Source organism: Priestia megaterium, assembly GCF_023824195.1.
GTDB classification, from domain to species: Bacteria; Bacillota; Bacilli; order Bacillales; family Bacillaceae_H; genus Priestia; species Priestia megaterium_D.
The window spans coordinates 2,254,930-2,370,272 of record NZ_CP085442.1; the positions used below are offsets into that span (position 1 = coordinate 2,254,930).

The 115,343-nt window shown below is 38.2% G+C and carries 109 protein-coding genes, 3 tRNA genes, 1 other RNA gene, 3 pseudogenes and 2 riboswitches (2 of these 118 only partly in view); of the genes and pseudogenes, 79 read left to right on the top strand and 37 right to left on the bottom strand.

Annotation, left to right across the window (positions count from 1 at the left end; translation table 11 throughout):
• Nucleotides 1-132, bottom strand: partial view of a hypothetical protein gene (locus LIS78_RS11375; RefSeq protein WP_195780192.1) — the 5' portion only. Its footprint begins 375 nt before the window's first position; the window shows 132 of its 507 coding nt (coding positions 1-132); its start codon is at nt 130-132; its stop codon lies off the left edge, out of view.
• Nucleotides 133-302: 170 nt separating this feature from the next.
• On the opposite strand from LIS78_RS11375, the gene LIS78_RS11380 reads away from it, so the two are divergent.
• From LIS78_RS11380 to thiE, 5 genes are all read left to right on the top strand, one after another.
• Nucleotides 303-767, top strand: a complete 465-nt coding sequence (locus LIS78_RS11380; protein WP_195780191.1) for a GNAT family N-acetyltransferase — start codon at nt 303-305, stop codon at nt 765-767.
• A gap of 475 nt (nt 768-1,242) precedes the next feature.
• A complete protein-coding gene (locus tag LIS78_RS11385; RefSeq protein WP_195780190.1) occupies nt 1,243-1,842 on the top strand; it encodes a TetR/AcrR family transcriptional regulator in 600 nt (199 codons plus the stop codon).
• A 96-nt stretch (nt 1,843-1,938) separates the two neighbouring features.
• A complete protein-coding gene (locus tag LIS78_RS11390) occupies nt 1,939-3,156 on the top strand; it encodes an MFS transporter (protein WP_209151595.1) in 1,218 nt (405 codons plus the stop codon).
• Nucleotides 3,157-3,348: 192 nt separating this feature from the next.
• Nucleotides 3,349-3,457: riboswitch (TPP riboswitch) on the top strand.
• 75 nt (nt 3,458-3,532) lie between these two features.
• Nucleotides 3,533-4,339 carry a hydroxyethylthiazole kinase gene (gene thiM / locus LIS78_RS11395; protein WP_013056862.1) on the top strand — a complete coding sequence of 269 codons (807 nt, stop codon included), beginning with the start codon at nt 3,533-3,535 and terminating at the stop codon, nt 4,337-4,339.
• Nucleotides 4,340-4,352: 13 nt separating this feature from the next.
• Nucleotides 4,353-4,997: a thiamine phosphate synthase gene (gene thiE / locus LIS78_RS11400; RefSeq protein ID WP_252285176.1), complete on the top strand. Its 645-nt coding sequence runs from the start codon at nt 4,353-4,355 to the stop codon at nt 4,995-4,997.
• A 27-nt stretch (nt 4,998-5,024) separates the two neighbouring features.
• Here thiE and LIS78_RS11405 read toward each other — a convergent pair whose 3' ends face one another.
• The 3 genes from LIS78_RS11405 to LIS78_RS11415 all read right to left on the bottom strand — a co-directional run bounded on the left by LIS78_RS11405 (nt 5,025) and on the right by LIS78_RS11415 (nt 6,507).
• Nucleotides 5,025-5,453 (bottom strand): pyridoxamine 5'-phosphate oxidase family protein, encoded by a 429-nt coding sequence (locus LIS78_RS11405; RefSeq protein ID WP_013082985.1) that lies wholly within the window; start codon nt 5,451-5,453, stop codon nt 5,025-5,027.
• Nucleotides 5,454-5,599: 146 nt separating this feature from the next.
• Nucleotides 5,600-5,777: non-coding RNA, 6S RNA (ssrS, locus tag LIS78_RS11410), on the bottom strand.
• A 109-nt stretch (nt 5,778-5,886) separates the two neighbouring features.
• The gene (locus LIS78_RS11415; protein WP_252285177.1) at nt 5,887-6,507 is read right to left on the bottom strand and encodes a hypothetical protein; all 621 of its coding nucleotides are present in this window, start codon (nt 6,505-6,507) and stop codon (nt 5,887-5,889) included.
• 153 nt (nt 6,508-6,660) lie between these two features.
• Between LIS78_RS11415 and LIS78_RS11420 the strand changes: the two genes are divergently transcribed.
• Nucleotides 6,661-7,113, top strand: coding sequence for a helix-turn-helix transcriptional regulator (locus LIS78_RS11420; protein WP_041816549.1), 453 nt, complete (start codon nt 6,661-6,663; stop codon nt 7,111-7,113).
• Nucleotides 7,114-7,187: 74 nt separating this feature from the next.
• Here the strand turns inward: LIS78_RS11420 and LIS78_RS31355 are convergent, their stop codons facing one another.
• The 3 genes from LIS78_RS31355 to LIS78_RS11430 form a co-directional block, all read right to left on the bottom strand.
• The gene (locus LIS78_RS31355; RefSeq protein WP_268241066.1) at nt 7,188-7,313 is read right to left on the bottom strand and encodes a hypothetical protein; all 126 of its coding nucleotides are present in this window, start codon (nt 7,311-7,313) and stop codon (nt 7,188-7,190) included.
• A gap of 136 nt (nt 7,314-7,449) precedes the next feature.
• Complete coding sequence (locus tag LIS78_RS11425) at nt 7,450-8,640, bottom strand: anti-sigma factor (protein WP_252285178.1); 1,191 nt, start codon at nt 8,638-8,640, stop codon at nt 7,450-7,452.
• Nucleotides 8,637-9,131 (bottom strand): RNA polymerase sigma factor, encoded by a 495-nt coding sequence (locus tag LIS78_RS11430; RefSeq protein ID WP_195780186.1) that lies wholly within the window; start codon nt 9,129-9,131, stop codon nt 8,637-8,639. Before LIS78_RS11430 ends, LIS78_RS11425 begins: the two co-directional genes overlap by 4 nt.
• Nucleotides 9,132-9,552: 421 nt before the next feature.
• Between LIS78_RS11430 and LIS78_RS11435 the strand changes: the two genes are divergently transcribed.
• From LIS78_RS11435 to LIS78_RS11450, 4 genes are all read left to right on the top strand, one after another.
• Complete coding sequence (locus LIS78_RS11435; RefSeq protein WP_013056869.1) at nt 9,553-9,783, top strand: YkvS family protein; 231 nt, start codon at nt 9,553-9,555, stop codon at nt 9,781-9,783.
• A gap of 131 nt (nt 9,784-9,914) precedes the next feature.
• A complete protein-coding gene (locus LIS78_RS11440; RefSeq protein WP_013056870.1) occupies nt 9,915-10,829 on the top strand; it encodes an ATP-binding protein in 915 nt (304 codons plus the stop codon).
• Between the two features lie 11 nt (nt 10,830-10,840).
• Nucleotides 10,841-12,757, top strand: a complete 1,917-nt coding sequence (locus tag LIS78_RS11445) for a vWA domain-containing protein (RefSeq protein ID WP_195780184.1) — start codon at nt 10,841-10,843, stop codon at nt 12,755-12,757.
• A 98-nt stretch (nt 12,758-12,855) separates the two neighbouring features.
• A complete protein-coding gene (locus LIS78_RS11450) occupies nt 12,856-13,767 on the top strand; it encodes an EamA family transporter (protein ID WP_195780183.1) in 912 nt (303 codons plus the stop codon).
• 36 nt (nt 13,768-13,803) lie between these two features.
• Here the strand turns inward: LIS78_RS11450 and lacZ are convergent, their stop codons facing one another.
• Entirely contained in the window at nt 13,804-16,908 is a 3,105-nt protein-coding gene (gene lacZ, locus LIS78_RS11455; RefSeq protein ID WP_252285180.1) for a beta-galactosidase, LacZ type, read from the bottom strand.
• A gap of 138 nt (nt 16,909-17,046) precedes the next feature.
• Between lacZ and LIS78_RS11460 the strand changes: the two genes are divergently transcribed.
• The 4 genes from LIS78_RS11460 to LIS78_RS11475 all read left to right on the top strand — a co-directional run bounded on the left by LIS78_RS11460 (nt 17,047) and on the right by LIS78_RS11475 (nt 19,933).
• Complete coding sequence (locus LIS78_RS11460) at nt 17,047-17,865, top strand: AraC family transcriptional regulator (RefSeq protein WP_229754639.1); 819 nt, start codon at nt 17,047-17,049, stop codon at nt 17,863-17,865.
• 146 nt (nt 17,866-18,011) lie between these two features.
• On the top strand, nt 18,012-18,488 hold the full coding sequence (locus LIS78_RS11465; RefSeq protein WP_116072514.1) for a site-2 protease family protein: 477 nt from the start codon (nt 18,012-18,014) through the stop codon (nt 18,486-18,488).
• A 158-nt stretch (nt 18,489-18,646) separates the two neighbouring features.
• On the top strand, nt 18,647-19,129 hold the full coding sequence (locus LIS78_RS11470; RefSeq protein ID WP_252285181.1) for a GNAT family N-acetyltransferase: 483 nt from the start codon (nt 18,647-18,649) through the stop codon (nt 19,127-19,129).
• Nucleotides 19,130-19,147: 18 nt separating this feature from the next.
• Nucleotides 19,148-19,933 (top strand): ABC transporter ATP-binding protein, encoded by a 786-nt coding sequence (locus tag LIS78_RS11475; protein WP_252285182.1) that lies wholly within the window; start codon nt 19,148-19,150, stop codon nt 19,931-19,933.
• Between the two features lies 1 nt (nt 19,934).
• On the opposite strand, the gene LIS78_RS11480 is transcribed toward LIS78_RS11475, so the two are convergent.
• From LIS78_RS11480 to LIS78_RS11490, 4 genes are all read right to left on the bottom strand, one after another.
• Nucleotides 19,935-20,129: a hypothetical protein gene (locus LIS78_RS11480; RefSeq protein ID WP_209151604.1), complete on the bottom strand. Its 195-nt coding sequence runs from the start codon at nt 20,127-20,129 to the stop codon at nt 19,935-19,937.
• Between the two features lie 101 nt (nt 20,130-20,230).
• The gene (locus LIS78_RS11485) at nt 20,231-20,773 is read right to left on the bottom strand and encodes a GNAT family N-acetyltransferase (protein ID WP_209151605.1); all 543 of its coding nucleotides are present in this window, start codon (nt 20,771-20,773) and stop codon (nt 20,231-20,233) included.
• Nucleotides 20,774-20,926: 153 nt separating this feature from the next.
• Nucleotides 20,927-21,061, bottom strand: coding sequence for a hypothetical protein (locus LIS78_RS31360; protein WP_280640327.1), 135 nt, complete (start codon nt 21,059-21,061; stop codon nt 20,927-20,929).
• Nucleotides 21,062-21,199: 138 nt separating this feature from the next.
• Nucleotides 21,200-23,077, bottom strand: coding sequence for a terpene cyclase/mutase family protein (locus LIS78_RS11490; protein WP_209151606.1), 1,878 nt, complete (start codon nt 23,075-23,077; stop codon nt 21,200-21,202).
• A gap of 142 nt (nt 23,078-23,219) precedes the next feature.
• Here LIS78_RS11490 and LIS78_RS11495 point away from each other — a divergent pair, with 142 nt between their 5' ends.
• The 3 genes from LIS78_RS11495 to LIS78_RS11505 all read left to right on the top strand — a co-directional run bounded on the left by LIS78_RS11495 (nt 23,220) and on the right by LIS78_RS11505 (nt 26,166).
• Entirely contained in the window at nt 23,220-24,260 is a 1,041-nt protein-coding gene (locus tag LIS78_RS11495) for a C45 family autoproteolytic acyltransferase/hydrolase (RefSeq protein ID WP_252285183.1), read from the top strand.
• 11 nt (nt 24,261-24,271) lie between these two features.
• A complete protein-coding gene (locus tag LIS78_RS11500) occupies nt 24,272-25,774 on the top strand; it encodes an NAD(P)H-hydrate dehydratase (protein ID WP_209151608.1) in 1,503 nt (500 codons plus the stop codon).
• Nucleotides 25,775-25,887: 113 nt separating this feature from the next.
• On the top strand, nt 25,888-26,166 hold the full coding sequence (locus tag LIS78_RS11505) for a hypothetical protein (protein ID WP_223260155.1): 279 nt from the start codon (nt 25,888-25,890) through the stop codon (nt 26,164-26,166).
• Nucleotides 26,167-26,206: 40 nt separating this feature from the next.
• On the opposite strand, the gene LIS78_RS11510 is transcribed toward LIS78_RS11505, so the two are convergent.
• The 3 genes from LIS78_RS11510 to LIS78_RS11520 form a co-directional block, all read right to left on the bottom strand.
• Complete coding sequence (locus LIS78_RS11510) at nt 26,207-27,097, bottom strand: PhzF family phenazine biosynthesis isomerase (RefSeq protein ID WP_195780173.1); 891 nt, start codon at nt 27,095-27,097, stop codon at nt 26,207-26,209.
• 144 nt (nt 27,098-27,241) lie between these two features.
• Nucleotides 27,242-27,907 (bottom strand): hypothetical protein, encoded by a 666-nt coding sequence (locus LIS78_RS11515; RefSeq protein WP_252285184.1) that lies wholly within the window; start codon nt 27,905-27,907, stop codon nt 27,242-27,244.
• 164 nt (nt 27,908-28,071) lie between these two features.
• Nucleotides 28,072-28,845, bottom strand: coding sequence for a sulfite exporter TauE/SafE family protein (locus LIS78_RS11520; protein WP_013056888.1), 774 nt, complete (start codon nt 28,843-28,845; stop codon nt 28,072-28,074).
• A gap of 122 nt (nt 28,846-28,967) precedes the next feature.
• Here LIS78_RS11520 and LIS78_RS11525 point away from each other — a divergent pair, with 122 nt between their 5' ends.
• Nucleotides 28,968-29,735, top strand: a complete 768-nt coding sequence (locus tag LIS78_RS11525; protein ID WP_195780171.1) for a TrmB family transcriptional regulator — start codon at nt 28,968-28,970, stop codon at nt 29,733-29,735.
• Between the two features lie 27 nt (nt 29,736-29,762).
• Here the strand turns inward: LIS78_RS11525 and LIS78_RS11530 are convergent, their stop codons facing one another.
• Nucleotides 29,763-30,389, bottom strand: coding sequence for an FMN-dependent NADH-azoreductase (locus LIS78_RS11530; protein WP_195780170.1), 627 nt, complete (start codon nt 30,387-30,389; stop codon nt 29,763-29,765).
• Nucleotides 30,390-30,591: 202 nt separating this feature from the next.
• Between LIS78_RS11530 and LIS78_RS11535 the strand changes: the two genes are divergently transcribed.
• The 4 genes from LIS78_RS11535 to LIS78_RS11550 all read left to right on the top strand — a co-directional run bounded on the left by LIS78_RS11535 (nt 30,592) and on the right by LIS78_RS11550 (nt 34,076).
• Nucleotides 30,592-31,311 carry an SDR family NAD(P)-dependent oxidoreductase gene (locus tag LIS78_RS11535; RefSeq protein WP_252285185.1) on the top strand — a complete coding sequence of 240 codons (720 nt, stop codon included), beginning with the start codon at nt 30,592-30,594 and terminating at the stop codon, nt 31,309-31,311.
• Between the two features lie 436 nt (nt 31,312-31,747).
• On the top strand, nt 31,748-32,311 hold the full coding sequence (locus tag LIS78_RS11540; protein ID WP_252285186.1) for a class I SAM-dependent methyltransferase: 564 nt from the start codon (nt 31,748-31,750) through the stop codon (nt 32,309-32,311).
• Nucleotides 32,312-32,322: 11 nt separating this feature from the next.
• On the top strand, nt 32,323-33,003 hold the full coding sequence (locus LIS78_RS11545; RefSeq protein ID WP_209151613.1) for a response regulator transcription factor: 681 nt from the start codon (nt 32,323-32,325) through the stop codon (nt 33,001-33,003).
• Nucleotides 33,000-34,076, top strand: coding sequence for a HAMP domain-containing sensor histidine kinase (locus LIS78_RS11550; RefSeq protein ID WP_252285187.1), 1,077 nt, complete (start codon nt 33,000-33,002; stop codon nt 34,074-34,076). The genes LIS78_RS11545 and LIS78_RS11550 overlap by 4 nt, the downstream gene beginning before the upstream one ends.
• On the opposite strand, the gene LIS78_RS11555 is transcribed toward LIS78_RS11550, so the two are convergent.
• A complete protein-coding gene (locus LIS78_RS11555; RefSeq protein WP_252285188.1) occupies nt 34,067-35,509 on the bottom strand; it encodes an aminotransferase-like domain-containing protein in 1,443 nt (480 codons plus the stop codon). The genes LIS78_RS11550 and LIS78_RS11555 overlap by 10 nt on opposite strands.
• Before the next feature lie 103 nt (nt 35,510-35,612).
• On the opposite strand from LIS78_RS11555, the gene LIS78_RS11560 reads away from it, so the two are divergent.
• The 3 genes from LIS78_RS11560 to LIS78_RS11570 all read left to right on the top strand — a co-directional run bounded on the left by LIS78_RS11560 (nt 35,613) and on the right by LIS78_RS11570 (nt 37,034).
• Nucleotides 35,613-36,224, top strand: coding sequence for a LysE/ArgO family amino acid transporter (locus tag LIS78_RS11560; protein ID WP_252285190.1), 612 nt, complete (start codon nt 35,613-35,615; stop codon nt 36,222-36,224).
• Nucleotides 36,225-36,292: 68 nt separating this feature from the next.
• Nucleotides 36,293-36,721 (top strand): metallothiol transferase FosB, encoded by a 429-nt coding sequence (fosB, locus tag LIS78_RS11565; RefSeq protein ID WP_252285192.1) that lies wholly within the window; start codon nt 36,293-36,295, stop codon nt 36,719-36,721.
• A gap of 115 nt (nt 36,722-36,836) precedes the next feature.
• Nucleotides 36,837-37,034, top strand: a complete 198-nt coding sequence (locus LIS78_RS11570; protein WP_098979922.1) for a hypothetical protein — start codon at nt 36,837-36,839, stop codon at nt 37,032-37,034.
• Nucleotides 37,035-37,096: 62 nt separating this feature from the next.
• Here the strand turns inward: LIS78_RS11570 and LIS78_RS11575 are convergent, their stop codons facing one another.
• Both LIS78_RS11575 and LIS78_RS11580 read right to left on the bottom strand, forming a co-directional pair.
• Nucleotides 37,097-37,567, bottom strand: a complete 471-nt coding sequence (locus tag LIS78_RS11575) for a DinB family protein (protein WP_209151615.1) — start codon at nt 37,565-37,567, stop codon at nt 37,097-37,099.
• Between the two features lie 15 nt (nt 37,568-37,582).
• On the bottom strand, nt 37,583-39,136 hold the full coding sequence (locus LIS78_RS11580; RefSeq protein ID WP_252285194.1) for an alpha/beta hydrolase: 1,554 nt from the start codon (nt 39,134-39,136) through the stop codon (nt 37,583-37,585).
• A 232-nt stretch (nt 39,137-39,368) separates the two neighbouring features.
• On the opposite strand from LIS78_RS11580, the gene LIS78_RS11585 reads away from it, so the two are divergent.
• On the top strand, nt 39,369-39,494 hold the full coding sequence (locus tag LIS78_RS11585) for an anti-repressor SinI family protein (RefSeq protein ID WP_075420012.1): 126 nt from the start codon (nt 39,369-39,371) through the stop codon (nt 39,492-39,494).
• Nucleotides 39,495-39,676: 182 nt separating this feature from the next.
• The gene (locus LIS78_RS11590) at nt 39,677-40,012 is read left to right on the top strand and encodes a helix-turn-helix domain-containing protein (RefSeq protein WP_013056901.1); all 336 of its coding nucleotides are present in this window, start codon (nt 39,677-39,679) and stop codon (nt 40,010-40,012) included.
• A 105-nt stretch (nt 40,013-40,117) separates the two neighbouring features.
• Here LIS78_RS11590 and LIS78_RS11595 read toward each other — a convergent pair whose 3' ends face one another.
• The gene (locus LIS78_RS11595) at nt 40,118-41,206 is read right to left on the bottom strand and encodes an FAD-dependent monooxygenase (RefSeq protein ID WP_252285195.1); all 1,089 of its coding nucleotides are present in this window, start codon (nt 41,204-41,206) and stop codon (nt 40,118-40,120) included.
• Between the two features lie 331 nt (nt 41,207-41,537).
• On the opposite strand from LIS78_RS11595, the gene LIS78_RS11600 reads away from it, so the two are divergent.
• The 8 genes from LIS78_RS11600 to LIS78_RS11640 all read left to right on the top strand — a co-directional run bounded on the left by LIS78_RS11600 (nt 41,538) and on the right by LIS78_RS11640 (nt 50,369).
• A complete protein-coding gene (locus LIS78_RS11600) occupies nt 41,538-41,933 on the top strand; it encodes a CDI toxin immunity protein (RefSeq protein WP_252285197.1) in 396 nt (131 codons plus the stop codon).
• A gap of 223 nt (nt 41,934-42,156) precedes the next feature.
• On the top strand, nt 42,157-42,933 hold the full coding sequence (locus LIS78_RS11605) for an NUDIX domain-containing protein (RefSeq protein WP_195780159.1): 777 nt from the start codon (nt 42,157-42,159) through the stop codon (nt 42,931-42,933).
• A gap of 71 nt (nt 42,934-43,004) precedes the next feature.
• Nucleotides 43,005-43,553: a cysteine hydrolase family protein gene (locus LIS78_RS11610; protein ID WP_252285199.1), complete on the top strand. Its 549-nt coding sequence runs from the start codon at nt 43,005-43,007 to the stop codon at nt 43,551-43,553.
• Nucleotides 43,554-43,576: 23 nt separating this feature from the next.
• The gene (locus LIS78_RS11615; RefSeq protein ID WP_252285201.1) at nt 43,577-45,046 is read left to right on the top strand and encodes a nicotinate phosphoribosyltransferase; all 1,470 of its coding nucleotides are present in this window, start codon (nt 43,577-43,579) and stop codon (nt 45,044-45,046) included.
• Nucleotides 45,047-45,061: 15 nt separating this feature from the next.
• The gene (gene nadD, locus LIS78_RS11620) at nt 45,062-45,742 is read left to right on the top strand and encodes a nicotinate (nicotinamide) nucleotide adenylyltransferase (protein WP_252285202.1); all 681 of its coding nucleotides are present in this window, start codon (nt 45,062-45,064) and stop codon (nt 45,740-45,742) included.
• 34 nt (nt 45,743-45,776) lie between these two features.
• A complete protein-coding gene (gene nadE, locus LIS78_RS11625) occupies nt 45,777-46,598 on the top strand; it encodes an NAD(+) synthase (RefSeq protein ID WP_252285204.1) in 822 nt (273 codons plus the stop codon).
• A gap of 181 nt (nt 46,599-46,779) precedes the next feature.
• Nucleotides 46,780-47,217: a S1 domain-containing RNA-binding protein gene (locus LIS78_RS11630; RefSeq protein ID WP_013056909.1), complete on the top strand. Its 438-nt coding sequence runs from the start codon at nt 46,780-46,782 to the stop codon at nt 47,215-47,217.
• 740 nt (nt 47,218-47,957) lie between these two features.
• Nucleotides 47,958-50,369: a S8 family serine peptidase gene (locus tag LIS78_RS11640; RefSeq protein WP_286676957.1), complete on the top strand. Its 2,412-nt coding sequence runs from the start codon at nt 47,958-47,960 to the stop codon at nt 50,367-50,369.
• A gap of 39 nt (nt 50,370-50,408) precedes the next feature.
• Here the strand turns inward: LIS78_RS11640 and LIS78_RS11645 are convergent, their stop codons facing one another.
• Together LIS78_RS11645 and LIS78_RS11650 are read right to left on the bottom strand one after the other, a co-directional pair.
• Nucleotides 50,409-51,185 carry a 3-hydroxybutyrate dehydrogenase gene (locus tag LIS78_RS11645; protein ID WP_195780154.1) on the bottom strand — a complete coding sequence of 259 codons (777 nt, stop codon included), beginning with the start codon at nt 51,183-51,185 and terminating at the stop codon, nt 50,409-50,411.
• Between the two features lie 83 nt (nt 51,186-51,268).
• On the bottom strand, nt 51,269-51,550 hold the full coding sequence (locus tag LIS78_RS11650) for an acylphosphatase (RefSeq protein ID WP_195780153.1): 282 nt from the start codon (nt 51,548-51,550) through the stop codon (nt 51,269-51,271).
• 140 nt (nt 51,551-51,690) lie between these two features.
• Between LIS78_RS11650 and LIS78_RS11655 the strand changes: the two genes are divergently transcribed.
• The 5 genes from LIS78_RS11655 (at nt 51,691) to LIS78_RS11675 (ending at nt 56,440) form a co-directional block, all read left to right on the top strand.
• The gene (locus LIS78_RS11655; RefSeq protein ID WP_209151624.1) at nt 51,691-52,908 is read left to right on the top strand and encodes an MFS transporter; all 1,218 of its coding nucleotides are present in this window, start codon (nt 51,691-51,693) and stop codon (nt 52,906-52,908) included.
• Nucleotides 52,909-53,044: 136 nt separating this feature from the next.
• Nucleotides 53,045-54,055 (top strand): LLM class flavin-dependent oxidoreductase, encoded by a 1,011-nt coding sequence (locus tag LIS78_RS11660; protein WP_195780151.1) that lies wholly within the window; start codon nt 53,045-53,047, stop codon nt 54,053-54,055.
• Between the two features lie 59 nt (nt 54,056-54,114).
• Nucleotides 54,115-54,747, top strand: a complete 633-nt coding sequence (locus LIS78_RS11665) for an alpha/beta family hydrolase (RefSeq protein ID WP_209151628.1) — start codon at nt 54,115-54,117, stop codon at nt 54,745-54,747.
• A gap of 27 nt (nt 54,748-54,774) precedes the next feature.
• On the top strand, nt 54,775-55,491 hold the full coding sequence (locus LIS78_RS11670; RefSeq protein WP_252285206.1) for a helix-turn-helix transcriptional regulator: 717 nt from the start codon (nt 54,775-54,777) through the stop codon (nt 55,489-55,491).
• A 64-nt stretch (nt 55,492-55,555) separates the two neighbouring features.
• Nucleotides 55,556-56,440, top strand: a complete 885-nt coding sequence (locus tag LIS78_RS11675; protein WP_209151630.1) for a DMT family transporter — start codon at nt 55,556-55,558, stop codon at nt 56,438-56,440.
• A gap of 36 nt (nt 56,441-56,476) precedes the next feature.
• Here LIS78_RS11675 and LIS78_RS11680 read toward each other — a convergent pair whose 3' ends face one another.
• Entirely contained in the window at nt 56,477-58,096 is a 1,620-nt protein-coding gene (locus LIS78_RS11680) for an ABC-F family ATP-binding cassette domain-containing protein (RefSeq protein WP_013083037.1), read from the bottom strand.
• Nucleotides 58,097-58,601: 505 nt separating this feature from the next.
• Here LIS78_RS11680 and LIS78_RS11685 point away from each other — a divergent pair.
• From LIS78_RS11685 to LIS78_RS11695, 3 genes are read left to right on the top strand one after another with little or no spacing between them, the layout of a single operon-like run.
• A complete protein-coding gene (locus LIS78_RS11685; protein ID WP_252285207.1) occupies nt 58,602-60,179 on the top strand; it encodes a spore germination protein in 1,578 nt (525 codons plus the stop codon).
• A 3-nt stretch (nt 60,180-60,182) separates the two neighbouring features.
• Nucleotides 60,183-61,310, top strand: a complete 1,128-nt coding sequence (locus tag LIS78_RS11690) for a spore germination protein (protein ID WP_209151632.1) — start codon at nt 60,183-60,185, stop codon at nt 61,308-61,310.
• Nucleotides 61,294-62,505 (top strand): Ger(x)C family spore germination protein, encoded by a 1,212-nt coding sequence (locus LIS78_RS11695; RefSeq protein WP_252285209.1) that lies wholly within the window; start codon nt 61,294-61,296, stop codon nt 62,503-62,505. The genes LIS78_RS11690 and LIS78_RS11695 overlap by 17 nt, the downstream gene beginning before the upstream one ends.
• A 152-nt stretch (nt 62,506-62,657) precedes the next feature.
• On the opposite strand, the gene LIS78_RS11700 is transcribed toward LIS78_RS11695, so the two are convergent.
• Nucleotides 62,658-63,098: a YtoQ family protein gene (locus tag LIS78_RS11700; RefSeq protein ID WP_195780138.1), complete on the bottom strand. Its 441-nt coding sequence runs from the start codon at nt 63,096-63,098 to the stop codon at nt 62,658-62,660.
• 171 nt (nt 63,099-63,269) lie between these two features.
• On the opposite strand from LIS78_RS11700, the gene LIS78_RS11705 reads away from it, so the two are divergent.
• The 3 genes from LIS78_RS11705 to LIS78_RS11715 all read left to right on the top strand — a co-directional run bounded on the left by LIS78_RS11705 (nt 63,270) and on the right by LIS78_RS11715 (nt 66,545).
• Nucleotides 63,270-64,181, top strand: a complete 912-nt coding sequence (locus LIS78_RS11705) for an ABC transporter ATP-binding protein (protein WP_209151634.1) — start codon at nt 63,270-63,272, stop codon at nt 64,179-64,181.
• Entirely contained in the window at nt 64,174-64,941 is a 768-nt protein-coding gene (locus LIS78_RS11710) for an ABC transporter permease (RefSeq protein ID WP_209151635.1), read from the top strand. The genes LIS78_RS11705 and LIS78_RS11710 overlap by 8 nt, the downstream gene beginning before the upstream one ends.
• A gap of 101 nt (nt 64,942-65,042) precedes the next feature.
• Nucleotides 65,043-65,149, top strand: a riboswitch (SAM riboswitch).
• Nucleotides 65,150-65,234: 85 nt separating this feature from the next.
• Complete coding sequence (locus LIS78_RS11715; RefSeq protein WP_195780135.1) at nt 65,235-66,545, top strand: Na+/H+ antiporter NhaC family protein; 1,311 nt, start codon at nt 65,235-65,237, stop codon at nt 66,543-66,545.
• 39 nt (nt 66,546-66,584) lie between these two features.
• Here LIS78_RS11715 and LIS78_RS31365 read toward each other — a convergent pair whose 3' ends face one another.
• A complete protein-coding gene (locus LIS78_RS31365; protein WP_255256027.1) occupies nt 66,585-66,713 on the bottom strand; it encodes a hypothetical protein in 129 nt (42 codons plus the stop codon).
• A gap of 124 nt (nt 66,714-66,837) precedes the next feature.
• On the opposite strand from LIS78_RS31365, the gene LIS78_RS11720 reads away from it, so the two are divergent.
• From LIS78_RS11720 to LIS78_RS11755, 8 genes are all read left to right on the top strand, one after another.
• Nucleotides 66,838-67,797 carry a LacI family DNA-binding transcriptional regulator gene (locus LIS78_RS11720; RefSeq protein WP_252285210.1) on the top strand — a complete coding sequence of 320 codons (960 nt, stop codon included), beginning with the start codon at nt 66,838-66,840 and terminating at the stop codon, nt 67,795-67,797.
• 85 nt (nt 67,798-67,882) lie between these two features.
• Nucleotides 67,883-68,131, top strand: coding sequence for a transcriptional regulator SplA domain-containing protein (locus LIS78_RS11725; RefSeq protein WP_016764006.1), 249 nt, complete (start codon nt 67,883-67,885; stop codon nt 68,129-68,131).
• Nucleotides 68,132-68,242: 111 nt separating this feature from the next.
• Nucleotides 68,243-69,271: a spore photoproduct lyase gene (gene splB / locus LIS78_RS11730; RefSeq protein WP_025752275.1), complete on the top strand. Its 1,029-nt coding sequence runs from the start codon at nt 68,243-68,245 to the stop codon at nt 69,269-69,271.
• Between the two features lie 153 nt (nt 69,272-69,424).
• Entirely contained in the window at nt 69,425-69,868 is a 444-nt protein-coding gene (locus LIS78_RS11735; RefSeq protein WP_034652294.1) for a hypothetical protein, read from the top strand.
• A 99-nt stretch (nt 69,869-69,967) separates the two neighbouring features.
• The gene (locus tag LIS78_RS11740) at nt 69,968-70,204 is read left to right on the top strand and encodes a hypothetical protein (protein ID WP_013056931.1); all 237 of its coding nucleotides are present in this window, start codon (nt 69,968-69,970) and stop codon (nt 70,202-70,204) included.
• A gap of 173 nt (nt 70,205-70,377) precedes the next feature.
• A complete protein-coding gene (locus LIS78_RS11745; RefSeq protein WP_252285211.1) occupies nt 70,378-72,033 on the top strand; it encodes a DUF2339 domain-containing protein in 1,656 nt (551 codons plus the stop codon).
• A 127-nt stretch (nt 72,034-72,160) separates the two neighbouring features.
• A complete protein-coding gene (locus LIS78_RS11750; protein WP_195780132.1) occupies nt 72,161-74,242 on the top strand; it encodes a DNA topoisomerase III in 2,082 nt (693 codons plus the stop codon).
• 438 nt (nt 74,243-74,680) lie between these two features.
• Complete coding sequence (locus LIS78_RS11755) at nt 74,681-76,015, top strand: FAD-dependent oxidoreductase (RefSeq protein ID WP_252285212.1); 1,335 nt, start codon at nt 74,681-74,683, stop codon at nt 76,013-76,015.
• Between the two features lie 25 nt (nt 76,016-76,040).
• Here the strand turns inward: LIS78_RS11755 and LIS78_RS11760 are convergent.
• The 3 genes and pseudogenes from LIS78_RS11760 to LIS78_RS11770 form a co-directional block, all read right to left on the bottom strand.
• Nucleotides 76,041-77,171 (bottom strand): annotated as a pseudogene (locus LIS78_RS11760) (GerAB/ArcD/ProY family transporter).
• 17 nt (nt 77,172-77,188) lie between these two features.
• Complete coding sequence (locus LIS78_RS11765; protein ID WP_028408627.1) at nt 77,189-77,422, bottom strand: hypothetical protein; 234 nt, start codon at nt 77,420-77,422, stop codon at nt 77,189-77,191.
• 96 nt (nt 77,423-77,518) lie between these two features.
• Nucleotides 77,519-78,637 (bottom strand): GerAB/ArcD/ProY family transporter, encoded by a 1,119-nt coding sequence (locus tag LIS78_RS11770; RefSeq protein WP_252285214.1) that lies wholly within the window; start codon nt 78,635-78,637, stop codon nt 77,519-77,521.
• A gap of 504 nt (nt 78,638-79,141) precedes the next feature.
• Here LIS78_RS11770 and LIS78_RS11775 point away from each other — a divergent pair.
• From LIS78_RS11775 to LIS78_RS11805, 7 genes and pseudogenes are all read left to right on the top strand, one after another.
• Complete coding sequence (locus tag LIS78_RS11775; RefSeq protein ID WP_014460213.1) at nt 79,142-79,411, top strand: hypothetical protein; 270 nt, start codon at nt 79,142-79,144, stop codon at nt 79,409-79,411.
• Between the two features lie 208 nt (nt 79,412-79,619).
• Nucleotides 79,620-80,760, top strand: a pseudogene (locus LIS78_RS11780) (zinc-dependent alcohol dehydrogenase).
• Nucleotides 80,761-81,233: 473 nt separating this feature from the next.
• Complete coding sequence (locus LIS78_RS11785; protein ID WP_209151735.1) at nt 81,234-82,628, top strand: phospholipase D-like domain-containing protein; 1,395 nt, start codon at nt 81,234-81,236, stop codon at nt 82,626-82,628.
• A gap of 221 nt (nt 82,629-82,849) precedes the next feature.
• A tRNA-Trp gene (locus tag LIS78_RS11790) sits at nt 82,850-82,923 on the top strand.
• A 26-nt stretch (nt 82,924-82,949) separates the two neighbouring features.
• Nucleotides 82,950-83,031 (top strand) — tRNA-Leu (locus LIS78_RS11795).
• Between the two features lie 20 nt (nt 83,032-83,051).
• Nucleotides 83,052-83,123, top strand: a tRNA-Gly gene (locus tag LIS78_RS11800).
• 215 nt (nt 83,124-83,338) lie between these two features.
• Nucleotides 83,339-84,739, top strand: coding sequence for a Na+/H+ antiporter NhaC family protein (locus tag LIS78_RS11805; RefSeq protein ID WP_043982340.1), 1,401 nt, complete (start codon nt 83,339-83,341; stop codon nt 84,737-84,739).
• A gap of 198 nt (nt 84,740-84,937) precedes the next feature.
• Here LIS78_RS11805 and LIS78_RS11810 read toward each other — a convergent pair.
• Nucleotides 84,938-85,168: pseudogene (locus LIS78_RS11810) on the bottom strand (spore gernimation protein KB); the annotation flags it as partial.
• Between the two features lie 266 nt (nt 85,169-85,434).
• Between LIS78_RS11810 and LIS78_RS11815 the strand changes: the two are divergent.
• The 3 genes from LIS78_RS11815 (at nt 85,435) to LIS78_RS11825 (ending at nt 86,566) form a co-directional block, all read left to right on the top strand.
• Complete coding sequence (locus LIS78_RS11815) at nt 85,435-85,635, top strand: YczF family membrane protein (RefSeq protein WP_195780128.1); 201 nt, start codon at nt 85,435-85,437, stop codon at nt 85,633-85,635.
• A gap of 106 nt (nt 85,636-85,741) precedes the next feature.
• Nucleotides 85,742-86,254: a GNAT family N-acetyltransferase gene (locus LIS78_RS11820; RefSeq protein WP_195780127.1), complete on the top strand. Its 513-nt coding sequence runs from the start codon at nt 85,742-85,744 to the stop codon at nt 86,252-86,254.
• Between the two features lie 192 nt (nt 86,255-86,446).
• Complete coding sequence (locus tag LIS78_RS11825; RefSeq protein WP_098627187.1) at nt 86,447-86,566, top strand: YjcZ family sporulation protein; 120 nt, start codon at nt 86,447-86,449, stop codon at nt 86,564-86,566.
• Between the two features lie 81 nt (nt 86,567-86,647).
• On the opposite strand, the gene LIS78_RS11830 is transcribed toward LIS78_RS11825, so the two are convergent.
• Nucleotides 86,648-87,586, bottom strand: a complete 939-nt coding sequence (locus tag LIS78_RS11830; RefSeq protein ID WP_195780126.1) for a VanW family protein — start codon at nt 87,584-87,586, stop codon at nt 86,648-86,650.
• Nucleotides 87,587-87,764: 178 nt separating this feature from the next.
• Here LIS78_RS11830 and LIS78_RS11835 point away from each other — a divergent pair, with 178 nt between their 5' ends.
• Both LIS78_RS11835 and LIS78_RS11840 read left to right on the top strand, forming a co-directional pair.
• On the top strand, nt 87,765-88,580 hold the full coding sequence (locus tag LIS78_RS11835) for a hypothetical protein (RefSeq protein ID WP_116072403.1): 816 nt from the start codon (nt 87,765-87,767) through the stop codon (nt 88,578-88,580).
• 188 nt (nt 88,581-88,768) lie between these two features.
• Complete coding sequence (locus tag LIS78_RS11840; protein ID WP_252285215.1) at nt 88,769-90,946, top strand: FUSC family protein; 2,178 nt, start codon at nt 88,769-88,771, stop codon at nt 90,944-90,946.
• A gap of 25 nt (nt 90,947-90,971) precedes the next feature.
• On the opposite strand, the gene LIS78_RS11845 is transcribed toward LIS78_RS11840, so the two are convergent.
• From LIS78_RS11845 to LIS78_RS11865, 5 genes are all read right to left on the bottom strand, one after another.
• Nucleotides 90,972-91,265 (bottom strand): hypothetical protein, encoded by a 294-nt coding sequence (locus LIS78_RS11845; protein ID WP_209151643.1) that lies wholly within the window; start codon nt 91,263-91,265, stop codon nt 90,972-90,974.
• A gap of 67 nt (nt 91,266-91,332) precedes the next feature.
• Nucleotides 91,333-91,881: a DUF3231 family protein gene (locus LIS78_RS11850; protein WP_195694053.1), complete on the bottom strand. Its 549-nt coding sequence runs from the start codon at nt 91,879-91,881 to the stop codon at nt 91,333-91,335.
• Between the two features lie 273 nt (nt 91,882-92,154).
• A complete protein-coding gene (locus LIS78_RS11855; protein WP_057243686.1) occupies nt 92,155-92,412 on the bottom strand; it encodes a hypothetical protein in 258 nt (85 codons plus the stop codon).
• A 120-nt stretch (nt 92,413-92,532) separates the two neighbouring features.
• Nucleotides 92,533-92,859, bottom strand: a complete 327-nt coding sequence (locus LIS78_RS11860; protein ID WP_013056955.1) for a YflT domain-containing protein — start codon at nt 92,857-92,859, stop codon at nt 92,533-92,535.
• A gap of 339 nt (nt 92,860-93,198) precedes the next feature.
• Nucleotides 93,199-93,618, bottom strand: a complete 420-nt coding sequence (locus LIS78_RS11865; RefSeq protein ID WP_195780122.1) for a hypothetical protein — start codon at nt 93,616-93,618, stop codon at nt 93,199-93,201.
• Nucleotides 93,619-93,888: 270 nt separating this feature from the next.
• Here LIS78_RS11865 and recQ point away from each other — a divergent pair, with 270 nt between their 5' ends.
• From recQ to LIS78_RS11900, 7 genes are all read left to right on the top strand, one after another.
• Nucleotides 93,889-96,024: a DNA helicase RecQ gene (recQ, locus tag LIS78_RS11870; RefSeq protein ID WP_252285217.1), complete on the top strand. Its 2,136-nt coding sequence runs from the start codon at nt 93,889-93,891 to the stop codon at nt 96,022-96,024.
• Nucleotides 96,025-96,137: 113 nt separating this feature from the next.
• Entirely contained in the window at nt 96,138-97,514 is a 1,377-nt protein-coding gene (locus LIS78_RS11875) for a sigma-54 interaction domain-containing protein (protein ID WP_252285218.1), read from the top strand.
• Nucleotides 97,515-97,731: 217 nt separating this feature from the next.
• Complete coding sequence (gene speB, locus LIS78_RS11880) at nt 97,732-98,715, top strand: agmatinase (protein WP_252285219.1); 984 nt, start codon at nt 97,732-97,734, stop codon at nt 98,713-98,715.
• Between the two features lie 82 nt (nt 98,716-98,797).
• Nucleotides 98,798-100,246 (top strand): aldehyde dehydrogenase family protein, encoded by a 1,449-nt coding sequence (locus LIS78_RS11885; RefSeq protein ID WP_252285220.1) that lies wholly within the window; start codon nt 98,798-98,800, stop codon nt 100,244-100,246.
• 20 nt (nt 100,247-100,266) lie between these two features.
• A complete protein-coding gene (locus LIS78_RS11890; protein WP_252285222.1) occupies nt 100,267-101,628 on the top strand; it encodes a purine-cytosine permease family protein in 1,362 nt (453 codons plus the stop codon).
• A 204-nt stretch (nt 101,629-101,832) separates the two neighbouring features.
• On the top strand, nt 101,833-104,445 hold the full coding sequence (locus LIS78_RS11895) for a helicase-related protein (RefSeq protein ID WP_252285223.1): 2,613 nt from the start codon (nt 101,833-101,835) through the stop codon (nt 104,443-104,445).
• Between the two features lie 598 nt (nt 104,446-105,043).
• Complete coding sequence (locus LIS78_RS11900) at nt 105,044-105,964, top strand: 1,4-dihydroxy-2-naphthoate polyprenyltransferase (RefSeq protein ID WP_025752322.1); 921 nt, start codon at nt 105,044-105,046, stop codon at nt 105,962-105,964.
• Nucleotides 105,965-106,005: 41 nt separating this feature from the next.
• On the opposite strand, the gene LIS78_RS11905 is transcribed toward LIS78_RS11900, so the two are convergent.
• The gene (locus LIS78_RS11905) at nt 106,006-107,181 is read right to left on the bottom strand and encodes an alanyl-tRNA editing protein (RefSeq protein ID WP_252285224.1); all 1,176 of its coding nucleotides are present in this window, start codon (nt 107,179-107,181) and stop codon (nt 106,006-106,008) included.
• Nucleotides 107,182-107,291: 110 nt separating this feature from the next.
• Here LIS78_RS11905 and LIS78_RS11910 point away from each other — a divergent pair, with 110 nt between their 5' ends.
• From LIS78_RS11910 to LIS78_RS11920, 3 genes are all read left to right on the top strand, one after another.
• Nucleotides 107,292-109,439: a YhgE/Pip domain-containing protein gene (locus LIS78_RS11910; RefSeq protein WP_252285226.1), complete on the top strand. Its 2,148-nt coding sequence runs from the start codon at nt 107,292-107,294 to the stop codon at nt 109,437-109,439.
• Between the two features lie 64 nt (nt 109,440-109,503).
• Complete coding sequence (locus tag LIS78_RS11915; protein WP_014460184.1) at nt 109,504-109,881, top strand: PH domain-containing protein; 378 nt, start codon at nt 109,504-109,506, stop codon at nt 109,879-109,881.
• A gap of 224 nt (nt 109,882-110,105) precedes the next feature.
• Nucleotides 110,106-111,305, top strand: coding sequence for an MFS transporter (locus LIS78_RS11920; RefSeq protein WP_252285227.1), 1,200 nt, complete (start codon nt 110,106-110,108; stop codon nt 111,303-111,305).
• A 69-nt stretch (nt 111,306-111,374) separates the two neighbouring features.
• On the opposite strand, the gene LIS78_RS11925 is transcribed toward LIS78_RS11920, so the two are convergent.
• Nucleotides 111,375-112,247 (bottom strand): selenium metabolism-associated LysR family transcriptional regulator, encoded by an 873-nt coding sequence (locus tag LIS78_RS11925; protein ID WP_013083080.1) that lies wholly within the window; start codon nt 112,245-112,247, stop codon nt 111,375-111,377.
• A 344-nt stretch (nt 112,248-112,591) separates the two neighbouring features.
• Here LIS78_RS11925 and LIS78_RS11930 point away from each other — a divergent pair, with 344 nt between their 5' ends.
• The 3 genes in view from LIS78_RS11930 to LIS78_RS11940 are tightly spaced (each overlapping or abutting the next) and all read left to right on the top strand, a layout consistent with a single transcriptional unit that may run on beyond the window.
• On the top strand, nt 112,592-112,981 hold the full coding sequence (locus tag LIS78_RS11930; RefSeq protein ID WP_013083081.1) for a GntR family transcriptional regulator: 390 nt from the start codon (nt 112,592-112,594) through the stop codon (nt 112,979-112,981).
• Nucleotides 112,974-113,873 (top strand): ABC transporter ATP-binding protein, encoded by a 900-nt coding sequence (locus tag LIS78_RS11935; RefSeq protein ID WP_048020984.1) that lies wholly within the window; start codon nt 112,974-112,976, stop codon nt 113,871-113,873. Before LIS78_RS11930 ends, LIS78_RS11935 begins: the two co-directional genes overlap by 8 nt.
• On the top strand, nt 113,848-115,343 hold the 5' portion of the coding sequence (locus LIS78_RS11940; RefSeq protein WP_195780111.1) for a DUF6449 domain-containing protein. It continues 517 nt past the right edge of the window; 1,496 of the gene's 2,013 nt are visible here — the first part of the coding sequence; the start codon lies at nt 113,848-113,850; its stop codon lies off the right edge, out of view. The genes LIS78_RS11935 and LIS78_RS11940 overlap by 26 nt, the downstream gene beginning before the upstream one ends.

The following is a 115,343-nucleotide window of genomic DNA, read 5'->3' on the forward strand; positions in this document are numbered from 1 at the left end:
TTCTTTTTCAAGCTGAGCGGCTTTTTTTAAATCTTGATTGTTATAGTCGATTAAATCATCTTGAACAGGATCACTAAAGCAGGCGGATAATAAAAACAAAAGAGGGACAAGACAAAATAAAACCTTCTTCAACGAATTTCACCTCCGTTTAACAATGTATGAAACATCTGCTTGGCAAAGTCTGTTTTAATAACTAGAGAAAAAGAAGGGAGTGTATAAAAGGGTTTTTAAAGGTCGACAGTGAATTTATTCATAAGTCGGTTTGTAGTTGACCACGCCTTAGTAGCAGGAAGGAAGAGAAGATGATTAAAATAAAAAGAGACCGCTTAACTAACAATGAAGTTATTGAACTAGTAAGTTCTCACCTTCAAGGAATGAACTTACATTCACCCCCTGAAAGTATTCATGCTCTAAATATTGAAAGCTTAAAACAACGTGATATTACGTTTTGGAGCGTGTGGGAAGACAGTCAGCTAGCAGGGTGCGGGGCTGTAAAAGAGTTAGATGAGCACCACGGAGAAATTAAATCGATGCGAACAGCTACCGCCCATTTGCGGAAAGGAATTGCTAGAGAGCTGCTGCAGTACATAATAAATGAAGCGAAAAAACGAGGGTACCGGCGCTTAAGCTTAGAAACAGGATCCGCACCCGCTTTTGAACCGGCTAGAAAGCTATACGCCAGTTTTGGATTTTACGAGTGCGAACCGTTTTCTACCTACAAAGAAGATCCATACAGTGTATTTATGACAAAGAAATTGAATGATTGATTAAAAGAGGCTGGAACAAAAGTATTTTAGTTAAAGAAGATCCGAACGATGAATCAAGATTCTTGATTAAGAATCCAACTCGTTCGGATTTTTTCATGGTTATGGTGAACGTAGGTTTCATATATGTAGTGGTTTCTAGCTGTTGATTGGAGGGCAAGGCGAAGACTCCGGCAGGAGCAGAAGCGACGAGGAGGCTCAGCGGCCGCCCGCGGAAAGGGAAGTCTTGCACGGAAATCGACAGCGGTGTAACAAGTGATTCATACCCGATCATTTATCCCGTTTGTGTGTCTTTAGATTGGATTGATTTAGTTATGTCTCAACCTCTTTGTTTTTTGTTTTGTCATAATTCATATAAAAAGGTATAAACTAGGTTTTCTCACTAGACAAAAAGGTTTTTCCTATGTAGTATAGGTGTCAGATAATACAAAACGAATGTTCAGTATAAATAATAAATGTGCGGGGCGGTGGAAATAGCTTGAATAAAAAAAAGCTTCAAAGTGAACAAACCAAAAGAAAAGTGGCAGATGCCGCTAAAGCATTGTTTTCACAAAAAGGCTATAAAGCTACATCTATTGAGGAAATTGTAGAAGCTACGGGAAGCAGTAAAGGGAATATTTATTATCACTTTAAAAGTAAAGAAGGGCTTTTTCTTTATTTAATAGACGAATGGGACCTCGAGTGGGAACGAAACTGGAAAGAAAGAGAGTCTCTTTACAAAACAACAAGAGATAAGCTTTTTGGAATTGCGGAGCAAATTATTTTAGATGATTTGAATCACCCTCTTACGAAAGCCGCCGATGAGTTTTTTAACAACGAGGAAAAGGGCAGCGATATCGAAGAGCGAATTGATGAGATGGTGAAACGACACGTGGAGTTTAACCGCGAGCTTTTGCAAAAAGGCATTGATGAAGGAGAGTTTTCTCATAAAAATGCAGAACAGCTTGCAGTAGTTTTAGAAGGACTGTTTGTTGGAATGAGCCGCATGTCTCGAAAAACGAACACGGAAAATGCCCTGCAGCTTTACCATTCAGCAATTGATGTATTTTTAAACGGAATTATAGCAAGGTCTTCTTAAATAATCGGGGATGCTTATTGCGGTAATGAGTAATCCCTCATTATTTTGGATTTTTATAGACCGAACGTTCAGTATTTTTGTAATCAGGAGGTTTATATGTCATTATTGTTAAGAAATCGAGCGGCGATTTTGCTGCTCATGCTAAATATTTTTATTATCTTTACGGGAATCGGTCTCGTTATTCCAATTATGCCAACATATATGACGGAGCTTCATATCAACGGCAGCGTGATGGGACTTTTAGTAGCGGTGTTTTCACTAACTCAATTTCTGTTTTCACCTTTAGCGGGGCGGTTATCAGATTCGTTAGGGAGAAAGAAAATTATTGTAGCGGGAATGATTGTTTTTGCCCTGTCTGAATGGTTTTTTGGTTCAGTGAGTACACCTCTTTTATTATTTGTATCGAGAATGCTAGGCGGGGTCGGAGCCGCGCTTATTATGCCTGCTGTTATGGCCTATACAGCGGACGTGACGTCTGCTAAAGAACGCGCTAAAGGAATGGGCTACGTGACGGCGGCGATTACAACAGGATTTATTATTGGGCCCGGCATCGGAGGCTTTTTAGCTGAATACGGCATGCGCGTACCGTTTTATATGGCCGCAGTAGCAGGGGGCTTGGCAGCAGTGATTACGTTAATTGTTTTGCCAGAGTCTCGTCCTGTACAAAATCATGCTGTTTCAAACAATGAGAATCCAAAAGAAGATCGGCTGCTACTGCAGCTTATGAATTCCTATAAAGAACCTTATTTTTTAAGTTTAATTATTGTTTTTGTGACATCGTTTGGATTATCCAATTATGAAACGATTTTTTCACTATTTGTTGATCATAAATTTAGCTTTACGCCAAAAGATATTGCGTTTGTTATTACGTTTGGCTCTATTGCGGGGGCTGTAGTGCAGGTTACGATTTTTGGCTGGATTTTAAATAAGTTTGGTGAAAAAAGAGTGATTTCGTTTTGCTTGATGATGACGGGACTTTTTATTTTACTTACGCTATTTGTGCACACGTACTGGCTTATTATTGTTGTGACATTCATCGTCTTTTTAGCAACAGATATTTTACGTCCGGCAATCAGCACGCAAATGTCGATGATGGCACAAGACGACCAAGGGTATGTAGCCGGACTAAATTCTGCTTATACAAGTCTTGGGAATATTATTGGACCCGTTGTAGCAGGCTTTCTCTTTGATATAAACATTAATTATCCGTACGTATCAGCTGCACTTGTACTGCTGCTTTGTTTTCTTTTATCTTTAAGAGCAGGGAAGGACAGAAAAACAGCTGTGAGAAATCAAGCGGTTCAAGAGAAATAACCATAAGGAAAAAATGATAGAATTATTAGGGAATAGAAGACCTCTAGTAGCTTACTGGAGGTCTTTTGATTATTCTTTTAGTAAAGGTGTAAGGTTTACAACGCCACTCAGCCTATAGAGAAGCTTTATTTTATCGGCAAAACCGTGAAATGGTTGCAAATAAAAAAGGTTAATAGTAAACTTTAAACGTAACAAGAATAGTATGGGAGCTTGCGCGGGGCAGGCTGAGAGTACAGGGACGCCTGTTGACCATTTGAACCTGTTGGATAATGCCAGCGCAGGGAATGTGAGTACATACCAAAGCACTTTGCGCATGCAAGGTGCTTTTTTGTCTTTTTTTTGCAGTGTTAAAACTAAATGAAAAGAGTGAGAGAATATGGATATTAGTAAAATTTCAGCTCAATTAGAAAAAGTAAGAGATACAAGTCCGCTTGTTCATAATATTACGAATGTTGTGGTAACCAATTTTACAGCAAATGGACTGCTTGCACTAGGAGCTTCACCTGTTATGGCTTATGCGAAGGAAGAAGTGGCTGACATGGCACGAATCGCCGGAGCGCTTGTCTTAAATATGGGTACACTGACGGCTCAAGAAGTAGAAGCGATGAGAATAGCAGGAAAATCAGCAAATGAAAATGGCGTGCCGGTTATTTTTGACCCTGTAGGAGCCGGAGCGACACCGTTTCGTACAGAAGTGGCACGTCAGCTTGTAGAAGAATTAAATATTGCAGTTATTCGTGGTAACGCTGCTGAAGTTGCGAATGTAGTAGGCGAGTCATGGCTCATTAAAGGCGTTGATTCATTAGAAGGGCAAGGAGACGTCATTGAACTTGCTGAGAAAGCAGCGAACAAATTAGATACAGTGATTGTTATCACGGGTAAACAAGATGTAATCACAGATGGAAACACAACGTATACAGTAGACAACGGTCACCCGTTATTTACGAAAGTGACGGGTACAGGATGTCTGCTGACATCAATTATAGGAGCTTTCGCCGCTGTAGAAAAAGAATATGTCGAGGCAAGCGTTGCTGCTTTAAGTTTTTACGGAGTGGCAGGTGAAATCGCCGCAGCGAAAAAAGGTGAAGAAGGGCCGGGAAGCTTTCAAATTGAGCTGTTAAATCAGCTTCATCTTTTATCTGGGCAGGATATTGAATCATATGCAAGAGTACATCAACGTTAAAAGGAGCCGGAAAATGACAAACGAAGAAATCAAAAAGCTGCTGCAAGTTTATTTTATAATGGGCAGCAATAACTGTACAAAAGATCCGAAAGAAGTGTTGAAAGAAGCAATTGAAGGCGGCGTTACCGTGTTTCAATTTCGCGAAAAAGGCGAAGGTGCCCTAACAGGAGAAGTGAAATATCAGCTGGCGAAGGAACTTCAGCAAATTTGTCAGCAGCACAACGTTCCTTTTGTGGTGAATGATGATCTGGACTTAGCGATCCGCTTACAAGCAGATGGCGTTCATATTGGACAAGAAGATGAAAAAGCTCATATTGTTCGAGAGAAAATAGGAAAAGGAATTGTGGGCGTCTCTGTTCATAATATACAAGAGCTGCAGCAAGCGATAAAAGACGGGGCGGATTATGTAGGAATGGGACCTGTTTTTCCTACTTCTACAAAAAAAGACGCAAAGGCAGTGCAAGGTACAAAATTAATTGAAGAAGTGCGAAACCAGAATATTGACTTTCCAATTGTAGGAATCGGTGGCATCACGCCTGAAAATGCCAAACAAGTAGTAGAAGCAGGTGCAGATGGCGTTTCTATTATTACCGCTATTAGCTTAGCAGCGTCTCCAAAAGAAAAAGCAGCTCAATTGAGAGAAGCGGTAGGAAAATAAAAAAAGCGCACAGTGTGCGCTTTTTTATTATAGCTGAACAGTTTGAGGAGTTTCTTCGCCTTCATTCATAAAGCGAATTTCGTTCGGCGTAATTTCAAGAACAACATACTCAGGGTCATTTGGACCGTCAAACCATTCTTTCATGTGATCGTTCCATATACGCCCTTTTAATTGATCACCAGTACGAAGAACAGCTGTACCAGATAATTCTAAGTATTGATCGCCATATCCTTCGCCGCTGTAGCCCAATAGTACGTGCACGTTCGGATTGGCTTCGATTTCTTCTGCCTTATGTGTATTGATATTTGTTGGTGTGTAAAGAGCGATACCATCTTCATCGCTAAAGAATGTCATATAGCGAGAGTGGGGTTTGTTGTTTACAACTGTGGCTAATGTTCCTACACGATTTCCTTCTAATACTTCATTTACTTTTTTAGCAATTTTTTGTTCATTCATTTTATCCATCTCCTTTGTTACTTTTTATGTTCCTCAATCGAAGATAAATAAAACATACATGTCTAAAAAAATATAAGTTAACAATAAAATAATTATGTAAACTAATAAATTAAAAAATAAAAAAAGCTAGCTACAGCTAACTAAAAAATAAGCCCGCACTGCCGTAACCCTAAGTGTCTTAAATACCCAGATCTACTAGGTGGGTGCCCTCATAGCCGGGTTTAGCGTCCCAAGAAAGGCGTGCTATCTGCAGCTAAATTTTGAGCTCCCTTTTAACACTCAAAGGTTTAAGACAACATGAGTATACGCACAGCGCAGGTATGTATAACAAATGTAAATAAAATGCCGATATATAAATGTTTTCTAATTAATCAACTTTCATCGTACAAGAAATGATTATAACGGAATAATGAATGGAACGCAAGACTTTTATTTAAAGTTTTTCTTCTCTAACATCTTGGCGGGGAAGCAGTAACAAAATAAGAAAAGGGCCCGCAACTGGAATGAAACATAAAAGAAGGTAAGGCCGGGACGCTATCCTTTCTTTTGTCATAACGCAGTAAGAAAGCCACGTTAAAACAAAAAAATCAGCGGTCATCACGCTAACAAGCTGTGACTGCATAAAAGCATCTCCATAAGCTTTTATTGAACCTACGGATAATCCGTATACGTAACCTGCAATCGTGAGCGCTAAGCATAGTCCAATCCATAGACGAGAAGAAATGATGGCAATGAAGCGTGAAGGAATACGCGAACGTGTTCGAACTTTTTGTCCTTTCCACTGATAATAGAACAAAAGAGAAAAAGCTCCAAGTGCAAATGATAGAAGAGAAAATGGCCATCCAGGCAGTTTGTATGTATCTTTTTTACAGATCATTACCATAAACAATAATGGGAAAAGTCCTAAAAAAGAGAATACCATAACCACGAGCGGATCTACCTGTTGAAAATTTCCTGTGATAAGGTTTTTAAACAGCAAATCATTAGCGACGCTTGCTCCCGGAGCTAGCAGCAAGGCGTATAGTACAAGCATAGCCCATACAATGATATACATATTCTCAACTCCTTTTAATTGTTTTAGTGTACAAAAACCATTTCAGTATATTTCCCCGTCTTGTGACGAAGGGAAACGCTTGAAACTCTTCTTTAATTAGGTGTAATATTACACTAAAGAAATGTGCGTGTATAGAAAGAAAGGGCTGTGAAAATGAATAAACAAGAAGTGATTAAATCAGTATCGGATAAAATAAGATTAATTCGTTTAGAAAGAAACTATTCACAAGACAGAATGGCTGAAGTCATTGGCATTTCCAAAAAAACATTGGTTCAAATTGAAAAAGGGCGCACGGAAGCAGGGTGGACGACCACTGTTGCAGTATGCGGTTTGTTTGGTGACAGTGAAATCCTTCAATCGGTTTTAGGAGACGTTCCTTTAGAAGTAGTAGAAATCATTGCTCATAACGGCGTATCTTCTCCAAAAGATAAAACGCTCGGAGGAAGAGTATGGTGGAAAGAAATTCAAAAAGAAGGCTCTTTTCGTCTGCAGCAAAATATGATTAGTCAGCACTATCGCATTTTAGATGACCAAGACTATCGATGGTTTAGTTCATTTGATAAAAGCGAAGCGGTAAAAAGGTTTGAAGAATTAACGAATGAATAAAAAAGAGGCCGGGACATAACGAAATCACTTCAATCTAAAGACGAACAAATGGGATAAAGGAGCTGAATCGCTTGTCACACAGCTGTTGATTTCCGTTCAAGACTTCGCTTTCCGCATGCGGCTGATGAGCCTCCTCGTCGCTTCCGCTCCTGCGGGGTCTTGCTTTTCCCGCAGGAGTCTTTGCCTTGCCCTCCAATCAACCGCTAGAAGCACCCACATATACGAAACCTACGTTCACCCTATCCATAAAAAAATCCGAACGAATTTGATTCTCCATCAAGAGTCTTGATTCATCGTTCGGATTTTTCTTCCACTACTATACTTTTGTCTCAGCCTCTACTGATTCATTAACGTACCGGATGAAGGACGGCTGAACCAATTCCATAGCTCTACATCTCCAAGTGACGCATATGTGATCGACGGATCATTTTTTAATTTCAGAAGCTTTTTTGTAGGCCCTGTAATCACAACGCCGTACACACCGACTCCATGTTTTTTTACATAAGAATATCGCTGCTTTAGCAACAGATCGGAATGGTCTAGCTCACGAACTTTTTGGACCGTTTCTTCATTATCGGCTAATAGTTTCATCATATTTAAAACGTTCGACTTGCTAGTAGAGTGGGTTTGATTTCCTTTGTGATCGTAAGGTAAGTCTAAAAACTCTGGAAAGCCAAATGTTGATGTTAAGTCAATTAATGGCTCATCTTTTGTGCTTGTTTTTTGTTCGTGCCCTGTATTAAGCGCGTACCAAGAGGTAGAAAAATCACGGCTGTCGATGGCGTTCATCTTTTGCTGAACTTCTTTTAGCGAATACGTACCATCAAAAGAAATAGCCACTTCGCTTACCGTGCCTTTTGGTAGATTTTCTAATGCTTTCCATGTTTCATTCGTCCATTCCTTATACTCTTGTGCATGCTGCTTTAGTTTTTTTTGATCAGGATAGACAAAGGAAAGGTTAAGATCGTATTTACCGCCGGAAAATTCTTTTTCTACACCGCTCGTTTTATCAAACAGCTGATGAAATGTAAACGTCCCAATGGCCTGCTCTTCACGTCCAATTTGCTTATAAGCTTCCATTTGCGACTGCATTCGGAAAAAGGACTGTGTATCAGAAGTGGTTTCACGTATATGAACGTTCGGAAAAGCAGATTCGATAGCCGCTTGATTCACGCTGTTTATGTATTCGGTTTTTGATTGATGATAATATACAATAGATAAAAAGCTGCCGATTATCCATAGCAGAACGACAGAGCTAATGACAGTTGTCACATTTGAAAGGCGCTGCTTCCATTTGGCGATATAAATAGACTTTTTAACTTTTTTATTATCCAACATCGTATCGTCACTTAGTGAAGTAGTTGATGGAGTTGGCGATAACGGTTCATCTTCGGTTAGCAAGTGCTCCAAATGAGCTGAGCATGCTTCACAATTTTCCGTATGTTCTTCAAGTGTTTCTGCTTCTTTGTCTGTCAAAGTGCCGTTTTTATATTTTTCCCATTGATGCTTCATATCTTGACAGCTCATCCGTCCTCTTCCTTTCTTTTTTTCAATTGTTGACGACCACGATACAAGTCCATTTTCACTTTTGACAGAGTAAAGCCAGTCATTTCTGCAATCTCTTCATATGTGAAGCCATGATAATCTCGTAACAGTACAATATTCTGCTTAGCCGGAGGCAAGGCAGATACATCAGAAAGCCAGCCGTCGATTTCACTTTGAATCATCACTTGTTCTTCAGCACTTGGCTGAGGAGTAAAGTGCCATTCTTCTATTTCGACAGTAGGGCGTTTTTTTTCTTTTCGATACCAGTCAATAAAGGCGTGATAAGCAATTTTGAACAGCCAAGGCTTCACTTCCTCGCCTTTATATGTTTCTAAGTGTAAAAGTGCCCGGTAAAAGGTCTCCTGCATTAAATCTTCCGCTGATTCTTTTCTGCGAGTAAGAGAGAGAAGATAGCGCAGCAAATCATGCATGTGCTGTTTATAAATGTATTCAAAGTTATGCTGTTGTGCCATTTTCTCCCCCTTTCATTTAATCAACGCAATTTGTGGATAAAAGTTTCGGTTTTTTTATCAAAAATCGTATGTAATAGATAAAAGATGCTTAAAATACGATATATAGCTTATCATACTAAAAAGAAAATCATATGAAATTCGACATAATTCCGTGTAATTTGTCATTTTTTTAAAAAACTAAAGGGTAATTGGTGTTCGAAGGAAACAGAAAATGTTATGATAGAACAAGGATGTGCTCTTACAAAAAACAGCTACATACATAATAAAAAATACAGCGTTTGTTTGCAAAATAAAAATGGGCAAACACATGGTGTTTAACCATGGATGTTTGTGGGAAAATAAACTAAGTATTTTCAACAAAAAGTAAATTAAATTGTGTTTTCACTTATAAAAAACACGGTAAATTGGAAAAGGTGGGGTCATGATGGACGTAGAAAATACACAAGGTACAGAAGAACAAGCACCTAAAGTCAAAGCAGCTAAAGTTGGCGATACGATTCAGCCTAAAAAAGGCGACTATAAAGGATTTAAAGGAATTGTTATGGTAGTGCGAGACAATTCGGTTATCGTAGATTTTGGGAAAGATGCTGAAACGGGCGAATCCATGAAAACAGTCGTTAATCATAAAAACTATAAAATCGTAAAAAAGTAGGTGAATAACCTACTTTTTTTTACTGAATATATGTTTAAAGACTGCGATTTTTCTATCGGAAACCTTAGAGAAAAGCGTAGGTAAAGCAATTCTTTGAGAAGAAGAATGTTTTTTAGTAAACTATAGAAAGTATGCAGAAAGAAAGGATTTTTGTTATGTCAATTCAACTATCACAATTATCATTACCACAAGAGGTTCTTTCGCTTTTAGCGAATCGTAAATATGAAAATTTGTCCGATGCTGATCAGCTATTAATTGGAAAAGGCGGCTATACAGCAGAAGAAGCAGATATTTTAGAAGATGCCATTATTGCCTTGTCACTAGGGAAAAACGTACTTTTAAAAGGGCCAACAGGTTCAGGTAAAACAAAGCTTGCTGAAACGCTGTCGCATTTATTTTCTCAGCCGATGCATAGCGTTAACTGCTCGGTTGACTTAGATGCAGAAGCGCTGCTTGGCTTTAAAACAATTGCTGAACAAGAAGGGAAAACAGGTATTGAGTTTGTGGAAGGACCTGTTATTCAAGCAATGAAAAAAGGCCATTTATTATATATTGATGAAATTAACATGGCTAAACCTGAAACGCTTCCTATTTTAAACGGGGTCCTTGACTATCGGAAAATGATTACGAACCCATTCACTGGAGATGTAGTACGCGGTCAGCAAACGTTCGGCGTAGTAGCGGCTATTAATGAGGGGTATGTTGGTACTGTTCCATTAAACGAAGCGTTAAAAAATCGTTTTGTTGTTATTGAAGTGCCGTATATTCAAGGAGGCAGCTTAAAGCAAGTTCTGATGTCTCAGTCTCAGTTAAAAGACGAAAAATTAATTGATAAATTTGTCACGCTCTCTGCAGATTTAATTACTCAAGTTCAAAGCGGCCATGTATCAGAAGAAGCTGCGTCTATTCGTGCGCTTATCGATACGTGTGATTTAGCTCTTTATATGCCGCCTCTTCGCGCGATTAAACGCGGTATTATTGAAAAGCTAGAAGATGAAAGGGAAAAAGCCGCCATTCAAAATATTGCTGAAACATTATTTGAGTAGGGAGTGGCGCTATGCGATTTATTAAATTTAACGACAAAAATGTAGATTCCTTTCTCTATATGGAGCTGGCAGATTTAACGAAAACATTAACAAAAAATGATGAAATTGAAGTAGAGTATCGCGTTTCTTCTTATTATGATCCTGTACACGGCATTATTTATCTCAGTCACTTTTGGGATAACCGTCCAGAAGAAGACAAAGTATACGGCTTAAAAAGTGATGTATTTTTAAGAAGTATTGGAAGCTATAAGCATTCAAACTTCAAAGAAATTAATGCATATTTAAAGAAAATAAATAAAACGTCGGTACCTAGCTTAGCTAAGCAGCTGTTTATGCTGTTTGAAGATATTCGCTTAGAAGAAGTATGCAAACGCGAACGTCCTGGAACGAAAAAAGCCTTCGCAGTCAGAAGACAGCTCTACAGAAAATATTTCGCTACACAAATGAGCGCAAATTTAACAAAAAGCGTGTATACGGATGCACTTTTTAACGGCATCTACTTGCTATTGACGGCTGAAAATCCATTTGAAGAAATTCCTTCAATGAGTGAATCGATTAACTTAGCGATGCCTTTTATTCGCAGACAGCTAACAAATGCATATGAAGCTAAAACAACAAAAGATGTGTCTCGCATCTGCCTTGAACTTGTAGATGTTTTTGATGATATTATCGAAAAAGATATGCTTAATACTTATTTCTTCTTGGCTGAACTCCAGTATGATCAGTTAGAAGAAGGGTTAACATTTGAAGATTTAAAACGCAAAGATTCATTAGTGAACGATGATATTTTAGAGCATGAAAAAGACGGAGATGAAGACATTCACGAAGAGAAAATGGAAATGTGGCATCGAGAGACAAGCGAGGCGACGCAAAGTTTTCTACAGTTTGATATGGATCAAGGCTCAAAAACAGACATGCTAGGCGATGGTGTTCGTGAAGGCGATGATGGAGATCAAGCCATGGGCATGGTACAAGGGTCTTCTCAAAAAACATCGCGGAACGATTATTCTCAAATCGAAGCCATGGAGCAAACGCATCCGGAAAAAGACGGGGAAGCGGATTATGAGTATGGGAAAGAAAATAAGCATGCCTATGCTGTTTTTATAGATTCTAAACTTCCGAACGACGATCACGTTGTTCAGTATGATGAGAATAAAAAAATCATTGCATCGTATCAAAAGAAATTAAAGCAAATGATTGAAAAAACGCTTGAACATAAAAAAACGCTTCCTAGAAGCGAGCTGCACTTTGGCCGATTAAATAAAAAACTTCTAAAACTATGGACAGATGATAATCCTCGTCTGTTTTATAAAAAAGATGAAGATTCTGCGCAAATTGATGCTGTCTTTTCTCTTTTAGTTGACTGTTCCGCATCGATGTACGACAAAATGGATGAAACGAAGCTTGGGATTACGCTATTTCATGAAGCGTTAAAGTCTGTTATGGTGCCTCATCAAATTGTAGGGTTTTGGGAAGATACAAATGATGCCACCGAAACGAGCCAGCCTAACTACCTGCAGACGGTTATGGACTTTCAAGCATCGTTAAAGCGTAAAAGCGGGCCTGAAATTATGCAGCTTGAGCCTGAAGAAGACAACCGTGATGGATTTGCCATTCGCCATATGACACGCCGCTTGCTTCAGCGTTCTGAACAGCAGAAGTTTTTACTTGTGTTTTCAGACGGGGAACCAGCCGCTATGGGATATGAACAAAATGGTATTGTAGATACGCACGAAGCGGTATTAGAAGCACGCAAGCACGGAATTGAAGTCATCAATGTCTTTTTATCCAACGGGGAAATTGATGAAGGACAAAAGAAAACCATTCAAAATATGTACGGGAAATATAGTATTCTAGTACCAAACATCGAAGAACTTCCCGATGTGCTATTTCCTTTACTCAAGAAATTACTTCATAAAAGCATTTAAAAAAGTCGAAGCATATTGCTTCGACTTTTTTTGCTATTGACCGTTAAAGAGGAGCGAGGTAAGTTAAATATATATATATAAGAGAGAAGGAATGGCAAGTGGAAGGAGTTCAAACGTCATCTAAAAGAGCATGGGGGCTGCTGCTTGTAATTATTGGTGCCACAATGTGGGGAGTATCTGGCACGGTGGCTCAATATTTATTTCAGCATAAGAGTTTTAACGCAGAATGGCTGGTCGTCGTTCGTATGTTAGTATCTGGATTATTGCTTTTGGCAATAGCCTCTAAGCAGCGCAATATTTTTGCGATTTGGAAAACAAAAGAAGAGAGGACTTCGCTACTTTTGTTTGGTGTAATCGGTATGCTCGGCGTGCAGTATACATATTTTGCAGCTATTGAAGCAGGAAACGCTGCTACAGCTACAGTGCTTCAATATACGTCACCAATATTTATTATTGGCTATTTAGCTGTGCAAGCAAGAAAGTGGCCGGTGAAAGTAGAAATGATTTCTGTTGCGCTCGTCATAACGGGGACATTTTTTCTTGCAACAAGCGGAAATTTTAACGAGCTGTCTATTACAGGATGGGCGTTGTTTTGGGGGATTGGGGCAGCCGTGACGTCTGCTTTTTATACGCTTCAGCCTAAACGCCTTCTTGCGAAATGGAGCTCAATTGAAGTAGTAGGCTGGGGAATGGTGATAGGCGGCGTAAGTTTTTCATTTATTCACCCGCCGTGGCATATAGCCGGTGAGTGGTCGCTATTGTCGATGTGTGCGGTGTTATTTGTAATCATCTTCGGAACGCTCATTGCATTTTATTGCTATTTGGAAAGTTTGAAGCATATTAGCGCTTCTGAAGCCATTGTTCTTGCGTCAGCAGAGCCTTTATCAGCAGCTGCGCTCTCTGTTCTGTGGCTTCATGTGACCTTTGGATGGACGGAGTGGTTAGGTACGATTCTTATTATCGCTACGGTATTTTTGCTTTCTCAGCGAAAGCCAGAGGTGACATCATAAGTAAAAAGGACTTTCAAATGAAAGTCCTTTTTACTTTTATAGAGGTTTTAGCGTAAACGTGTTTGTATACGAGCGGTTAGCATATAGTGTGTAATCAGGATGTGTTTTAGCTCCCCAGCTGTCGTCTCCGCCAACGCCCATTTGCTTGTAGTTAACCCGCACGGTTACTGAATCGCTTGACGGCAATTTGTAAAAATGATCGTAAGCCTCCAGTTCAAAAGGTGAGTAAGGTAAAGCATTCAGCTCGACTGTTGGCAAACCTTTTAGCAAAAAGCCGCGTCCTTGATCATTTGTAATAGTGGCCCATCTAACGTCCGTTTTGTTTCCGCATTCTTGAGGGCGTAGATACGGTGTGACTTGCTCTTTTACACTGCCTTTATGAAGGCCAATCTTAGCGCCAGTTTTACGGTCCCAATAATTTTCATGAGGGCCTCTTCCGTACCATGTTAAAGAATCAAAAGTCTCATCCATCGTAAACAGCATGCCGATTTCAGGAATTTCAGGCATTGTCTCAGAAGGTGCTAAAGATTGTTCAATCTTCATTTCACCATCGTTATATAGCGTATACGTTACATAGCAAGAAGCAAGAGAGTTGTCTAAAGCTAGTTCAACCGAAATGATAACAAAGTCAATTTGCGGCTGAACACTTATTTTTTGCACATGCTGCTCTAAGCTTGCTTGACGCCACGTTTGACATCTTTCATGCAATTTATTTCCGAGGTCATTATCGGTTACTGCACGCCAAAAATTCGGACGGAAACCCGACGCAAGCAGCTCGGTGTGCTCATAGTTGTAAGAGATAAACTGTCCTTTTCGCTTATCAAAAATAGCCGTGAAGTTAGTTCCTGTAACCGTAAGCGTTTGTTCGTTTTGGTCAACGGTTAAAGCAGGATGAGCAGCTTTTACTGAAGGTACAGCGGTTTTCGCAGGCAGTACAAACTGTTCGTACGCCACTTCATATCCTGCTGAAGCCCAAGCTGTATCTTTGGACAATCTGAGAGAAAGAGTTAAAACAAATTCATCAGTTTCATTTTCTTGCTCATAAAGAGGATAAGAAAGCGTCAGTTCGTCTGTACCATCAGGAGCTACATTTAAAAGAGACGCATGTTTTTCAACGAGTTCACCGTTTTTTTCAACAGTCCAAACAAAATCATAGGCGTTCAAGTTTGTAAACAAGTGTTTGTTTTGAACGACAAATTTTCCTTTAGCAGCGTCGATTGCTGTCCACTTTACGGGCTGATAGCATTTTTTTACTTCTGCAATTTTTGGGCTAGCTGTCCCATCAGCAAAAATTAAGCCGTTTCCGCAGAAGTTGCCATCGTTTGGCGTATCACCAAAATCTCCCCCGTAAGCTAAGTAAGAAGTACCGTCTTCTGCTGTTGTTTGAAGAGCTTGATCTTTCCAGTCCCATATAAAACCGCCTTGCAAGATTGGATATTGTTCGAACAGCTCCCAGTATTTGTACAGATTTCCGCATGAATTGCCCATTGCATGACTGTATTCACATAAGATGTAAGGTTTTTTCGGATTCATTAATGCATAGCGCTCTACATCTGCTGGCTTAACGTACATCGTGCTTTCTATATCTGAAGCATCATAGTCGCGATGATGGAAAATTCCTTCGTAATGAACAAGTCTCGTGGAATCTTTTTCTTTAAAAAAGGTATACATATGCTGAAAGTTTTCTCCGCCAAATGATTCGTTTCCAAGCGACCAAATAATGATAGAAGGGTGGTTTTTGTCACGTTCGTACATCGAACGACAGCGATCCAATACGTTTTCTTTCCATTCTGGCTTGCTTCCTGGAACGGCTTTTTGCTCACCTTCTTGTAAATAAGTCCACGTTCCGTGCGTTTCTAAATTGGTTTCATCAATAACGTACAGTCCGTATTCATCACATAGTTCATACCATACTGAATCGTTAGGATAATGGGACGTACGCACCGCGTTAATATTATGCTGTTTCATCAGCAAAATGTCGTGAAGCATGTCTTCGCGCGTGATGCCTGCCCGGCCTTTTACTGAATCGAATTCGTGGCGATTCACTCCTCGAAGTACAATACGCTTGCCGTTGATTGTCATAAGACCGTTCTTTAGTTCAAACGTACGGAAGCCGACTTTACAGCTTTCTGTTTCAATAATAAAACCAGCAGAATTCTTTAAGCTGAGTACAAGCGTATACAAATTAGGACTTTCTGCGCTCCATTTTGCAGGGCTTTTAATGTGTGTACGCAAGGAGACTGTACATTGATCGCTCACACTTAAATTTGTTTGCAGCGGAGCTTGTAGTACTTCTTGGCCATCCGCGTCATACAGTATGGCTTCAAATGTTAGATCTTGAGTATCGTGCTCAAAGTAATTTAAAATATCAGCTGAAATGATAAGTTCACCATCTTGGTAGTTGTTATCAAGCGACGAACGAACGCTAAAGTCATAGATGTGAACCGGTGGAGTAGAATAGAGATACACATCTCGGAAGATGCCGCTCATTCGCCAAAAATCTTGGTCTTCAAGCCAGCTTGCATCACTCCAGCGATATACTTCTACTGCTATCGTATTTTCACCTTCTTGAAGGTAAGAAGTTATATCAAATTCAGCTGGAGTAAAGCTGTCTTCGCTGTATCCAACAAACTCACCGTTAATCCATACGTAAAAAGCAGATTCGACGCCTTGGAAGCTGACGTACACCGGCTGATCTTTCCATTCTGATTTAGGTGTAAAAGTACGGACGTACTGACCTACAGGGTTATATTTAGTCGGTGCAAAAGGAGGTTCGAGCTCTTCGTTTTCAACCCAAGGGTATGTCACGTTTGTATATTGAGGATAGTCATATCCTTGCAGCTGCCAGTGTGAAGGAACTGAAATAGAGTCCCATTTCTTATATGAAAACTCAGGAGCGAAAAAGTTTTTGACGCAGCCATCTGCATTTTCAGCAAAATGGAAGTACCAGCTGCCATTTAAGCTTTGATAGTAAACAGAAGATTTTCTATCATTTTTTAAGGCCTCTTCGACCGTTTGATAAGGCATAAGTAAAGCGTGTGCTTTCGAACGGTTCAATTGAAAAATTTCAGGGTTGTTATTCCATTCAGGGTATCCGTTTGCAGGTGCTGTATAATTAAATTTCTTGCCGGTTTTTAACATGTCGATCCCTCATTTCTAGATTACTAGGTTATTAGTTTATATGAAAATGATAACGTTTTCTGAAAACCTTATCAATCTAATTATTTTCATGATAATATAACTATATTCACATAAAAAGGGGGAAGTAATGTGGACCGTATGTACTTTCCGGCTCTTTCAGATGAAGATATGAAACTGCCATTTTATGTTACAAGCGCTGGAAGCTGGAGACATCAAACGCATATTAACCGTCAGGGAGAGTTTCCTGATTATCAATGGATTCAATGTATAAAAGGAAGAGGCGAGCTTCGTGTAAATGACGAGGTTTATATTATAAAAGAAAATGAAGGGATGTTTCTGACGCCGCACGTTCCGCATGAATACTATCCCGTTACGAGCGAATGGCAAGTATGCTGGGTTTCGTTTAACGGAAGTGTGATTGATGATATCATGCTTTCTCTTCAATTTATTAATTCGGGAAAAATCGTCCTTACAAATGCTGAAAGTCTTTACAGGATGCTTCAAGAACTAATGAATCGATTAGAAGAAAATCATACCTCTAGCACCATGCAGTGCTCTGAACTACTATATAGCGTCATTTTAAAACTTCGGCAGGACAGCGTATATATAGAAAGCAAAAGTCGCCTGCAGCAAATTACTCAGCTCAACCCAGTCCTTCGTTATATCGAGGAATATTATCATCAGCCGTTAACGCTAGAAGTACTGGCGCAGCAGCTCAACGTAACGGAGCAGTATACGTGTTTGCTTTTTCAACAATCTCTTGGCATCCGGCCATTTGAATACGTAACGCGCGTGCGGATTCAAAAAGCAAAGAAACTGCTGCTTAAAAACAACCAAATCTCTGTACAAGATATAGCAAGACAAGTAGGGTATGAACATCCAAGCTATTTTATCAAGCGCTTCAAAGAACAGGAAAACGTTACGCCAACTATTTTTCGGAAAATGTATTTTTCATAAGCTACATACATCGAGTTTTATCTAGGTCATAAGACATGATGTGGATGGTGGTTATTTCGTATGAGTTTAAAAAAAGAAATTAAATGTAGTTTTAAGTGAAAACGGGGAGGAAAAGTAGAGAGAAGAAACAAAAAGGAGGGATAAACGTGTTTGGGTTAAATGATCTTCCAAAGTTTGTGTGGTCATTCTGTCTTGTATTGCCACTTGTATCATTTATTCATCAGCTGGGGCATTCCGTCATGGCAATTATTTTCGGAGGGAAGGTCGATTTTACTATTGGGCGAGGGAAAACGATTCTTAAAATGGGGAAGTTTAAAATTAAGTCAGTCTATTTTTTAGACTCGTTTTGTAAATATGAAAATCTTAAGAATGACAGCCGCATTTCTCATGCAGTGGTGTATGCGGGTGGTGTACTGTTTAATTTGCTTACTATTTTTATAATAAATGGATTAATTATGGCTAATATTCTGCCTGAAGATATATTTTGCTATCAATTTGTTTATTTTTCAGTCTATTATGTTATTTTCTCACTGCTGCCAATTCAATATACAGAGACATCTGCAAGTGATGGACGTGCTATATATAACGTATTACGGTACGGGAAAACGTGTGATCCAGATTAAAGGGCTGTGTGTAGCAGCCTTTTTTGGTACGCTTTTTCTCGTTCATTTAAATAAAAAAAGGAAAACTTTACGAAAAGAAAATAGTAGCGGATAATAAAGATAGTAGATGATGGAATGTAAGAAAGGAGAGGATTCATACGATTATTGAGACCGAACGAATGACGCTGCGAGCCATGGCTGAAAGCGATGCAGGAAATTTACTAAAAATTTTTGAGGATGCTGAAGCAATGAAGTATTATTCTTCTACTAAAAGCGAACAAGACACACGCCGCTGGATTCAATGGATGAAGCAGCATTATCAAACATACGGCATTAGCATGTGGGTCGCTGAGGATAAACAGAAAGGAGAGTTTCTAGGGCAGTGCGGCATGGTTCTTCAAAAAGTAGACGGAAAGGTAGATCCAGAACTTGGTTATTTATTTTTACGCAGCCGCTGGGGGAAAGGCTATGCGAGTGAAGCAGCAAAAGCTTGCTTAGATTATGGACTTCATACGCTGAAATTTCAGAAGATTATATCATTAATAGATCCTGACAATTACCCATCGATTAAAGTGGCTGAAAGAATTGGCATGAAAAAAGAAAAGCAAGTTAACAAATGGGATAAATCATTATTCTTTTATAGTATATATAATGAAAAATGAGAGTATAGGAGTGTTAGCATGATCAACATTAAGAACGTTTCGGTAAAACGAGCAGAAAAAGAAATTTTAAAAAAGGTGTCGTGGCTAGTGGAAAAAGGGGAACATTGGTGTTTACTTGGGTTAAATGGTTCCGGAAAAACGACGCTTTTAAATATAATCAACGGATATATCTGGCCTACAAAAGGTCAAGTAGAAGTTCTTTCAAGGAGATTTGGAGAAACAAATCTGTCTGAGCTCAGAAAAGAAATCGGATGGGTAAGTTCTTCGCTTCAACAGCGGTTTCGAGATGACGATACGGTTTTAGAAATGATTTTAAGCGGAAAATTTGCATCTATTGGTTTATATGAACAAGTGGAGCAAAAAGATATGAACCAAGCCATAGAATTAATGCAGCTGCTAAATTGCGAAGATTTACAAAATCAGGCGTACGGAACACTTTCTCAAGGAGAGCGCCAGCGAGTGCTAATTGCCCGAGCTCTTATGGCTTCACCAAAGCTTTTAATACTTGATGAGCCATGTACAGGTCTAGACATAATAGCCCGAGAACAGCTTCTTCAGCTGATTGCAAAAATGGCAGAGCAGCCAAAAGCGCCTACGCTTATTTATGTTACTCACCATGTAGAAGAAATTTTGCCGTGCTTTACCCATACGCTTTGTATGCGCCAAGGAGAAGTGTTTTCTTCTGGAAAAACGAAAGACCAGCTCACTGAGCCGCATCTTTCTAAATTTTTTAATCACTCCGTAGAGATTCAGCAGCAGAAGGAACGCACTTGGCTGTCATTAAAAGAACCGGTAAAAAGCTGAGCTAGCGTCGAGAAACCTTCTTACATACCACGGGAAAAAGAGCGCTGCTTGCGATGGAAACAAGCTCATTGTGGAGATAATGTTTACATGCTACATAAATAGTGGTGCTGCAAATAATATCAATTAGTAAAAAAGCAGCAATGTCATGTTTATCAATGGTTACAAATACAAAAGAAGAGGAATCATAAGCTGTCATCGTTGGCTCCTTTGGTTATATCGTTATGTTACTTTATTCACAAAAGGCTTGGGCTATACGAACTTTTAAAGAAGTAAGATGAGGACAGCTGATTCTCTCCTCTACAGCTGATAATATTCTTGTTCGAGTATACTCATGATAATATCTGTCTGAAATGCTTCTTCAATAAAAGCACCTTCACGCTCTATTCCTTCTTTTACAAAACCGCATTTTTCATAACAAGCAATGGCTCTATGGTTGTATTCGAGCACTCGTAAATCGACTCTGTGCAAGTGAAGGTGTTCAAATGCGTACGCAAGTACCGATTTTGTAACTTCAGTGCCGAGCCCTTGATTCCAAACGGAAGAATCAAATAAACCAATTGCATACCGTGCGCGCCGGTCGTACTCGTTAACGGTCAGCCGGGCTTCTCCAACAAAACGCTGCTGATATTCAATACACCAATTCAGCTTTTGAGACTTTATGTACTCGACGTGCCGCTTGGCATCTTGTAATGTAAGAGGTTTTAAGTTTCGGGTATCGCCTCCGTACATGCGGATAAGTTCTTTTGTTTGTTTGCATGCTAGATAGTCATTTACATCGCTGTCTTTTGGTTTTCTTAGTATCACGTTTTTTCCTTTTAAAAGTGGTGAAACATTATTCATTTGATGCATCCTTTCTTTCCTAACATTTAAAAAGGTATTCCACTTGTTTCCTAAAAAACCTGCTTTTATGTATAAAAAGAAATTGAGACATAACTACGTCCATCGAATCTCAAGACAAACAAATGGGATCAATGCGCTAGTATGGAGTGCTTGTTACACCGCGGTTGATTCCTGTGCAAGACTTGGCTTTCCGCAGGCGGCCGATGAGCCTCCTCGTCGCAAACGCTTCTGCGGGGTCTCATCTATTCCGCTTTTCCCGCAGGAGTCTTCGCCTTGGCTTCCCATCAAACGCTGAAAGCAGCTACATACATGAAGCCTACGTTCACCCTACAAATGAAAAAATCCGAACGAGTTGGATTCTCAAGCAAGAATCTCGATTCATCGTTCGGATTTTCCTTCAGCTAAACTACTTTTGTCCCAGCCTCTTTACGAAGAATGTTTTTTTGCGTAGTGGGCAAGTGCAAGAAGAGGAAAAATATCATTGTAGCTGTGGTACTGAATATAAAATTGTCCAGGAAGACCAATTCCCGTGGGATAATGAGTTTGCTGCTCTGTAAGATTTGGATTCAGTAAAAATTTAATTCCTTTTTCAACGGCTCGATCTTTTAATGGACAGATTGTCATTAAAGCATCGAGAGCCCAAGCCGTTTGAGAAGGAGTGCTAAACGATAGTGGCACATATTTTTTTAAAGAAGCGCTATAGCATGATTCTCCGAATCCACCGTCTTCTTGTTGAATGCTTTTGAGCCAGTTGATAGCTTTGATGATACGCGGATCAGAAGCAGAAACCCCTACAGCACGGAGTCCTGTAATAGCGGCCCACGTTCCGTAAATGTAGCAAACTCCCCACCGGCCGTACCAGCTCCCGTTATCCAATTGATGATCAAACAGCCATTTTACTGCAGCTTTAATCGAAGGATGGGATTTATTCATGCCAGCAAAGTTTCCGAGGCACTCAAGCACTCGACCGGTTAAATCGGCAGTAGCCGGATCCGTCGCTGCATCTTTTGCATTTTCAAGCGGCAGATAAGTAAATAAAATAGAGTCGGTATTTTTTTCAAATGCAGCAAAACCCCCGTCTTTGTTTTGCATGGACAGCAGCCAGTTAATGCCTCTTTGCCAAGACTCCAAATAATCTGTATCGGTTTGTGCTCTTCTAGAAAGAGCTCTGATAGCAGCAGACGTATCGTCTAAGTCAGGGTTATTCGTATTGATATCGGAAAACCCCCAGCCTCCAGGTGCTGTATTTGGGTTATGAAACTGCCAATCTCCAAGCTTTGTATGCTGTCTTTTCTTTAAGTAGCGAGTCGTGCCTTTAATCATGGGATCTTGTTGCGGTACACCTGCTTCTTGTAGAGCGTAAGATAGCAGCGCGGTGTCCCAAACCGTTGACGTGGAGTTTTCTACGTGCACGTGGCCGCTGCATGTACTAAGTAGTGAACAAATACCGTCGATTGCTTTTTGGATCACAAATGAATCTTTTTTATAGCCAAGAGCCAAAAGCCCGTAAATCATAAAAAAAGTAGAGGTGGCGTAGCTGTAGAGTGTTCCATCTTTTTCAATTCTTTCCAGCATGTAACGCTCGGCTGCTTGATAACCAAGCTTGTGGATGTAAGAAGGTAAAGAAGCCAGCTGTTTTAAATGGTCGACTAAAAAAATAGAAGCGCGTGATTCTTGAGTAGTTTCATCCGATTCCTGTTTCTGTTCTCTTACATCTAAATGAGAAAGAGAAGGTGTATGCCTAGAAGTAAGTGAAAATTTTTTGTTTCCCGCTATCATCATCGGAACGAAGTGAATTCTGGCATAGGTGCTTAATTCATAAAAGTTGAGCGGTACATAGGTAGGCACGAGCAAAAGAGAAAGCGGGAGGTAAAATAGCTTTGGCCACTCGTATAAGCCGTTAACAGAAAGCATCCATCTTGTGAGAAAATGAGCGCGAGAAATGCCTCCTGAATCTATAATATATCTTTCTGCTTTTCGCAAAACCCGGTCGTTTTTTTGGTAATAGCCTGAATATAAAAGAGCTGTATAAGCTTGAATAGTGGCGGATAAGTTATGTTCTTCATCATCAAACAACGTCCAAAGACCATCTTCATTTTGAAGGGAAACGATCCGTTCGGTTAATTGTTTAATCAACACTTCTTTATCTAAATCAAAGGTGCGAAGAAGCATAATTAAAAACGCATCAGGCATAACGCCTGTTTCAAAACAGTAGCGAAATGACCCGTCATTTTTTTGTGTTGGGCGCAGATAGGCGATTCTTCGCTGAATCTCTAGCTGAACTTCCTTTAGCAATATGATCACCTCTTATGATAATGCTTTTCAATCTTTCGACCTGTTTCTTTATAACTGTATTCAAAGGAAGAGAGTTCTATGAGAGGAGAAAGTTGCAAAGAATAGAGCGCTTGCTGCACAATAAAGGTACTGGAAAATTGGAGTGATAGAAGTGAAAGAAATACAGGTAGAAGTCATTCAAGGGCGGGGCTCTTACCGAGAGCTTGGTAAAATGCAAGGGCAATTACATAAAGGAACAAAGCTGTTTGAAAATCATCAAAAAAGAAGAAAACGTTCATTACGAAGCTATCAAACGATAGCAAAAGAAGCTCGTCATTATTACGACTTATTTGCTCCCGGACTGTGGGATGAGCTAGTGGGCTTAGCAGAAGGCTTAGATTGGCCTCTTGAAGACGTTATTCATGAGTACAGCGGGTATCAGCAAGAGTGGAAGAAAACGGGATGTTCGGCTCTTATGCAGCACGGCGTGTATGTGCGAAACTACGATTATCATCCTAAAACGTACGAAGGTCGATTTTTGCTTTTTCAGCCAAATGAAGGATATGCAAGCGTCGGATTTGGAACGAGAATGATTGGGCGAATGGATGGAATGAATGAAAAAGGACTGGCAATTGGTTATCATTTTGTTAATCGCCGCCGTCAAACAAACGGATTTATTTGCTGTACGCTCGCTCGGTTTATTTTAGAAACATGTGAAACGACAGAAGAGGCTGTTGCTATTTTAGAAAGAGCACCTCATCGTCATGCGTTTAATTATTCCATTTATGACCGCAGCGGACAGGGAGCAGTAGTCGAAGCATCTGGACGAGGCGTTCATGTACAAAGAGGGACGATGATGGGGTGTACGAACCATTTTAATCAGCTAGTCGAAGAAAATCGTCATCATTTGGTAGAGTCAAAGGAAAGGCTCGATCATATTCGAGATCATATTGAAAAAAAGCTATCGCCTCTTGAAGCTTTCTCTTTATTTAATGAAGATGAATACGGTATTTTTAAAGAAGATTACCGGAATTCTGCTGGAACGCTTCATACAGTAGCATATGTACCGGAGACGCTGCAAGTCATTGTGGGGATTGGACGAAAAGCAAAACCTCTCATTTTCTCGTTTGAAGATTGGGTGAAAGGAGAACAATTAACTATAACGAAAATAAAAGGAACGGTAAATACAGATGAACCATTTCCGTTTCAGTAAGGAGCAGCACAGTGAGAATTGTAACGAATCAAGAGATGTATCAAGTAGATGATTATATGATGAATACAATTGGGATGAGTGAAGAGTCCCTTATGGAAAATGCCGGGCAGGCTGCTGCAAACGCGCTGAGTGAGCGAATCGAAAAACATGAAAACATAGGGCTGCTTATAGGAACGGGAAACAATGGAGGAGACGGCTTTGTTATTGCCCGTGCGTTGAAGTCAAAAGGCTATGAAGTTGACGTCTGGGTAGTTCCTGCACGGGAAAAAATAAAAGGCGCAGCTAAAAAAGCAATGATCATCTATGAAAATGCTGGGTTCACGTGGCAATCGGCGGGAGACAACTTCTCTGTAAAAAAGTATACGGTGATTATTGACTGTCTACTAGGGATAGGAGTAAAAGGCAGCATCAAATCTCCTTACGATGACATTATAAAAAAAATAAACGACTCTAAGGCTTACATATACAGCATCGATGTCCCAAGTGGAGTAATGGAACAGAAGCAAGAGCTTACGGTACGTGCAGATGCTACGATTACGCTTCAGCAGCCGAAAATCACGGCATTTACATACCCGAGCAAAGAAAGCTATGGTGAATTGATTGTAGTAGATATCGGTATTCCGCCGCTAGCAATTAAAAAAAGCTCATCTCCTAAAGAGGTATGGTCAACTCAGCATATTAAACAATCTTTTCCTATTCGGAATGCTTCGTCAAATAAAGGTACACACGGAAAAGGAATCGTAATAGGAGGTTCGCTTCAAACACCTGGAGCGCCGATGCTAACGTCAAAAGCAGCACTCACAAGCGGAGCAGGGCTTTTAACTCTTGCGCTTCCGAGCGATATTCATGCGATTGCAGCTGCTCACATGTTGGAAGTGATGTATAAACCATGTCCAAGCAAAGATGGCTTTTTTGCAGGCGAGATTCCTTTAGAAGAAGCGGAGTATGATGCAATTGCAGTCGGACCAGGGCTTGGGAGAACGAAAGAAACGAAGAAAGTCGTCGAACAAGTGCTTCACCAGCCGGTTTCTGTTGTGGTGGACGCCGATGGTCTTTTTCATCTTCCCCATTTAGAAAAAGAAGTAAAAGAAAGAGAACACGCAACGATTTTAACACCTCATCCGGGAGAAATGGCTAGACTCGTGGATACAACAATCTCAGAAGTAGAAGAAAATCGATTTTTAATATCTAGACAATACGCAGTGGAAAATGGTGTGTACCTTGTATTAAAAGGTCCAAACACGATTGTTACAACACCTGACGGAAAACAATACGTAAATACCACTGGAAACGCAGGGCTTGCGAAAGGCGGAACGGGTGACACGTTAACAGGGATCATCCTCGCTTTTATCATGCAGCATGATTCTCTTCAAGAAGCAATCAGTAATGCGGTATATGTTCACGGAAAAGCAGCGGATGTGCTGCTTGATCAGGGACATACAATGATGGATATGTTAGCAAGCGACGTTATTTCTGCACTTCCGGCAGTCTTAGGGCAGCTGAGTGAGAAGTAATTTCTTCTAGATTATTAAAATTTGTTGACAAAACCCTTCAAAAAGTTGTCAAAACTCTTTGTAAATGATAACGTTATTTTACGTAAGATTTTACATAGAAAGAAAGTGATTTTGTGTACTACTCAATGAGACCAAGAGGCATTCATTTAGCTGTGCCTACACTTTTCTTCCTTATTACAGTCGTGTTATTTGCGATGATGCAGTTTGGTTTTTATTTGGATTCCAGCATTCTTCGTAAAATTTGGGTCATCATTATGGCTTTATTGCCCATTGCTGGACTAATCACGGCTATTAAAGGTAGAAGAGGAAGCGCAAAGCCGTGGTTAATTATAGGGAACGTGATTCTTATTTTAACCGTTACAATAATGAGCGTACAGGCTATTATCTATTAAACAAAAAAACGTGTTCGCCAAACAGGCGGACACGTTTTTATTAGGAAAGAGAAACGATTTGCTTTGTTACATAGGCAGCTTCTCCTGCGATTACCACACCATACGTATTCTCTTTTTTTGTAATTTCTACATGAACTAAGCCATCTCTATCTATTTCCTGTCCTTGCTCAATCACAAATTGCCAGCGGTCGTTTTCTTGCTGGTCCACATATCTCGCGTAATAGGCGCCCATTACGCCAGAAGCTGTTCCAGTTACAGCGTCTTCTACCGTACCTGAAAATGGTGAAGAGAAATGTCTTCCGTGCATATGGGCTTCTGAGTGAATCGTTTCAAAACAAAAGGGATGAATAGATGCTTTTGGCATATCTGTTAAAATATGCGGGAAATCTTCTTGATTAGGCTTCATCTTTTTACAGGAATCTAAACTTTTTAAAGGTACAATAAGCGTCCAGTTCCCTGTACTTCCATATACAATAGGAAGTCTTTGATCAAGGTCATCAATATGAAGATTAAGAGCTTTTGCCAGTTTTTCTTTTGAACCTGAAAACGGATGAAACTGTGGAGAAGCTTGACTCATGGTGATAACAGGTTGTCCGTTTATGCTCTGTACAGTCATAGGCAAAATTCCAGCATTTGTTTCAACCGTAAATGTAGTTTTTGGAAGTTTGTTTTTACTATGTAAAGCATAAAGAGAAGCGATGGTAGCATGGCCACACAAATCTGCTTCTTGTCCGGGCGTAAAGTATCGAATTCGTAAATCAGCGCGGGAAGAGTCCATGATAAAAGCAGTTTCGTTAAACTGTGCTTGATAAGCAATCTTCTGCATTTCTTCAGCTGAAAAATCATCTCCGTTAAACACAATTCCTGCAGGGTTTCCTTTATTAGGGCGCGTGCTGAACGCATCGTATTGGTAAACAATCGCTTCTTTCATAGAAATTACCTCCATTTTTATATCATTGTATGAAAGCTTTAACCAGTGTTATTAAATGATCGGCTATTAAAATAGTGAAGTACCTGAACGTTATTTAGAATAAAAAAACAGCAGTTTTTACCTGCTGCTTTTCACTTCGCAAAACTATTTTTGCATCGCGGCATTTATTCCTTCTTTTCTAACTTCTAGCATATGAGTAGCTTTTTTATCAATATCTTTAGCTGTATCGGAAGAAATAACGCCTACGCTGCTTAAGTCATAGGCAAGACTTGTAACAAGCAGTTGCTCTCTTTGTGCTAGTGTGCCGTATGTAAGTGCAGCGGTTTTAGCTTGAATGCCACTCATATTTAATTCATCAGTAGAAGAAGCTGCTTCTTTTTTTGCGGCTATTACTTCTTGATAAAGAGAATCATATCCTCCAAACCCCACTTGCGCAATTAGAAAGTCATAAATGTCATCGGCTGATTTTTTAGAGGGCTGAGAAAAAGCTCTTTGAAATTTATTGCGCGGTAAAAATTTTAATGCTGCTTGCCTGCCATCTTCATAAATTTTTTCTTGTATTTCTTTAGTAGCTTTTTCTTCGCTTTTTTTCTGTGCTGCATCTAGCTGTTTGCGATATTTTTGAATAATGACTCCGTCCTGCTGATTGTTTCCCTCTTTGAAAGTAGCCGCTGCTTGTGGAACATCTGACGTTGCTAGAGTCTCAGCAGCGTTCTCTGAAGAAGAAAAGAACGTATTTTTGACAAAAATAAGTGCAAAGATCAGCAAAATAAACCATAAAAACCTGAATTTCTTAAACAAAATGTTCACCTCTGTATAATGTTTCTAAATTATGTAAAACAACATGGACCAGTATACAATAATTTTAGTGTTTTTTTACACATTTACCCAAAAATAAGAAAATAGTAAGAGGTGGTTTTATTAATCTAATAGATATATAGGTTCATTGTTAGGGTTCTAAAGAAACCATTGATCTATTTGTACTGATTCACATAATCGAATATGTTTTTGCTAATAAGGCTTAAAGTGACAAGGATAAAAAGCGTTCGGACGTACGTCACGCCTTTTGATAGAGCGACATTTGATCCGACAAAAGAACCCACGATCATCGCAAACCCCATAATTAATCCGTAAGAAAATACAACAGAATCAAAATATAAAAATACAAGCAAAGCACCTAAATTACTGCCGAAATTTAAAAATTTTGCGCTGCCTGCTGACTGCAGGAAATCAAATCCCATAAATAAAAAAGCAAATAAAATAAATGAGCCTGTGCCTGCTCCTAAAAATCCATCGTAAAAGCCAATAATAAAAATAAGTGCGGTAAAGAAAATAAGTTTCTTAATAGACAGCGGCTTATATGTGGACGTGGTGCCCCAGTTTTTTTTGAAGATTGTATAAATAGCAACTAAAACAAGGAGAATCAAAATAACCGGTTTCAAAAAAGCAGAGGATAGAAAATGAACGGTGATTGAACCTCCTAAAGAACCGATAAATACAAAAGGAAACCATTTACCTACGACGCGAAAATCGACTTTTCCGGATTTGACAAATCGAATGGTACTCGTTAATACGCCCATCGTTCCAGCTAATTTATTTGTAGCTAAGGCAGCAGCGGGAGGCAGGCCTAAAAATAAAAGGGCAGGCGTTGAAATTAAACCGCCTCCGCCAACTACAGAGTCAATGAATGCGGCTAAAAACCCAAATAGTAAAAGCAAAAGAACAATCTGTAAACTTAATTCTTCCATAAAGCACCTTCCTCATGTCATAATATATAGTGACTACTTAAATAGTAACTATATAAAAAGCGGTTGTAAATATGTAAATGATGAAAATTTCAAATAACTTAAAAAACAGGGAGGTTTCCTTTATGGAAAATATTATTCAGCAGCTGCAGTCGCTTGGATTTAATCAGTATGAATCAAAAGTATACGTGACGCTTGTCAAAAAAGGATCTTCCACTGCTTATAGCATTAGTAAACATTCAGGTGTGCCAAGAGCGCGTGTATACGATATTTTACAAACACTAGAGGAAAAAGGCATGGTGTTAAAAGAAGAGAGTAATGATGGCACCCAGTACACGTCACTGCCCGTCGATGCGTTTTTGCATTCGCTGCAAAAAAAATGGAACGAAACGTATGAAGACGTTAGCGAAACGCTTAAACGTCTTGAGGCTGCAGAGTCTATAGAAGAAAGCCGGGTTATGACGATGAAAGGAGAAAGAGCCATTCTTGCTTTTTGTGAGTCGCTATTGTTAAAAGCAAAAAATAAAATTGTCATCTCGCTTTGGCCCGATATTTATAATGAGTTGAAGCCTCTTTTATTACAGCTAAGGGAGAGTGTAACACTAAAAGGAATTGTGTTTGAACAAGATGAAGTGATGGAGGAATTTGACCGGCACCGTCATACAAGTTATACCGAAAACATTGGCAATCAAAACTGGTTTATTGTATCTGTTGACAGCAGTGAAATGATTTATGGTCATAAAGAAATGGCTTACTATACAAATAACGCAGTCAACATTAATTTACTTGAAAACTATATTTGGCATGATATCCTCGTTAACAGACTTGTAGAAAAAAGTGATCAGGAAATGGACAGGTGGATTGAAAGGGAAAGAGAAAGCTTTTTTGCGTAGAAAAACCCGCTTTATGCGGGTTTTATATTAAAAAGTTTGGGCAAGTTTTTTTGCTTCTGCTATTCCTTTTTCTTTAATTTCTTGGGCTTTATCTGGCATTGCGTTATGCCCCTCCACAAAAATGCCGTCTAACGAAGGTACTCCAAAGAAATTCATCATAATCCCAATATAACGATGCCCCATTTCCATATCAGCTGCAGGACCTTCAGAATAAATGCCTCCGCGTGCTTGAATATGAAGCGCTTTTTTATCCGTTAATAGCCCAACCGGACCCTCTGCCGTGTATTTAAATGACTTACCCGCTACGGCTACAGAGTCTAAATAGGCTTTCATAACTGGTGGAAATGAAAAGTTCCACATAGGCGTTACAAAAACATATTTGTCCGCTGCTACAAACTGTTCGCTCAATTCTGCAAGACGATTGACCTTTTCTTGTTCATGAGAAGAAAGTTCAGACCCAGCCTGAAGTTTGCCCCAGCCGCTAAATACATCCGCATCAATATGAGGAATATTCTCTTTGTAAAGGTCAATATGTACAACTTCGTCACTTGCATTATGCTCCTTGTAAGCATCAATAAACGCTTTTCCTGTTGCCATACTGAATGATTGAGACTCATCGTGAGGATGAGCTGTAATATAAAGTACTTTTGCCACGTGTTATCATCTCTTTCTTGTTTGAAATAATGTACTGTCTTATCGTTATCACTCGTATAAAAAACTATACGCACTTTGTTCAGTAAGCTGAAAAAGAGCATAGGAAAAGAATTTTTATATAGAAAATAATGGTATAATTAATATTTGAATATTTACATAACAAATGTGTATACAAAACAGAGAGTCGGTAAGAGGTGTAAACATGAAAGAAAAATGGATAATCGTCACGGGTGCAGGCTCCGGAATTGGCAAAAAAATTGTAAAAGAATTCGTGTTAAAGCGCTATTCAGTCATTGCTTGTGATATTAATGCTGAAGCTTTGAGACAACTAGCTCAAGATACAAAGGGCCATATTGAAACGTATGTAGTGGATGTTAAAAAAGGAAAGGATGTAAAAGATCTTTTTTATCAAATAAAAGATAAAAATTTGTATGGGTTAGTTAATAATGCAGGCGTGTATTTAGGGAAAAATTTATTGGATTATGAAGAAAACGAAATAGATTTTGTGATGGATATTAATATTAAAGGATATGTTTATTTCTCCAAGTACTTTGGCGAATTATTAATGAAAAAGGAAACAGAAGGAGCGATTATTAATATATCGTCCGTGTCAGGAATGGAAGGAAGCTCCGATGCTATATATGGAATGTCTAAAGCAGCAATACTAGGATTAACCAAGAGCTGTGCGATGAATTTTTCTCCTTATATCCGGGTGAATGCCGTAGCACCTACAATGGTAAATACCGATATGATGAAAAATATTCCAGAGTGGCGCAAAAATGAATACATCGCTCATCAGCTGATTCCAAGCTTTGTTACGCCTCAAGACGTGGCAGATACGGTTCTTTTTTTACTGAGCCCTCAAGCAAAACATTATACAGGAGCCACATTGGATTTGAATAGCGGATGTTATTTACGATAAATTATCTTTTGAAAGAGGCTGGGACAAAAATATTTTAGTTAAAGGTAAATTCGAATGATCAATCGATATTATTGACTGACCATTCGAATTTTTACTGTTATTATGAACGTTGGTTTCACCGCTTCTAGCTGTTAATTGAAAGGCAAGGCGAAGACTCCTGCGGGAAAAGCGGAATAGGTGAGACCCCGCAGAAGCGGAAGCGACGAGGAGGCTCACCGGCCGCCCGCGGAAAGCGAAGTCTTGCACGGAAATCAACAGCGGTGTCACGAGCAATCCATATGAGTTTATTAATCCAATTTGCTCGTCTTTAGATTGGGTTAATTCCGTTATGTCTCAACCTTTTTTGTTTTCTTAAGAATTCTTAAGAAAATTAATTAATGTTTCTTTAGTTTTTTTTTCTATTCTAGAAAGAAAGAGTAGAAAGAAGGAATAGAAAATGAATTTAGCTTTTATGTATCAATATTTTCATCAGCCGAGAACGGTAGGAGCACTTTTGCCAAGCTCTACGCACTTAGCGGAAAAAATGGTAAAAGCGATTGATTTTGAACATGCAGCCTGTATAGTAGAGTACGGGCCAGGAACCGGAGTTTTTACCCGTGAATTAATAAGAAGACGAAGCGCTTGTACAACTTTGCTTCTTATCGAATACAACCGGCAATTTTACGAAAAAGTAAAGGAACAAGTAAAGGATGAAAAAAATGTGTATGTGATACACGGCTCAGCTGAAAATGTTCAAAAGTACTTGATACAGTACGATATTCCAAAAGTAGATTACGTATTATCAGGTCTTCCTTTTGCCTCGCTGCCCTCTGAAGTGTCCGACTGTATTCTGCAAAACACGCGTAGCATATTAGCTGATGAAGGGAAATTTATTACGTTTCAGTATACGAATTTAAAAAAAGAGTTGATCCGCACGTTTTTCCCGCAGATTGAAGCGGAAAAAGAGTGGAGAAATGTTCCTCCCGCATATATTTTTACATGCGAAAAGAATGAGATATAAGGAGTTTGTAAATGAAAGACAGAATTTTAATTATAGATGACGATGAGCAAATTCGTAATTTAATTGCTATTTACTTAGAAAATGAAGGATTTGAAGCGCTGAAAGTTTCTAATGCTGTATCTGGATTAGCGCTTTTAGAGGAACAAGAAGTAGATTTAATTATATTAGATATTATGATGCCGCAGATGAATGGAATTGACGCTGCTTTTAAAATACGTGAAGAAAAAAACATGCCCATTATTATGCTGTCGGCTAAGTCAGAAGATATGGATAAGATTTCTGGCTTAACAGCAGGAGCAGATGATTACTTAACAAAACCATTTAATCCTCTCGAGCTCATCGCGCGGGTTAAATCACAAATTAGACGCTATAAAAAATACAATGAACGTGCTGAACGCGATATTATTCAAATTGGCGATTTGGAAATTAACCGCAGCACCCGCCTTGTCTTTGTGCGCGGCCAAGAGATTCGTTTAACACCAAAAGAGTTTGATATTTTAGAGCTGCTGGCACGCAACAAAGGAACGGTGATGAGTATGGGGAAAATATATGAAGCCGTGTGGCAAGAAGATGCGTTTAAATCGGATAATACCGTAATGGTTCATATTACAAAGATTCGCGAAAAAATTGAGGATAATCCGAAAAAGCCAATTTATATTAAAACCATATGGGGCGTAGGATACAGGATATGAAAAGAATAAGTGTAAAGCTTCTTTTTGCTATGATTATAAGTTTTTTGGTCGCCAATTTAACGTTTGTTTTAATTGCCAGGTTTGTTTTGAACAGCTATATACAAGAAGAGAAAATGAATGTTTCTGCATATAATCTATTGGCATTTGGGCTTATTTTTATTGCTGTAGTGATTTTTGTTTTGGTTTTTCTAGTACTTATTCGTTCCCATATCCGTTATCTTAAAGAAATCTCTAAACAAGTTCAAAAAATCTCAAATGGAGATTTAGGCGCAACCATCCATGTACGAGGAAAAGATGAACTGGCTGAGCTAAGTCAAAATATTAACAAAATGTCTGCGCAGCTTCGTACAAAATTTAATCGCGAACGAGAAATCGAACAAGCAAAAAATGAGCTAATATCCAGTGTGTCTCACGATCTGCGCACGCCGTTAACCTCCATTGTGGGGTACCTCGATTTAATTAAAAAAAGAGAAAATTTAGATGATGAAACATTAGATAGCTATTTATATATTGTCGATTCAAAAGCAAATTATTTAACGGATTTAATTGAAGAGTTGTTTGACTATACAAAATTAACGAGTCCCGATCTTCAGCTTCAACGAAATGAAGTGGATATGAAACGTTTGCTTCAGCAGGTGATAGGAGAGTACGAGCCGATTTTAAAAAGAGAAGGCATTGACGTTCAGACTAGCTTTGCTTGTGAATGGAATGCATTTATTGATGTGGAAAAAATGGTAAGAGTATTTCAAAACTTGCTCGAAAATGTCAAGAAATACAGCAAAAAGCCTTCCGTATTAGAGGTGAATCAGGAAATTTACGAGGGTTCCTTAATTATTTCCTTTAGGAACAGCATTAACATCAGTGAAAAAATGGAGGTAGAAAAGTTGTTTGATCGATTTTATCGAGGTGATGAATCAAGAACGGATGCGAATGGTTCAGGCTTAGGACTGGCTATTGCTAAACAAATCATCCTGCTTCATCAAGGAGATATACGAGCAGAGCTTCAGCGTAATAAGCTCACTTTTTTTATAAAGCTGCCGCTAACACAAGAAAGCCTTGAGAATCATAAGTAAAGATTCTTAAGGCTTTTTGCTACTATTTTAATACCGTATTCAAATTCTGGAAGCGTCGCATAAGCAAAGGATATTCTGATATGCTGCGATGTTTCATGATCATACAATGCGCCTGGATTTAAAAGGACGCCTTGATCTAGACAGTGCTTAAATAATTTCCGCATCGAAACAGGCTTATGCAGCGTAAGCCAAAAATAAAAACCTCCGCTCGGAACATTCCATGTAGCCAGACTCTCCAAATGCTTCTCTAAAATAGCCTGTGCTTTCTGAGATTTTTCTTTTAATTTGTACCGTACGCTGGCAACGTGATTGTCATAAATTCCTGTCTTAAGAGCTTCAGCAGCAGCCCATTGAGATAAGGAACTAGCTCCGTAGTCAACTTGCATTTTAAGATCGGCCAATCGCTCAATGACATGTTCTGGCCCGATAACCCATCCAATTCGAAATCCTGGACTGAAGGCTTTAGAGAACGTTCCTAAATAAAGAACCATTCCGTTTTTATCCTGAGCTTTTAATGAAAGCGGAGGGGGTGAATGAAACCAAAGCTCTCCGTAAGCATCATCTTCAATAATAGGCAAATGCATCATTTCACACTGATGAAGCAGCTCTTGACGCCTTTGTTCGCTCATCGTCACATTGGTGGGGTTATGAAAGTTCGGTATCGTATATAAGACTGTGCCTTTTTCTTTTTCATGCTGGTCTTTTAATGAAGCTAAATGAATTCCTTCTTCGTCTAACGAAACGCCCGTTATTTTCATTTGTGCGGACTGAAATAACGGCAGAGAATAAAGATAAGAAGGTTTTTCAGCTAATATATTGGCACCTGGAGGCAGCAGGCCGATTGAAATTAATTGAAGGGCTTGAAGTGAACCGGATACAATTAAAATAGATGAAGGAGAAGTTTCAATGCCTCGTTTTTTAACATGCTTCACTAACTCTTGTCGCAGTTCATCATTTCCTCTTGGGTGCTCGTAGCCTAAGTGTACGCTTCTATGATTAATTCCGCTAAACAGTTCGAAAAGCTGATGGGAAGGGAGCAGGTCAGGTGCTAACTCTCCAGTTCCCAAACGAATAATGCCCCGTTGAAATTCAGCTTCGTTAATATGGCGGATAGTCGAAGAATTTGGTTGGTATATTCCTGCCTCTACATAAGAATTCCAGTTCATGTGAGAACCTGATGCTAGTAAGCTCCACGTATTGTTAATGACTTTGGTTCCACCACCTTTGTTTCCACTAAGCAGTCCTTCAGCAATTAAGTTGTCGGTTGCTGTTACCACCGTGCTTCTATTTATAGAAAAGGCAGCAGCTAAATGGCGCTGCGAAGGAATTTTAGTTCCAATAGGCCATTCTCCATTTGTAATTTTCTCTTTCATATACTCTTGAATTTGTTTGTGCAATGGCTTTTTATCAGCCGGGTTTGGAGTCCAATTCATGTGAGACCACCTTTTTGTAATTTGGTTGGTATTATAAATCAAAACTTGGATGGAGACAACAGGGGATGTCAATTGTAAGATGAAAGAGAAAGGAGAGAGTAACATGTTTACAGTGGTTATACACGCTTTGTTGTTAGCATTCGGTTTGATTTTACCTTTAGGAGTACAAAATGTGTTTGTTTTTAATCAAGGAGTAAATCAACGGAGGTTCAAACAGGCGCTTCCCGTAGTGGTGACGGCTTCTGTTTGTGATACGATTTTAATTATAGTCGCAGTGCTGGGAGTTTCAGCAGTAGTTGCTGCTTTTTCGTTTTTTCAAACGCTTATTTTTGGAATAGGTTTTCTTTTTTTAGCGTATATAGGCTTTGTAACATGGAAGAGCGAACCTTCGAAAACGTCATTAAAGGAAGGAATGACGGTAAAAGCGCAGATTCTATTTGCTGCTTCTGTATCTCTGCTAAATCCTCATGCGCTGATGGATATTATGGGCGTAATCGGAACAAATTCTCTACTGTACAGCGGAAAGGAAAAATGGGTTTTTACGCTGGTGACGATATCCGTTTCATGGATATGGTTTTTGTCCTTAGCTTTTGTAGGAAAAGCAGTAGGAAAAATGGATTCAAATGGGAAAATAATGATTTGGGTGAATAAGGTTTCTGCATGTATGATTTGGGGAGTGGCTCTTTACATGGCAAAAAGCATCTTTTTTCAGTAAAATAGATGCTAAAAGGAAACTTGTGTAATAGAAAGAAGTGCTTTTTTTCTAGAAAGCGAGGGTAAAAGATGATTCAAGGAATTAATCATATATGCTTTTCTGTGTCAAATTTAGAACGGTCCATCACATTTTATCAGAAAGTGTTAGGAGGGGAACTTTTAGTGAAAGGAAAGTCCACTGCTTATTTTAGTTTAAATGGATTGTGGCTGGCGTTAAACGAAGAAAAAGATATTCTTAGATCAGACATTCAGTATTCGTATACTCATTTAGCGTTTTCTATTTCCATTGAAAGCTTTGACGAGGCAAAAGAACTGTTAAAACAGTATAATATAACCATCTTACCGGGAAGAAACCGCGACGATAGAGACAAAAAATCCATTTATTTTACGGATCCGGACGGCCATAAATTTGAATTTCATACCGGTACGCTCCAAGACCGCTTAACATATTACCAAGAAGCCAAACCTCATATGAAATTTTATTCGCTAGAAGAGTAATACCATATTAGTTTTATAAGGTTACAATTCTATTACAGTCCCATTCTTCTCTCAGTTATCATTAAACAAACGATAGGGTTGTGATATAATGGAAAAAAAGTGAGGAGGAGGAAGAATGTATACCGCAAAACAGGTGAAGTTTGGTTCGCATATTGTGATAGGCGTACTTTTCGGCATACTAGCTGCGATGTTAATCGGCACTTTTTATCAAAATGTACCGGGTGTATTACCATACGGAATGATTAGCGGACTTGCAGTAGGACTAGTAGCAGATACATATTATACAATTAAAACAAAAATAAAGGTTATCTAATATAGAGAGTAAGAAAAAGCAGTGAGGCTATAGCTTCACTGCTTTTTCTGTTTCAGATTATATCACTCAAAAAGCACTACATTCAATCCGCTTCTGCGGTAACAGGTTAGAAGCGTGTACAGTTCTGCACGGTGATGGTATAAATGAGACTGAATTTCAAGGAGCCACTCAAAACGTGTATACGTGCATCCCCAATAGGATGTCTGCAGTGAAAAAAGCTTTCGTTCGTCAAAAGAAGAGTAAACTGCTTTTAGCTGATTGAAGCCCTCTACTAAAGCTGCTTTGAGTTCTAGCTTTGTATAAGCTGGATGCTGCAGATAAAAGTCATTCATTTTATCTGCAGAGTAGCCTAAGGAAATATAATAGTCTGCAGTACAAATGAGACATAAATGCTGCAGCAGCTCTTGAATAGACCGCTTGTGAGGGAGGGGACGATAAGCAAGCTCTTCTTCTGTAACGTCATTAATGATTGCGGTTAGGGAATGGATGTTAACGTTTATTTGATTAAACACCATCTCACAGTACGAATTCATGTATTCACATCCTTTTTATTCAAATAAATACCGCATTTTTTGATCGAGCCAGTACTCTGATTTTCCATTGTTATCGAGCTTGATATAGCAATCGACAATTTCATCATAAATGAATTCCTTTTCTTCTACTAAATCAATAAATTTAATGAGTAAAAATACGGCTTTTGAAACTTTTCCATTCTCACAAAGCCATTCTTTCATCCAGATTAATAAGTCAAGAAGAATAATCTCTATTTTTACTCGGATATCAAGGAACCAATCGTCATAAATTGTTGTTAAATAATGAGGAACTAATTGGTGCAGTCGCTGTTCAGCTTCCTTGAATTTCAACGCCGGATCAGACTGTTCGGTGATCCACTGAAGGTCAGTTAATAAATCTAATCCATCGCTTGACACATCTGCGTTTAAAGAAATGAGCTGCCTGTTAACAAGTAAAACCGGCTCTGCGTTTTCTGCGTTCAATAACTTTTTTAAATGAGACAAATAGACGCGTAAATTCTTTTTGGCGTTGCTTAAAGGAATTTCGGGCCACAGCGCTTCGCATAGCTGTTCCCTGCTGATAGAATGGTGAAAAATAAGATATAGTAAAATTTCTTGAGCAAAGCGCTTATTCCAGCCCTCTGTAATAAGCTGGCCGTTTACATAGACGGAAAAAGAGTATAAGAAATCTACTTTAAGAGAGGGTGTGTGGGCATGAAAGTCTTTTTGAATGTCTATAGCCGTATCACTTTCCCAGTTTTTAAGCATTTTCATAGAGTCATTCCTTAAAGAAGACAGTTGAGTTTTATTACTTTTAATAAAATCTACGGCAATTTCTTTGAGTAAAGTTGTTTTTTCTTTTACTAAAAATAAAGAATGTGCGTTAGGTATGGTCATATGACTGTAGTTTTTTAAAAACATCGTTTTTGAAATCAGATACTGAGATGAAACCAGCAAATCATTTTGGCCAGATAAAGTGAGTACAGGAAGTGAAATACTAGTCAACTCTTGAAATAGATTGTCTGTAATAGATAGTTTAAGAAAGCGGAAATATACACCGGGATCCATTTTTTTAAGTCTTTCAATTACCTGTTGTATGTTTGTAGGTTCCAGACTCTCTAGTTTGCCTAATTCGAAAATTTTATCTACCGGTATTTGTTTTTTACTTTCTTCGTTGTAACATCTCTTAATCTTTTGAAGGGTGCTATCTGAATAAAAAGGAAGAGACAATAGTATCAGTCCCGCAATAAGAAACTCATAGCGGGCAGCAAATTTAACAGCGATTTGTCCTCCAAATCCCACGCCAACTAAGTAACATTTCTTTATATGTAACGTATGTAATAAGTGGAAAAGATCTTCAATGTGAGCCTCAAACGATATCTCCCCTGTAGCGGAGGCGCTATTTCCTGTCTCTCTCAAATCGTATTGAATAACACAATAATGTTGGGTTAATTCTGCAGTAATAGAATCAAAAAGCGTATGATCAGTGATAACAGAATGAACCATCACAATGGTTTCTGTCTTGTCAGTGAATACGGGCGAATGAACTTCATAGTGAATTTTTTCTGTCGCCGTATGCAGAAAAGGCATAAAAACAATCCTCCTAGTGTCTAACTGTAGCGTTTGTGTAACGGTAAAATTATTATGATAAGAATAGACAAAAAATTCAAAAAAATGGGTGCTTTTTAGTAATTAAAAAATGTCTAATGTTCTAGTAATATCCATTATACTGTAAAACCATAGTGAGAAATAAGGGAGAATGCCCAAAAACAGCAAAAAGAAAACGTTATCAATTTCGAAAAAAGAAGAAAGGAGGAGAATTATGAATTTTAAAGACGAAAATACGTTAGACTTAGAATGGGTTATGCTCATAATGGAAGCAAAACAAACAGGTATAAGCATCGAGGAAGTTAGACAATTTTTACAAAGTATTAGCTCAAATTCTTAGCCAATACACTAGTAAGGAAATAAAGAATTCTCTAGGCATAGATAACCTTTATAGCGAGTCTCAAGCTATGTCCACTAGATGTATAATCATCCCTTTACAGTAAGAACGTTTATTTATAATACACGGTAAAGTGAAATTATGGTATTATTATCGATAAGTAAGAATTAGTAAGGGTGATTAAAATGACAATTGGCCAACGTATTCGAGATCTCAGAACGAAACAGGGAATATCGCTAACAGAACTTGCAAACCGAGCGGGTGTTGCTAAATCGTACATATCTTCAGTAGAAAGAGGAATTCAGCTCAACCCATCTATTCAATTTCTAAACAAAATTTCTACCTCATTGAACGTGAGTATTGATAGATTGATTCATGAGCCTATGGATAAATCTGAATCGTTGGATATTGATGATGAGTGGCTTGAGTTAGCAAAAGAAGCAGCGGAGTCAGGAATAAGCAAAGAGCAGTTTAAACAATTTCTTGAATTTCAAAAATGGCAGCGGGCAAAGCAAGATTAACTTCGCGGAATATACATAAAAGAGAACTTACATAGAACAACTGCTAAAAAATCATGATTGCAAAAAAGAGATTCCATTTATCTATGGAATCTCTTTTTTTTAGGCTTAAGAAGAAATAAAATGGGACGAGAATTCTTTTTCTCGCTGAAACTGAATACGTTCAAGAGTTATTAATTTAGGCTTTCTTTTCTGTTCAAACTGTCTCAATGTTTCTGAAATCTCTTTGTTTTGATAAAAAACTTGATGCAGTAAGTCAGACAGTAAGTCAGCATCTTTTAATGACTCGTTTAATCCAAAAGCGCCAGTGGGAGTCATCGTATGAGCAGCATCCCCTAATAATAACAGGTGATGCTTTGACCATACTTCGCTTATGCTGCTTTGCACAGAAAGAAGCGTAAAGTCTGACCACGACTTAATAAACCTTTCTATTGAAAGGTTTAAGCTAGGGAAAGCGTCTATTAAACGCTGAATAAACGGTCTAAACGATTGTTTTCGAAGAGCAGGATAGCTGCCTTTTTCAATATTCCATCCGATTTGAACAAAGCCTTTTGCTTGAGAAAAAAGCGCCACCTGCTGCTGCTTCACAAGTGCAAATTTAATAGAAGGCTCCCAATTGGCAGGTGCAGGAATTTTCGCCCAAAGCAAATCGTATCCATGATTGTGGATATTGTTTTTTATGTGCGCAAGTTTGCGAACAGTTGAATATCGACCATCTGCTCCAATAATGATTTTACTTTCAACTATTATTTCACCCCGGCCTTTTTGCTGAGCTTTTATTCCAGTATATTGGCCTTTTTCATTCTGCATTAGTTCCGTTATTTTTGTGCCCAGCATAAGCTTGTAGGAGGGATGGATGCTTGCCTGGGTATTTATAGACTGAAGGAGATGCTGCTGTGGAACATGAATTCCTGCATGTCCAAGTTCAGATTCTATCGTTTTGAATATATGTCCATCCTTCCAGTATTCGACCCTAGACATTCGAAGGAGGCCTAAGCTTTCAATTTCTTCAAATATATGATGTTTCTTAAGAATCATTTCTCCATCTTCATTTAAATGTTCGCCTCGAAATTCTTTTCCAAGCTTATCAGATCTCTCTATCAGTATAGTTGATATATTTTGTTTAGCCAGTAGATAGGCTAGTAGAGCACCGCCTGGTCCGGCTCCTATTATACACACATCTGTTTGATAGTTCATTTTCTTCACCTTGTTTGTTATATGCAATTAAGTTACTTTTAGTAAGTATATTAACTTTTATAAATGCTAATGTCAACTTTTTTATAACTTTTCTTCTATGGAATTCGCTCTTTGGACAAAACATAAATAAGGTTCTACATAATCAAAGTCAAAGATTAAGTTTTATGGTAAACTAAAATACACAAATTATTTTGAATAATTTGTATAAAAAGGTGACACTTCAAAATTGTTGAGAAAAAGCACGGTTGGAAAGCTGCAGGATTTTTAGCAAGAAGAGTAGAGATCGTCTCTGAAAATTCTAGCAAACTCCAATTTCGACTGGAGGATGATTATGACAAAAGTAGAACATTATATTCAAGCATTGGGTAACAGTGCAGATTTGCTAACAAAAAGGCAGACAAGCATTTACTTCGAAAAACTTTTAAACACCTTTCCTTTTTTAACAATCATGCAAATTAATTGGAGAAAAGTATTAATTAAAAAGTCCACCCGGCATATTGAAGAAATCAAAAAATGGCTTCAAGAGATGAATATAAAAGAACATCAGGTTGTTTTATTTTGGAAACGAGCAACTAAAGCTGTAAGCGTCGATTTAGATCAGGCTTTACTGTTTTTTCAACAAACAGCTGATCTTACAGAAGAAGCATTTATTTACTGTCCGTCTGTTGACTATGTAATTGAGTATTTTAAAGACGGTAAAATGATGATTGGTTTAGCAGCACGCTAATTAAAAGGAAAAAGAAAGCTGAGAGAAGAGGGGAATGAGAACTTCTTCACTCAGCTTTTTATGCATATAAAATCTGAAAAATACGAAACATAACGTTATTTACAACATAAATTACCTTCTCTTTATAATTAGTGGGAAAAGTATTGACATTTTCCATAAAACAAATATAATTAACATTAATCATATTGTTAATTGTAAAAAGAGCGATCAGGAGAAATGATGAATGTCGAACAAAAAAGCAATGACGAATCAAAAGAAAAAAGAATACCCTAAACCATATGGCTATACGTCAGATATTGCTGTATTTACGATTGTGACGGAAGAAAAAGAACCATACAAACCACCTAAAATGAATTTGAAATTAATGCTTATCCAACGAGCAATGGTGAATGCAGAGGGAGAAAAGAACAGCGAAGCAGGAAAATGGGCGCTTCCCGGCGGATTTGTCCAGCCTGATGAATCAGCTTTTGAAGCGGCCAAAAGAGAGCTCGAAGAAGAAACGGGCGTAAAAGATATTCATTTAAAACACTATGGTGTCTATGATGAGCCTGGCAGGGACGATAGAGGATGGGTCATTACAAACGCACATTATGCAATCGTCCCAGAAGATAGTCTAATAAAGCGAAAAGCGAATGATGATGCTGCTCGAGTTGAATTATTTAAAATAGATGAAATCTTTTCATTGCCTTTAGCTTTTGATCATGAAATCATCATTCGAGATGCAATCAAGGAAATTAAGAAAGATTTATTGCAAACGACCATTGCCCAGAAGTTTCTGCCTTCTCAGTTTACATACTCTGAGCTGCAGGCTGTGCTGCTTACCGTAACGGATGATGCAGCGATTAAAAGTGATCAGGCCTTTGCACGAAAAATAAGAATGCTGCCATTTATTGAAGAAGTAGACGGAAAAACAACGACGAGAACGTCTAAAAAACCAACAAAGCTCTACCGGTTTGTTGAAATGAATGTGATGAAGCCAATCTATACAGCACGCTATTAAAAGAAAAACTTCCAATTCAAATAATTAACAATATGTTAACTGTTAATTTTTACTTATGAGGGGGAAACATAATGAAAAAAGCACTGATTAACATCGATTATACAAATGATTTTGTAGCTGAAAACGGAGCTTTGACATGCGGAGAACCAGGGCGACACATTGAAACATCCATAAGCGATATTACGCGTCAATTTATTGAGCAAAACGAGTATGTCGTGTTCGCCATTGATTTTCATAAAGAAAATGATTCCTTGCATCCAGAATCAGCGCTGTTTCCGCCTCATAATGTTGAAGGTTCTGCAGGAAGAGAGCTATACGGAAAGTTAAATGATTTATATAACGTGTATCAATCAAAGGCAAATATAGAATGGATGAATAAAACGAGATACAGCGCATTTGCTGGAACGAATCTGGAGATTAAACTGCGAGAAAGACAAATTACCGATGTCTACTTAGCAGGTGTATGTACGGATATCTGTGTACTTCATACAGCAGTAGATGCCTATAATAAAGGGTTTGCTATTTATATTTATGAAAAAGCCGTAGCAAGCTTTAATCAAAAAGGTCATGAGTGGGCGCTTGAACATTTTAAATCTTGCCTCGGAGCAGAAATTATTTAAGGACATAAAAGTGGAGGAAATCAATGAATATGTTTACGGATGACAGCGTAATGCTACACACCGATTTATATCAAATTAATATGGGAGAAACGTACTGGGAAGATAATATTCATCAAAAGAAGGCTGTTTTTGAAGTTTTCTTCCGCAAACTTCCTTTTGGGAATGGCTATGCTGTTTTTGCTGGGTTAGAAAGAATTATTGAATATATTAAAGCATTTAAATTTAGCGAATCAGATTTAACCTACTTGCACGAAGAATTAGGTTTTAAAGAAGATTATTTAGCTTACTTAAAAGACCTTACGTTTACTGGAACGATTCGATGTATGCGTGAAGGTGAGCTTGTGTTTCATAATGAACCAATTTTACGTGTAGAAGCACCATTAATTGAAGCTCAGCTCGTAGAAACAGCTATTTTGAATATTGTGAATTATCAAACGCTGATTGCGACGAAAGCAGCTCGAATCAAACATGTAGTAGGAGATCAAGTGGCAATGGAATTTGGAACACGCCGCGCTCAAGAAATGGACGCTGCTATTTGGGGAACAAGAGCAGCCTATATTGGCGGATTTGGTGCTACTTCTAACGTGCGAGCAGGAAAGAAATTTGGAATTCCAGTTGCAGGAACGCATGCTCATGCAATGGTGCAAGCTTATAAAGACGAATATATTGCATTTCATAAATATGCTCGTCGCCATAAAAACTGCGTGTTTCTAGTTGATACGTACGATACGTTAAAATCAGGAGTTCCCAATGCCATTAAAGTAGCAAAAGAATTAGGCGATAAAATTAATTTTACAGCGATTCGCTTAGACAGCGGCGATTTAACATATTTATCTAAAAAAGCTCGTCAAATGTTAGATGAAGCAGGGTTTACAGAGACAAAAATTGTTGCTTCCAACGATTTAGATGAAGATACGATTATGCATTTAAAGTCGCAAGGGGCACAAATAGACACGTGGGGAATTGGTACTAAGCTCATTACTGCATATGATCAGCCGGCGCTTGGAGCAGTGTATAAACTCGTCTCTATTGAAGGAGAAAATGGCGAGATGATGGATACGATTAAAATTAGCGCGAATCCTGAAAAAGTGAGTACACCAGGGTTGAAGCGCGTATATCGTATTATTAATAATTTGAATGGGAAATCTGAAGGGGATTATATCACGATGGAAGACGAAGATCCTCAAAGCGAAGAACGTTTAAAAATGTTCCATCCTGTTCATACGTTTATCAGTAAATTCGTCACAAATTTTGAGGCAAAAGAACTCCATCATGATATCTTTGTAAACGGAGAGCTTGTGTATGAAACAGAAGAACTTCAGGAAATTCAGCAGTACGTAAAAGATAATTTAGAGCTGCTTTGGGATGAATATAAGCGCACGCGCAATCCTGAAGAATATCCAGTAGATTTAAGCGAAAAGTGTTGGGAAAATAAAACGCGTCAAATTGCGTACGTAAAACAAAAAGTAGCGGAAGCCCTAAATAAAAAATAGTAGGGAGCTGGAGACATGTCAGATACGCTTGCTTATTTTCAACAGCTAAACCCTGATAAGAAAATAGATAAGCTTTTAGAAAAAGGAGCGAAAATTGGGATTTATGGTTCTTCTTTTGATCCGGTTACCAATGTTCATCTTTGGACGGCCTCAACGGTTGCGCACCGAAAGAAGTTAGATGCTATTATCTTTTTGCCTTCGTCGCACAAACGAACAGATAAAAAGCTCCAGACGTCGGATGAGCACCGTGTAAATATGGTTAGCTTAGCGATTAAAGACAACCCGAAATTTTTGCTCGATACGTATGAGCTAGACGTATTGCCCGGCTATCATTACACATACTACACTATGGAGCACTTTAAAAAATTGCTTCCACACGCTGACTTATTTTTTATTATGGGAGCCGACTTACTTCAAGATATTGGTGAAGGCAAGTGGAAGAAAGCAGATGAACTTATTAGTAAAAACCAGTTTATCATCATGGCAAGAGAGGGAATAGACATGTTGAAAGCTATTAGTCATTCTCCTTTGCTTCGAAATTATGACGACGGCCGGTTTCACCTTCTTGATAAAGGGCTGGCGATGGAAATCAGCTCTACTTATATTCGTCAAGAATTTGCCCGGGGCGGAGAACCAAGATATTTAATGCCTGATCTCTGTTATTTTTATAGTAAAAAACATGGACTGTATCAGTAAGAAATCTACATATAATGGAAGGAGAGCATGTATCATGTCAGACATGCAAGAAAAAATAAGAAAAGAGCTACATGTGAAATCTGAAATTGATCCAGCACAAGAAATTCATGCCCGCGTTGATTTTCTCAAAAACTACCTAAAGTCAGCAAATGCAAAAGGCTTTGTATTAGGTATAAGCGGAGGGCAGGACTCTAGCTTAGCTGGACGATTAGCGCAGATTGCTGTAGACGAATTGCGAAAAGAAGAATATGAAGCAAAATTTGTAGCCGTTCGCTTGCCTCATGGCACGCAGCATGATGAAGCGGATGCGAAGGCGTCACTAGAATTTATTAAACCTAATGAAACATATACGTTTAATATTAAAAACACGGTGGAAGCATTTGAAAGTTCGTTTACAGGTGCTACAGATATAGCGCTGTCTGATTTTCATAAAGGAAATGTCAAAGCACGTACGCGTATGATTGTACAGTATGCAATCGGAGGAGAAAATGGCCTTTTAGTTATCGGAACCGATCATGCAGCAGAAGCAGTAACAGGCTTTTTTACGAAATACGGGGATGGCGGAGCAGACGTGCTGCCTCTAACGGGATTAACAAAACGTCAAGGAAAAGCATTGCTAAAAGAATTAGGTGCAGATAAACGATTGTACGAAAAAGTACCAACAGCTGACTTATTAGATAATAGTCCTGGTCAATCTGATGAAACGGAACTAGGAATTTCTTATGATGAACTAGACGATTATTTGGAAGGAAAAGAAGTATCACAACAAGCCGCTGAAAAAATTGAACAGCGCTATCGTATTACTGAACATAAGCGTCAGTTACCGGCTAGCATGTTTGATGAATGGTGGAAATGAGAGAAATGCCCATATTAGGTATATCTAATATGGGCATTATTTTGACTGATTTCTTTCATAAAACAAAAAAGAGGCGGAAAAAGTGTAATTTAACGAATTGTTTTCTCATACACACTTTGTTATTCTTACGCACTTTGGTATAATGAAGTGCTTTTAATATTATTGAGGAGGAACATTTTTTATGGCAGTTGAAGTAGGTAGCAAGGTACAAGGTAAAGTAACAGGTATTACTAATTTTGGAGCATTTGTAGAATTACCTGGAGGTCAAACTGGGCTTGTACATATTAGTGAGGTAGCTGACAGCTATGTAAAAGACATTAATGACCATCTTAAAGTTGGTCAAGAAATTGAAGTGAAAGTCGTTAATGAGAAAGACGGAAAAATTGGATTATCGATTAAAAAAGCGATAGATAAACCTGAAAGACCCTCATCTTCTTATTCACAACGCCCGCCACGTCAGGCAAGAAATAATGATAATCGTTCTAAAAGCAACTTCCAACCAAAGGAAAACTTCGAACAAAAAATGGCGCGTTTCTTAAAAGATAGTGAAGATAATTTATCTACACTAAAACGCAGCACTGAATCAAAGCGAGGTGGCAGAGGCGGAAGACGCGGATAAATCCCTTCCACTTTAACTACTTTATTATATAGTTGAAGCAAGCCAGTAAAAATTGGCTTGCTTCTTTTTTGTAATAGCTTAGTATATGCGGTAGAAGAGTAAAGAGAAGGTTAAGTACTTACTTAGTTGTAAAGTAGATGCCAATAGTGACAAGCGATGAGAGAAGATCAAGGATGAGTAGGATGAAATTTAAATCTATCATAATCATGCCTCCCTTTTTGCGAGCGTTGACGTTAGTATCTGCACGAACTACTTTTATTATTCGTAATTTTTAAAAATTTCATTTAATTAAGTGTGATATTTTATATTAAATTAAACTATGTTCTAAATAATAAGTTATAAAATAAAAAACGCTTATAAGAACAATTTTCTTAAAATAATAAAAAAATCTTATAAGTAAACGAAAGGAAAGTAGGAATGAGTCCCTGATAGAAATAGCTAAATTAACAGAAATTCGTCAGTATTCTTGTATATTCATCTAATCTCTTCATAATTTTAGGAATGAAAAAGTGTTGAAAAAGCGAGAAGTAGACAAAATCCTTCATTTTTTGAGCATTAGTGCATAATTTGCATGAATATATAAAATGATTCCATAGACTCAAGGATTTTATAGTAATATATAGAACTTCCATACTATTCTAATTTTTAACTCGCTAGCTAAGCAAAAGATGCGTATGTTCTGGGGATGAAGGCATACATAGTAGCACGAAGTATAGAGAGAAATGGAGAGGGAAAAAACAATGAAAAAAGTATCAATTCGGTCTGTATTAAGTACAGTAGCATTTTCGGTTGCTTTATCTTCTTTTGCAATGGGAGCATCCGCTAACGGAAATTCAAAGCCGGCGCTTGAACCGTCTTTAGTTAAAATTCAAGGAGACTATAACTTAAAATCAGCAAAAAAAGTAAAAGTTATTGTGGAGTTAAATGAAGAGTCTGTAGCGGAAGCAAAGAAAAAGGGAGTAGCGCAAAGTAAAGGAAAGATTAAAAAAGCGCGTGACGAAGTGAAAAAAGAGCTTTCAAAAGCTTCTAAAACTTCAAAAGTAAAGCGTGAATATGACCAAGTATTTTCCGGATTTTCAGCGGAACTTCCGGCTAATGACCTTGAAAAAGTAGCCAGTTTACCCGGAGTAAAAGCTATTTATCCGAGCGTTGAATATCATACAACAGAAGTGAAATCGAAAGAAGTGAGCGCCGAAGAATACGGTTCTGAAATGGATAAAAGTATTTACTATGTAGGAGCAGATCAAGCGTGGAAATCAGGATATACAGGTAAAAATATGACCGTAGCCGTTATCGATACAGGCGTCGATTACGACCACCCGGATTTAAAGTCAGCGTTTGAGAAATATAAAGGATGGGATTTTGTTGACGATGACAAAGACCCTCAAGAAACGCCGGCTGGAGATCCAAAAGGCGAAGCGACAACGCACGGTACGCACGTAGCGGGAACAATTGCAGCGGATGGGAAAATTAAAGGGGTAGCTCCTGATGCCCATTTACTTGCTTATCGTGTACTAGGTCCAGGAGGAACAGGTACAACGGAAGACGTGATCGCCGGTATTGAACGTGCCGTAGAAGACGGAGCGGATGTAATGAACCTGTCGCTTGGAGATACAATTAATAATCCAGACTTGGCAACGAGTATTGCATTAGATTGGGCAATGGAAGAAGGAGTAGTAGCTGTTACATCAAATGGAAACAGTGGACCAGCTAACTGGACAGTAGGCTCTCCGGGGACGTCTCGTGAAGCTATCTCAGTTGGTGCGACTCAGCTTCCCTACAATTTGTATAAAACGACATTAACTGTAGATAACGCAAGCTATGCTTCAGCTGAAGTAATGGGCTTTCCAAATGACAAGGCATTACTGGATGCAAGTGGTAAAAATTATGAATTTGTACCTGTCGGACTCGGAAAACCAGAAGACTTTGAAGGAAAGGACGTAAAAGGAAAAGTAGCGGTTATTTCTCGCGGTGACATTGCGTTTGTAGATAAAGTTGACAATGCGAAAAAAGCCGGTGCTGTGGCAACGGTGATTTACAATAACGTAGAAGGAACGATCCCTGATATTCCAGGTACATCTCTGCCAAGTATTCGCCTATCAAAAGCCGATGGACAAGCTTTGGTAGCTTCTTTAGCAAAAGGATCCGTCACGGGCTCTTTTAATGCAACATTTGATCAGACGGTTGATGAAACAATGGCTGATTTTTCATCTCGCGGACCCGTTGTGGATACGTGGATGATTAAGCCAGACATTTCAGCACCTGGAGTAGACATTATCAGCACAGTGCCAACAAATGATCCAAGCAACCCTCATGGATATGGATCAAAACAAGGAACAAGTATGGCCGCGCCGCACGTAGCGGGAGCAGCAGCGTTAATTTTACAGGCGCATCCAAATTATAAAGTAGAAGATGTAAAAGCATCTTTAATGAACACAACGGAACTGCTTCGTGACCGCAACGGGCTGATTTATCCTCATAATACGCAAGGTGCAGGAAGCATGCGCGTAGTAGATGCAATTAAAGCAAAAACGCTTATTACACCAGGAAGTCATTCGTACGGTGTTTTTTATAAAGATAAAGGGAAACAAGTAGAAAAACAAAGCTTCAACATTAAAAATCTATCAAATCACAGTCAAAAATACTCGATCAAAGTAAAATTTAAGAAAAGCCATCAGGCAATTGACGTTAAATCAACAAACGATTTAGTTGTTAATGCAGGAAAAACACAAAAAGTAAATCTAAATGTAAAAGTAGATGCAGGGAAATTATCTCCTGGCTATTACGAAGGCACAATTACCGTAAGTAACAATAAAGAAACGTACGATGTTCCAACAATCTTATTTGTAAAAGAGCCGGACTATCCTCGCGTCACTTCTGCCTATGTAGATGTACTTGGAAATGGATCATTTGAATACGGCAGTTATTTACCAGGAGGAGCAGAGAAGCTTAGCTATTACATTTACGATGCAACGTTAGAAACAGGGGAATTGTTAAGTTCGTATACGAATGTAGCAAAAGGATTCTCTAGCGCAACGTGGGACGGAAAAATTAATGGTGAAGCTCTTCCAGCGGGAACGTATTATTTATACGCAGAAGCAGTGAAAGCAGGTCAGACGACCGGTTCTTTAGGAGAATTTGAAATTAAATAAATAAAAAAGAGAGTGTCAGTCTAACTGACACTCTCTTTTTTATTGAGCCGTATATCCACCATCGATCACAGCAGCTTGGCCGGTTACGCCTTTTGCTAAATCACTTGCTAAAAACATTGCATAATCTGCAATTTCATCGACAGCAAGTAAGCGCTTTTGAGGAACAAGAGGATAAATGACTTCTTCTAGTACTTTTTCAAGCGCTACATTTCGCGTACGTGCCAAATCTTTTAATTGATTTTGAACAAGCGGCGTATCAACATAACCAGGGCAAATCGCATTTACCGTAATGCCGTGCTCTGCACCTTCAAGAGCAGCCACTTTCGTTAAGCCAATCACGCCGTGCTTAGCACTGTTGTATGCCGCTTTTCCTGAGAAACCAATCAATCCGTTAATGGAAGACATGTTCAAAATGCGGCCGAATTTTTGCTTTTTCATAATAGGAAAAGCATGCTTAGTCGCAACAAAAGGTGCAACAAGCATAATTTTCGTTAAAAGTTCAAATTTTTCAGTAGGAAATTCTTCGAGCGGGGAAACAAATTGCATGCCAGCATTGTTAATTAATACATCAAGGCGACCATATGTTTCAACCGTTTGAGCAATCATTTGTTCAATATCACTTTCATTTGTCACATCTGCTTTAATGCCTAATGCTTCGTAGCCTTTTGTCTTCAATTTGTATGCCGCTTTCTTAACTCCATCTTCATTTAAGTCAGTTAAGACAACAGTCGCTCCATCTTCAGCAAAGCGCTCACCAATTTGATAACCAATACCTTGAGCTGCACCTGTAATTAACACAATTTTGTTTTCAACCATCGTTTTTTCCCCCTTATATGTAGATGATATAAAATCGCTTACTTTTCCATTTTATCAAAAAATATCTTGATTTAGCGAGTTTTTTAACTGTACTTCACGCGAAAAGAATGGGTGTGGGAAGGGGTGTTTACTATCTTTACTTCCACATTGCTAACAGAAGCGAACGGCGAGGGACCTTTTTTAATTTCTTCAATAAATTTTTGGATATTACTTTCTTCACCTTCAGCATCAATTTCCACTTTTTGATCGTCTCGATTTCGTATCCATCCGTTAATGGAGCATTCCATTGCTTTTAGCTGCGTGTAGTGACGGAACCCAACTCCTTGAACGCGTCCGTCTACAATCATATACACATGTTTTTTCACTGTTCTCACCTCACAGGCAATTTTCCCTTTTTTATAAAAAAGAAAACAACTACAATCTTACTTTTCACTGTATAATAGAAAAAGACATTGTAAGACTTTAACAGTTTTAATGTAGATTAAATAAGAAAGAAGGGTTATGAATGCAAGCAGCAGCACGAACGAAGCAAGCGCAGCCGGCGACGATTTACCGTATTTTATTTGCTATTAGTTTAGGACATTTCCTAAATGATTGTATGCAGTCCGTTATACCGGCACTTTTTCCTGTCCTTGAAAAATCGATGAATTTAAACTACACGCAAATCGGTTGGATTGCCTTTGCTTTAAACATGACGTCATCGATTATGCAGCCGGTGTTCGGCGTATTTGCCGATAAGCGTCCCTCGCCATTTTTATTGCCAATTGCGATGTGTCTAAGCATGATTGGTATGGTTGGGCTCGCTTTAGCGCCAAATTTTTATTTTGTGATTATATCTGTCTTATTTGTAGGGTTCGGCTCAGCTATTTTTCACCCGGAAGGTTCTCGCGTAGCGTATATGGCAGCAGGAGGAAAACGGGGGCTGGCGCAGTCTATTTATCAAGTTGGCGGAAATACGGGACAGTCGATGGCTCCGCTATTTACGGCATTTATCTTTATCGGACTTGGTCAGTTTGGCACGATTTGGTTTACGTTAATTGCAGGTATCGGCGTAGTGGTTTTGTATAGCGTCTCTAAATGGTATAAATCGGAGTTAGCTACTCGTCAACGCTTGAAGAAAAAGCAGTCAGATGCTTCATTTACGATGAACAAGCAAATTATTTTTGCGGTTGGACTTTTAATTTTTCTTGTTTTTGCACGTTCATGGTACGGAGCAGGCATCCTTAATTTCTTTCAGTTTTATATCATTGAAAAATTTAATTTGCCTATCAAAAGTGCTCAGCTTTACGTTTTTTTATTTATGATTGCAGGGGTATTTGGAACATTCTTTGGAGGTCCGCTTGCCGATCGTTTCGGAAAACGAAATATTTTATTGTTTTCTATGTTAGGGTCAGTACCGTTTACTTTATTACTCCCTCATGTTTCTCTAGGAGTGGCAGCACCTCTTTTAGTACTAATCGGCTTTGTTCTTCAGTCAAGTTTCAGCGTCACGGTCGTCTATGCTCAGGAGCTGATGCCGGGAAAAATCGGGTTGGTTTCCGGCCTAATTGTAGGTCTTGCTTTTGGAATGGGAGCTTTAGGAGCTGTTGTATTCGGTAAATTAGCCGATGTCTTCAGCCTTCAGTTTATCATGCTGTTTTGCAGCTATCTTCCAATTCTAGGGCTGCTAACATGGCTGTTACCGAGCGATAAGCGTGTGAAAGAAATGCACGAAGCAAAATAAGAAAAAGAAAAAGAAAAAGCAAACGCAGGGTAGCGTTTGCTTTTTCTATGAGCGTGAAGCAAATTTCAAGACGAATTCATATTTTTCTCCTACAATAGAGACAATAGAAATTGAAAATCGAAAGGAAGAATCACCTATGATTAAGCTAAGCGTATTGGATCAGTCTCCTGTTTCAAGCGGATCAACACCAAAGGAAGCGTTGAAACGCACGGTAGAGCTGGCTAAATTAACGGAAGAGTTGGGCTACCATCGCTTTTGGGTAGCGGAACATCATAATACGAACGGTCTTGCAGGCTCATCTCCGACACTTTTAATGACGCACTTAGCTTCTCGAACGAGCCGAATCCGAATTGGATCTGGAGGAGTCCTTCTTCCTCAATACAGTCCGTATAAAGTAGCAGAAGATGCTCAGCTGCTTGAAAATCTGTTTCCTAATCGAATTGATTTAGGTCTTGGACGGTCACCGGGAGGAGATGCGCTGACTCGGCTTGCGCTGACAGATGGAGTCCGTAAAAGCCTCAATGAATTCCCTCGTCAAATTCAGGCGTTAAAAGGACATCTTGAGCATAATTTGCCGTCTGATCATCCGTATTACGGAGTGACGGCTTATCCGTTAAGTGAAACAAAGCCAGAACTGTGGCATCTTGGCATTAATAAAAGAGGAGCAAGATCTGCTGCTGAGCTGGGCATCTCTTTTACATTTGGACACTTTATTTATTCAGTTGGAGGACAAGAAGCCATTCGTCATTATAAACAAGAATTTATCCCTTCTTCGTATCAATCAAAGCCTAAAACCAACGTATGCGTATTTGTTGTATGTGCAGAAACAACAGAAGAAGCCGAGCAGCATGCCAAAACGCTAGATGATTGGCTATTGAAAGTAGCAAAAGGCGGGGATACAACAATTTCATCGATAGAAGAAGTGCACAATCGTTCTTATTCAGAAGAAGAGCTAAAAAAAATAAGCACCAATCGCCCTCGTATGATCGTAGGAAATCCAGCTGAAGTAAAACAAGAATTAATTGAGCTGCAGCAAAAATACGATAACGACGAATTTTTAATTATTACAAATATCCATGATTATGAAGCGAAAAAGAAGTCTTATGAACTGCTTGCAGAGCTATTTCCTCAACCCTCATTTTTTTAAGAAAAAGATGAGTTTTTTTACAGAATTAAATGTTAGAATATTTAAAAAGGAGGAGTGACATGCACGTAGATAAAAAAAGTGTAAGCAACCAAACAAGCACGATTACCTATACACATATTAAAACGGAAGGGTCTAGTAGCATTTGTTTTATGTTTTCAGGCCTGGGCTATACATATGAAAAGCCGCTATTGTATTATGTAACGATGCTGATGCTAAAACATGGAATTGAAGTTGTTCATATCCACTATACATATCCAAAAGAGCTGATGACAAAGTCTACAGATGAGATTGCAGATGTTATGATGAAAGACATTGATCTCGTGCTACAAGACGTTTTATCTCACAATGACTATAAAAATATCATATTTGCAGGAAAATCGATTGGCACAATTCCGCTGATTCAGCAAATTATGAAAGGTGAAGCCTACAAAGCCGCAACGATGCTTTTACTGACCCCGCTTTTAACAAGAACAGAACTATTTGAAAGTTTACTAGAAAGCACTCATAAAGGTCTTATTGTAATAGGAACTCTTGATCACTATTATACTGAAGAAGTTTATCAATTAAAAACAAACACAATGAATATTCAAGTGATTGAAAATGCCGATCATTCATTGGACGTTTTGTATACTCCCACGGAATCGTTAAAGGCGCTGGAAACCGTTTTGAATGGCATAGAACAGCTTCTGTGAGATAGGAAATAAGGAAAGGAGTACAAAATGGATACGCTACGTGAAATTATTTGCGAAAAAAGAGCCTACAGCTATTCACCTCATACTCATGATCATAACTACAGTCAGCTTTTGTTTCCGCTAGCAGGTGCTCTTGATATTCAAACAAGCGAGCAGCACTTAACGCTGCAAGAAGGATGCTTTTACATTCCGCCTCGTCAGCTGCATACGTATCAAGCTAAAAATACAAATGAATGTTTGGTCGTTGATATTCCTTTGAAATTTACAGAAAGTGCGCATCTTTCTCAACAAGCAGCTTTTATTCAATGGAATTCAACATGGAGAGCAATTCGCTACCTTTTACTTGATGGGCTTCAAAAAAGCACTGACAGGGGGGCGCTTGAAGATTTAGTCCGTTACGTTCAGCATTATTTACCAAAGAAACAAACGTTTAAATCCATCGATTACCTTCATGCTAACTTTAATCAAGAGTTAAACATAGAAAGCCTTGCCAAGCTGGAAAATTACCATCCTGCCTATTTTTCTGCTTGGTTTAAACAAAAAACGGGCTATTCGCCTCAAAGCTATGTAGCGCGTATACGTTTAAATAAAGCAAAAGAACTGTTAAAAGAGACGGGATACTCGGTAACGTATATTGCGCATGAAGTCGGCTATCACAGCTTGTCTTCATTCACTAAATGGTTTGCAAAACAAGAAGGAGTCTCACCCACGCAATATCGAAGTATCTTAAAAATAGACAAATAATATCATAAAAGTGGAAAAACTTTTTTCTTTCTTTTAGCTATGATAAAAGAAAGGAGATGGAATGATGAATACTTCATTATCAAAAATACTTATATTATGTACAGCTGTATTATGGGGAACTACAGGAACTGCCCAAGCTTTAGCATCTGCTGAAGCGCATTCCGTGGCGATTGGAGCGGTACGTTTAGCTGTAGGGGGACTGTCGCTTCTTGCAGCTTGTCTTATTCAAAAAAAGAAAGTGGGCGTAAGACACCTTCCTATTCTGCCTCTTACGGTTGCTGCAGCAAGTATGGCCGCTTATCAGCCTTTATTTTTTTTAGCTGTTATTAAAACGGGTGTTGCAGTAGGAACAATGGTGGCAATTGGGAGTGCGCCGCTTTTGTCAGGAGTGTTAGATTACATAGTTTACCGCAAGAAACCTACAAAAAAATGGCTGCTTGCCACGTTTACGGGTATTATAGGGTGCTGCTGCTTGTTGTTAAAAAAAGATAGTCAAATCGACGTGATAGGTTTGGGTATGGCGATAGGAGCAGGGGCGTCTTTTGCTTGCTATACGACTGTTAATAAAAAAATTGTTCAGCATGTTGATCCGCAAGTAGGCGCTTCTCTTGTGTTCACAGCCGCCGCTGTTTTACTGATACCATGCTGGTTTATGTACGATATGAGCTGGCTAGTTTCTTTAAATGGAATAGGCATCGCTCTTCACTTAGGAATACTTACGACGGCTCTTGCTTATGTATTATTTTCTACAGCGCTCAAGTCGGTGCATGCGTCTACCGCCGTGACGTTATCGTTAGCAGAGCCCGTTACCGCTTTTTTACTTGGCGTCTTTTTCTTAGGAGAATCTCTAACTTTGGTGAACATATGCGGAGCAGCACTAGTATTTGCTAGCTTAGCGTTTTTAACGTATTCTCCGAAGGCATCGCTAAATCAAGGGGTGCGTATATAAAAAAATCCCCTTTCTCTAGAGAAAGGGGATTTCTTATTAAGCGTACATGCTAGCTACTTGTTTTTGCAGGTTGCTGTCTTCTAAATACTCATCATACGTCATTTGCTTGTCAATTACTCCGTTTGGCGTAATTTCAATTACACGATTTGCAATCGTTTCAACGAACTGATGGTCATGAGATGTGAAAATCATTGAACCTTTGTAGCTGATAAGTCCATTATTTAGTGCTGTGATTGATTCTAAGTCAAGGTGATTCGTAGGATCGTCTAGTAAAAGAACGTTTGAACCGCTTAGCATCATTTTAGAAAGCATACAGCGAACTTTTTCTCCTCCGGAAAGAACGTTGGCTTTTTTCAACACTTCTTCACCAGAGAATAGCATTCTGCCTAAGAAACCGCGTAAGAAGCTTTCGCTTTGGTCATTAGGTGAATACTGACGCAGCCAGTCTACTAAGTTTAAATCTCCGTTTTCAAAGTACTCGGAGTTGTCTTTTGGGAAAAAGGCTTGAGACGTTGTCACACCCCATTTGTACGTGCCGCTGTCTGCTTCCATTTCACCCATTAAAATCTTCATTAATGTTGAATTTGCAAGTTCGTTGCGGCCTACAAGAGCGATTTTGTCATCTTTATTCATAATAAAGCTTACGTTATCAAGCACTTTTACGCCGTCAATTGTTTTTGTTAGACCTTCAACGCGAAGTACGTCATTTCCAATCTCACGTTCCGGCGTGAAGTTCACGTACGGATAGCGACGAGAAGAAGGGCGGATGTCATCTAATGAAATTTTATCAAGCAATTTTTTACGAGACGTTGCTTGTTTTGATTTCGATGCATTTGCGCTAAAGCGAGCGATAAAGGCTTGAAGCTCTTTAATTTTTTCTTCTTTTTTCTTGTTCGCATCTGATGCCATTTTTTGTGCTAATTGACTTGATTCATACCAGAAGTCATAGTTACCAACGTAGACTTGGATTTTACTGAAGTCAAGGTCAGCAATGTGCGTACATACTTTGTTTAAGAAGTGACGGTCATGAGATACAACAATGACTGTGTTTTCGAAATTAATTAAGAACTCTTCTAACCATTGAATTGCTTGAATATCCAAGTTATTCGTAGGCTCATCTAAAAGTAATACATCAGGTTTTCCGAATAAAGCTTGTGCAAGAAGCACTTTTACTTTTTCACTACCCGTTAGTTCAGCCATTTTTTTTGCGTGAAGATCTTCAGAAATACCTAATCCTTTTAAAAGAATAGCTGCTTCTGATTCTGCTTCCCAACCGTTTAATTCAGCAAATTCACCTTCAAGCTCAGCTGCTTTCATTCCGTCTTCATCTGTGAAGTCTGCTTTCATATAAATAGCATCTTTTTCTTGCATTACTTCATAAAGGCGAGCGTGCCCCATAATAACGGTTTTCATAACTTCTTGATCTTCATATTCGAAGTGGTTCTGTTTTAAGACAGCAAGGCGTTCGCCAGGGCCCATATGTACATCACCAGTTTGAGATTCAATTTCACCAGATAAAATTTTTAAAAACGTTGATTTTCCAGCACCGTTTGCGCCGATTAATCCATAACAGTTACCAGGCGTGAATTTAATATTCACATCTTCAAATAACTTTCGGTCGCCAAATCGTAAACTTACATTACTAACTGTAATCATGTATGAGCAGTCCTCCAAATTCAATATCTATAAAATTATACCATTCTTTTGAGATAAGAGCGATATGAATACAATATTTCAAACATAAAGTGTAACCGACACTTTAAGCACTCGTCAACCATTTAAGGGAATTTTTGAGCGGTAAAACTTAATTATTCTAGCATTCACCAAAACATTCAGCGGCAAACCAGCATGTCTGATCCTTCAGTAATCAGCTCTTTTTTATTTTTAAGATGGATGTTGTCTTCCTTTGTATAAGAAACAAAGAGAAGAATAATACTACCTGGTAAATAAAAGAATTTTTATGAAGTAAACACTGATATTTTACGGGTGCTTATTTCTGAAATTGGTTTGACATAGACATAGATAGGGTGATTATCATGTGGAAATTAGTTGTTTCCTATCTTCCAGAAGGGCCAGTTTTTATACAAACAGTTCTGGTTTTTTTCATCCCGTATATAATCTACAAATTATTAAGCGGGATTCGTAATTCAGAGGAAGAGTGATGAAAGTGAAAAAATGGAGATCAACAGTAAAAAAAATAGGAAAACATGCGCACGAGAAGGAAAACAAACAGGAATCTATACATCAAGATTCACCTAATCATGTTACTGATCATTTAGCTTTAACTCTAGAAGTAATTAAAAATGAAATTGGTCATAATTCCGACGTTCATTTTCGGGATTTTATTATAGGACGCACCGGCATTCAGGCAGCTATTATTTTTGTAGAGGGGCTATCAGATAAAGATCTTATTGAAAAACATATTTTGTCATCATTGATGGCTGATTTTTCAAAAGAATACCAACAGGATCAGCTTTACGTAAAGGGAAGCCTTTCAAAACAGTGTATTAAAAGCCAAGTATTATCAATCAGTGATGTAGAAGAGGTTCATTCTATTAAAGAAGTAACATCAAAAGTCTTAACAGGATCTACGGCTCTTTTAATTGACGGGTTATCACCTGCCTTGATTCTTGGTACAAGCAAAGTAAAAACAAGGACGATTGAAGAGCCCGTATCAGAAGCATTGGTGAGAGGGCCAAGAGTAGGCTTCACTGAATCTTTAAGTGATAATACTTCTTTATTAAGAGGAAGCGGAGATATTGAAAATTTGTCGCTGGTGAAATTTCAAGTAGGAAAGCGTTCCAAAAAAGACTTAGTTGTTGCTTACATAAAGGAGATTGTTGATCCAGAGCTAGTTGAAGAAGTAGAAAAACGAATTAAAAAAATTGATCTTGATAATGTACCGGAGTCAGGATATGTTGAACAACTCATTGAAGATAATTACCTTAGTCCCTTTCCTCAGGTACAGAATACGGAGCGTCCCGATCGTGTAATTGCTGCTTTGATGGAAGGGAGAGTAGCCATTTTATTAGACGGGACGCCTTTTGCTTTGATCGCCCCTGTTACGTTTAGCATGATGTTACAGTCGCCGGAAGATTATTATGAAAGGTGGATTCCCGGTACATTCATTCGTTTTCTTCGTTATATCGCAGTGGTTCTTTCCCTTTTTACACCGGCTTTGTATATTGCGTTTATTTCATTTCATCCAGGATTAATTCCGACTAAGTTAGCTATTTCTATTATAGGATCAAGGTCTGGTGTTCCGTTTCCCGCCCTTATCGAAGCCTTATTTATGGAATTATCCATCGAAATTTTGAGAGAAGCCGGACTCCGATTGCCGAAACCCATTGGTCCAGCAATGGGCATTGTCGGTGGGTTAATCATTGGAGAAGCTGCGGTGCAGGCAGGAATCGTTAGCCCTATTTTGGTGATTGTAGTGGCGTTAACTGCCATTTCATCGTTTTCTATTCCCCAATATAGTGTAGGAATCACATTGCGTATTCTTCGGTTTGTAGCCATGCTTTGTGCTGCCATACTTGGATTATATGGCGTCATCTTATTTTTCCTTTTTATGATGAGCCATTTAGTGAAACTAAAAAGTTTCGGCGTACCTTATATGAGTCCCGCTGTTCCTTATCGTTTAAGTGAATGGAAAGACTTGGTAGTCCGTATGCCTCTGATGATGATGAAACGACGTCCAAAGATGATGCACACCAAAGATCCTCTACGAAAAGGGTAGCTTATGATGAAAGGAAATGGGCCGTTAGAAATGATAAATTCAAAAGATCGTATTACGACGCCTCAAACAACTATTATTATTACCAACTTTATCCTTGGAACAGGGATTCTTACCTTGCCCCGGGCAGCTGCGGAAAAAGTGAAAACACCAGATGTTTGGCTAACTGTTATTTTAGGGGGGATAGTCACTATGATAGCAGGGGTAATCATGGTGAAATTAAGTCAACGCTTCCCTGAAAAAACCTTTTATCAATACAGCCAAGAAATTGTAGGGAAATGGATAGGCAAGTTATTTAGTTTCCTCATGATAGGTTATTTTTTGGCACTTGGTGGGTTTCATGCTCGTTCATTGGCAGAGGTAACTGGATATCTATTGTTGGAAGGAACCCCCAAATGGGCTATAATCATGCCATTTATGTGGGCAAGTCTCTATCTGATAAGAGGGGGAATAAATCCAATTGCCCGTATATTTGAGATTATATTACCTATTACGGTTATTCTTTTTTTACTTGTTGCCTTTATGAGTATCAAAATATTTGAAGTAGATAATCTGCGCCCGGTACTAGGTTCAGGTATTACGCCGGTGCTAAAAGGGATAAGGACAACAGCTCTTGCGTTTACTGGGCCTGAATTCATGCTTTTAATATTGGCATTCATGAAAGAACCAAACAAAGCAGTAAAAGCTGTACTAGTTGGTACTGCCATTCCTTTGCTTCTTTATGTTATTACCGTCGTGATGGTTATCGGAGCGTTCTCAGTGGATGGAGTGGTTACGAGAACATGGCCTACGCTTGATTTGATAAGAAGTTATGAATTAACTGGGTTAATCTTTGAACGCTTTGATTCCTTGCTGCTGGTGGTATGGATTATGCAAATGTTTACTTCTTTTAATGTTAACCATTACGCTGCTTCATTAGGACTGTCTCAGCTTTTTAAAAAAAATGTCCATCCATTTATGTATGGTGTGCTTCCAGTTATTTATCTCATTTCCATGATCCCTAGAAATATCAATGATGTATTTAAATTAGGAGATATGGTTGGCAACGCTGCCCTGATTTTATTTGGCTTTTTACCGGTGCTGCTTCTTATCATTTCAAAAATAAAGGGGAGAAAGTATGAGACAAGCCTCTAATCACGTACGGTTCTTCTTATCGGTTTTGCTTTCTGTTTTTTTGCTCTTTCCTCTGGCGGGCTGTTGGAGCAGTCATGAAATTGAAGAACGAAGTTTAGGAGTAGGTGTGGCGCTTGATAAAGCTAACAAGTCCATGACCGAAAAAGAATTTGATGAACAAGAAGAGTATCCCAAAAGGAACTTGATTACGTCAACCTATCAACTGATCACCCCGCAAGTGGCAAGTTCAACAACTGTCCAAGGAGGATCTCAGCAGAGAGCTTACGTGAATATGGCTGAAACGGGAGATTCTATTCATCAAATGACCCGTGAACTATCATTGAGAAGAGAGACTTCCATTGCCAGCCAACATCTAAAAGTAATTATTATTGGCGAGGCTCTTGCACGAACGTATAGCTTAGGAAAATTAGTGAATGAGTTTCTTCGTGATAATGAGATTAGACCAAGCTGTCTTGTACTTATTAGTAAAGGGAGAGCTAGCGACGGGCTAGAATCGAAGACAGCAGGAGAAATCCCAGCATTTCGTTTGGCTGGAATGGTGGAAAATGCATATCGAACAACGAGAATTTTACCTCCCACATCGCTCATTAAATTAGAGAGCAATATTGAATCAGGGACTAGTTTTCTATTGCAAAATGTATTATCAGCAAATGGGGAAATCAAATTTGCTGGTGCTGCCATAATTAAAGGGAAAACAAACAAAATGATTGGTTTTTTGAATGAAGAAGAACTAGATGGTCTGATTTGGATCACAGGAAAAGGGAAAGGCGGGCTAGTGAAAAGCTTTGATAAAAAGACCGGTCAGCTGATTGTATACGAAATAGAATCTATGAAAAGTCATATTGAACCTCATGTTAAAGGAAATAGCATTTCCTTTAATGTGCATATTGAATCAGAGGGAAGGCTATCTGAAAATTGGGTGGTCTCAGGAAATCCTTTAAAAAATCAATTTTTACAGAAGGTGCAAAAAAACTCAGAAAAAAAAGTGAGGAACCTCGTAAGAAACACGGTAGAAAAAATGCAAAAAGAATATAAAGTCGATGTGGCCGGGTTCGGAAATCAATTGAGAATCAAGAGGCCCAGAGTATGGATGAGGGTTAAAGACAATTGGGATCAAACATTTAGTGAAGTTCCAATTAACTATGATGTGAAATTAATGATTAAAGATTATGGAACGTCAGGATCAAAAAAGTGAGTAGCTAAGTACAATTTTGCTTGTTTTGATGTTGAAAATGAAAGAAACTAAAAGGAATAACCTTAGAGCTTGCTAAAAAATATTTCCTCTAGTAAGGAGCGTGAGGGATAAATGAAAAATAAGAGCTGTCCAGAACCGACAGCTCTTATTTGCTATTCAAAAATATAAGCTAATGCTTGAAGAGCCTGTTCTGGCGTTTCGACTACAACTTGGGCTTTGTTTGACAGTTCTTTAAGCGGATGATGCAGCTCTTCAGGGCGAACTAAAATTAGCGGTTTATCTAATGCAATGGCTGTCGACGCGTCCATTGCGCTGTTCCACTGCTTGTATTTTTCGCCAAATAAAGCAATAACTACATCAGATTTTTTAAGGAGCACCTGCGTACGTAAATTATTAATTTGAGAAGCAGCTTCATCTTTTAAGACAGCGTTAGGCTGTTTTCCTAAAATTTCTTCTCCAATGTTGTCGGAGCGGTCATGGTCTGTCATGGGACCGACAAAGGTAAGGGGAAGGTTTAATTGTTCTGCTTGGTTTTTAATTTCGTCTCGCCAGTTATCGTGAATTTGCCCGGCAAGGTATACGGTTAAGTTCATTATGTAGAAGTCCTCCTCTAACTAAAGTTTGTTTTATTTTATCAAATGTAAGCGGATAATACGAATGATTTGAATGGGGTTCTTTGCCAAAAGATAAGGTTATAGTAGACAAATGGATAAAAAAGAGAAACAATAGAAGGCGTATTGCTAATTAAAGAAAGGATGTACATGATGACAGAAACAGTGCTACAAGTAGATCATGTCAGTAAAGTAATTGGGAAGAAAACCATTTTGCATGATGTATCCTTATCGGTTGAGCGCGGTGAGATTTTCGGATTGCTTGGTCCAAATGGTTCTGGAAAAACAACGCTAATTCGTACCGTCGTAGGACTCATTAAAGAAACAGAGGGAACGATTACCGTTAACGGCTTTCCTTTAAAAGAACAGTTTACATCAGCTATGAAATCAATTGGAGCGATTATTGAAAACCCTGAGTTTTATGATTATCTGACGGGCTATCAAAATTTAAAACACTTTGCGAATATGCATGAAGGAATCACATCAGAACGCTTGGATGAAGTCATTGCGCTAGTAAAACTTGAAAACAGCATTCATGCAAAAGTGAAGACGTATTCTCTTGGAATGAGACAGCGTTTAGGAGTAGCTCAAGCTATTTTACATAAGCCTGCATTGCTTTTACTAGATGAACCAACAAACGGTCTAGACCCAGCGGGAATGAGAGAGTTTCGTACATATTTACAAACGCTTTGCAGGGAAGAAGGAATTTCGATCTTAATCGCGAGTCACTTATTAAAAGAAGTAGAAGCATTATGTGACCGCGTTGGCATTATTCAAGACGGCGAGTTAAAAGCCGTTCAAGACCTATCTCCAAATCGTCAAGATCAAGGAATGTACGTAGAATTTGAAGTGTCTGATGCGCAAAAAGCAGCGGAACTTTTATCACAAGAATTTGAAGTAACAATGAGATCACATAGTATCGACGTGGCGATTGTAAAAGAGCAAATTCCAGCTGTGAATAAAAAATTAGTGGACAGCGATATTTTAGTCTACCGAATTACCCCTGTGTATGAGACGCTTGAAGATTCGTTTATGTCCGTTACGGAAGGAGAGCATCATGCTTAAGTTAATTCAAAATGAACATATGAAATGGTTTCATAAAAGAAGTACAAAAATCACGTTTATTACAATCGGCATTTTAACTCTTTGTATGGCTCTTTTAATGAAGAAAGTAGCAAACAGTGCAGGAACAGAAGACAACATTTTGAACTTCCTGTCATTTAGTTCAGGTATGCTGATTCTCGTTCAATTTTTCGCGCTTGCTGTTGGAGGGTCAATGGTTGCAAAAGAGTTTGAAGCAGGTACCATTAAGCTTCTTTTAATTCGCCCTGCTAGACGTTCAACGATTTTAGCATCCAAGTACCTAACCCTCATTTTAATTAGCTTGTATTATTTACTGAGCTATTTGCTTTTTTCGTTTGTATGGGGAGCATTGTTCTTTGGCTTTACCAGTCTAGAAGGAGATGCGCAGCTGCTTAAAAACATTACGCTTACGTATGACAGTGCGTATATGGAAACGTTTATGATGATGACGTTCGCATTCATGCTGTCGTCTTTATTTAGAAACAGCGCGCTTGCTTCAAGTCTAGCTATTGTCGTAAGTATCGGGGCGAAAGCAGTAACTGGAATAGTATCAAAGTTTGGTTTATGGTGGGGGAAATTTTTACTGTTCGCCAACACAAACTTTGTGCAGTATATGGACGGAATGAAGACGATGTTTGACGGAATGACAATTCCATTTTCAATCTTCATCTTAGTCGCGCATTTTGTCTTCTTTATGGGCGTAGCTTGGGCAGCGTTTTTGAAACGAGACGTAGCTAATTGATGTGAGAATTTTCGCACTATATATTTTTCTAAAATAGCATTTGACAATTAAATAAAAAGAGCTTACAGTAGTGAAAGACTATTTTTAAAACAACTATAAACTTCTTATCAAGAGAGACGGAGGGACTGGCCCTATGATGTCTCGGCAACTGGCTGTACGCAGTGCGGTGCCAAATCCAGCAGACGATGTTTCGTTTGGAAGATGAGAAGGGTAATCTTATGATACAAATAAGAGACCTCTTCTTATCAATAAGAAGAGGTCTTTTTTTATTACGTAAACAAGAGGTGTTAAGAATGGAACAACAAAAAGGAAACGGCTGGGCGCTGTTACCGCTGGGCGTCTTTTTAGTCCTGTTTGTCGGATCAGGAATTATAACGGGAGACTTTTATAAGCTGCCTGTATTAGTAGCCATTATCATTGCAGCCATTGTGGCGCTGGCTATGAACCGCAAAGATTCACTTAATGTAAAAGTGGAGCGTTTTGCTAAAGGAGCAGGGCATCCTGATATCATTATTATGGTGCTTATTTTTATTTTAGCAGGTGCTTTTTCTGAAGTCGCTAAAGGTATGGGAGCTGTTGATTCAACGGTAAACTTAGCGCTTTCTGTGCTTCCGCAAAGCTTAGTCGTAGCAGGAATCTTTGTTATTGGCGCATTCATTTCAATTTCGATGGGAACATCAATGGGAACAATTGCTGCGCTAGGACCTATCGCTGTAGGAATCAGTGAGCAAGCGCATGTTTCTGTTACATTGGCAATAGCCGGTGTGATTGGCGGTGCAATGTTTGGTGATAATTTATCTGTTGTTTCTGATACAACCATTGCGGCAGTTCGTACGCAAAAAACAAATATGACAGATAAATTGAAAGTGAACTTTTTTATCGTACTTCCTGCAGCGATTGTTACAGTGATTCTATTGCTTGTAATGACGCTAGGCAACACGTCATCAGTAGAAATTAAAGATTTCAGCTGGTTTAAAATCTTGCCTTATATCGGCGTACTCGTTGCTGCAGTATTTGGTGCAAACGTATTAAGCATTTTAACCGGAGGAATTGTGCTAGCCGGCGCAATTGGATTAGCTGACGGAAGCTACACGCTTTCCTCTCTTGCCAAAACTGTGACAGAAGGTATTGGCGGAATGTCAGAGTTAATTATTCTATCTCTGTTAATTGGTGGAATGGTTGAACTCATTCGCTATAATGGCGGTATTCAGTTCTTATTGAATTTATTAACACGACGCATTCAAACAAAAAAAGGCGGAGAATTCAGCATCGCTGGATTGGTAAGTTTAACAAATTTAGCAACGGCTAATAACACGATTTCAATTATTACGGCAGGTCCGTTAGCAAAAGAAATCTCTGATAAGTATTCAATTGATAATCGTAAATCAGCCAGTCTGCTTGACTTGTTTTCATGCAGCGTTCAAGGGCTTATCCCTTACGGCGCACAAATGCTTCTCGCAGCAGGATTTGCTAAAGTTTCACCGATTGAGATTATTCCATTTACATTCTATCCAATGTTAACAGCGGTTTGCGGGATCATTGCGATTGTAATTGGATTTCCTCGTTTAAATAAAAAGTCTAAGTCATCTAAAGAAGCTGCGTAATATCAAACCCTTAAAAAGAATGTTCTTTTTAAGGGTTTTTTACTGTTTGAAAAAATCAGTCGGCTTTTCTTCATCTAACTCCTTCCAAAGCGTCTCATTCTGTTTAAGTGCATAAGCCGCTCCTCCAATTTCAATTCCGCATAATAAAATGAATAATAAAATACCCATGAAATGACCTCCTTACGTAAATGAATAAAAACATGATGGTAACGGGTTTAGCTTCTTGCTGTTTCACTTTATAATGAGAATAAAGTATGAAACGCGTTTCAGCGCAAGAGAAAAAGGTGAAAACATGACAAATATCCGAGATATTGCAAAAAAAGCTGGTGTATCTGTTTCGACTGTATCCAGGGTGCTAAATCATCATCCGTATGTAAAAGAAGAAAAACGCCGGCTGGTAGAGCAGGTTATTCACGAACTTAATTATGAACAAAATATTAATGCCGTTCATTTATCAAAAGGGAAAACAAATATGATTGCCGTCGTCTTGCCTTTTATTAATCATCCGTATTTCAGTCTGCTTTTAGAAGGAGTGGCATCTCAAGCGTTAGAAAAGCAGTATCAGCTTGTTATTTGTCAGACGAACTATGATGTAAAAAAAGAAGAAGAAGCGCTTCATATGCTAAAAACAAAGCAAGTTGATGGAGTGATTATTTGTTCTAGAGCAAGCAGCTGGAGCACGATTGAATATTATCAGCAGTACGGGCCGATAGCCGTGTGCGAAAACGTACAGAATCGTTCTATTCGCTCCGTATACGTTGATCATTATGCAGCTTTTAAGCAAGCGCTTATGTATTTAAAAGAAAAAGGATATACGGATATTGGCTACTGCATTGGAAGAATGACGGGTACGAATAGCCTGCAGCGGCAACAAGCATACAAAGAATATATAAAAAGAATAAATCAGCCTTATCATTCAGAATGGGTTTTTCAAGGCTGTTTGAACGTGACAGATGGTGAAAAAGTGGTGGGAAAATTAGTGAAGATGAAAAATCGACCTCAGGCGCTTTTAGTAACAAACGATCAAGTAGCTATCGGAATAAAAGCTCAGTGCGAACAAGTGGGTATTTCAGTTCCTGGCGATTTAGCTATCATTGGTTTTGATAATCATCCGCTTTCTTCTTATTTACAAATAACAACGATCGAACTTCCTCTCAAGAAGATGGGAGAAACGCTTTTTGCATTAGTGGGAAGCAATGCTCCTCAGAAAATTGAGCTCCCTTTTCGGTTTATTGAGCGTAAAAGCGTATGAATTCTTGATGATGGCATGAGGTGTTTTTACCGGATAAAATGAGCAAAAGCGGACATCATACGAGTAAAGTAAGAAGAAAAGGGTGATGATCGTGGAGAAAAAAGAATATCAAGTGGGAGATCAAGTATTTGTTATTTACCGAAATCCTCATACGGCAAACGTTGCGAATATTAATCAGGCTGAAATTGTTGAACATCCTGAAAATAAAGGCGAAAAGGCGCTGTTTTTACATGAGTCTTATCATTTGTTAGCTGAAGATGATGCCGTGTATTCAACGTATGAAGAAGCTGAAAAAATGTATAATAAGATATTTGACTATGAACAATATGACTGACGCAAGGCTCTCTTAAACGGAGAGTCTTTTTTGTTTGAAAAATAATTACCAAGGATAGAGCCTTTTTGTTTTTCAAACGCTATTAGTATTAGAAAAAAGGAAGTGTACATGATGATAAAACCTTTTGTACCTCAATTAGTATATATTGAGCCAGGGGCAATGGAGTACCCGCTTGGTGTTCAATTAAAAGAAAAGTTTGAGAAGATGGGAATTGAGATTCGTCAAACAACTTCTCATAATCAAGTGCGTAATATACCGGGAAAAAATGATTTGCAAAAATACCGCAATGCCAAGTCGACTTTAGTAGTTGGCGTGCGTAAAACGTTGAAATTTGATACATCTAAACCGTCAGCTGAATATGCAATACCGTTTGCAACAGGGTGTATGGGGCACTGTCACTATTGTTATTTGCAGACAACAATGGGAAGCAAACCATATATTCGCACGTACGTGAATGTTGAAGAAATATTAGGTCAAGCAGAGCAATATATGCAGGAAAGAGCCCCTCAAATAACGCGATTTGAAGCGGCTTGTACATCTGATATCGTAGGAATTGACCATTTAACACATTCATTAAAGCGCGCGATTGAATATTTTGGGGAAAGTGAACTAGGTCAACTGCGCTTTGTGACTAAGTTTCATCACGTGGATCATTTATTGGATGCTAAACATAATGGTCGCACGCGCTTTCGCTTTAGCATAAATGCAGATTATGTTATAAAAAACTTTGAACCTGGTACATCTCCTCTTGATTACCGGATTGAAGCTGCTAATAAAGTTGCAAAAGCCGGATATCCACTTGGCTTTATTGTGGCGCCTATTTACATTCATGAAGGTTGGCAAGAGGGATATCGTCAGTTGTTTGAAAAGCTTGACGCTTCTATACCTGAGGAGTCAAGAGATGATATTACGTTTGAAATGATTCAGCATCGCTTTACCAAGCCGGCCAAGCGGGTAATCGAGAAAAATTATCCGAAAACAAAGCTTGAGATGAATGAAGAAGAGCGCCGCTACAAATGGGGGCGTTACGGAATTGGGAAGTATGTATACGCAAAAGATGAAGAACAAGAATTAAGAGAAACATTAGAATATTACATTGATCAGTATTTTCCGAATGCAAAAATCGAATATTTTACGTAATTATTCTACAGTAATTGAAAAGTTATTTTGACGCCTTAGTTAAAATAACTTTTCAATTTTTAATGTAAAAAAATAAATTGCTTGCTAATAAGTTGAAAAAAAGAGGTTATTTTTATCTCTTGTCGTATTACATACAAAAGGGAGGTGACTGAGATGTTAAAAAATGAAGAGTTTGCGCTAACAAAAGAATTAACAAAAGAACAGCAAGAAGCTGCACGAAATTTTATTCAAGTGTTGTTCCAAGAAGATTTATCTGAATTTTGGAACATATTATGTGATATCGATAAGTCCCGTATTTACGGCTTGTATGAAGCAAACCATTACTATGATTCTGATATTGAACTACATGGATTTGTACAAGAAATAAGAGATAATGTAAGAGCTGTTTATGCGCCTCTTCAAGGGCAAGGGGGTATTTCGACGAAGGTTCGATATACAAGCGAAGGAAAGATGTATGTATACATATTAGGAAGTGGCGAAAACCCTAAGGTATATCCTGTTGGATTAATGCCTGAAACATATATCGAACAAGAACGTTTTTCTCAGCGGCTTCAAATTAGCATTTATAACGACGAGTTTCGAAACGTTGCCCTATAAATCGTATATATGGAAAAAGAAAGAATAATAAAATTAATTTGTTAAAATAGCAATATTTGGGGTATGTAATAGGTATAACATTAAAAAGGGGTGAAAGAAATGCATTATTATCGTATTTCAGAGGGAGACCATGAAGAGTATTGTGAAACGATTCTGCTTCATGAAAAGAAGTTTTGCAAAGAAACATTTCAATCTATGGTGCGAGAAGCAATGAACAATAAGCCCGGTAAAATTGACCGTGTGGATATTGTTAAATATTTAATTGGTCACCATAGTTTTCAAGTAGCCCACATCGAAGCGGGATTTCATAGTACATACAGCGAGAAAGTGACATAAAAAATGCAGCACATCCTATACAACGAACTTTTCTTTTGAAAAGGGCGCTGTATTTTTTTTTGCTAAAAATAGAATGTTTCTAAGTGATATTCCTTTTAATGGTATAATAGTTAAGTGCTGTAAGATATACATATGAAAATCACAAATAATTTAAAGAGAAAGGGTGAGGAAATATGGAAAAAGAAAGAATAGAAGAGCTTGAACGAAAAATAAGCAGTTTAGAAGAAGACGTAGCCAGGCTAAAGTCGCTCGTATATAAAACAAATTCTCCAAGACCAAAAGCAGTTCACGCTCCTCCCAAGCAGCGCCAGGAGACCATTAAACGTCCTGCTCAAACAGCAGCTAAAAGCTCACAGGCAATAGAAGAACCTGTTGATTGGGAAAAAGTCCTTTTTCAAACATGGCTGCCGAGAATTTTTATTTTTGTATTTATTATTGGCGTGCTATGGGGATTTAAAGCAGCCTCTGACTATGGGTTAATGAATGAAAAAGCAAAAGTTGTTCTCGGTTTCGTTGTTTCAATAGGTTTTGCTGTGACAGGTCATTTCCAAATTAAAAAGGGTAGGTTGGTGCTCGGGCAAGTACTTGTAGGAGGCGCTATTCCTATTCTTATGTTAACGACGTTTGCGATGCATAGCCTGTATCATTTAGCGGGACCAACGCTCGCTTTTATACTAAATGCGAGCTGGATTATCCTAGGGATTATCGCGACAGTCTTTTATCGTTCGCAGGCATTAGGGATTATTAGCGCGGTTGGAGGCGTACTAGCTCCTTTTCTTATTGAAAGTAATTCGCCTAATGCGCTCGTTTTCATTGGCTATGAAACGCTTTTATATATTGCCTTTTTATATGTGGCAATCAAACAAAAATATTCAATTTTATATGTTCTTTCCGCGGTACTATTAAATCTTACGCTACTCATTTATTACTCGTTTGTTGGTGATAATGGTGTGAAAGAGTTATTAGGTATGGCGATTCTTATTCAGCATTTATGCTTAATTTCTAGTTTTTTTCTATCACAGTCCGTACTCCAAGTATATGCGTTTACCCTTCTATCGAGTTTAGCAGTTACGTACGGCTGGCTGCTCGCCGTTTTTGACGATGGCACGACCACAATGGTGCTGCTTGCGCTAGTTATTATTTACGCATTAGGTGTTTACGCAGTAAGAAGTTCTAAAGAAAAATTTGAATTTTTTATTACCTATTTAATTGTTGCAGTATCGTTTTTTATTCATCAGCTCGTCGATTTAAGAGAAGGAGTCGTTTTATATGTGATTCAAGGACTTGCTGTTTACTATATCGCCATGACGTATAAGAATATACTTCATCAACTATTTTCTTATACGATTTATATACTGAGCGCAATGTATATCTTAGTTACACCAATCGAACAAGTGCTGTCTCTTCCGACATTAAATTGGCTTGTTGTGTTAGCTTCTATTCTAGTATTTATATGGATCAGCATTCAAAAAACAGAACAAGATGAGCACGATACGTTCAAAATTGGAGGAAGTATTGTTTTTTCTATTCTTTCTTTAATTTTTGCTACGGAAGTTACGGCCGCTGGCACCAATCATCTTTCCGCTAATCCGCAAACGCTTATTATGACGGCCGTTTGGCTAGGGCTGTCCATTGCAGCATTTGTAATAGGATCATTTCAAACGTTTAAAACAGCGACGTATATCGGCGTGGGCATTTTGTTCTTAACACTTTTTAAACTCGTTTTATACGATTTACCTTTTATCCCAATGGCTATACGGGCCTTGTTATTTATCGTCTTAGGAGCTATCGGTTTAATTATCTCGCGCCTATTTTATAAAAAGAAGTAGCTAGAAGCTGAAGAGAAATTCTTCAGCTTTATTTATTGTAATATTATTATGTAAACTTAATCTTGTAGTCGTACAAAAAGTATACAATCATGTATAATGGAACAAGTGAATTGGAGGTATACATAAAATGAAATCACTTGTATTAGCAGAAAAGCCAAGTGTAGCACGTGATCTTGCGCGCGTACTTGGCAGCACACAAACAAAAAAAGGGTATATTGAAGGGCCAAAGTATGTCGTAACATGGGCACTCGGTCATTTAGTTGAATTACAAACACCAGAGGATTATGATAACCAATATAAAACATGGCGATTAGAAGATCTGCCAATCATGCCTGAGAAAATGAAATTAAAAGTAATTCGTAAAGTGAGTTCTCAGTTTCGCACAGTATCCGATCTAGCAAAAAGAAAGGATATTGGAGAGTTAATTATTGCGACTGATGCAGGGCGTGAAGGAGAACTTGTAGCACGCTGGATTATGGAAAAGGTACGCTGGAACAAGCCGTTTAAACGCCTTTGGATTTCGTCTCAAACAGATAAAGCAATTCGTGACGGGTTTAAACAGTTAAAACCAGGAAAAGAGTTTAATCGCTTGTATGATTCAGCGGTTTGCCGTTCAGAAGCCGATTGGCTTATCGGTTTAAACGTAACGAGAGCGTTAACGACTAAATACGAAGAACCATTATCGGCAGGAAGGGTACAAACACCGACGCTTGCGATGATAATTGAGCGTGAACAGGTAATTAACACATTTAAACCTAGTGAATATTGGACGCTTACAGCTCAGTTTTCATCTTTTGAAGCAGCTTGGCAAAAGGGCAACGAAAAGCGTATTTTTGATGAAAAACGTGCAAAAGAGCTGCACTCAACATTATCAGGTGAAGCAGTAGTGAAAACAATCAAGCGCAAAATGCATAAAGAAGCGCAGCCGCTTCCTTATGACTTAAACGAACTGCAGCGAGATGCTAACAAACGCTTTAACTTCTCTGCTAAGAAGACATTAAATGTACTTCAAAAGTTATATGAACAGCATAAGTTAGTCACGTATCCACGTACAGATTCCCGTTATTTAACAACAGATATGGTTTCTACTATGAAAGAGCGTTTGGAAAGCATCTCTGCTGTATATAAAGAAGAGGTTCGACCAATTTTAAGAAATGCACAGTTGCCAAAGCGAGTGGTTAATAACGAAAAAGTAAGTGATCATCATGCTATTATCGTAACGGATCAGCCTGTGTTTTTACAGGACTTATCAGCTGATGAACGAAAGCTGTATGACTTAATTGCAAAGCGATTTATTTCATTATTTTATCCTGCATATGAGTATGAAGTAGTTAAAGCAGAGCTTGAAGTAAATGGGGAACAGTTAGTAGCAAGCGGAAAGCAAGTCGTAAATGCAGGCTTCAAAAAAGTTTCTGGTGGAGACTCAGAAGCAACGGTGAAGCTGCCTGATATGGAAGAAGGCAGCAAGCTGCTCATTCAAAATGTAACGATGAAAAGTGCATTTACAGAGCCGCCGCAGCGCTATACAGAAGCAGATCTTCTTGGACAAATGGAAAAACATAATTTAGGTACGCCCGCAACACGTGCAGATATTATTGAAAAGCTTCTGCAAAATGAATCCATTGATCGCCAAAATAATCGTCTGCACGCAACCAAAAAAGGGAAGCAGCTGATTGACTTAGTAGCAGATGAGTTAAAGTCTCCTGAGCTTACGGCTAAGTGGGAACGTGATTTAGAAGCAATTGCTAAAGGAAAAGGAAATGCAAAAGAGTTTTTAACGAATATTCGCGAACAAACAGAAAAGCTTGTCAAGCAAGTAAAAACAAGTAATCAAACGTACAAACCTCATAATTTAACGGGCTCTAAATGTCCGGAATGCGGTTCTTTCTTGAAAGAAAAGAAAACAAAGCAAGGAAGAGTGCTTGTTTGTTCAAGCCTTGAGTGCAGCTATAGACGCGCAAAAGACCCTAAACTATCGAATCGACGCTGTCCGCAGTGTCACAAGCGAATGGAAATTCATTCGGGAAAAGCAGGTACGTATTTCCAATGCCGTTCATGTCAAGTAGTGGAGAAAGCTGAGGACAAAAAGAAAAAGATTTCAAAACGAGAGGAACGAAAGCTTCTTAACAAATACAACGATGACGGAGCATTTGGTTCAAGCTTGGGTGATGCCTTGAAACAAGCCCTTCAAGATAAAAAAGAAAAGTAAAGATGAAAAGTGCGATACTATTGTATCGTACTTTTTTCGGTTTTATAAGCTTTGTTAGAGTTATAGGAGTGGAGTAGGAGTCTTACTGGACTATATGTTTATTTCTGCTGTTTATTTTTATCCGTCTTATTTTTTATTGGACAGTGAGTTGCTGCGTACATAAGCTGATGAAAAACCTCAGCAGCAAAATGCACATTGTGATACTTATAAGCAAAAAAAGTGCAGCTTAAAAACGCGCTATATCAAGCATTAAAGCTCCTTCAATCAACCTGTAACATATTTTTTAAAAAAAGTATGTGATTTTTTTCACATATATCTTGAAAAAGGACAAACATGTTTGTATAATAAGAATTGTAAAAGATATGTGAAACATTTCACAATATATGTGAAAAACTTCACAATATTATATTTTCTATAATCCTAAGGGGGATATCATCTATGAAAATTGCAGTAGTAGGGTGTACACATGCAGGAACAGCAGCAGTAAAAAATATGGCAGAACTTTATCCAGAAGCTAAAATTACAGTTTATGAGCGAAATGATAATGTTTCATTTTTGTCTTGTGGAATTGCGCTCTATGTAGGCGGGGTCGTAAAAGATGCCAACGGTTTATTTTACTCTTCACCGTCTGAATTGCAAGAGATGGGTGTAAATATGAAAATGAAACATGAAGTTACGAATATTGATACAGATGGTAAAAAAATAGCTGTACGAAATTTAGAAACAAACGAAGAATTTGAAGATACATTTGATAAATTAGTGATGACAACTGGATCATGGCCGATTATTCCAAACCTTGAAGGCATCGATTTAAATAATGTTGTGCTTTGTAAAAACTATCAGCATGCTAATCACATTATTGAAAAAGCGAAGCAAGCGAAGAAAATAGCCGTAATTGGTGCGGGTTATATTGGTGCAGAATTAGTAGAGGCATTCGAAGTGTATGGAAAAGAAGTCACGTTTATTGATAGTGCTGATCGCATTTTAAATAAATATCTTGATCCAGAATTTACGAGTCTAATGGAAACTGAGTTTGAAAATCGAGGAGTTAAATTAGCATTAAACCAAGCGGTTACTAAATTTGTAGGCAGTGAGGGATCTGTTGAAAAAGTAGTGACAACTGAAGGCGAATACGAAGCGGATCTTGTTATTCTGTGTGTTGGCTTCCGTCCAAATACAGACTTAGTAAAAGGACAAGTAGACATGCTTCCAAACGGCGCAATTGTGGTTGATGAATATATGCAAACAAGCAAAAAAGATATATTTGCTGCCGGAGATAGCTGTGCCATTTACTACAATCCGATTAAGAAACATGCCTATATTCCGCTTGCTACAAATGCGGTTAGAATGGGAACATTAGTAGCTCAAAACCTTGTTAAGCCGACGATTAAGTATATGGGAACACAAGGAACATCAGGCTTGCATATTTATGATTACAATGTTGCATCTACCGGTATAACAGAAACAGCAGCTTCTCTTTTTGATATGAATGTGAAAAGTATCACAATATCAGAGAATAACCGACCAGAATTCATGCCAACGTACGAAAATATTACGTTAAAAGTAGTATATGAAGAAGAAACAAGACGAATTGTAGGCGCACAGGTTATTTCTAAAATTGATGCTACCCAAGCAATCAATACATTATCTGTATGCGTACAACAGGAAATGACCATCGATGAGCTTGGATTTATGGACTTTTTCTTTCAGCCGCATTTTAATAAGCCTTGGCATTTCTTAAATCAAGCAGGTCTTCAAGCGCTTCAAGGATAAAAAGCAGGTGACTACCTGCTTTTTTTTATGTAGATTTTATTATCTTTTTTATTTTAGCAGGTCTAAAGCGGATCCAGCCTATAATTAGGAGAATAAAAGGATAAAAAGCCCCTACGAAAAAACTATAGGGAATCCACGTTTCGGCTAACCATGTTTTTTGATAGATAATGGTTGGATAAACGATAATAGAAAAAGTTGTAACGATTAACCCCATCGGTAACGTTAGAAATCGAGTTTTATTGACGTTAAAAATGTGGCAAAGCCCAGCGATAGAAGCATGAAAATAAAGAGAAACTTTAAAGAAAAGAGTAAGAAACCAAATAATAGCAATAATTACTTCAATTCCTTGCAAAAAATTCCCCAGCTCAATTCACTTAGCCATTTCGTATACAGGAAACATGGTAGTTGAAGAATGATAAGAACTAATAACCATTATACAAAAGAGAATAATTGCTACCATAATAAATCCACCTAACAGACTTCCGCTCATTAAAGCTTTAGCACCTTTTTCAGGTTTTCTTAAATGAAGAGGAAATACCATCATTAAAGGAGCAAAAGTAAAATAAGTAATGCTAAGAAAGATGAAAACCGAATGAGTCAGCGGCTTTAAGTGAATATCTAATAAAAGCATAAGGTTTTCGACTTTCATTTGAGGAGTCAGTGAGAAGATGAAAATTCCGAGAAGGCCGATAAACCAAGGGAAAAATATTTCACAGCAGCGTGCGATTGTTTCTAGTCCGAGTCTTGCTCCGAACACAACCACAAGCATAAAAATAATGTGAATAGCGATCAGCGGAGTTTCCATCATAATATGTGTATTTAAAAAACTCCCCACGTAGTATACAATGCGGCTGCATGTTATGACAGTAGACGTTACAAATAAACAAGATACACCTTTTCCTAGATATTTTCCAAACACTGCTTCATTGATTTCTATCAGATTTTTATCTTTAAATAAAAGTCCGAGAGCTATATATACTTTCACTAATACAAATCCGCATACTACTCCAAGCATAGCTGGAATCCAAGCGGTTTGTTTGGAATCTACAGTCATAGCTGCTGGAGCAATAACAATTGTGCTTCCAATTGTATAAAGCATAACGAGCATGCGAAATTGAATCGTTGAAATTTTAACTACAGGTTTCACTGTATTCACTTCCTCGTCTTAACGTATTAAGATAATAAATGAAGTAAAAATATGCTGATTGGCTTGAAGATAGCAGCTGATAAATCAGAAGGATTTGGAACATTTAAACCAAGTGCTTTACAGATGCTTACGACCATTCCGATTGCAAGAACTGTATAGAATAGCCACAGTTCTTTCTTCGCTTTTTTTTGCCGTAGTTTAGGTACTTCAAACCAAATGACGAGCGTGCAAACAATAAGTAACCCCAATACCCCTAGCATACACTAGCTCCTATACATGAATAATTAGTGTTATATTTTCCTAAAGAATAATTCCTTATATTGAAGGTGCATTCTTTATTAAAGGTTTTTGAGTTTCTATCCATCGCTAGAACGCCGCTTTTTGTTTTGAATAAACCCTGCAATTAAAAGGAAAAGTGGATATAAGATGCCTACAAGTAAGCTGTAGGGAATCCACGTTTTTGTATCCCAATCCTTTTGATAAGAAACGCTTGGAAACACAATAAGGGAAAGTGTAATCATGATGAGTGCGACTGGAAAAGAAAATAGCTTGTAGTCATTTATATGAAATACATTGGCAACCCCCAAAAGAGTAGCGTAAAAGTAAATGCAAAGCTTAAAAAAGAGAGTAATAAACCACAAAATAGCAATGACTACTTCAATTCCTTGAAGAAAGTTTCCTACATCAATTCTTCTTCCTAATTCATAGCTTGGAAACATGGTGATTTGGGAGTAATAAGGACCAAGTACTAAAATTCCGAGTAAGATTAACGTAACCATCACTAGTCCACCGGCTATATTACCTATATAAAAGGATTGAGTTGCCTTTTTCGTGTCTGGTGTATGGGAAGGAAAAATCATAAGCAGAATGGTATAAGTCAAAGAACTCATGCTTAAAAACGTTAAAACAGCACGAATAAAAGCTTTTGGATGGATTTCGAACACAGGCTGAATATGCTCTATTTTAATTTGAGGGATCATAGACAAAATGAGAAGTCCGAATAATCCGACAAACCAAGGGAATAAAATCTCGGCACTTCGTGCAATAACTTCTATTCCTAGGCGTACTCCTACGATGACCACACCCATAAATGCAATGTGGATGGCTGTAAGCGGCGTGTAGGGAAGAATTTGTGTAGTGAGAAAATTCCCTACATAGTAAAGAACTTGACTGCTGATAAATAAATTGGATAACACAAAAACACCAGAAACAATCTTTCCAAATAGTTTGCCTAAAATTTTTTCGTTCATTTCCATCAGCGTAAGTGTTGGAAACATTTTTCCTAGTGAGGTAAAAAGCAAAACTAATCCAATTCCTGATGCTACACCGAAGAGTGCGGCAATCCAGGCATCTTGATGAGCATCAGCTGTAATAGCGGCAGGTACAACAATAATTGTGCTTACGATGCTATATAAAGTTACTAATTTGCGAAACTGCGCAGCTGAAATATTGATTTCATTAAGCAAAATGAGCACATCCTTTTGCCATATACACTAATTAAGTGATCCAACGGAATAATAAGTGACTTAAAGGTTGAAACATTACTTCTACCCAATCAGAAGGATTCGGTAGAGGCAGCCGAAAGATTTTTGCAAGAGCGATTATGATACTGATTGTCATGAACACAATAAAAATGTTCCGTTCCTTTTTATGAGAGTGTTGAGGTAATCTTTTTATTTCCATCCATATAATCCCTGCACAAATGATCAAAAAGGAAAGAAACAAGTGCATGCAGTCAACCCCTATACATTTTTTCGTTCAGATAAGCTATTCGTATGATGTCCGCTAAAGAAAGTGACTATACATTTCTGTAAAATATAGAAAGTATTTCAGGAGATAGAAGATATTTTCTAGGGCTCTTAAATGATTGAGGGATTTGTTATGAGGAATATACACTTAGCTTTAACCTATTGAAGCGTCGTATGAATAAGTAGAAAAATGCCACACTAAAGAGTGAACAAATGGAAAGGAGCACTATGATGAAAAAATTCCCATACAATAAAGATAAACAGCAATCGTTTCAAGCAGCACAGCAGGGGCATAAAGAAGCAGTAGATGCATATGAACAAGCAAATGAAGCTAAAAATGATGCATCGTATGGACATGAAGCGAAGCAAGCGATAGGTGAAGTGAATGAAGCCTCTCAGCAAATTGAGAATGCGCTTGAAAATGCTTCTGAAACACAGCGTCAGCGTTTAACAGAGTTTCAGCAAGATATAAAAGATATGGAGAACGACCTTAATCAATAAAAGAGCCGCTGTTTTACTTAGAGCAGGTTCACAATAGGGTATAAATTGTAAAAGCAGAAGATAATGAACTTCTGCTTTTTTTGTTGTGTAAGAAATATTTACGCTCATTTTTTAATTTAAATGAAGGCTAAATAAATTTTCAGCCATACATATACATATTTTGGGACATTAAGGGTATAGAGTAGTAATTTAATTAAGGAGGATGATTATGAAAGCAGTAACTTTTCAAGGTGCAAAGGATATCCAAGTAAAAGAAGTAGAAGATCCATCTTTGAAGAAAAAAGACGACATTATTGTTAGGATTACATCTACAGCCATTTGCGGTTCGGATTTACATATCTACCAAGGTGCTCTCCCTGCTGAAAAAGGATACGTTATTGGTCATGAACCAATGGGAATTGTAGAAGAAGTGGGTCCAGAGGTAACAAAAGTAAAAAAAGGAGACAGAGTAGTTTTACCATTCAATATTTCGTGCGGGACCTGTTTATTATTGTCAGCATAATTTAGAAAGTCAATGTGATAACTCTAATCCTAATAAGGAAATCGATACAGGAGGATACTTCGGGTTCACTGAACGATACGGGAATCACCCAGGAGGACAGGCTGAACTATTACGTGTTCCCTTTGGGAATTTTATGCCATTTGTAATTCCGCCCTCCTGTGAGCTTGAAGATGAGGCATTGTTATTTATGTGTGATGTTCTGCCAACCGCTTATTGGAGTGTAGAAAATTCCGGAGTGGGACCTGGGGATGCAGTAGTGGTTCTTGGCAGCGGCCCCATTGGATTAATGATTCAAAAGTTTGCATGGATGAAAGGTGCTAAACGGGTCATCGCTGTTGATAACGTTCCATATAGATTAAAACGAGCTAAACAAATGAATAACGTAGAGTGCTTTAATTTTGATAAAGACGACGATATGGGAAGCTATATTAAAGAGGTAACCGGTGGTGGAGCAGACGTTGTAATTGATTGTGTAGGAATGGATGGAAAGAAATCACCAGTAGAAGGGATTGAACAAAAACTCAAGCTGCAAGGAGGAACGTTAAGTGCTATTCAAATTGCATTAAAAACAGTAAGGAAATTTGGGACAATTCAGCTAACAGGTGTATATGGATCGATATATAATATGTTTCCTCTCGGGAACATTTTTGAAAGAAACATCACTTTAAAAATGGGACAGGCTCCAGTAATTCATTACATGCCAGAATTATTTAAAAAAATTACAGATAGGGAGTTTGATCCTACAGAAATAATTTCTCATAGAATCCCTCTTGATCAAGCGAGTGGAGCCTATGAAATGTTTAACAATCATCAGGATGAATGTACAAAAGTTATCTTAAAACCATAATAAAGCATATATTTCCTTAAAGATGTATAAAGAAAAAACTGAGAATTATTTTTACAATAAGCATATCTATTTGAAAGAGGCTGGAACAAAAGTATGTTACATGAAGGAAGATCCGAACGCGTTTGATTCTTGATGGAGAATCAAACGCGTTCGGATTTTTTCATTGGTAGGATGAACGTAGGTTTCGTGTATATAATTGCTTCTAGCGGTTGTTTGGAGAGCAAGGAGAAGACTCCTGAAGGAAAAGCGGAATAGGTGAGAAACCGCAGGAGCGGAAGCGACGAGGAGGCTCATCGGCCGCCCGCGGAAAGCGAAGTCCTGCACGGAAATCAACAGTGGTGTAACAAATAATCCATCATTCCATTCTTATTTTAAAAGGTATAGAAGTTAAAAAAGTAAGAATCCTAATAAAAAGGAAACGATAAGAATGGAAAGGGATTGTGACAGGAAACATGCTAATAAATATACTAATAATGATTGTCGTATTGTACTTCATATATGTATTCGTAACTGCAGTGGTACTGTTTTATGTCCCTTTGCACAAGGGAAAAGACTTAAAAGTAATGAATACTGAGAATTTTTACGGGAAGAAAGAATCTACAGACCGGGTTATGCTTTTAGAAAACGGTTATTTTTCAGGGCTTGTTCGGATGCAGATGATTCAAGAAGCGAGGCATACAATTGATATTGCGTACTTTTCCATCGGTAAAGGTCGTTCTTCGGATTTACTTATGGGCGCTTTATTCGAAGCTGCGGATCGAGGTATACGTATTCGAGTGCTGTTAGACGGGATCTCTCATGGGTTAAAAGGCAAGAGAAAAAATGTTCTTTATGCTCTAGCTTTCCACAATAATATTGAATTAAAGTACTATGAGCCCTTTACTATTTTTAAACCTTGGACATGGCATAATCGTCTTCACGATAAAATAATAGTAGTCGATGGCCAATTAGGTATTATTGGAGGACGAAATATTGGAGATAAATACTTGGCCAGTCAACCAAATAAAAATTTTGTCTATGACCGTGATGTGCTGATTTATAACACAAAGCAAGAAAGTCATAGTGTCATTCTCCCAATGGAGAAGTATGTAGAGAAATTATGGAATCATCCGTATACACGCAAAGCTTTTCCAAAGCTCAAGAAAACTAAAAAATTTCGTGGTCTTTCAGGAAAAAAATTGTTGATAGATCAATACGAAGAGGCCAAAAAAGCAAACGAACCTTTTGTCCATCCTTATATTGTATGGAGAGAATCAACGATGCCTACAAGAAAGGTTTCTTTTATTACAAATCCTATTCAAAGAGTGAATAAAAGCCCTTTTATATGGAAAACATTTATTAAGCTTTCCCAACAAGCTGAAAAATCCATTGTCGTTCAAAGTCCTTATATCGTACCAACAAAAGAGATGGAACACTATATAGATAAGCGGGTAAAACCCAAAGTGCAAAGAATTATTTTAACTAATTCTATTACATCCACTCCAAATGTTATGGCTTTTTCTGCATACTTGGGAGTAAAGAATCGCGTCATAAAAGCTGGTTCAAAGCTTTATGAATATCAAAAGCCCTATTCAATTCACGGGAAATCTGTTGTTTACGATCAGCGTTTAAGTGCAGTTGGTTCTTTTAACTTAGATTCACGCTCTGCATTTTTAAATACTGAATCCATGGTTATGATAGATAGTGAAGAATTTGCAGCCGAGTTAACAGAAGCTATTGAAACTAAGATTTCTCACAGTACGCTTGTGGGAAATGAGGGAGAACCTGTGGATTTTAATACGGACTCTCAAAAAAACGTGCCTCCTGTAAAATCTGCACTCCTACATATTCTTTCGGTCTTTACGCGATTTTGGAGACATTTTGTATAGTGCTGTGTTACAGAAGAGTCTCTAAAAACAAATAGCGGAGATTAAAGGGAACTGCAGCTGGTGAAGGGAATGTGTAAAAAGCTGTGATATGCCTCACAGTTTTTTTGAAACCGCTAGTACTAGTCATGATTCATAAAAAGACCTATTGACGAAATTTCATATATGTTTTATTATAATATAGCGTCGTTAATAAACGAGGTTCTTTTAAAGAAATCATTTCTAGGGGCATAGTTTAAAGGTAGAACTACGGTCTCCAAAACCGTCAGTGTGGGTTCGATTCCTACTGCCCCTGCCATTTTGGAGTTATCTTTTAATTCACACGCGGGTGTGGCGGAATTGGCAGACGCGCTAGACTTAGGATCTAGTGTCTTATGACGTGGGGGTTCAAGTCCCTTCACCCGCATCTTTCCTTTTCATATATGCGCGGAAGTAGTTCAGTGGTAGAACACCACCTTGCCAAGGTGGGGGTCGCGAGTTCGAACCTCGTCTTCCGCTTCCTTTCAAAAGCAGTTTGCATGTGCAAACTGCTTTTTTTGTTGTAGAAATAAAGAGTTTTATTATGCTGTTTTTAATCAGAAATATTTTATTAAAGCAGTACTGCCTATACGTATTGTTTTTGTGAATATACACATAATATTGGGGTTACATTAAAAGCTAATGAACTATACGTGAAGACATCTAATATGGTTTTTAAGATAGGGGAGAGTCCTATGGAATCTAGTTGGTTTTCAATTATTCCGTTTTTAATTGTTATTCCAATAGCTATTTTCACCAAACAAGTGCTGCCAGGGTTGTTTTTAGGCTTATTAGTAGGCGCTTATTTGATTGATCATTCGATTATCGGAGGTGTTGAAAAGCTACTTCACTACGTTGTACAAGCTCTTAGAAATAAAAGTAATATAGAAATCGTCGTCTTTTTATACGCGTTTTCAGGGCTTATCGGAATGATTAAGATGGCTGGAGGAGTTAAAGGTTTTGTGGAAACAGCTGCAGAAAGAATTGATACAAGAAAAAAAGCCCTTATTTTAACCTATGTTTCAACCATTGGAACATTCAGTGCTCCCACATTTCGTTTTGTTACGATCGCGCCCATCATGAGAGCGCTGCTGAAAAAAGTGAAAATGACGACAGCAGAACTAGGGTTTGTTATTGAAACAACTGCTACTCCTGTTATCGTCTTAATTCCTGTGGCAACGGCATTTGTAGGATATATGGTATCAATCATTCAAATGGCGATTGATCATCAAGGCATAAAACAAGACGCTTATTCTTTGTTTATTCAAAGCATTCCTTATAATTTCTTTTCCATTGTGATTATTTTAGTAGGGATTTATTTAAGCTTTTTTCATCATTCAACATCTACGGCTCCTATGAAGCTCGAGGAAGAAGACGAAAAAGATTGGCATGATTGTCATCCTTGCGTCTCGAAGGATTTGCCTTCTAAGCCTTGGAATCTGTTAGTGCCTTTACTTGTTGTGATTTCACTCACCTTACTTTTAACATGGTGGAGTGGACATCACAAGAGTCACACCTTTTTTGAAGCATTTATTAAAGCAGACGTGCTAGAAGCGATGGTAGTAGCTTTAATTATGACTACGTTAATTACCCTCATTTTTTTCTTATTTCAGCGCTTTACATTACAGAATTTGCTTAATGGTTTTATCACAGGAGGCAATGATTTAATGTCCGTTATTCTGTTGTTATCGGTAGTATGGGGATTATCCGCTGTTACAGAAGACTTGGGTTTTTCGAATTTCGTGACGGCACATTCTAAGTGGATTCCTCAAATGTTTGTCACTCCTTTTATGTTTGTGTTTGGAGCTGCTATTTCTTACTTTATCGGGTCTGCTTGGGGGACGTGGGGGATTTTAATGCCGCTTGGCGTATCGCTTGCAAGTTCTGCAGATCTTTCTTTGCCTCTGATTATCGGGGCAGTATTTGCAAGCGGTTCGTTCGGAGCGTTTTCTTCACCTTTAAGCGACGATACGAATACCATCGCCAAAATATTAGATTTATCTGTTATTGAATATGCCAAGTATAAATTAAAGCCAGCTTTAATTGCAGCGGGAATAACAGTTGCTTTTTATCTTGTTGTATCTTTCTTGTTTTGAATGAGGGAAATAGCCATCTAGTATCAATTTTTCATTTTTTTCAGCTTAAAGTATGCATACAGTCCTAATGATACGCACACTAGCATGATACAAGTAAGCGGAAATAAGATGGTATTAACAAAATGATCATAAAACCATATATACACGAAAATCACCTCGATAATTTTAACGCCATTTTTTCTATTTATTAGAGATATACTATCTGTGCTGCTTCTTCCTATTTTTCAAAAAGGCAATAATCAGAAGCAGTACAGGTACGATAGAAAATAGTGGCATATGTAAAAGAAATCTCGCTACGTGTAACCCTTCATAAAGATGTTCTTGAAAATTACTAGCGATTGTGATCGATAAGAATAACACAATGATGCCTAAAGGGGACGCTAGACGTGAAGGAGATTTAATTTTAAATAAAGTAGCTGTACCTATTAATTAAGGTAAGGTTCTCAGACAGCAGATTCTTAAGAGAAGACACTGTTTGTTCGCTGTTTGTTTGATTTTCCTGAGATTGAAGTTTATTTTTAGATTTTTGATTTTTAAAGAACGAAGGCATAAATGAAAGCACCCTTACTATAGTTTTTATTAATTTTACCAAAAAATGTATAAATATTTAATTTTCAACAAAATATCTTTTGCATGACGGTAAATAAAAATGATGAACCTATAAGGTAAATAATGATTAGGTGAGGAGTAGAAATATGAAAATTATTGGATTTAGTTTGCTACTATTGGGATCTGTCGTATCTCTTTCTTTAGGAATTGATCTTTTTCAAGGAACGAACGTGCTGCAGGCACTATACAATGCTTTAAGCCCGTTTCGAGTAATGGAAGTGGCCGAATTATTTGTCCTTTTTTCTCTTTTATTTTTCTTTTTCGCAGAGTCACTTTATCTTTTTTAAAAGAAGCGTCAACAAAAGAAATAGTAACTTGGTGCAAAGAGGTTTTTATATCTTCACTATCGAAACAAGCGTATAGAAAGATAGCTTTGAAATAGGGGAGAATCATATGAACATTGAGACTAACAGATTACTAATACGCAAATTCAAATATGAAGATTGGCAAGATGTCTACGAATACACATCTGATGCTAATGTCATGAAGTACATACCAGAAGGTGTTTTTAGTAAGGATGATGCGAAGAAATTTGTAAATGAAAATATGAAAGGAAACGATAAAAATTTTCCAGTTATATTAAAAAATGAAAAAGTCATAATTGGTCATATCGTCTTTTTTACCTATTTTGGTGACCATACTTATGAAATCGGCTGGATCTTTAATTCTAAATATCATCAGAAAGGATACGCTTCAGAAGCGGCAAAAGCAGTAATGGACTACGGATTTAACACAATGAAACTACATCGGATTATTGCTACTTGTCAACCCGAGAATACGCCTTCTTATCGGATTATGGAGAAGGTTGGGATGAGAAGAGAAGGGTATTTCAAAAAATGTATTCCAACTGAAAAAGGATGGTGGGATGAATATTATTACGCGATTTTAAAGAAAGAGTGGAAATGAGCTTTGCTTTCATGGAATATTTTACATTTTGCAAGTTGTAAAGACGAAAACAAGCCCGATTTTTAAAAAATGAGCAGAACAGCAAACCAAAAGGTCTAGGCAGACATACAATAACCTATCCATGAGAAACACCCCATGTTTGAACCTTCTTTGTTTTAGCAACAGAAAATCACGTTGAAAGGGAGTGCTTGTATGTCTAATGCTGGATGTGGATTCGGTTCTGGTTTCGCTTTATTAGTTGTATTATTTATCCTATTAGTAATTATCGGATGTAGTTGTTATAGCGGTGGTTATGGTGGCTACGGCTGCTAATTATATGACTGAAAAGCCTAAAGAAATTTCTTTAGGCTTTTTTCATGTCCATTATAAAATGTAAAAAATAGGAAGAAATGATTAATCAGCAGGCTCATTATGAACATGCGATTCAATTTTTTTCTCTTTCGGCAATTGATCAATAGAAGCCCAAGGCACGCGGCGAGGCTTATATTCAATCGCATCAGTAGAGTAAACGGCCACGCTTACGACTCCTCCGTGTACCTGCGCTCGAATCAACAAAGGATCACTATACGTATTTTTAAAATGAAAGTCAGGTCCATACCAGCTGACGGTAGCGTCTCGTCCAGGAGGTACGTAGGAAACGCTGCGGCTGTGTGAGTAACGCTGCGTAATTGTTACGCCAGCGTTATCAACGGCGTTAAATAAGGTAGAAGAAACTTGGCAAATTCCTCCTCCAACTCCTTCAGAATACTCTCCTTTTACAATGATTGGCGCACGCATATACCCTTTTGCTGCTGTTCTTTTTCCAACGGTTTGATTAAAAGAGAAAACTTCCCCAGGAAATATGACGCTACTGTCTAGTGATTCAGCCGCAAGAGAAATATTATGAGATCGATTTTTATTATGAGGGTTAAATAGCGTATGATAATGACCGATTTGCTTAATGCGAATCGTTGCAAGCAGTTCCTTATCCACGCGAGGCGGAACAGGAAGCGTCGGGATTTCTAATGTTGACGTACCGCCGTTAAAAAAATAAGTATAAAATTTCTCCGCAAAATCTTTATGATATAGTTTGACACCCGCTTGCTCAGGAACAATTTGTCCGCTTTTATCAATGCGGGCATTTATGGGCTCTCTATATGTTTTTTTATCCAATTCTTTTAGAAGAAGATTGTATCGATCATGATCAACCATAGGTACAGGAAGAAGAGGCACTGCCACTTTGTCCCGTTCAATCCGTTCAATTGGTTTACCGTCATGAGTAATAGATAGGTGGTCTTGTGTAGAAAGAGGTTGAATGAGCATTAAAAGTCCAACCATCCAAGTGAAATTCATATCATATACCTCGCTTTCACCTGTTAGTATGAATAAAATGAACCGTTTAATGTATAGGATTCATAAGCTCTTTTTTGTATTATTTTCCATGATCCGAGCGTGTAAAAATTTCTATTTATAATTGTATGTGTACTTTCGCATATTACATAGAGAAACTACAAGGTAATGAGGGTAGACAATGACAAAATTAATGATTTTAGTCTTTATGCTTATTAGTTTTTTTGTGCATCCCCAAAAGATGAAAGCAGAAGAAAACCTTACGTACTTTCCAGTAAGTGACACAGGAAAAGTATTAAAGTGGAAACGTGTAGAAAACTTACTGCCAAAGGGGGAAAAATTTAAAGTTATCGATGTAGAAACCGGTTTTTACTTTTATGTGCAGCGAAGAGCAGGCTCACACCATGCAGATGTTCAGCCGCTTACACGTCAAGATACGAAAGTAATGAAGCACTTATATAATGGGAAATGGAGCTGGAACCGAAGAGCTGTTCTTATTCCGTTTAAAGGCCAAATGCTTGCAGCTTCCATGAACGGAATGCCTCACGGAGCCGGTGCGCTTGACAATGGGTTCCCCGGTCATTTTTGCATTCATTTTGCAGGAAGTACGACTCACAAGTCTCAAAATGTGGATCCAGGTCATCAGTTAATGGTATTAAAAGCAGGAGGAAAGCTTGATGAATATGCATTAAAAGCTGAGCCGGCAGAAGTCGTAAATATGTTTTTAACAGGATTAAAGCAAGATGACGATGCCTTAATGCAGCCGGTTTTGCGCGTGAAGCAAGAGCATAAGCTATGGGCAAAACTGCATAGTATCTCCACTATTTATTATAAAACGGACTTATTTCATGCAAAAAAGTATAAAACAAAAGAGAAAATCGCCGTAGATTGCCTTATCTATTACGAAGATAAAGGGGCTCAAAAGACCACGATGGTTTTTACTTTAAAGAGAAATCCGTTAACAAACGGGTGGGAAATTTCTTCTCTTACATTGTAAGTACTGATTAATGCTTAAAAACACATCTGACAAAAAGCAGATGTGTTTTTAAGCATTTGTTTAGCTCTTTAGTCCTTCGCAATGTTATAGTGGGAAAACGCGCTTACATACGATAGAAAAGAATAAAAAAGGGTATAAGTAATAATATTACTCTTTCTACAAAGAACTCTACAGCACGAAAGGAGAGGGTGTTTATTTTTTCATATTGGTTTAGCCGCTTAGTTGCTGCAGACCCTGGACGAAAAAGGCTCAAAACGGCTTCTAAAGCTACGATCAGCGTAATTACAGCGGTCGTTATTATGCTGGTCGTATTAAAAGCAGCGGGAAGCTCACAAATTACCGCTGCTATTTTAGCAGGCGTAATCGGCCTGATGGGTATATTGGTTGTGAATGATGAAACAACAAAAGCAAAAAAAGTGACAACAGGCTTAGTAGCATTTTCCAGCGCCGTTTCTCTCGGAATTGGCTCGTTTTTATCACGATATGGACAAGCGGAAAATATTTTTCTTGTTCTGTTGGTGTTTTTGTCTTTTTATTTACAGAAATTTGGTATTCGCTATTTTTCCCTGTCGATGGTAGCATTTATGTCGTTTTATTTTGCTTCTATTTTACACGTCACATTTTCTCAGCTGCCGTGGCTGTTAGCTGGCGTTGTAGTAGGAGCATGCTGTGCATTTATCTATAATTTTGTTATCTTTAAAGACCGACCTGCCAACGTGCTGAGGTCTTCAATGAAATCATTTCATATTCAAGTGAATTTGGTGCTTGATTTAATTATTGAGTTAATTCAAAAGAAAAGAATTGAACCGGCTCAAATCAAACAATATAACCGCAATATTAAAAAACTAGCGGAGTATGCCCGTGTAGTATCAGAAGAGCTTGGAAATACAGATCCCCACGACATATGGCCTGGTGTAACAGCTGAACAAATGCGCCTTTATGTATTTGATACAGTTATGCTGCTGCAGACATATTCCCCGGCGATTCGAAAGCTCAGTGAATTAAAGGCATTTAATCATTTTGATATTCAGCAGCTGCTGTTAAAGCTAGTGGAATCGATTCGCGAAGCAGAAGTATTAAATGAAAATCCTACTCATTCCTTAACGGATGCAGCTCAGCATCTGCAAGAGCTGCGCCAAAAATTAAGTGAACTCGAACCTCAAGACAAAAGGTATAAAGATTGGCTTTACTTAATCCGCCGTATCGAAACGATATCAAATCACGTGATTGATGAAGCCTATGAGCTGCAGCAAGCAATTGTGAAACAAGAAAAACAGCCTCAGAAAGAAGCGGAAGAAAAAGAAGACGAAGAGGATAATCATGAAGAAAAAGGATTAAAACCATCTACGAAAAAGTCTATTCAAGCGGTCATCACTGCTGTTGCGACATTAATATTTGGCTCTTTTTTATCTCCATCGCATCAATATTGGGCGCTGTTAGCAGGCTATTTAGTGCTTCTTGGTACAGAAACGATAGGAAGTACGTTTGTAAAAGCCGTGCAGCGAAGCGTAGGAACGCTTTTAGGAGCAGCTGTTGGCTTTGTTGTAGCAAGTTTTGTCTCACCCGGGATACTTGAAATAACGCTGCTTTTTATCTGTGTGTTTATGGCTTTTTATTTCTTTCCTATTACGTATTCGTTTATGAGCTTTTGGATTACGATGATGCTGGCCTTTATGTATGACATGCTTCTTGGGGGTATTTCAGAGAGTTTATTACTAGCTCGCGTATTAGATACAGTTGTAGGAGTTGGAATTGGGTTAGCCGTATCTGCTCTTGTGTTTCCTAAAAGAACAAGAGATAAGATAACCGACACCTCAGTAGAATACGTAGCGGCTTTAAAAGAATTTGTTCACACTTATTTGCACCGTTTTACGAATCAGTATGCGTTTGCCAATTTAGCTGATAAAGGAATGGAATTAGAAAAAAAGCTAAAACAGCTTCATGTCGATTCAGATCCTATTATCAAGGGCTTCGTTGGCCGTTCACGTCTTCAGCAATTTTTGACCGTTTTTACCGCCATTAATTATTACGCCAAGCATTTGGTAGCTTCTTCTACTAGAAACGAGGCTTTTTATAAGGAAGCAGAATTTCATGGCGTAGTAAAGGAAGTGGAAGAGAAAGTGGCAAGCAACTTCACTCAGCTTGAAAAAGCGTTACGTGGAGAAAGAGGAACGTATGTATACACGCTTGAAGATGTAAGACAAAAGGTTGAACAATCTTTAGATTATTTTGATACGTCCGTTCAATCAAGAAATTTACAGCATCTTCAGCTGCTGCATAACATTTATTACGTATGGAAAATCAACCAATCGGTTGTTCACTTAGCCAAAGAGCTAGGGGCAGAAGAAATAAGTAGTGAAGACTAAAAACCAGCGAATATTTCGATGGTTTTTAGTCTGATGAATAAGGAGACGTATCTTTTCTAATCGTTCTCCACGTTGTTTTAAGACCGGCATAGCTACCAATTGCAGCGTATCCATAAAAATATCCCATAAACAATCCGGCAATAATATGATGAGGGTGACTGATAAATACTAAAAAAAGCACGCCAACAGCTAAAGCAATAGTCGGAACATATTGCTTTTTAGGATGGAAAAGCCATTTGATCAGCTGAGTCACGATTAATACAACAGGAACACCAATGACTGCGTCCCAAAAATTTGTATGAATTGTAGGGAAATCCATATTCAAGCACCTCGTTAAATGTGTTAGATGTAAGGTTATCTATGCTGCTTACCTTAAAACACTTCAATTAGTTATGAGGTGCTCCAGGTGAATAATAATAAGGTGGAATTTTAAGCCAGCCTTTTTGCTGCATTAGACTTTTTACTTTTGATCCTAATATGACCTTTTCAGTGTGGAATTTTAGCCACATCAATCCAATATCGGTTCTAATAGACTGTCCCATATTCGTGCTGCACATGACGATATTAGAAGCAATTTTTACAGATATTAAGTTAGCAATTTCAGAATCCGTTGCTTTTGCTCCTAATGGAATGCTGTTAGGGTCGGATTTTGGCTTGGTAGCCGGTATTTCAGGAAGCAGGATTCCTTCTTTAACCATTAATTTTTTTAATGTATCAATCTGAGATTCAGCCAGGTTTTTTGAGTCTTGAATAAGCTTAAGCAGTTCACTGTTGGTTGTTGTATTAAGACAGGTTTCTAAGGCAGGTACTTCTTCCGCTAAAGCAGTGAAATATAACCAGCATCCCATAGCCTCACCAATATGTGGGGGAGGGGGCGAATCATCTGTAGAAGAGTTCTTTATATAATCAAGTAGTGTCTCAATGACGTTAATCATAACTTTTCACCCTTTATATAGTTTATGCATCTTCATTATTGCCTTCAGCAGAAAAGGATAAACACAGCTAAGAAATGTTACATATAAAATTGATTATTATGAGTGGAAGGAAAAGCATCTCATGCAGCAATTTATAATGATGACAGTACATTTACTGTCATCACATCTAAAGGTATAAAAATTGTGGCAATGCATAATAAATATGCTGGTGCTAGAAAATGAAGTAAATAGAAAAAATCTCCTTGCTCATCAAGGAGATTTTTATCTCGAGTATTATATAGTTTTTCTCCGATGCTCTCTCCATAAAGAAGTTAATTCCTCTGACCAATATTTATAATCAAATACCGTTATATTTTTGCTAGGCATAAAAACATTCAACAGCCAATTAACCCTTAATTTGTCTCTGACGCCTATCGTTTTATCATTTTTACAGCAGCCTTCATCACAAGGTTTATCGTGTATCTTGTAAGGAATATTTTTAACGACCAACCCATCTTTTACGCGTTTTGTGTACTCAATTCCTATAATCAAATATATCACTCCTCACAGTAACTCTTATCTTCATAATCATATGTATGAATAACTTCTTTAATGAAAAGGTAAGAAGGGAGGAAGACAAAAATAAAAAAGCCCTGCTGTAGGGCTTTTAGATTAAGCAACTTTTGATGCAACGACGATTACTTTACCGTGATCTAATTCTTCTTCATAGCGTTCAGCTTCCGGCTGTGATAATCCTAATGAACGCATTTTGGCACGAAGCTCGTCTCCTCGAGAACGAAATACATTCGCAATTGCATCAAAAACACCTTGTTCAGAAAGACCAATGTTGTTTGTATTTGTTGCAGCTGTTAAATCCTCGGAGCGATCTTGATGGTGTGCAAGTAAATAAACTTCGTCTTTTGTAAATCCTTCACGCAAAAATTGTTCGATTGTATCTTTTGCCTGTACGCCATTTTCAACTACTTTTACATTTACCATTTCAAAAAACCTCCTTGTATGATAGACAACTTTCTCAAATACGTTGAGTAATGAAGAGAAGTTTAAGTAACTTATCTCCTTGTTTTGTGTATACACGTTATTGAAAGAGATAAAACCTATTTCATAAAATTGAGTTAAAAAGTCTAACATAGAGGAAGGGGAAGCAGCGCTGTTATTTTTAAGGAGAATCTGGCTAAGAATAAGCGGGAAGAGGCTTTAGCCAGCCTTTTTCTTGCATCGTTTTTTTTTTGACCTTTTAAGGTATAGTACAAACTGCAAAAAGCCTAGATCTTAACTGTTTAAGATCTAGGCTTTTTGCATACATAAAAATAGAGAAATTTAAGATGAAAGACGTTCTTTTTGTTTCTCATAAACAGAAGTAGACTCGTTCCATATATATCGACCATCTTGTAATTGAATGGTTGCGCTGAATGGACAGTCTATTGACGTTTGTCCGTCATCTAAACTACTTTCAAGTAAACTTTTTTTGAATCGAAGCAAATCTTCTTTTGAAGCAACTCGAAAAACCATTTCTAACATAAGATCATCATCTGATGCATTGTGTAATTGACTAATACTTTTGCGGAATTCTTTATTATATTGAAGCATAATTTTAATATCTGCTACGCAAGCAACACCAAACACATCTTTCACAACAGACTCAACCGTTAACTGCGTTGTCGAAGCATATGTTGAAATATTACGCTGTGGATTCTCTAAATAATAAATCGTTTCTACAGGATGTCTCGTGATAAGCACCTCTTTCCTATTCTTAAGTATACAGGAAAAAAGAATGGAATGGGGAAAGATTTTTAGGAAAGGAGTCCTGACATACATAAAAAGGCTGTTTGTGATAGGAAAGAGGGTTATAAATCGAGGGCTTTTCGCTTATCATTTTTGCTATATCCTTAAATCAACGAATTCTGTGCAACATCCCTTAAGATTTGATAAAATAAAATTCTACGTCTTAATTTCTTCCAATGGATTCCTCAACTACTATTTCTACTTATTTTAAAGGAGGACGCTATTTTGCAGTTTGAACAAGCATTAACACATTTACAGTCCTATTTTGGCTATGATTCGTTTCGAAAAGGACAGGAAGAGTCGATTCGTTATGTTTTAGAAGGGCACAATACCGCTTGTATTATGCCAACAGGGGGAGGGAAATCGCTTTGTTATCAAATTCCTTCATTATTATTAGAAGGAACGACACTGGTTATTTCTCCGTTGATTTCCTTGATGAAAGACCAAGTGGACACGCTGAACGCAGCTGGTATTCCGGCTACGTATATCAACAGCTCACTGACGCACACAGAGGTACAGCAGCGCTTAGAAGAAGTAGCGCTTGGCGAATATAAGTTGCTTTATGTAGCGCCGGAACGACTGGAGTCTCCGCAATTTTTAGAACAGCTTCAAATGCTTCCCATTCCGCTTGTAGCGGTAGATGAAGCGCACTGTATTTCACAGTGGGGTCATGATTTCAGACCGAGTTATTTGCGCATCAATGAACTAATCAGCAAGCTGTCTAACGCGCCTATTGTGATGGGGCTGACGGCTACTGCGACGCCTCAAGTGCGTGAAGATATTTGCCGAGCTCTTCATATTAATGAAGAGTACACGGTGATGACTGGGTTTGAACGTGAAAATTTATCGTTCGCTGTGGTAAAAGGTCAGGATCGAATCAGCTATATCGATCAGTATATCCGTAAAAATGACCAAGAAGCAGGCATTATCTATGCCGCTACGCGTAAGGATGTTGAAGAGCTTCATGCTAGATTGCAAAAGTCAGGAATTAACGTATCGAAATATCATGCCGGCATGAGCGCAAACAGCCGTGATGAAGAGCAGAACCGCTTTCTGCAAGATGATGTGCAGGTGATGGTGGCTACCTCTGCCTTCGGAATGGGGATCGATAAATCCAATATTCGCTTTGTTCTTCACTATCAGCTTCCGAAAAATATGGAAAGCTATTATCAAGAAGCAGGACGTGCTGGTCGTGACGGACTGCCAAGTGAGTGTATCGTGCTTTATTCACCTCAGGATATTCGCGTGCAGCGCTTTTTGATTGAACAGTCAACGTCGAATCCTAAAAAGCAGATTCAAGATCTTGAAAAGCTGCAAAATATGGTGAACTACTGTCATACAGAAGGCTGTTTGCAGGCGTATATTCTTCATTATTTTGGAGAAAGTGAAGCGCATGAGTGCGGCCGCTGCAGCAATTGTACGGATGATCGCGTGGAAATAGACGTAACGGTTGATACGCAAAAAGTATTATCTTGTATGATTCGTATGGGCGAACGCTTCGGTAAAATGATGATTGCTCAAGTATTAACGGGTTCTCGGAATAAAAAAGTAGTTGATTTTGGTTTTGATAAACTGAAAACGTACGGCGTCATGAGCGACCGGTCGGCTAAAGAAGTGAGCGATTTTATTGAGTATTTGATTTCAGAGCAGTTTATTTTAGTAGGACAAGGATCATTTCCTACCTTATCCGTAGCGGCCAAAGGAAAAGGCGCGCTTCTTGGGACGGAAAAAGTGATGAGAAAAGAACAAATGGAAGTGAAGCAAATCGTCCAAGATGACGAGCTGTTTGCTCATTTGCGTTCCGTTCGAAAGCAGCTGGCAGATGAAGCCGGCGTGCCTCCTTTTGTTATTTTTTCAGACGATACTCTTCATGATATGTGCGCAAAACTTCCGGTAACACTCCAGCAGTTCGCCACTGTAAAAGGAGTCGGAGAGCAAAAACAAGAGCGTTACGGAGAACGATTTACGACTGAAATCAAACAGTTTTGTGAGAAACATCCAGATCGAAAGCGAGAAGTATCAGCGCCTGCTCCAAAAAAAGCAAGAGCATCATCAAAAGAAGGGTCTCATTTGGTGACATATGAGCTATTTCAGCAAGGGAAATCGTTAGATGAAATAGCCGCAGAGCGTGAATTGAGCCGCATTACAATTGAAAATCATTTGTTTAAATGTGCGGAAGAAGAAAAAGAAATTGACTGGTCACCTTTTCTTTCAGAGGAGGACGAACAGCTTATTTTAGAAGCTGCTTCGTCAGTAGGTGATGAAAAGTTAAAACCAATTAAAGAAGAATTACCTGAAAACATCACTTATTTTATGATTAAAGTAGCGCTGTATAAACAAAAAATGAAGCAACTTTCTTAAACAAAAAGCTCCTATTATAAGGAGCTTTTTGTGTTGAATAAGCGAGTTTACTGATAAAATAAAAGATATAAATGTTTGAAAAATCAGATTAAAAAAAGGAGTACTGCACTGAGATGATTGAACGAGAGCTTGAAGCTATTTTGCATGCTTCTAACGACAATATCGTCATCACTGATGAAAAAGGGTGTATTTTACGAGCGAGTCAAAACTGCCGTGATATATACGGGTATGACGTGTCAGAGTTAGTCGGAGAAACCGTATACGAATTGCAAGACCGCGGGATATTTTCACCTTCCGTTACGATTGAAGTGTTAAAGAAAAAGAAAGAAGTACAGCTGATGCAAAAAACAGAAACGGGCAAAGTTGTAATGGCAACCGGTATTCCCGTGTACGATAAACATCAGTGTATGAAAAGAGTAATCAGCTTTTCACATGATTTAACAGAGCTTCAGCGCTTAAAAGAAAATTATCAGCAGCTCGAAGTGAAAATGAAAACATATCAGCTAGAAATGGAAGAGCTTCGGGAACGGCAGTCGAATGATATGGTCATACGAAGTCAATCGATGAAAAAGGTATGGTCCATTATTAATCGCGTGGCAGACAGTGATGCAACAGTTGTGTTGCTAGGTGAATCGGGTGTTGGTAAAACGGCTTTTGCCCGTGCTTTACACTATGGAAGTGAACGAAAAGAAGAGCCGTTTATTGAAATCAACTGCGGAGCCATTCCATCTAGTTTGTTTGAATCTGAAATGTTTGGATATGAAGCAGGATCTTTTACAGGTGCAAGTACAAAAGGGAAAATAGGAAAGTTTGAATTAGCACATAACGGTACGCTTTTTTTAGATGAAATAGGAGAGCTCCCTCTTGATATGCAAGTGAAGCTGTTAAAAGTGCTGCAAGAAAAAACAGTCACCAAAATTGGAAGTGAACGAGCCAAACACGTAAACTTCAGGCTGATTGTAGCAACAAATCAGCCGCTTGAGGAAATGGTCAAAAAAGGAACATTTCGCGAAGATTTATTTTATCGGCTACACGTTATTCCGATTACAATTCCTCCGCTTCGCGAGCGAAAAGAAGACATCGCGGCACTGCTTTATCATGTGTTACATAAACAAAATAAAAAATATAAAATGAAGAAATTTTTTCATGCAGAAGCATTAAATCAATTGGTTGAACATCAGTGGTCTGGAAATGTGCGCGAGCTTGAAAATACAATTGAACGCCTGGTGTTAACAACAGATGAAAACAGCATCTCGCCTAAAGACCTGCCGTTTTATGCAGAAAAGATCAAAAGTGAAAAAGAAGAATGGGAGACTCTTGATACGTTAACCTCTCAGGGAATGACGCTTCAGCAAGCACTTGCAGAAGTGGAGAAAAACTGGCTTGTTCGTGCTTATCGACAGTGTCAAACAACGTATGAAATGGCAGATGCATTAGGAGTCAGTCAGCCTACGGTTGTAAGGCGTTTACGAAAGTACAATATAAAATAATGAGGTTTTAATTCAAAATGAATTAAATGATTCAATACTGAATCAGTTTTTTTGTTTTGATTCTATTATGAATTAAAAATCGTCCATAATTGCACGAAATAGGGTGATAAAAATTGGCATGCATTTTGCATTAATAAAAAATATCTAAATAAAAAGCGTCAGTATCTAAGATGATGATACGGCGCTAATGAGTAAAACCCATTAGGAGGAATAAATCATGCCAAAGTATCAGCCGAAAAATTCATTTGAATCTCCGCGTTTTTGCGGACCTCGAACATTTATGAGACTTCCGTATGTAGAACAAGTAAATTCAGAAATGGATTTTATTGTGACGGGTATTCCCTTTGATTCAGGTCAATCTTTTCGAACAGGAGCACGTTTTGGGCCGGAAGCTATTCGAGATTTCTCCATTTTGCTTCGCCCGTATAACCCAGAACAAAAGATTAATATTTTTGATTACATTTCAGGCGTGGACTACGGTGATTTGGCAGTGGTTCCCGGGTATATTTTAGAAACGTATAAAAAAATTGAAGAAGGGCTAGCGCCGGTTGTTAATGAAGGAATTATTCCGATTTCACTGGGCGGTGATCATTCGATGACGCTTGGTGAACTTCGTGCAATCGCGAAAAAGCACGGACCGGTAGCGCTTTTACAGTTTGATGCTCATTCTGATACGTGGGATAGTTATTTTGAACAAAAATACAATCACGGTACGGTATTCAGACGAGCAATTGAAGAAGGGTTAATCGACGTATCGCGCTCGATTCAAATCGGTATGCGAGGCGGTCTGTACGGAATTGAAGATTTAGAAGATGCAAAGAACTTAGGCTTAGCTCTGTATACGACAAATGAATATAAAAAACTGGGCGTTGAAAGAATGCTAGATATTATTCATGAGCGTGTAAGGGAAGGACCTGTGTTTTTATCGTTTGACATTGACTTTTTAGATCCAGTTTATGCACCGGGAACGGGAACACCTGAAGTATCGGGTGCAAGTATTGAAGATGCGCTTCAATTCGTTCGTGGCTTAACAAATATTGATTTTGTCGGTTTTGATTTAGTAGAAGTACTGCCAGCTTATGACCATGGACAAATTACAGCGGCCGCGGCCGCTAATATTGTCTATGAATTTATTACGCTTATTGCGTTAAGAAAAAAAGCAAAAGAAGAAGAAGCGCTGTTAGTGAAAGCACGCGATTGAATATAAACAAGACGGTAAAGGTGGGAAGGTACTATTATCTTCCCACTTTTATATAAGAGTTCTCTATAGGGAGTGTTTGACTATGAACGGGCAAGTAAATGTAAAAATAGATAAGAAACAAGAAAAAACATTAAAAAGAGAAATTATCAATCCAGCGACCAATAAGATCATAGCGGAAGTGTTTGATTCGTCGCTTCAACAAGTAGAGGAAGCGGTAGGTAAAGCAAAGCAGGCTTTTGAGCAGAGTGAATGGAAGAAAAATAAGTCACTGCGTGTAGAGGTGCTTAAGAAACTAGCAAATTTATTAGAAAAAGAAGCGAGTATATTCGCTGAAACAGAAACATTAAATACAGGCAAACCGATAAAAGAAGCGCAGTTAGATATTGAAGATACGATTAATTGTTTAAGATATTACGCAAATTTAATAGAAGAAAATCAGCCGTGGACAAAGGACATGTTCGACGATACAAACAGTAAAATCATTCAAGAACCTATCGGCGTATGTGCGCTAATTGTTCCTTGGAATTTCCCTTTGCTGCTTGGCATGTGGAAGCTGGCTCCTGCATTAGCAGCTGGAAACACGGTGGTGTTTAAGCCTTCAGAATTAACGCCACTTTCTTTTTTAAAGTTAGCTTCATTATGTGAAAAAGCTGGTATACCAGAAGGCGTGTTTAATTTACTTACGGGAGACGGTGAAGTGGGAAGTGCGCTCGTTGAACATAAAGACGTAGCCAAAGTCTCTTTTACAGGAGGATCAGAAACAGGCAAACGTATTTATCAGCAGTGCGCAAAAGAGATGAAAAGAGTTTCGCTTGAACTGGGAGGGAAATCTCCGCTTCTTATTTTTGAAGACAGCGAAATTGATATTGCAGTAGACTGGACAATGTTTGGCTCGTTTTTTAACCAAGGACAAGTGTGTGTAGCTTCGTCGCGTATACTCGTACATGAATCTATTTATAACTTGTTTCTTTCTGTGCTTACGGAGGCTGTTGCTGCTATAAAAATTGGTAACCCCTTAAGAGAAGAAACGGAGATGGGTCCGGTTATTAGCAAGGAGCATCTGAATAAAATACGGGATTTTATCAAGCTAGGTCAAAAAGAAGGCGCGAATTTATTAACAGGAGGAACGTTAATCGACTGCGAAGGTGGAAACTATATAAAGCCGGCTGTGCTCGTCGATGTGGAGCAGCATATGAAAGTCGTCCAAGAAGAAATATTTGGCCCGGTCATTACCGTTCAATCTTTTTCAAGTGAAGAAGAAGCCATAGCACTTGCCAACGGTACGAGATTTGGTTTAGCTGCAGGAATTTTAACGAATGATTTAATGAAAGCAGAGCGAGTTGCTGAACATCTTCAAGCGGGAACGATTTGGATCAACGGCTACCATACGCCTCATATTGAAACGGCGTGGGGCGGTTTTAAAGAAAGCGGCATTGGTCGGGAGTTAGGTCCATCAGGATTAGCTGCTTTTACTGAAACAAAACATGTGAATACAAATTCCAAGCTAGCTCGAGCCAATTGGTATCAATAAAAGTGAAAGGTGGAATAGGAATGACAATAAAAAGTGGTCTCGCCCATGATGATGTGCAGCCGATTGCAATGAATAAAAGAACTATGGGCTTCTTCTCTACATTTTCCATGTGGATAGGAGCCAATGTGGTAGTAACGACCGTTTTTACCGGAATGCTGTTTGTACCTGATATGACATTTTTAAAGGCATTATTTATTATTGTGCTTGGCTCTTTAGTTGGTGCCATACCGCTCGTGTTGATGGGGAATATCGGAACTCGAACCGGTCTTCCAACCATGGTTTTGATGAGACCTGCCTTTGGACAAAGAGGAGCTATGCTTCCTGCTGCTGTTAATCTTATTACATTAATCGGCTGGGCATGGATTCAAGCCTACATGGCAGGGCTAAGTTTAAATCATGCCATTACTTTTTTGACCGGTTACAGCAATATCAATCTATTTACAATTCTTACTCAAGTGTTGGTCGTAGCTATTTCTATATACGGACATAAAGGCATTGAAGCAACGGAAAAATTAGTAGCTACGCTTATGGTCATTCTAGCAACCGTTGTGTTTAGCTATTTGTTTATCGAATTTGATGCAGCAAAATTAATTCAAATGAAAGCAAGCGAAAATCCTGGCATTACAGGAATGTTAGCCTTTGATATTGTAGTAGCTACAGCTTTTACATGGATTCCCATTGTTTGTGATTATAACCGAAACTGTAAATCTGAAAAAACGGGAATTGCGGGAACTTATTTAGGATATAACGTCGCGACTTTAATTGCGATGGGGCTAGGCGCAACGGTTTCTGGCTTTTCAATTCTCGGAAATATGACGCAAACGTATGACCCGGTAAATTTAATTGGCGCATATAGCCCGCTGTTAGGGTTAGTAGCTGCCATCGTAATTTTTTTATCAGTACTGTCTACGAACGTAATGGTACTGTATAGCGCGACGATGTCTTACTTATCAATTTTTCCAAAGCAGAGGTTCTGGATACCGGCACTAACCATGGGAGTTGTCACAGTCCTAGGTTCTTTATTAAAAGAGTGGTTAATGACAAATTTTCAAAGCTTTTTGCTTATGATCGGCGTATTATTTATTCCTATTATTGCGATTGTTCTTGTTGATTATTATATCATTCGCCGAAAGCACTATGACGTTTCAGCTATTTTAGAAAAACAAAATAAACTGTACTGGTATACAAAAGGTTTTAACCTTCATGTGTATGTATCATACATAGTGGGGGCTGTATTTGCCTACTATTTTACGTACGTTCACCCGCTAGCCACAGGCGCAACAATCTTAGCTTTTTTATTTACAGGTGTTTTGCATGTATCGCTAACCAAACTTTCACAGCTTTCAATCCCTTATTCAAAGGGAATCGACAAAAATGCTTGACGTATACTTAAAATAGACTGAATTATCTAAAAAATAATGTTTTTAATCAGTATTGGCGCTCATTGAAAAACACCATCATCAAAAAGCTCCTATTTGAAGGAGCTTTTTGTGTTGAATGAGGCAGTTTAGTGATAACAATGCATTTGATTCTATAAGGGGTCTTTCCTATAATAAATGTAGGAAAACTTTCCAAAGGAGAATTTTATGCTCGAATTAGAGGCTATTCAAAGCAGGGCCATTGAAAAAACTAAGCATACATTACTACAGGATATAAAAAGCGTATTAGGTGAACAAGACGAATGTCCGGATTTAGAGACTTATTTAACGGACAGGCACTCTTTTATTAAAAAGGCCTGGGGGAATACGTGGAGAAAAACGGTTGTTTCTTCTGTATCTAAAAAAAGCAGAAAGTCTTATTTAACAGAGAAAGGCTTTGAGGTAAAAGGGTATAACCCTCAAGCTATAGATAAGTTATTTGCTAAAGAAACGAGAAAAGGTATAGAGTTTGATGCTTTTTCTTGGTTAGAAGAGCAATACGGAAAGGGCAATAAAGCGGAGTGGCTATCACTATACGAGGAAGCAAGGGCTGGATTCGCCGAAAAAGAAGAAGAAAGAAAAGAGAAAGAAAGACAGCAAAGTATTAATGATCGAAAAGCCAGATATCAATTACAGTTAAACTTAGAAGCAGCTCCTATCTTGGAATTAAACAAAGATCTGTATTACCTACATATAAGAGAACAGCTTTCACATCAGCTGTCAAAAGATATTAAAACAAACTCAAAGTATATTGAAAACTATGCGCCGCATACTGAGCTTGAAGATGAATTAATAGCAAACGGCGATTTAACACGTCATGATTATGAAACGGTTAATGACTTTTTTCAAGAGCTCACCGGCGGCGTAAGCTCAGAATTAGACAGATACTCAACGATTATCTTGTTTGAAACATATGAAGATGTATACGAGGTATTTATCACCGATAAGATTTATGAAATCATTCCAACTATGATTATGGATGACCTTCCTGCTTCATTTAAAGAAGAGTATGAATCCTATACAAATACTTCGATAACACGAATGGATATTATAAAAGCACTTAGAAGTAATTTATCGGATTTGGTCTATGAATATAAAAGAATGCTCGTAGAAGAAAAGCTTTCCGATGTGCTAGAAGTTTCAGATCACAACTTAACGATTGAAGAGCATCAAGTGAGATACACACAGCAGCTGGAAGAAAGACGATTACAACAAGAACGTGAACTTGAGGAAAAGAAAAAGCTTATCGAAGAAGAGCAGCGACAGTTAAATTATATTTTTGGTGCAGAATACGAAATGGACCCAAGAAAAGAAACGGAATACATCCTTCATCTCGGTGATACAAACACAGGAAAAACGTATACGGCATTAAAGTCATTAAAAAAAGCTGCTTCGGGTAATTACTTAGCGCCGCTTCGCTTGTTAGCTTTAGAAGTTTTTGAAAAGCTGAACAAAGAAGGAGTCCCTTGTTCGTTAAAAACAGGTGAAGAAGAAAAAATTGTTGAAGATGCTCAGCATATGGCCGGTACCGTAGAGATGTTTAGTGAATTAGAACGTGGTGATGTAACAGTCATTGATGAAGCACAGATGATTCAAGACAGAGACCGAGGGTTTTCATGGTATAAAGCCATCACACGAGCTAATGCCAAACAAGTTCATGTTATCGGGAGTTTAAGCATTCGAAGTATGTTAGAAGAGATGCTTGACGGTGTTATCTCAGAAATTCATGAGTATGAAAGAGATATACCCTTAAAAGTAGATCTTCGAAAGTTCAAAATTGAACAAGTAAAACCCGCAGATGCTTTAATTGTTTTCTCGCGTAAGAAAGTGCTCCAGACAGCGGCTAAGCTAGAAAAAGATGGTCACAAAGTTAGCGTGATTTATGGAAGTATGCCGCCTGAAACGAGAAGAAAACAAATTGAGCAGTTCATTAATAGAGACACAAATGTCATTGTGTCTACAGATGCGATTGGAATGGGGTTAAATCTTCCAATTAGACGAATTGTCCTTTTAGAAAACATGAAATTTGACGGGCAAAAGAGGAGATTGCTGACTTCTCAAGAGTTAAAGCAGATTGCAGGTCGTGCTGGAAGGAAGGGCCTCTACAATGTTGGAGAAGTTGCATTCGCTAAAGATGCAAAGCAAATGAGAGAACTGTTATTTTCAACAGACGAGCAAATCAGCAAATTTTCAATTGCGCCTACTTCAGATATGCTAAGAAGATTTAAAGAATATCATCATGACCTCGGAACGTTTTTTGACATGTGGGCTAAATTTAAAAATCCAAAAGGGACACAAAAATCAAATTTGTCACAAGAACGTGAGCTTTATGAGGAAGTGAAAGACACGCTGATTGAAGCGAAAATGCCAATTGTTGATTTATATGGCTACTTGCAGCTGCCTTTTTCAGCCAAAGAAAGCTCTTTGAAAAAGCAATGGGTTGCCAGCATGAATGCGATTGTTAACAGAGAAGAGTTACCTGAACCAAGGATGATAGAAGGTTCACTAGAAAAATTAGAGCTGTCTTATAAAGCAATTGGCCTGCATCTTTTATTTCTATATCGAATGGACAGAAGGCCAGAGGCTATTTACTGGGAGCGTGTCCGAGAAGAGCTTACAGATAAAATTCATAACGTATTAAGAAAAGATATGAAAAAATTTAAAAGAACGTGCAGTACATGTTCTAAAGAACTTCCTTGGAACCATGATCATGCGATATGCGATTCGTGTTTTCATAAAAGATTCCGCAGAAGATATGGGGACGACGATTTTAATTACTAAGATGTAGTGATAAAAAAGAGGCTTGCACAAACGTATGTTAGTTAAAGGAAGGTCCGAACGAGTTCGATTCTCGATTGAGAATCCAATTCGTTCGGCTTTTTTCATTGTGAAGGTAGCTTTCATGTGTTTAGTTGCTTCTAGCTGTTGATTGGAGGGCAAGGCGAAGACTCCTGGGGGAAAAGCGTAAGCGACGAGGAGGCTCAACGGCCGCCCGCAGAAAGTGAAGCCTTGCACGGAAATCAATAGTGGTGGAACAAGCGATCCCTACCAGCTCATGTATCCCATTTGTGCTCTTTTAGATTGGATTGATTTCGTTATATCTCACTTTCATTTTTTGTATAGGTTTTTAATTTTTTTCTATAAAATTCAGCATCAAAGCAGATTTTTGTAGAAAAAAATCGGAAATGTATAAGCGGTCATCTTGTAAAAAGAGCAATAAATTATTATGATATAGAGTGGAACTGATATTTTAAAGAGTTCCGTGATTTTTTTTGTTGGGCGGACGTGTATTGTATTAGAGTAAGTTTGCTATCATTCGTTATGTTAAAAGCAGCACTTTTAAATAGAGATACGGTTCGTAATAGAAGGGAAGAGGATGATGACAAGTCATAACAAAGAAAACAAAGCTGCAGTCGAGCAGTACAGTAAAGGGAAGATTTTGTGGCAATTAACCCGTCCTCATACGCTAACAGCATCGTTTGTACCGGTTTTAATTGGAACAGTTCTAGCCATGTTTTATGGCCATGTGAACGTTTGGATGTTTCTTGCGATGCTTTTTTCATGTTTGTGGATTCAAATTGCGACGAACTTATTTAACGAGTACTATGATTTTAAACGCGGGTTAGACACAGAAGACTCCGTAGGTATCGGAGGAGCCATCGTCAGACACGGCATGAAACCGAAAACGGTATTAAATTTAGCACTGATTTCTTATGGAATTGCTCTTATTTTAGGTGTATATATATGTGCAAACAGCAGCTGGTGGCTTGCTTTGGTTGGATTAGTAGGTATGGCGATTGGTTATTTGTATACGGGCGGACCGCTTCCGATTGCGTATACGCCGTTTGGAGAATTATTTTCAGGTCTTTGCATGGGCGCCATGTTCGTGTTGATTTCATTTTTTATTCAAACGAATACCGTAACGTCTGAAAGCATCTTTGTATCACTTCCGATTGCGATTTTAGTAGGTGCGATTAATTTGTCTAACAACATTCGTGATATAGAAGAAGATACAAAAGGCGGACGACGTACGCTAGCAATTTTATTAGGTTCTAAAAATGCGATTAGATTTTTAGCTGCTTTGTTTGGCATTGCGTATATTTGGACCGTTGCATTAGTGGTATTCTTCGATATTAGCCCTTGGATTTTCTTAGTGTTTCTTAGTGCACCTAAGCCAATTCAAGCCGTACAAGCATTTGTACGCGGAGAGCTTATTGCGATGAAAGCAACTGCGCAAACAAATACGTTTTTTGGATTTACTTTATCAATTGGATTATTAATTGGCTATTTAGTAAGCTGATTGAGTGGAAAAAGCCTGTCTTTTTAAAGACAGGCTTTTTGTTATGCTTGAGTTATTTTTTCTTTTACTGCGCTAATAAATGCGTTCATATTTTCAGAAGATGAAAAGCTGGCTTGGGCTTGTTTTGGTCCGCCGCCGCCTTTTCCATCGTAAAGCAGAAGCAGCTCTTTATAAAGCTCTCCGCATTTTACTTCACTGCCGCTGTGAGCCAGCAATACTTTTTGATCACTTGAAAAAGCAAAAAGAAGCGTCGTATCAGGTGTTTGAAGAAGCTGCTTTGTTAAAGCTTGCACATCTTTTAATGTACGATTTTCAAAGTGATGGTACAGAAATGATCCTTCTTTTTTGGCTTCTAATTCACTTGCTAAATAAGCTGCATTTTCATTTTTTAATTCTTCTAGTTGTTTTTGCAGCTCTTTTTGTTCGGCCTCTACTTTTTTAATTCGTTCTACAACTAATTCACGGCTTGTACTGAATTTATTGCTAAGTTCTGCTACGATTTCTTGAGACTGCTGATAATCAGCTAATGCACGCATACCGCATTTAAAAAAGAGGCGTGTATTGCCGCGCTGCTTTTCCGTTTTCGTAAGTTTAATAAGGCCAAGCTCTCCAATTTGGTTCACATGAGTACCGCAGCAGGCAGAAACATCAATACCTTCAATTTCCACGATGCGTACAATTTCGTCTTCTAGCTCTGGCACTTTGCGAAGCGCGAGAGTATGCAGCTCTTCTTTTTTCACTTCGTACGTTTTAATGTGACGGTTGCTGTAAATAGCATTGTTTACAACTTTTTCAATATGTAATAGCTGCTCATGAGATAATTGAGGTACATTCAGATCAATAGAGACAGCGTCACTTCCTAAATGAAAGCTGACGGTGTGAATATCATATGTATCGATTAACAGAGCTGAAAGCAAGTGCTGTCCGCTGTGCTGCTGCATGTGATCAAAGCGTCGATTCCAGTCAATTTCACACGTTACGTTCGTTTGTGCAGGGAGCGTATCGACGATATGATATACGTCTCCATTTTTTTCATAAACATCTTTTACGTCGATTCCGGCAATATTACCGTAGTCAGAAGGCTGTCCGCCGCCTTCTGGATAAAAAGCGGTTTGTTTTAACGTTAATGCGTAGCCATTTGAAAGAGAGCGCGTCTCTATCACTTCAGTTTCCCACGTTTTTATATAGGGGTTGCTATAATAAAGTCTTTCTGTCATGTTCATCATCCTTTCTACTAAAACCATATCTAACTTTTTCTATAGTATCAGAAATATGTTTCTTCGAACATGGATAAGCTAACTTGTAACAATAAAACTGGGTGGGACATATGAAAAATACTGTTTATATTTATACGCGGGATTTAAAAAGAATTTTCACCAATTGGGCGATGATTATCATTGTGCTGACGCTTATGATTCTACCGTCTTTTTACGCATGGTTTAATATAAAAGCATCTTGGGACCCATACGGGCGGACTGAAGGTATTGCCATTGCAGTAACGAGCGAAGACGAAGGTTCTACGATAAGAGGTCAGCACGTAAATGTGGGAAAAGATATTATTGCAACGTTAAAAAAAAATAAAACGCTTGGGTGGACGTTTGTCTCAAAAGAAAAAGCTGATCACGGAGTAAAGCACGGAGACTATTATGCAAGTATTGTTATTCCAAAAGATTTTTCACAAAAGCTTGGTACCGTTCTTCAAGATCGTTTGGAAAAACCGGTCATTATTTATAAAGTAAACGAAAAAATAAACGCAGTGGCGCCTAAAATTACAAGCAAAGGAGCCAGCAGCTTAACACAACAGATCAGTGAAAAATTCGTCAAAACAGCGAATGGAGCTATTTTTTCAGTGTTTAACGAACTAGGTATTACACTGCAGCGGGATTTGCCGACCATTCAACAAGTTGAACAACGGATTTTTGAGCTTGAAAATCGTCTTCCTGAAATCAAAAAAGTAATTAATGAAGCGAATGACACCACTCAAAAAGCTGGAGCTATTGTATCAAAAGCTCAGGCCGCTCTTCCTGAAGTAGAGAGATTAACAGCTGACGGCGCACAGATGACTCAGCGGCTAAACACTTTTTTAACTAAAAGCGATGAAGTTTTAAAAAACGCTGAGCCAACGATCAACGAAACGCTGCATCGTGTTCAACAACGAGCTGTCGGAGTTCAAGAATTGAAGAGTCAGCTGATGGAAAAAGATATAGCACCGGATGAAGTCAGCGCAGCAGCGGAACAGCTAAAAGTGCAGTTAACAAAACAAATTGCTGACACAGGAGAGATCGTTACGCTTCTTACAGATTTAAATGCGTTATCTCAACAAAAAGTTCTTTCACCTGTTATTAATGACGTAAAAGATGTAAATACGCTTTTACAGCAGCAGCTTTCGGATGTAAATAGACTGCAGCAACAAACAAAGAATGGGGATGTTCCCAATCAAAGCGTACTTGATAGGTTCAGCTCTCGCACCGACCAAGCTGTTTCTAGATTAAATGCGTTAACGAATTCATATTCTTCTACGATTGTACCTGCTGTTGAACAAGCAATCAAAGAAGCGAAAGATAAAACGACAAGCGCAAACTCACTGCTTGATGAAGCTAACAAAAGCATGCCGGATGTTTCTAACGTACTGTCTAAAACGGCGAGTGGCATCTTGCTTGGGCAGCAGGAGCTTGCGAAAATAGCAAAAGATTTTCCACGAATTGAACAAAACGTGCACAATGTAGCGGATAAAATACGAGAATTTCAGCAAAAAGAAAACATTGAAGATATTATTAATTTGCTAAAAAACGACGTGCAAAAAGAAAGTGACTTTTTTGCTAAGCCGGTTCTTTTAAAAGAAGAAAGACTTTACCCCATTCCAAACTACGGCTCAGCTATGTCGCCGTTTTACACGACGCTTTGCTTGTGGGTTGGAGCTTTGCTGTTAGTTTCGATTTTAAGCGTAGAAGTAGCGGATGAAGAGCGATTCAAAAGCTATGAAGTTTATCTCGGAAGACTGTTAACGTTTTTGTCTATTGCTCTCGTGCAAGCTTTTATTGTGACGCTAGGAGATTTATTTTTAATCAAAACGTATGTCGTAGATAAAGTGCCTTTTATCTTTTTAGGCTTGCTGTGCAGCTTCGTATTTATGACGATTGTATATACGCTTGTTGCGATATTTGGCAATGCAGGAAAAGCGATGGCGATTGTTTTACTTGTGCTTCAGCTTTCCGCTGCAGGCGGTACATTTCCGATTCAAGTCGTGCCTGCTTTTTTTCAAGCAATCAATCCATTTTTACCATTTACGTATGCAATAAGCATGATGAGAGAAGTGGTAGGAGGCATGTTAGCGGATATTGTAAGAAAAGACGTTACGGTTCTTCTTTGCATTTGGCTTGGCGTGCTGCTCGTTGGCATTTTTCTTCATAAGCCTCTTAGTAAAACGAGTGCAAAATTAACAAAAAAAGCGCGTGAAAGTAAATTAATTCATTAAAAAAACGTTTTGGGTTTCCAGACAGAACAAAATGCGGTAGTGTAGATATAAAGGAGTGGTCAGCATGGGTATATTAGATGGACTATTAGGAAATGCATCAGAAGCAGATATAAGAGGAACTGAAAAAGACTTACAAAATATCTTAATTGCCAACGAGCGAGTGGAACAAGCGTATAAAGTCATTCGCGATTTAATGGTGTTTACGACGAAACGCTTAATTATCGTTGATAAGCAAGGAGTGACGGGAAAGAAAACAGATTATCATTCCATTCCTTATAAGACGATTACCCATTTTAGCGTAGAAACGGCTGGAACATTTGATTTAGATGCGGAATTAAATATTTGGGTATCGGGTTCTAGTGCACCGATTTCAAAAGAATTTCGTAAAGATAAAAGCATTTACGACGTGCAAAAAGTATTAGCATCTTATGTATTGGATTAAAAAAGTTGAGCCATGAAAAATTGGCTCGACTTTTTTTATGTGTGTGTAAAACGAGAAAGCATAACAGTCTTGCATGCAGTCGTTTGAAAATACTCAGGCTGTTGTCCATTCCTATTTTCACTTCACTCATTACTGAAATGCATGAAAACGATTTACATAATGAATTATACAGAATAAAAAAACCGTGATATGCTTTTTTTAGAGAAAAAAGGAAGTGACCAACTGTGAGTTATACCGTAATTGGAACATCAGCTTTTCGCAAAACAAATGTTGCGCTTTTTGCAGCAGGCTTCAACACATTTTCGATTTTATATTGTACACAAGCCATTTTACCCGAATTTTCTAGAGAATTCGGGATATCTCCGGCGTTTGCCAGTTTGTCTCTTTCGTTAACAACCATCACGCTTGCGGTTAGTATGCTTTTTTTAGGTTCTTTATCAGAAGTGTGGGGACGAAAGAAACTGATGGGTCTATCGTTAATTTTTGCGTCATTGTTATGCATCATGACAGCATTTAGCTCTACCTTTGAAACGCTGTTAGTCTTTCGTGTTATTCAAGGAATCGTTTTAGCAGGGCTGCCTTCTGTGGCCATGGCTTACTTAGGAGAAGAAATTGAACCAGGGGGTTTAGGAAAAGCGATGGGGATTTATATAAGCGGCAACGCCTTTGGAGGCGTAGCGGGAAGGCTTATGACAGGGGTGCTCACGGAATATTTCAACTGGTCCGTAGCTCTTGATGTTGTAAGCGCAATCAGTTTACTAGCCACCTTTGTTTTTTTTATGAACTTGCCAGATTCACAAAACTTCACTTCACGATCCTTTGAAATTCGTCAGCTTACCGGCTCTCTTCGCAGTCATCTTCAAGATAAAGGGATGCTTTGTCTTTTTGCTATTGGTTTTGCGCTGCTTGGAAGTAACGTAGCTTTATACAATTATATTGGATACGCTTTATCCGCTCCTCCGTATTCTTGGAATCATACCCTTGTAAGTTTTATTTTTGTTATTTTTTTTGTCGGAGTATTCAGCTCGGTCTGGATGGGGACGCTGGCGGATCGATACGGCCGGAAAAAAGTGCTGTTATGTACGATTGCTGTTACGCTTATAGGTTCAATTGTTACGCTGCATCCGGTTTTATGGATAAAAATTACCGGGCTTTTGCTGCTGACTTTTGGCTTTTTTGGAAGTCATTCCATCGCAAGCAGCTGGGTAGGAAGAAGAGCCACTCATGACAAAGCTCAGGCTTCGTCTTTGTATTTGTTTTTTTACTATGCAGGATCAAGCGTTGGAGGGACGGTGGCTGGATTATGCTGGACTGCGTACGGCTGGAAAGGTGTTATTGCTTTAATTGGTGTGTTTCTTACAACAGCCTTTTTCCTAGCTGTTCGTTTGTCAAAAATGCCGGCTCAGCAGACGCATGTTCACTAAAAAAGAATGTGAAGACATGTATGGCTATTGATTTAAAAAGACTTTCCACTCAGCGTGGAAAGTCTTTTTTTAGTTTAAAAGCTGAATAAAAAGTTCGGCTACTTTTTTATGAGCGCTGTTAGCAGGATAGATATAAGAGAAACGGCGCTTAAAAGGAGCGGTGTTAACGTTGAGAATCGATAGGTGCTTTTGTTCTACATCTTCTTTAATAGCACAAAGCGATAGCACAGACATTCCTAAATCGTGAACAATTGCTTCTTTAATTCCTTGATTGCTGCTGATCGTTAGCATGCTTTTCATTTTTAAACCGTTGGACATTAAAACGTGATCTAAATATTCTCTTGTTCCAGAGCCTTTTTCACGCGCTACCCACCGCTGATTTTGTAAATCATCAATTTCTACTTTTTTAAGCTGAGCTAAAGGGTGATCCACTGACGCGACGATGGCAAGTTCATCGTCCATAAAAGACTGAATATGTAAGTCGGATTCTTCCGTGTGACCTTCAATAAGCCCTACGTCTACTTTGAAATGACGAACAAGCTGAGCGATTTCCTTTGTATTACCGATAGTCACTTCTACATCAATATCAGGATATTGTTCACGAAGCTTTGCTAAAAATGAAGGGAGAATATATTCGCCAATCGTAAAACTGGCGCCAATCGTTAGCATTCCTTTGACACGATGATGATGTTCATAAATATCTCGTTTCGTATGCTCATATATCTGAATCATTTGTTTAGCACGATCGTATAAAATTTCGCCGCTGGGTGTGATTTTTAACATTTTAGGTGAACGCAGGAACAGGGAAGTTTGAAATTCTTTTTCAAGATTTTTGATGTGTACGCTTACGCTTGGCTGTGAAATCATTAATTTTTCCGCAGCTTTTGTAAAGCTTTGCTCTTCTACAACAGAAACAAACGTCTTTAACGCATCATAGTACATAGAGTATGGCTCCTTTTATATTAAAAAAATTAATTATAAACATTATAAAACATTACTATTGTAATAACTAGAGGCACTTGGTTAAGAAAAACAAAACGAGGTGCTGACTTAAAGGAGTATTTTGGCTTATAACGAAGGCAGCAAACGCAATTTGTTTACAGTTATTTCTATTTCATCTATAAAGCTATTAAACACTTTTTTGTCATCTATTTGTAACAAAAGTAAAAAAAGTACTTGTTTTTTCCAAAAAATATACTATAATATTAACTGTAATACGATAAGTAATACAGTTAATACACCTAGTACACACATCATGATTTTGGGTAAATGAAGGGAGGCAGACTATGTTTGATTTAGATATTCGTAGTCGCAAGCCGATATACGAGCAATTAGTAGATAAATTGAAAGAGCTTATTATTCATGAAGTCTTTAAGGCCGATCAAAAGCTTCCATCTGTTCGGCTGTTAGCAAAAGAATTAACCATTAATCCAAATACAATTCAAAAAGCGTATCGTGAACTAGAACATCAGAATTATATTTATTCAGTTCCAGGCAAAGGAAGTTTTGTCACGCCTCAAGTTGATACACTAAATAACGAGAAGGTGAAAAAGATGAAAGAAGAATTAGTAAAGCTGTTGGCAGAAGCTATGTATTTAGGGATGGATAAAGATGAAATTCTATCACTTATTTCACAGGCTGAAAAAGCAGTAAAAGGAGGAAGCGATAGTGATTGAACTGAAGGCGATAAAAAAAGAGTTTGAAGAAATGGAAGCTCTAAGAGACGTCACGCTTTCTATAAAAAAAGGATCTATTTACGGACTGCTTGGCTCCAACGGGGCAGGGAAAACAACGCTATTAAAAATCATTGCAGGTATTTACAAGCAAGATCACGGGAAAATCGCAATAGACGGTGAAGAAGTATTTGAAAACGTTGGCTTAAAAGAACGCCTTATTTTTATGCCAGATTCTCTTTATTTTTTCCCTCAAACAACGATTAAGCAATTAGCGTCTTTTTATAGAAGCGTCTATCCGACTTGGAACGAAGAGCGGTTTCAAAAATTAAAAGAAGCTTTCCCAATTCAATTACATAAAAAAGTACATAGAATGTCCAAGGGAATGCAGCGTCAAGTAGGTTTTTGGTTAGCGCTGTCTGCTATGCCTGATGTACTTATCTTAGATGAGCCGCTCGATGGTTTAGATGCGGTAATGCGTCAAAAAATTAAAAACCTTCTTGTTCAAGACGTGGCAGAACGGGAAATGACGATTTTAATTTCGTCACATAACTTGCGAGAAGTGGAAGATCTTTGTGATCATGTAGGCATTTTGCATCACGGTCAATTATTAATTGAAAAAGAGCTGGATGATTTAAAATCAGACGTGCACAAAATTCAAGTTGCATTTGAAGGAGATGTGCCGCTAGCGCTTTATGACACGCTAGACATTTTATATCAAGAAAAACGAGGAAGCGTCTTGCTTTGTATTGTTCGAGGAAAAGAAAATCACTTAGTCAACAAAGTTCGATCGTATAAGCCTTTAATTTTTGACATCTTGCCACTTACGCTGGAAGAAATCTTTATTTACGAAATGGGGGATGTGGGTTATGCAATCGAAAACATCATCGTTTAACCGAGGCATGTGGATTCAATCCATGAGAAACGTGGGGTGGATTGGTGCTTTATATACACTTGTTCTTTTATTTATCGTGCCACTTCAAATTATTTTGAGGTATACAGGTGAAGTTAACAATGATGGAATGTATACAGAAAAATTAAAGACTCTGTTTGAAGTTGCTGGAAGCCTTCAATTTTTGTTTATGTTTACTGTTCCTGTGGTACTAGCTATATTTTTATTTCGATATATTCAAACAAAATCAGCCGCTGATTATATTCATAGCTTACCAATAAGTAGAGGTGTGCTATTTTGGCAAAACGTATTATTAGGAATTCTATCGTTAATTTTACCTGTTATCATTTCAGCTATTGTCCTTTTTCTTATTAAAGATTCAGTAAATGTTGACGATTTATATACGCTAAAATTAATTCTACGATGGGCTATTGATACTATCATTTTGAATATCTTTGTTTTTTCTGGAGCCGTATTCGCAGGTATGTTCACAGGTATGTCAATACTGCAAGGTGCGTTTATATATATATTATTCATTCTTCCGGCTGCGCTTATCCAATTCTTTATTATGAATATTAAATTTTATTGGTATGGATTTGCTACGGCATATTATTCAGGGAAAAACGTACAAGATTTGGTTCCGTTTGTCCGTATTATAGATCTGTTAGATAACGGAAAAGAAAGCTATCTAAATCTAGTAATATATGCAATTGTAGCTTGTGTGCTTTGTTTCATTGCATTTATTGCATATCGAAAAAGAAGTATAGAAATCGCTACTCATGCCATAGCTTTTAAATGGCTAAAACCTATTTTTATCTATGGATTGACGACGTGCTCATTATTATTATGGGGGATGTACTTCGGTGAGATGAAGGATTCTTTTAAATGGCTTATTTTTGGCTATGTTTTTGGATCTTTATTAGGGTATATCCTTGGGCATATGATTTTAGCTAAAACATGGCGTGTGTTTAATAAATGGAAGGGCTACATATTATTTATCGCAGTAGCCATTATTCTAGGTGTGGGCTTGAAAGTGGACGTTTTTGGTTACTCTAGTTATCTACCAAATCAAGAAAACATTCAATCTGTATATTTTGATGAAGATGACTACTCCTTAACAGATAACCCTAAAAGTCATGATCCAGAGAATGGTGATTATTATAAGCCACCTTACTATTATTCTGATAAAAATACGGTTAACTTTATACGAGCATTGCATAAACAAATTATAAAAGATCATCCTGATGTTTCTAAAAAAGATATACAGTCTGGAGATGCTCGTGAAATAACATTTGCTTATAATTTAAAAAATGGTAAAAAAGTTGTTCGACAATATGCAATAAGGGAAGCTGATTATAAAGCTTTTTACAAACAAATTATAGAAACATCTGAGTACAAAAAACACTCTTATTATATTTTAGAACCTGATAATAAAAATATGAGATATGTAAAAGAAGTTCAAATTGATGCCAT

Excerpts from the sequence above, each read along its gene's own strand:
- LIS78_RS11380 (WP_195780191.1), top strand. The coding sequence starts at position 303 with ATGATTAAAATAAAAAGAGACCGCTTAACTAACAATGAAGTTATTGAA.
- LIS78_RS11390 (WP_209151595.1), top strand. The coding sequence starts at position 1,939 with ATGTCATTATTGTTAAGAAATCGAGCGGCGATTTTGCTGCTCATGCTA.
- thiM (WP_013056862.1), top strand. The coding sequence starts at position 3,533 with ATGGATATTAGTAAAATTTCAGCTCAATTAGAAAAAGTAAGAGATACA.
- thiE (WP_252285176.1), top strand. The coding sequence starts at position 4,353 with ATGACAAACGAAGAAATCAAAAAGCTGCTGCAAGTTTATTTTATAATG.
- LIS78_RS11405 (WP_013082985.1), bottom strand. The coding sequence starts at position 5,453 with ATGAATGAACAAAAAATTGCTAAAAAAGTAAATGAAGTATTAGAAGGA.
- LIS78_RS11415 (WP_252285177.1), bottom strand. The coding sequence starts at position 6,507 with ATGTATATCATTGTATGGGCTATGCTTGTACTATACGCCTTGCTGCTA.
- LIS78_RS11420 (WP_041816549.1), top strand. The coding sequence starts at position 6,661 with ATGAATAAACAAGAAGTGATTAAATCAGTATCGGATAAAATAAGATTA.
- LIS78_RS11425 (WP_252285178.1), bottom strand. The coding sequence starts at position 8,640 with ATGAGCTGTCAAGATATGAAGCATCAATGGGAAAAATATAAAAACGGC.
- LIS78_RS11430 (WP_195780186.1), bottom strand. The coding sequence starts at position 9,131 with ATGGCACAACAGCATAACTTTGAATACATTTATAAACAGCACATGCAT.
- LIS78_RS11435 (WP_013056869.1), top strand. The coding sequence starts at position 9,553 with ATGATGGACGTAGAAAATACACAAGGTACAGAAGAACAAGCACCTAAA.
- LIS78_RS11440 (WP_013056870.1), top strand. The coding sequence starts at position 9,915 with ATGCAGAAAGAAAGGATTTTTGTTATGTCAATTCAACTATCACAATTA.
- LIS78_RS11445 (WP_195780184.1), top strand. The coding sequence starts at position 10,841 with ATGCGATTTATTAAATTTAACGACAAAAATGTAGATTCCTTTCTCTAT.
- lacZ (WP_252285180.1), bottom strand. The coding sequence starts at position 16,908 with ATGTTAAAAACCGGCAAGAAATTTAATTATACAGCACCTGCAAACGGA.
- LIS78_RS11460 (WP_229754639.1), top strand. The coding sequence starts at position 17,047 with ATGTACTTTCCGGCTCTTTCAGATGAAGATATGAAACTGCCATTTTAT.
- LIS78_RS11470 (WP_252285181.1), top strand. The coding sequence starts at position 18,647 with ATGACGCTGCGAGCCATGGCTGAAAGCGATGCAGGAAATTTACTAAAA.
- LIS78_RS11475 (WP_252285182.1), top strand. The coding sequence starts at position 19,148 with ATGATCAACATTAAGAACGTTTCGGTAAAACGAGCAGAAAAAGAAATT.
- LIS78_RS11480 (WP_209151604.1), bottom strand. The coding sequence starts at position 20,129 with ATGACAGCTTATGATTCCTCTTCTTTTGTATTTGTAACCATTGATAAA.
- LIS78_RS11485 (WP_209151605.1), bottom strand. The coding sequence starts at position 20,773 with ATGAATAATGTTTCACCACTTTTAAAAGGAAAAAACGTGATACTAAGA.
- LIS78_RS11510 (WP_195780173.1), bottom strand. The coding sequence starts at position 27,097 with ATGAAAGAAGCGATTGTTTACCAATACGATGCGTTCAGCACGCGCCCT.
- LIS78_RS11520 (WP_013056888.1), bottom strand. The coding sequence starts at position 28,845 with ATGGAAGAATTAAGTTTACAGATTGTTCTTTTGCTTTTACTATTTGGG.
- LIS78_RS11525 (WP_195780171.1), top strand. The coding sequence starts at position 28,968 with ATGGAAAATATTATTCAGCAGCTGCAGTCGCTTGGATTTAATCAGTAT.
- LIS78_RS11535 (WP_252285185.1), top strand. The coding sequence starts at position 30,592 with ATGAAAGAAAAATGGATAATCGTCACGGGTGCAGGCTCCGGAATTGGC.
- LIS78_RS11540 (WP_252285186.1), top strand. The coding sequence starts at position 31,748 with ATGAATTTAGCTTTTATGTATCAATATTTTCATCAGCCGAGAACGGTA.
- LIS78_RS11545 (WP_209151613.1), top strand. The coding sequence starts at position 32,323 with ATGAAAGACAGAATTTTAATTATAGATGACGATGAGCAAATTCGTAAT.
- LIS78_RS11550 (WP_252285187.1), top strand. The coding sequence starts at position 33,000 with ATGAAAAGAATAAGTGTAAAGCTTCTTTTTGCTATGATTATAAGTTTT.
- LIS78_RS11555 (WP_252285188.1), bottom strand. The coding sequence starts at position 35,509 with ATGAATTGGACTCCAAACCCGGCTGATAAAAAGCCATTGCACAAACAA.
- LIS78_RS11560 (WP_252285190.1), top strand. The coding sequence starts at position 35,613 with ATGTTTACAGTGGTTATACACGCTTTGTTGTTAGCATTCGGTTTGATT.
- fosB (WP_252285192.1), top strand. The coding sequence starts at position 36,293 with ATGATTCAAGGAATTAATCATATATGCTTTTCTGTGTCAAATTTAGAA.
- LIS78_RS11570 (WP_098979922.1), top strand. The coding sequence starts at position 36,837 with ATGTATACCGCAAAACAGGTGAAGTTTGGTTCGCATATTGTGATAGGC.
- LIS78_RS11575 (WP_209151615.1), bottom strand. The coding sequence starts at position 37,567 with ATGAATTCGTACTGTGAGATGGTGTTTAATCAAATAAACGTTAACATC.
- LIS78_RS11580 (WP_252285194.1), bottom strand. The coding sequence starts at position 39,136 with ATGCCTTTTCTGCATACGGCGACAGAAAAAATTCACTATGAAGTTCAT.
- LIS78_RS11585 (WP_075420012.1), top strand. The coding sequence starts at position 39,369 with ATGAATTTTAAAGACGAAAATACGTTAGACTTAGAATGGGTTATGCTC.
- LIS78_RS11590 (WP_013056901.1), top strand. The coding sequence starts at position 39,677 with ATGACAATTGGCCAACGTATTCGAGATCTCAGAACGAAACAGGGAATA.
- LIS78_RS11595 (WP_252285195.1), bottom strand. The coding sequence starts at position 41,206 with ATGAACTATCAAACAGATGTGTGTATAATAGGAGCCGGACCAGGCGGT.
- LIS78_RS11600 (WP_252285197.1), top strand. The coding sequence starts at position 41,538 with ATGACAAAAGTAGAACATTATATTCAAGCATTGGGTAACAGTGCAGAT.
- LIS78_RS11605 (WP_195780159.1), top strand. The coding sequence starts at position 42,157 with ATGTCGAACAAAAAAGCAATGACGAATCAAAAGAAAAAAGAATACCCT.
- LIS78_RS11610 (WP_252285199.1), top strand. The coding sequence starts at position 43,005 with ATGAAAAAAGCACTGATTAACATCGATTATACAAATGATTTTGTAGCT.
- LIS78_RS11615 (WP_252285201.1), top strand. The coding sequence starts at position 43,577 with ATGAATATGTTTACGGATGACAGCGTAATGCTACACACCGATTTATAT.
- nadD (WP_252285202.1), top strand. The coding sequence starts at position 45,062 with ATGTCAGATACGCTTGCTTATTTTCAACAGCTAAACCCTGATAAGAAA.
- nadE (WP_252285204.1), top strand. The coding sequence starts at position 45,777 with ATGTCAGACATGCAAGAAAAAATAAGAAAAGAGCTACATGTGAAATCT.
- LIS78_RS11630 (WP_013056909.1), top strand. The coding sequence starts at position 46,780 with ATGGCAGTTGAAGTAGGTAGCAAGGTACAAGGTAAAGTAACAGGTATT.
- LIS78_RS11640 (WP_286676957.1), top strand. The coding sequence starts at position 47,958 with ATGAAAAAAGTATCAATTCGGTCTGTATTAAGTACAGTAGCATTTTCG.
- LIS78_RS11645 (WP_195780154.1), bottom strand. The coding sequence starts at position 51,185 with ATGGTTGAAAACAAAATTGTGTTAATTACAGGTGCAGCTCAAGGTATT.
- LIS78_RS11655 (WP_209151624.1), top strand. The coding sequence starts at position 51,691 with ATGCAAGCAGCAGCACGAACGAAGCAAGCGCAGCCGGCGACGATTTAC.
- LIS78_RS11660 (WP_195780151.1), top strand. The coding sequence starts at position 53,045 with ATGATTAAGCTAAGCGTATTGGATCAGTCTCCTGTTTCAAGCGGATCA.
- LIS78_RS11665 (WP_209151628.1), top strand. The coding sequence starts at position 54,115 with ATGCACGTAGATAAAAAAAGTGTAAGCAACCAAACAAGCACGATTACC.
- LIS78_RS11670 (WP_252285206.1), top strand. The coding sequence starts at position 54,775 with ATGGATACGCTACGTGAAATTATTTGCGAAAAAAGAGCCTACAGCTAT.
- LIS78_RS11675 (WP_209151630.1), top strand. The coding sequence starts at position 55,556 with ATGAATACTTCATTATCAAAAATACTTATATTATGTACAGCTGTATTA.
- LIS78_RS11680 (WP_013083037.1), bottom strand. The coding sequence starts at position 58,096 with ATGATTACAGTTAGTAATGTAAGTTTACGATTTGGCGACCGAAAGTTA.
- LIS78_RS11685 (WP_252285207.1), top strand. The coding sequence starts at position 58,602 with ATGAAAGTGAAAAAATGGAGATCAACAGTAAAAAAAATAGGAAAACAT.
- LIS78_RS11690 (WP_209151632.1), top strand. The coding sequence starts at position 60,183 with ATGATGAAAGGAAATGGGCCGTTAGAAATGATAAATTCAAAAGATCGT.
- LIS78_RS11695 (WP_252285209.1), top strand. The coding sequence starts at position 61,294 with ATGAGACAAGCCTCTAATCACGTACGGTTCTTCTTATCGGTTTTGCTT.
- LIS78_RS11700 (WP_195780138.1), bottom strand. The coding sequence starts at position 63,098 with ATGAACTTAACCGTATACCTTGCCGGGCAAATTCACGATAACTGGCGA.
- LIS78_RS11705 (WP_209151634.1), top strand. The coding sequence starts at position 63,270 with ATGACAGAAACAGTGCTACAAGTAGATCATGTCAGTAAAGTAATTGGG.
- LIS78_RS11710 (WP_209151635.1), top strand. The coding sequence starts at position 64,174 with ATGCTTAAGTTAATTCAAAATGAACATATGAAATGGTTTCATAAAAGA.
- LIS78_RS11715 (WP_195780135.1), top strand. The coding sequence starts at position 65,235 with ATGGAACAACAAAAAGGAAACGGCTGGGCGCTGTTACCGCTGGGCGTC.
- LIS78_RS31365 (WP_255256027.1), bottom strand. The coding sequence starts at position 66,713 with ATGGGTATTTTATTATTCATTTTATTATGCGGAATTGAAATTGGAGGA.
- LIS78_RS11720 (WP_252285210.1), top strand. The coding sequence starts at position 66,838 with ATGACAAATATCCGAGATATTGCAAAAAAAGCTGGTGTATCTGTTTCG.
- LIS78_RS11725 (WP_016764006.1), top strand. The coding sequence starts at position 67,883 with ATGATCGTGGAGAAAAAAGAATATCAAGTGGGAGATCAAGTATTTGTT.
- splB (WP_025752275.1), top strand. The coding sequence starts at position 68,243 with ATGATAAAACCTTTTGTACCTCAATTAGTATATATTGAGCCAGGGGCA.
- LIS78_RS11735 (WP_034652294.1), top strand. The coding sequence starts at position 69,425 with ATGTTAAAAAATGAAGAGTTTGCGCTAACAAAAGAATTAACAAAAGAA.
- LIS78_RS11740 (WP_013056931.1), top strand. The coding sequence starts at position 69,968 with ATGCATTATTATCGTATTTCAGAGGGAGACCATGAAGAGTATTGTGAA.
- LIS78_RS11745 (WP_252285211.1), top strand. The coding sequence starts at position 70,378 with ATGGAAAAAGAAAGAATAGAAGAGCTTGAACGAAAAATAAGCAGTTTA.
- LIS78_RS11750 (WP_195780132.1), top strand. The coding sequence starts at position 72,161 with ATGAAATCACTTGTATTAGCAGAAAAGCCAAGTGTAGCACGTGATCTT.
- LIS78_RS11755 (WP_252285212.1), top strand. The coding sequence starts at position 74,681 with ATGAAAATTGCAGTAGTAGGGTGTACACATGCAGGAACAGCAGCAGTA.
- LIS78_RS11765 (WP_028408627.1), bottom strand. The coding sequence starts at position 77,422 with ATGCTAGGGGTATTGGGGTTACTTATTGTTTGCACGCTCGTCATTTGG.
- LIS78_RS11775 (WP_014460213.1), top strand. The coding sequence starts at position 79,142 with ATGAAAAAATTCCCATACAATAAAGATAAACAGCAATCGTTTCAAGCA.
- LIS78_RS11785 (WP_209151735.1), top strand. The coding sequence starts at position 81,234 with ATGATTGTCGTATTGTACTTCATATATGTATTCGTAACTGCAGTGGTA.
- LIS78_RS11805 (WP_043982340.1), top strand. The coding sequence starts at position 83,339 with ATGGAATCTAGTTGGTTTTCAATTATTCCGTTTTTAATTGTTATTCCA.
- LIS78_RS11815 (WP_195780128.1), top strand. The coding sequence starts at position 85,435 with ATGAAAATTATTGGATTTAGTTTGCTACTATTGGGATCTGTCGTATCT.
- LIS78_RS11820 (WP_195780127.1), top strand. The coding sequence starts at position 85,742 with ATGAACATTGAGACTAACAGATTACTAATACGCAAATTCAAATATGAA.
- LIS78_RS11825 (WP_098627187.1), top strand. The coding sequence starts at position 86,447 with ATGTCTAATGCTGGATGTGGATTCGGTTCTGGTTTCGCTTTATTAGTT.
- LIS78_RS11830 (WP_195780126.1), bottom strand. The coding sequence starts at position 87,586 with ATGAATTTCACTTGGATGGTTGGACTTTTAATGCTCATTCAACCTCTT.
- LIS78_RS11835 (WP_116072403.1), top strand. The coding sequence starts at position 87,765 with ATGACAAAATTAATGATTTTAGTCTTTATGCTTATTAGTTTTTTTGTG.
- LIS78_RS11845 (WP_209151643.1), bottom strand. The coding sequence starts at position 91,265 with ATGGATTTCCCTACAATTCATACAAATTTTTGGGACGCAGTCATTGGT.
- LIS78_RS11850 (WP_195694053.1), bottom strand. The coding sequence starts at position 91,881 with ATGATTAACGTCATTGAGACACTACTTGATTATATAAAGAACTCTTCT.
- LIS78_RS11860 (WP_013056955.1), bottom strand. The coding sequence starts at position 92,859 with ATGGTAAATGTAAAAGTAGTTGAAAATGGCGTACAGGCAAAAGATACA.
- LIS78_RS11875 (WP_252285218.1), top strand. The coding sequence starts at position 96,138 with ATGATTGAACGAGAGCTTGAAGCTATTTTGCATGCTTCTAACGACAAT.
- speB (WP_252285219.1), top strand. The coding sequence starts at position 97,732 with ATGCCAAAGTATCAGCCGAAAAATTCATTTGAATCTCCGCGTTTTTGC.
- LIS78_RS11885 (WP_252285220.1), top strand. The coding sequence starts at position 98,798 with ATGAACGGGCAAGTAAATGTAAAAATAGATAAGAAACAAGAAAAAACA.
- LIS78_RS11890 (WP_252285222.1), top strand. The coding sequence starts at position 100,267 with ATGACAATAAAAAGTGGTCTCGCCCATGATGATGTGCAGCCGATTGCA.
- LIS78_RS11895 (WP_252285223.1), top strand. The coding sequence starts at position 101,833 with ATGCTCGAATTAGAGGCTATTCAAAGCAGGGCCATTGAAAAAACTAAG.
- LIS78_RS11900 (WP_025752322.1), top strand. The coding sequence starts at position 105,044 with ATGACAAGTCATAACAAAGAAAACAAAGCTGCAGTCGAGCAGTACAGT.
- LIS78_RS11905 (WP_252285224.1), bottom strand. The coding sequence starts at position 107,181 with ATGACAGAAAGACTTTATTATAGCAACCCCTATATAAAAACGTGGGAA.
- LIS78_RS11910 (WP_252285226.1), top strand. The coding sequence starts at position 107,292 with ATGAAAAATACTGTTTATATTTATACGCGGGATTTAAAAAGAATTTTC.
- LIS78_RS11915 (WP_014460184.1), top strand. The coding sequence starts at position 109,504 with ATGGGTATATTAGATGGACTATTAGGAAATGCATCAGAAGCAGATATA.
- LIS78_RS11925 (WP_013083080.1), bottom strand. The coding sequence starts at position 112,247 with ATGTACTATGATGCGTTAAAGACGTTTGTTTCTGTTGTAGAAGAGCAA.
- LIS78_RS11930 (WP_013083081.1), top strand. The coding sequence starts at position 112,592 with ATGTTTGATTTAGATATTCGTAGTCGCAAGCCGATATACGAGCAATTA.